The 113379-nt window shown below is 62.2% G+C and carries 116 protein-coding genes and 2 tRNA genes (1 of these 118 only partly in view); 83 read left to right on the top strand and 35 right to left on the bottom strand.

All coding sequences use genetic code 11. The features are described 5' to 3' along the window. Positions 1-101: 101 nt before the first annotated feature. Together CFR71_RS06875 and CFR71_RS06880 are read left to right on the top strand one after the other, a co-directional pair. The gene (locus CFR71_RS06875) at positions 102-1082 is read left to right on the top strand and encodes a bile acid:sodium symporter family protein (protein WP_110529143.1); all 981 of its coding nucleotides are present in this window, start codon (positions 102-104) and stop codon (positions 1080-1082) included. 137 nt (positions 1083-1219) lie between these two features. Beyond that, positions 1220-2662, top strand: coding sequence for a pyridoxal phosphate-dependent decarboxylase family protein (locus CFR71_RS06880; RefSeq protein ID WP_110529523.1), 1443 nt, complete (start codon positions 1220-1222; stop codon positions 2660-2662). A 23-nt stretch (positions 2663-2685) separates the two neighbouring features. Here CFR71_RS06880 and cobT read toward each other — a convergent pair whose 3' ends face one another. From cobT to CFR71_RS06895, 3 genes are all read right to left on the bottom strand, one after another. Further along, positions 2686-4578: a cobaltochelatase subunit CobT gene (cobT, locus tag CFR71_RS06885; protein ID WP_110529520.1), complete on the bottom strand. Its 1893-nt coding sequence runs from the start codon at positions 4576-4578 to the stop codon at positions 2686-2688. 42 nt (positions 4579-4620) lie between these two features. Continuing rightward, complete coding sequence (gene cobS, locus CFR71_RS06890) at positions 4621-5649, bottom strand: cobaltochelatase subunit CobS (RefSeq protein ID WP_110529527.1); 1029 nt, start codon at positions 5647-5649, stop codon at positions 4621-4623. A 117-nt stretch (positions 5650-5766) separates the two neighbouring features. After that, positions 5767-6381, bottom strand: coding sequence for a J domain-containing protein (locus CFR71_RS06895; protein ID WP_110529146.1), 615 nt, complete (start codon positions 6379-6381; stop codon positions 5767-5769). 80 nt (positions 6382-6461) lie between these two features. On the opposite strand from CFR71_RS06895, the gene CFR71_RS06900 reads away from it, so the two are divergent. Together CFR71_RS06900 and CFR71_RS06905 are read left to right on the top strand one after the other, a co-directional pair. Next, on the top strand, positions 6462-6776 hold the full coding sequence (locus tag CFR71_RS06900; protein ID WP_206057905.1) for a BolA family protein: 315 nt from the start codon (positions 6462-6464) through the stop codon (positions 6774-6776). Continuing rightward, complete coding sequence (locus CFR71_RS06905) at positions 6773-7396, top strand: LolA family protein (protein ID WP_110529152.1); 624 nt, start codon at positions 6773-6775, stop codon at positions 7394-7396. Before CFR71_RS06900 ends, CFR71_RS06905 begins: the two co-directional genes overlap by 4 nt. A gap of 53 nt (positions 7397-7449) precedes the next feature. Here CFR71_RS06905 and lipB read toward each other — a convergent pair whose 3' ends face one another. Next, positions 7450-8154, bottom strand: a complete 705-nt coding sequence (gene lipB / locus CFR71_RS06910; protein ID WP_110529155.1) for a lipoyl(octanoyl) transferase LipB — start codon at positions 8152-8154, stop codon at positions 7450-7452. A 57-nt stretch (positions 8155-8211) separates the two neighbouring features. Here lipB and CFR71_RS06915 point away from each other — a divergent pair. The 5 genes from CFR71_RS06915 (at position 8212) to moaA (ending at position 12383) form a co-directional block, all read left to right on the top strand. Further along, positions 8212-8297 (top strand) — tRNA-Leu (locus tag CFR71_RS06915). A gap of 438 nt (positions 8298-8735) precedes the next feature. Further along, positions 8736-9611, top strand: a complete 876-nt coding sequence (gene galU, locus CFR71_RS06920) for a UTP--glucose-1-phosphate uridylyltransferase GalU (RefSeq protein ID WP_110529530.1) — start codon at positions 8736-8738, stop codon at positions 9609-9611. Between the two features lie 9 nt (positions 9612-9620). Then, complete coding sequence (gene pgmG, locus CFR71_RS06925; RefSeq protein ID WP_110529158.1) at positions 9621-11030, top strand: phosphoglucomutase/phosphomannomutase PgmG; 1410 nt, start codon at positions 9621-9623, stop codon at positions 11028-11030. 138 nt (positions 11031-11168) lie between these two features. Continuing rightward, positions 11169-11354, top strand: a complete 186-nt coding sequence (locus CFR71_RS06930; RefSeq protein ID WP_110529161.1) for a DUF3553 domain-containing protein — start codon at positions 11169-11171, stop codon at positions 11352-11354. 12 nt (positions 11355-11366) lie between these two features. Continuing rightward, the gene (gene moaA / locus CFR71_RS06935) at positions 11367-12383 is read left to right on the top strand and encodes a GTP 3',8-cyclase MoaA (protein ID WP_110529536.1); all 1017 of its coding nucleotides are present in this window, start codon (positions 11367-11369) and stop codon (positions 12381-12383) included. Between the two features lie 7 nt (positions 12384-12390). Here the strand turns inward: moaA and CFR71_RS06940 are convergent, their stop codons facing one another. Then, positions 12391-13278 carry a methyltransferase domain-containing protein gene (locus tag CFR71_RS06940; protein ID WP_110529164.1) on the bottom strand — a complete coding sequence of 296 codons (888 nt, stop codon included), beginning with the start codon at positions 13276-13278 and terminating at the stop codon, positions 12391-12393. Positions 13279-13325: 47 nt separating this feature from the next. Here CFR71_RS06940 and CFR71_RS06945 point away from each other — a divergent pair, with 47 nt between their 5' ends. From CFR71_RS06945 to CFR71_RS06965, 5 genes are all read left to right on the top strand, one after another. Beyond that, entirely contained in the window at positions 13326-14102 is a 777-nt protein-coding gene (locus tag CFR71_RS06945; RefSeq protein WP_239020297.1) for a ComF family protein, read from the top strand. 95 nt (positions 14103-14197) lie between these two features. Further along, positions 14198-14458 carry a glutaredoxin 3 gene (grxC, locus tag CFR71_RS06950; RefSeq protein WP_110529171.1) on the top strand — a complete coding sequence of 87 codons (261 nt, stop codon included), beginning with the start codon at positions 14198-14200 and terminating at the stop codon, positions 14456-14458. A gap of 30 nt (positions 14459-14488) precedes the next feature. After that, positions 14489-14944: a DUF1178 family protein gene (locus tag CFR71_RS06955; protein ID WP_110529174.1), complete on the top strand. Its 456-nt coding sequence runs from the start codon at positions 14489-14491 to the stop codon at positions 14942-14944. A 65-nt stretch (positions 14945-15009) separates the two neighbouring features. Continuing rightward, positions 15010-15549, top strand: a complete 540-nt coding sequence (locus CFR71_RS06960) for a DUF2147 domain-containing protein (protein WP_165832049.1) — start codon at positions 15010-15012, stop codon at positions 15547-15549. Positions 15550-15592: 43 nt separating this feature from the next. Beyond that, the gene (locus tag CFR71_RS06965) at positions 15593-16831 is read left to right on the top strand and encodes a lactonase family protein (protein ID WP_110529176.1); all 1239 of its coding nucleotides are present in this window, start codon (positions 15593-15595) and stop codon (positions 16829-16831) included. A gap of 61 nt (positions 16832-16892) precedes the next feature. On the opposite strand, the gene ubiG is transcribed toward CFR71_RS06965, so the two are convergent. Next, on the bottom strand, positions 16893-17642 hold the full coding sequence (gene ubiG / locus CFR71_RS06970; RefSeq protein WP_110529179.1) for a bifunctional 2-polyprenyl-6-hydroxyphenol methylase/3-demethylubiquinol 3-O-methyltransferase UbiG: 750 nt from the start codon (positions 17640-17642) through the stop codon (positions 16893-16895). Between the two features lie 156 nt (positions 17643-17798). On the opposite strand from ubiG, the gene CFR71_RS06975 reads away from it, so the two are divergent. The 6 genes from CFR71_RS06975 to prfA all read left to right on the top strand — a co-directional run bounded on the left by CFR71_RS06975 (position 17799) and on the right by prfA (position 25029). Then, entirely contained in the window at positions 17799-19052 is a 1254-nt protein-coding gene (locus CFR71_RS06975; protein ID WP_110529182.1) for an aspartate kinase, read from the top strand. Continuing rightward, complete coding sequence (locus CFR71_RS06980; protein WP_110529542.1) at positions 19042-20130, top strand: NAD(P)H-dependent flavin oxidoreductase; 1089 nt, start codon at positions 19042-19044, stop codon at positions 20128-20130. The genes CFR71_RS06975 and CFR71_RS06980 overlap by 11 nt, the downstream gene beginning before the upstream one ends. After that, positions 20127-21293, top strand: a complete 1167-nt coding sequence (locus CFR71_RS06985; protein WP_110529184.1) for a helix-turn-helix domain-containing protein — start codon at positions 20127-20129, stop codon at positions 21291-21293. The genes CFR71_RS06980 and CFR71_RS06985 overlap by 4 nt, the downstream gene beginning before the upstream one ends. 137 nt (positions 21294-21430) lie before the next feature. Continuing rightward, the gene (gene ispG / locus CFR71_RS06990; protein WP_110529187.1) at positions 21431-22591 is read left to right on the top strand and encodes a flavodoxin-dependent (E)-4-hydroxy-3-methylbut-2-enyl-diphosphate synthase; all 1161 of its coding nucleotides are present in this window, start codon (positions 21431-21433) and stop codon (positions 22589-22591) included. 120 nt (positions 22592-22711) lie between these two features. Further along, positions 22712-23965, top strand: coding sequence for a histidine--tRNA ligase (gene hisS / locus CFR71_RS06995; RefSeq protein WP_110529190.1), 1254 nt, complete (start codon positions 22712-22714; stop codon positions 23963-23965). A gap of 2 nt (positions 23966-23967) precedes the next feature. Further along, positions 23968-25029, top strand: a complete 1062-nt coding sequence (gene prfA, locus CFR71_RS07000) for a peptide chain release factor 1 (RefSeq protein WP_110529193.1) — start codon at positions 23968-23970, stop codon at positions 25027-25029. Positions 25030-25036: 7 nt separating this feature from the next. Here the strand turns inward: prfA and CFR71_RS07005 are convergent, their stop codons facing one another. Beyond that, on the bottom strand, positions 25037-25459 hold the full coding sequence (locus tag CFR71_RS07005) for a hypothetical protein (RefSeq protein WP_207781337.1): 423 nt from the start codon (positions 25457-25459) through the stop codon (positions 25037-25039). A 66-nt stretch (positions 25460-25525) separates the two neighbouring features. Between CFR71_RS07005 and prmC the strand changes: the two genes are divergently transcribed. Further along, complete coding sequence (gene prmC, locus CFR71_RS07010) at positions 25526-26410, top strand: peptide chain release factor N(5)-glutamine methyltransferase (RefSeq protein WP_110529199.1); 885 nt, start codon at positions 25526-25528, stop codon at positions 26408-26410. A gap of 275 nt (positions 26411-26685) precedes the next feature. Beyond that, entirely contained in the window at positions 26686-27213 is a 528-nt protein-coding gene (locus CFR71_RS07015; RefSeq protein ID WP_110529203.1) for a DUF4167 domain-containing protein, read from the top strand. Between the two features lie 53 nt (positions 27214-27266). Here the strand turns inward: CFR71_RS07015 and CFR71_RS07020 are convergent, their stop codons facing one another. Both CFR71_RS07020 and CFR71_RS07025 read right to left on the bottom strand, forming a co-directional pair. Continuing rightward, positions 27267-27554, bottom strand: a complete 288-nt coding sequence (locus tag CFR71_RS07020) for a hypothetical protein (RefSeq protein WP_110529206.1) — start codon at positions 27552-27554, stop codon at positions 27267-27269. Positions 27555-27629: 75 nt separating this feature from the next. After that, positions 27630-28901, bottom strand: a complete 1272-nt coding sequence (locus CFR71_RS07025; RefSeq protein ID WP_110529207.1) for an adenosylmethionine--8-amino-7-oxononanoate transaminase — start codon at positions 28899-28901, stop codon at positions 27630-27632. Between the two features lie 71 nt (positions 28902-28972). On the opposite strand from CFR71_RS07025, the gene CFR71_RS07030 reads away from it, so the two are divergent. Genes CFR71_RS07030 through bioD form a run of 3 tightly spaced genes read left to right on the top strand, consistent with a single transcriptional unit; the run spans position 28973 to position 32267 of the window. Beyond that, positions 28973-30163: an aminotransferase class I/II-fold pyridoxal phosphate-dependent enzyme gene (locus CFR71_RS07030; protein WP_110529545.1), complete on the top strand. Its 1191-nt coding sequence runs from the start codon at positions 28973-28975 to the stop codon at positions 30161-30163. Next, the gene (locus CFR71_RS07035) at positions 30160-30813 is read left to right on the top strand and encodes an alpha/beta fold hydrolase (protein ID WP_110529210.1); all 654 of its coding nucleotides are present in this window, start codon (positions 30160-30162) and stop codon (positions 30811-30813) included. Before CFR71_RS07030 ends, CFR71_RS07035 begins: the two co-directional genes overlap by 4 nt. Continuing rightward, positions 30810-32267: a dethiobiotin synthase gene (bioD, locus tag CFR71_RS07040; RefSeq protein WP_110529213.1), complete on the top strand. Its 1458-nt coding sequence runs from the start codon at positions 30810-30812 to the stop codon at positions 32265-32267. The genes CFR71_RS07035 and bioD overlap by 4 nt, the downstream gene beginning before the upstream one ends. Here the strand turns inward: bioD and lexA are convergent. Together lexA and CFR71_RS07050 are read right to left on the bottom strand one after the other, a co-directional pair. Beyond that, positions 32206-32910, bottom strand: coding sequence for a transcriptional repressor LexA (gene lexA / locus CFR71_RS07045; RefSeq protein WP_110529217.1), 705 nt, complete (start codon positions 32908-32910; stop codon positions 32206-32208). The genes bioD and lexA overlap by 62 nt on opposite strands. Before the next feature lie 83 nt (positions 32911-32993). Beyond that, complete coding sequence (locus CFR71_RS07050; RefSeq protein WP_110529220.1) at positions 32994-34196, bottom strand: molybdopterin molybdotransferase MoeA; 1203 nt, start codon at positions 34194-34196, stop codon at positions 32994-32996. Positions 34197-34356: 160 nt separating this feature from the next. Between CFR71_RS07050 and rpmG the strand changes: the two genes are divergently transcribed. Then, entirely contained in the window at positions 34357-34524 is a 168-nt protein-coding gene (gene rpmG / locus CFR71_RS07055; RefSeq protein WP_025813389.1) for a 50S ribosomal protein L33, read from the top strand. A 92-nt stretch (positions 34525-34616) separates the two neighbouring features. On the opposite strand, the gene CFR71_RS07060 is transcribed toward rpmG, so the two are convergent. Together CFR71_RS07060 and eno are read right to left on the bottom strand one after the other, a co-directional pair. Beyond that, positions 34617-34946, bottom strand: a complete 330-nt coding sequence (locus CFR71_RS07060; RefSeq protein WP_110529224.1) for an FtsB family cell division protein — start codon at positions 34944-34946, stop codon at positions 34617-34619. Positions 34947-35032: 86 nt separating this feature from the next. Then, positions 35033-36313, bottom strand: coding sequence for a phosphopyruvate hydratase (gene eno, locus CFR71_RS07065; RefSeq protein ID WP_110529227.1), 1281 nt, complete (start codon positions 36311-36313; stop codon positions 35033-35035). Positions 36314-36463: 150 nt separating this feature from the next. Between eno and CFR71_RS07070 the strand changes: the two genes are divergently transcribed. Next, positions 36464-36952, top strand: a complete 489-nt coding sequence (locus tag CFR71_RS07070) for a DUF3429 domain-containing protein (RefSeq protein WP_110529230.1) — start codon at positions 36464-36466, stop codon at positions 36950-36952. A 36-nt stretch (positions 36953-36988) separates the two neighbouring features. Here the strand turns inward: CFR71_RS07070 and kdsA are convergent, their stop codons facing one another. The 4 genes from kdsA to tpiA form a co-directional block, all read right to left on the bottom strand. Then, positions 36989-37813: a 3-deoxy-8-phosphooctulonate synthase gene (gene kdsA / locus CFR71_RS07075; RefSeq protein ID WP_207781338.1), complete on the bottom strand. Its 825-nt coding sequence runs from the start codon at positions 37811-37813 to the stop codon at positions 36989-36991. A gap of 23 nt (positions 37814-37836) precedes the next feature. Then, on the bottom strand, positions 37837-39468 hold the full coding sequence (locus CFR71_RS07080) for a CTP synthase (RefSeq protein ID WP_110529233.1): 1632 nt from the start codon (positions 39466-39468) through the stop codon (positions 37837-37839). Between the two features lie 123 nt (positions 39469-39591). After that, positions 39592-39900, bottom strand: a complete 309-nt coding sequence (gene secG / locus CFR71_RS07085) for a preprotein translocase subunit SecG (protein ID WP_110529235.1) — start codon at positions 39898-39900, stop codon at positions 39592-39594. Between the two features lie 39 nt (positions 39901-39939). After that, the gene (tpiA, locus tag CFR71_RS07090; protein WP_110529238.1) at positions 39940-40683 is read right to left on the bottom strand and encodes a triose-phosphate isomerase; all 744 of its coding nucleotides are present in this window, start codon (positions 40681-40683) and stop codon (positions 39940-39942) included. Between the two features lie 283 nt (positions 40684-40966). Here tpiA and CFR71_RS07095 point away from each other — a divergent pair, with 283 nt between their 5' ends. From CFR71_RS07095 to CFR71_RS07155, 13 genes are all read left to right on the top strand, one after another. After that, positions 40967-42898 (top strand): peptidylprolyl isomerase, encoded by a 1932-nt coding sequence (locus CFR71_RS07095; protein WP_110529241.1) that lies wholly within the window; start codon positions 40967-40969, stop codon positions 42896-42898. A 38-nt stretch (positions 42899-42936) separates the two neighbouring features. Then, positions 42937-44484 carry an anthranilate synthase component I gene (gene trpE / locus CFR71_RS07100; RefSeq protein ID WP_110529551.1) on the top strand — a complete coding sequence of 516 codons (1548 nt, stop codon included), beginning with the start codon at positions 42937-42939 and terminating at the stop codon, positions 44482-44484. A gap of 86 nt (positions 44485-44570) precedes the next feature. Next, the gene (locus CFR71_RS07105; protein WP_110529245.1) at positions 44571-45167 is read left to right on the top strand and encodes an anthranilate synthase component II; all 597 of its coding nucleotides are present in this window, start codon (positions 44571-44573) and stop codon (positions 45165-45167) included. A gap of 6 nt (positions 45168-45173) precedes the next feature. Beyond that, a complete protein-coding gene (gene trpD / locus CFR71_RS07110) occupies positions 45174-46274 on the top strand; it encodes an anthranilate phosphoribosyltransferase (RefSeq protein WP_110529248.1) in 1101 nt (366 codons plus the stop codon). A 33-nt stretch (positions 46275-46307) separates the two neighbouring features. Then, positions 46308-47159 carry an indole-3-glycerol phosphate synthase TrpC gene (trpC, locus tag CFR71_RS07115; protein ID WP_110529253.1) on the top strand — a complete coding sequence of 284 codons (852 nt, stop codon included), beginning with the start codon at positions 46308-46310 and terminating at the stop codon, positions 47157-47159. Continuing rightward, entirely contained in the window at positions 47156-47653 is a 498-nt protein-coding gene (gene moaC / locus CFR71_RS07120; RefSeq protein WP_110529256.1) for a cyclic pyranopterin monophosphate synthase MoaC, read from the top strand. Before trpC ends, moaC begins: the two co-directional genes overlap by 4 nt. A gap of 134 nt (positions 47654-47787) precedes the next feature. Further along, the gene (gene pdhA / locus CFR71_RS07125; protein WP_239019362.1) at positions 47788-48747 is read left to right on the top strand and encodes a pyruvate dehydrogenase (acetyl-transferring) E1 component subunit alpha; all 960 of its coding nucleotides are present in this window, start codon (positions 47788-47790) and stop codon (positions 48745-48747) included. Positions 48748-48753: 6 nt separating this feature from the next. Continuing rightward, entirely contained in the window at positions 48754-50124 is a 1371-nt protein-coding gene (locus CFR71_RS07130; protein ID WP_110529264.1) for a pyruvate dehydrogenase complex E1 component subunit beta, read from the top strand. 12 nt (positions 50125-50136) lie between these two features. After that, positions 50137-51429, top strand: coding sequence for a pyruvate dehydrogenase complex dihydrolipoamide acetyltransferase (locus tag CFR71_RS07135; RefSeq protein ID WP_110529266.1), 1293 nt, complete (start codon positions 50137-50139; stop codon positions 51427-51429). Between the two features lie 11 nt (positions 51430-51440). Then, positions 51441-52853, top strand: a complete 1413-nt coding sequence (gene lpdA, locus CFR71_RS07140; RefSeq protein ID WP_110529269.1) for a dihydrolipoyl dehydrogenase — start codon at positions 51441-51443, stop codon at positions 52851-52853. 311 nt (positions 52854-53164) lie between these two features. Then, positions 53165-54157: a lipoyl synthase gene (gene lipA / locus CFR71_RS07145; protein WP_110529272.1), complete on the top strand. Its 993-nt coding sequence runs from the start codon at positions 53165-53167 to the stop codon at positions 54155-54157. After that, on the top strand, positions 54157-54645 hold the full coding sequence (locus CFR71_RS07150) for a type II toxin-antitoxin system RatA family toxin (protein ID WP_110529275.1): 489 nt from the start codon (positions 54157-54159) through the stop codon (positions 54643-54645). The genes lipA and CFR71_RS07150 overlap by 1 nt, the downstream gene beginning before the upstream one ends. A gap of 35 nt (positions 54646-54680) precedes the next feature. After that, positions 54681-55001 (top strand): hypothetical protein, encoded by a 321-nt coding sequence (locus tag CFR71_RS07155; RefSeq protein ID WP_110529278.1) that lies wholly within the window; start codon positions 54681-54683, stop codon positions 54999-55001. On the opposite strand, the gene CFR71_RS07160 is transcribed toward CFR71_RS07155, so the two are convergent. From CFR71_RS07160 to CFR71_RS07175, 4 genes are read right to left on the bottom strand one after another with little or no spacing between them, the layout of a single operon-like run. Next, complete coding sequence (locus tag CFR71_RS07160) at positions 54998-55504, bottom strand: CinA family protein (protein WP_110529554.1); 507 nt, start codon at positions 55502-55504, stop codon at positions 54998-55000. The two genes, CFR71_RS07155 and CFR71_RS07160, sit on opposite strands and share 4 nt — an antisense overlap. 34 nt (positions 55505-55538) lie before the next feature. Next, positions 55539-56000: a phosphatidylglycerophosphatase A family protein gene (locus CFR71_RS07165; protein ID WP_165832050.1), complete on the bottom strand. Its 462-nt coding sequence runs from the start codon at positions 55998-56000 to the stop codon at positions 55539-55541. Further along, positions 56000-58015, bottom strand: coding sequence for a lytic transglycosylase domain-containing protein (locus tag CFR71_RS07170; RefSeq protein WP_239020298.1), 2016 nt, complete (start codon positions 58013-58015; stop codon positions 56000-56002). Before CFR71_RS07170 ends, CFR71_RS07165 begins: the two co-directional genes overlap by 1 nt. Before the next feature lie 11 nt (positions 58016-58026). Continuing rightward, on the bottom strand, positions 58027-58626 hold the full coding sequence (locus tag CFR71_RS07175) for a YjbE family putative metal transport protein (protein WP_110529281.1): 600 nt from the start codon (positions 58624-58626) through the stop codon (positions 58027-58029). 205 nt (positions 58627-58831) lie between these two features. Between CFR71_RS07175 and purB the strand changes: the two genes are divergently transcribed. From purB to CFR71_RS07225, 10 genes are all read left to right on the top strand, one after another. Further along, the gene (gene purB / locus CFR71_RS07180) at positions 58832-60184 is read left to right on the top strand and encodes an adenylosuccinate lyase (RefSeq protein WP_110529285.1); all 1353 of its coding nucleotides are present in this window, start codon (positions 58832-58834) and stop codon (positions 60182-60184) included. A gap of 106 nt (positions 60185-60290) precedes the next feature. Then, positions 60291-61058 (top strand): NRDE family protein, encoded by a 768-nt coding sequence (locus CFR71_RS07185; protein ID WP_110529287.1) that lies wholly within the window; start codon positions 60291-60293, stop codon positions 61056-61058. Positions 61059-61183: 125 nt separating this feature from the next. After that, a complete protein-coding gene (gene purC / locus CFR71_RS07190; protein WP_110529290.1) occupies positions 61184-61948 on the top strand; it encodes a phosphoribosylaminoimidazolesuccinocarboxamide synthase in 765 nt (254 codons plus the stop codon). Then, entirely contained in the window at positions 61945-62187 is a 243-nt protein-coding gene (gene purS, locus CFR71_RS07195; protein ID WP_110529294.1) for a phosphoribosylformylglycinamidine synthase subunit PurS, read from the top strand. The genes purC and purS overlap by 4 nt, the downstream gene beginning before the upstream one ends. Next, a complete protein-coding gene (locus CFR71_RS07200) occupies positions 62184-62573 on the top strand; it encodes a Rap1a/Tai family immunity protein (RefSeq protein WP_110529297.1) in 390 nt (129 codons plus the stop codon). The genes purS and CFR71_RS07200 overlap by 4 nt, the downstream gene beginning before the upstream one ends. Then, a complete protein-coding gene (gene purQ, locus CFR71_RS07205) occupies positions 62570-63271 on the top strand; it encodes a phosphoribosylformylglycinamidine synthase subunit PurQ (RefSeq protein ID WP_110529300.1) in 702 nt (233 codons plus the stop codon). The genes CFR71_RS07200 and purQ overlap by 4 nt, the downstream gene beginning before the upstream one ends. Next, positions 63268-65478, top strand: coding sequence for a phosphoribosylformylglycinamidine synthase subunit PurL (gene purL / locus CFR71_RS07210; RefSeq protein ID WP_110529303.1), 2211 nt, complete (start codon positions 63268-63270; stop codon positions 65476-65478). The genes purQ and purL overlap by 4 nt, the downstream gene beginning before the upstream one ends. A 28-nt stretch (positions 65479-65506) precedes the next feature. Beyond that, positions 65507-65740 carry a BolA family protein gene (locus CFR71_RS07215; RefSeq protein ID WP_110529306.1) on the top strand — a complete coding sequence of 78 codons (234 nt, stop codon included), beginning with the start codon at positions 65507-65509 and terminating at the stop codon, positions 65738-65740. 45 nt (positions 65741-65785) lie between these two features. Continuing rightward, positions 65786-66121 carry a Grx4 family monothiol glutaredoxin gene (gene grxD, locus CFR71_RS07220; RefSeq protein WP_110529309.1) on the top strand — a complete coding sequence of 112 codons (336 nt, stop codon included), beginning with the start codon at positions 65786-65788 and terminating at the stop codon, positions 66119-66121. 185 nt (positions 66122-66306) lie between these two features. Then, a complete protein-coding gene (locus CFR71_RS07225; protein ID WP_239020302.1) occupies positions 66307-66603 on the top strand; it encodes a hypothetical protein in 297 nt (98 codons plus the stop codon). Positions 66604-66628: 25 nt separating this feature from the next. Here CFR71_RS07225 and CFR71_RS07230 read toward each other — a convergent pair whose 3' ends face one another. Further along, entirely contained in the window at positions 66629-67027 is a 399-nt protein-coding gene (locus CFR71_RS07230) for a YraN family protein (RefSeq protein ID WP_110529312.1), read from the bottom strand. A 159-nt stretch (positions 67028-67186) separates the two neighbouring features. Here CFR71_RS07230 and cls point away from each other — a divergent pair, with 159 nt between their 5' ends. Beyond that, positions 67187-68605, top strand: a complete 1419-nt coding sequence (cls, locus tag CFR71_RS07235) for a cardiolipin synthase (RefSeq protein WP_110529315.1) — start codon at positions 67187-67189, stop codon at positions 68603-68605. On the opposite strand, the gene CFR71_RS07240 is transcribed toward cls, so the two are convergent. Both CFR71_RS07240 and CFR71_RS07245 read right to left on the bottom strand, forming a co-directional pair. Further along, positions 68596-69300, bottom strand: a complete 705-nt coding sequence (locus tag CFR71_RS07240) for an endonuclease/exonuclease/phosphatase family protein (protein WP_110529318.1) — start codon at positions 69298-69300, stop codon at positions 68596-68598. The two genes, cls and CFR71_RS07240, sit on opposite strands and share 10 nt — an antisense overlap. After that, positions 69297-70370 (bottom strand): AI-2E family transporter, encoded by a 1074-nt coding sequence (locus CFR71_RS07245; protein ID WP_110529321.1) that lies wholly within the window; start codon positions 70368-70370, stop codon positions 69297-69299. Before CFR71_RS07245 ends, CFR71_RS07240 begins: the two co-directional genes overlap by 4 nt. Before the next feature lie 129 nt (positions 70371-70499). Here CFR71_RS07245 and CFR71_RS07250 point away from each other — a divergent pair, with 129 nt between their 5' ends. The 4 genes from CFR71_RS07250 to CFR71_RS07265 all read left to right on the top strand — a co-directional run bounded on the left by CFR71_RS07250 (position 70500) and on the right by CFR71_RS07265 (position 74317). Further along, positions 70500-71354: a sulfurtransferase gene (locus CFR71_RS07250; protein ID WP_110529326.1), complete on the top strand. Its 855-nt coding sequence runs from the start codon at positions 70500-70502 to the stop codon at positions 71352-71354. A 23-nt stretch (positions 71355-71377) separates the two neighbouring features. Then, a complete protein-coding gene (gene metC, locus CFR71_RS07255) occupies positions 71378-72598 on the top strand; it encodes a cystathionine beta-lyase (RefSeq protein WP_206057898.1) in 1221 nt (406 codons plus the stop codon). A 171-nt stretch (positions 72599-72769) separates the two neighbouring features. After that, positions 72770-73798 (top strand): alcohol dehydrogenase AdhP, encoded by a 1029-nt coding sequence (adhP, locus tag CFR71_RS07260; RefSeq protein WP_110529329.1) that lies wholly within the window; start codon positions 72770-72772, stop codon positions 73796-73798. 195 nt (positions 73799-73993) lie between these two features. Then, entirely contained in the window at positions 73994-74317 is a 324-nt protein-coding gene (locus CFR71_RS07265) for a hypothetical protein (RefSeq protein ID WP_110529333.1), read from the top strand. Positions 74318-74402: 85 nt separating this feature from the next. Here CFR71_RS07265 and CFR71_RS07270 read toward each other — a convergent pair whose 3' ends face one another. Further along, positions 74403-74588, bottom strand: a complete 186-nt coding sequence (locus CFR71_RS07270) for a hypothetical protein (RefSeq protein WP_110529569.1) — start codon at positions 74586-74588, stop codon at positions 74403-74405. A gap of 220 nt (positions 74589-74808) precedes the next feature. Between CFR71_RS07270 and CFR71_RS07275 the strand changes: the two genes are divergently transcribed. Then, positions 74809-75111: a hypothetical protein gene (locus CFR71_RS07275; protein WP_110529337.1), complete on the top strand. Its 303-nt coding sequence runs from the start codon at positions 74809-74811 to the stop codon at positions 75109-75111. Positions 75112-75143: 32 nt separating this feature from the next. Here CFR71_RS07275 and CFR71_RS16840 read toward each other — a convergent pair whose 3' ends face one another. Then, positions 75144-76541, bottom strand: a complete 1398-nt coding sequence (locus tag CFR71_RS16840; RefSeq protein ID WP_338065924.1) for a DUF6056 family protein — start codon at positions 76539-76541, stop codon at positions 75144-75146. A 156-nt stretch (positions 76542-76697) separates the two neighbouring features. Between CFR71_RS16840 and CFR71_RS07285 the strand changes: the two genes are divergently transcribed. From CFR71_RS07285 to CFR71_RS07295, 3 genes are all read left to right on the top strand, one after another. Further along, the gene (locus CFR71_RS07285; protein ID WP_239020300.1) at positions 76698-78095 is read left to right on the top strand and encodes a sugar porter family MFS transporter; all 1398 of its coding nucleotides are present in this window, start codon (positions 76698-76700) and stop codon (positions 78093-78095) included. Between the two features lie 132 nt (positions 78096-78227). After that, positions 78228-78398, top strand: coding sequence for a CsbD family protein (locus CFR71_RS07290; RefSeq protein WP_206057901.1), 171 nt, complete (start codon positions 78228-78230; stop codon positions 78396-78398). 277 nt (positions 78399-78675) lie between these two features. Continuing rightward, positions 78676-78933 carry a hypothetical protein gene (locus tag CFR71_RS07295; RefSeq protein WP_110529343.1) on the top strand — a complete coding sequence of 86 codons (258 nt, stop codon included), beginning with the start codon at positions 78676-78678 and terminating at the stop codon, positions 78931-78933. A gap of 59 nt (positions 78934-78992) precedes the next feature. Here the strand turns inward: CFR71_RS07295 and CFR71_RS07300 are convergent, their stop codons facing one another. Next, the gene (locus CFR71_RS07300; RefSeq protein ID WP_133251099.1) at positions 78993-79439 is read right to left on the bottom strand and encodes a hypothetical protein; all 447 of its coding nucleotides are present in this window, start codon (positions 79437-79439) and stop codon (positions 78993-78995) included. A 432-nt stretch (positions 79440-79871) separates the two neighbouring features. Here CFR71_RS07300 and CFR71_RS07305 point away from each other — a divergent pair, with 432 nt between their 5' ends. Next, on the top strand, positions 79872-80057 hold the full coding sequence (locus CFR71_RS07305) for a hypothetical protein (RefSeq protein WP_110529349.1): 186 nt from the start codon (positions 79872-79874) through the stop codon (positions 80055-80057). A gap of 200 nt (positions 80058-80257) precedes the next feature. Beyond that, on the top strand, positions 80258-81196 hold the full coding sequence (locus CFR71_RS07315; RefSeq protein ID WP_133250271.1) for a glycosyltransferase family protein: 939 nt from the start codon (positions 80258-80260) through the stop codon (positions 81194-81196). Between the two features lie 20 nt (positions 81197-81216). Here the strand turns inward: CFR71_RS07315 and CFR71_RS07320 are convergent, their stop codons facing one another. Further along, positions 81217-81780: a hypothetical protein gene (locus CFR71_RS07320; protein WP_110529358.1), complete on the bottom strand. Its 564-nt coding sequence runs from the start codon at positions 81778-81780 to the stop codon at positions 81217-81219. 296 nt (positions 81781-82076) lie between these two features. Here CFR71_RS07320 and CFR71_RS07325 point away from each other — a divergent pair, with 296 nt between their 5' ends. Then, positions 82077-82307, top strand: coding sequence for a hypothetical protein (locus CFR71_RS07325; RefSeq protein ID WP_239019349.1), 231 nt, complete (start codon positions 82077-82079; stop codon positions 82305-82307). A gap of 114 nt (positions 82308-82421) precedes the next feature. On the opposite strand, the gene CFR71_RS07330 is transcribed toward CFR71_RS07325, so the two are convergent. After that, positions 82422-83690, bottom strand: a complete 1269-nt coding sequence (locus tag CFR71_RS07330; RefSeq protein WP_110529364.1) for an MFS transporter — start codon at positions 83688-83690, stop codon at positions 82422-82424. 722 nt (positions 83691-84412) lie between these two features. Next, positions 84413-84487 (bottom strand) — tRNA-Met (locus CFR71_RS07340). Between the two features lie 166 nt (positions 84488-84653). Between CFR71_RS07340 and CFR71_RS07345 the strand changes: the two genes are divergently transcribed. Continuing rightward, positions 84654-85877 (top strand): mechanosensitive ion channel family protein, encoded by a 1224-nt coding sequence (locus tag CFR71_RS07345; protein WP_110529369.1) that lies wholly within the window; start codon positions 84654-84656, stop codon positions 85875-85877. Between the two features lie 251 nt (positions 85878-86128). Here CFR71_RS07345 and CFR71_RS07350 read toward each other — a convergent pair whose 3' ends face one another. Continuing rightward, a complete protein-coding gene (locus CFR71_RS07350; protein WP_110529372.1) occupies positions 86129-86971 on the bottom strand; it encodes an undecaprenyl-diphosphate phosphatase in 843 nt (280 codons plus the stop codon). Positions 86972-87066: 95 nt separating this feature from the next. Between CFR71_RS07350 and CFR71_RS07355 the strand changes: the two genes are divergently transcribed. Beyond that, positions 87067-87537, top strand: a complete 471-nt coding sequence (locus CFR71_RS07355) for an MlaD family protein (protein ID WP_110529375.1) — start codon at positions 87067-87069, stop codon at positions 87535-87537. A 24-nt stretch (positions 87538-87561) separates the two neighbouring features. On the opposite strand, the gene CFR71_RS07360 is transcribed toward CFR71_RS07355, so the two are convergent. Further along, positions 87562-88656 (bottom strand): ATP-grasp domain-containing protein, encoded by a 1095-nt coding sequence (locus CFR71_RS07360; RefSeq protein WP_110529378.1) that lies wholly within the window; start codon positions 88654-88656, stop codon positions 87562-87564. Beyond that, the gene (locus tag CFR71_RS07365; protein WP_110529381.1) at positions 88653-89228 is read right to left on the bottom strand and encodes a DedA family protein; all 576 of its coding nucleotides are present in this window, start codon (positions 89226-89228) and stop codon (positions 88653-88655) included. The genes CFR71_RS07360 and CFR71_RS07365 overlap by 4 nt, the downstream gene beginning before the upstream one ends. Positions 89229-89555: 327 nt before the next feature. On the opposite strand from CFR71_RS07365, the gene CFR71_RS07370 reads away from it, so the two are divergent. From CFR71_RS07370 to CFR71_RS07430, 13 genes are all read left to right on the top strand, one after another. Continuing rightward, positions 89556-90539, top strand: coding sequence for a lytic murein transglycosylase (locus tag CFR71_RS07370; protein ID WP_110529384.1), 984 nt, complete (start codon positions 89556-89558; stop codon positions 90537-90539). Next, complete coding sequence (locus tag CFR71_RS07375; protein ID WP_110529386.1) at positions 90536-91828, top strand: D-alanyl-D-alanine carboxypeptidase family protein; 1293 nt, start codon at positions 90536-90538, stop codon at positions 91826-91828. Before CFR71_RS07370 ends, CFR71_RS07375 begins: the two co-directional genes overlap by 4 nt. Before the next feature lie 4 nt (positions 91829-91832). After that, positions 91833-92480 carry a dTMP kinase gene (tmk, locus tag CFR71_RS07380; protein WP_110529389.1) on the top strand — a complete coding sequence of 216 codons (648 nt, stop codon included), beginning with the start codon at positions 91833-91835 and terminating at the stop codon, positions 92478-92480. After that, positions 92480-93445, top strand: a complete 966-nt coding sequence (locus CFR71_RS07385; RefSeq protein ID WP_110529392.1) for a DNA polymerase III subunit delta' — start codon at positions 92480-92482, stop codon at positions 93443-93445. The genes tmk and CFR71_RS07385 overlap by 1 nt, the downstream gene beginning before the upstream one ends. Beyond that, positions 93442-94983, top strand: a complete 1542-nt coding sequence (gene metG / locus CFR71_RS07390; RefSeq protein ID WP_110529395.1) for a methionine--tRNA ligase — start codon at positions 93442-93444, stop codon at positions 94981-94983. The genes CFR71_RS07385 and metG overlap by 4 nt, the downstream gene beginning before the upstream one ends. Further along, complete coding sequence (locus tag CFR71_RS07395; protein WP_110529398.1) at positions 94980-95777, top strand: TatD family hydrolase; 798 nt, start codon at positions 94980-94982, stop codon at positions 95775-95777. Before metG ends, CFR71_RS07395 begins: the two co-directional genes overlap by 4 nt. Before the next feature lie 3 nt (positions 95778-95780). Beyond that, positions 95781-96566 carry an MBL fold metallo-hydrolase gene (locus tag CFR71_RS07400; protein WP_110529401.1) on the top strand — a complete coding sequence of 262 codons (786 nt, stop codon included), beginning with the start codon at positions 95781-95783 and terminating at the stop codon, positions 96564-96566. Between the two features lie 334 nt (positions 96567-96900). Continuing rightward, positions 96901-98847, top strand: a complete 1947-nt coding sequence (locus CFR71_RS07405; RefSeq protein ID WP_110529403.1) for a PrkA family serine protein kinase — start codon at positions 96901-96903, stop codon at positions 98845-98847. Positions 98848-98873: 26 nt separating this feature from the next. Next, positions 98874-100181: a YeaH/YhbH family protein gene (locus CFR71_RS07410; protein WP_110529406.1), complete on the top strand. Its 1308-nt coding sequence runs from the start codon at positions 98874-98876 to the stop codon at positions 100179-100181. Beyond that, positions 100178-101752: a SpoVR family protein gene (locus CFR71_RS07415; protein WP_110529408.1), complete on the top strand. Its 1575-nt coding sequence runs from the start codon at positions 100178-100180 to the stop codon at positions 101750-101752. Before CFR71_RS07410 ends, CFR71_RS07415 begins: the two co-directional genes overlap by 4 nt. 127 nt (positions 101753-101879) lie before the next feature. After that, on the top strand, positions 101880-103382 hold the full coding sequence (guaB, locus tag CFR71_RS07420) for an IMP dehydrogenase (RefSeq protein WP_110529411.1): 1503 nt from the start codon (positions 101880-101882) through the stop codon (positions 103380-103382). Positions 103383-103412: 30 nt separating this feature from the next. Beyond that, positions 103413-104714 carry an RsmB/NOP family class I SAM-dependent RNA methyltransferase gene (locus CFR71_RS07425; protein ID WP_110529414.1) on the top strand — a complete coding sequence of 434 codons (1302 nt, stop codon included), beginning with the start codon at positions 103413-103415 and terminating at the stop codon, positions 104712-104714. A gap of 139 nt (positions 104715-104853) precedes the next feature. After that, on the top strand, positions 104854-106707 hold the full coding sequence (locus tag CFR71_RS07430) for a cation:proton antiporter (RefSeq protein ID WP_110529417.1): 1854 nt from the start codon (positions 104854-104856) through the stop codon (positions 106705-106707). Between the two features lie 8 nt (positions 106708-106715). On the opposite strand, the gene CFR71_RS07435 is transcribed toward CFR71_RS07430, so the two are convergent. Continuing rightward, a complete protein-coding gene (locus tag CFR71_RS07435; RefSeq protein WP_110529419.1) occupies positions 106716-107180 on the bottom strand; it encodes a L,D-transpeptidase family protein in 465 nt (154 codons plus the stop codon). A 218-nt stretch (positions 107181-107398) separates the two neighbouring features. Between CFR71_RS07435 and CFR71_RS07440 the strand changes: the two genes are divergently transcribed. Next, a complete protein-coding gene (locus CFR71_RS07440) occupies positions 107399-108115 on the top strand; it encodes a response regulator transcription factor (protein WP_110529422.1) in 717 nt (238 codons plus the stop codon). Positions 108116-108252: 137 nt separating this feature from the next. Here CFR71_RS07440 and CFR71_RS07445 read toward each other — a convergent pair whose 3' ends face one another. Further along, entirely contained in the window at positions 108253-109053 is an 801-nt protein-coding gene (locus CFR71_RS07445) for an exodeoxyribonuclease III (RefSeq protein ID WP_110529425.1), read from the bottom strand. A gap of 420 nt (positions 109054-109473) precedes the next feature. Between CFR71_RS07445 and uvrC the strand changes: the two genes are divergently transcribed. From uvrC to CFR71_RS07470, 5 genes are all read left to right on the top strand, one after another. Next, positions 109474-111369 (top strand): excinuclease ABC subunit UvrC, encoded by a 1896-nt coding sequence (gene uvrC, locus CFR71_RS07450; protein WP_110529428.1) that lies wholly within the window; start codon positions 109474-109476, stop codon positions 111367-111369. 93 nt (positions 111370-111462) lie between these two features. Beyond that, positions 111463-112062: a CDP-diacylglycerol--glycerol-3-phosphate 3-phosphatidyltransferase gene (gene pgsA / locus CFR71_RS07455; RefSeq protein WP_110529431.1), complete on the top strand. Its 600-nt coding sequence runs from the start codon at positions 111463-111465 to the stop codon at positions 112060-112062. Positions 112063-112158: 96 nt separating this feature from the next. Further along, a complete protein-coding gene (locus tag CFR71_RS07460; RefSeq protein WP_110529434.1) occupies positions 112159-112668 on the top strand; it encodes a hypothetical protein in 510 nt (169 codons plus the stop codon). 48 nt (positions 112669-112716) lie between these two features. Beyond that, positions 112717-112971, top strand: coding sequence for a molybdopterin converting factor subunit 1 (gene moaD, locus CFR71_RS07465; RefSeq protein WP_110529437.1), 255 nt, complete (start codon positions 112717-112719; stop codon positions 112969-112971). A 5-nt stretch (positions 112972-112976) separates the two neighbouring features. Next, positions 112977-113379, top strand: partial view of a molybdenum cofactor biosynthesis protein MoaE gene (locus tag CFR71_RS07470; protein ID WP_110529576.1) — the 5' portion only. It continues 62 nt past the right edge of the window; only the first 403 of its 465 coding nucleotides appear in the window; it begins with the start codon at positions 112977-112979; the stop codon falls past the right edge of the window.

Below are 113379 nucleotides of genomic sequence, written 5' to 3' on the forward strand. Positions count from 1 at the left end.
GCATCGGGTTTTCTTATAGCTTACGAAAATTTCTTTTGTGCAAAACAGACTTTTTCATAATCTAACCCGATGTACAACCCTTCTGTGAGATTTCCGCGTCCATGTTTCGCAAGATCGACACGTTCCTGCTCTGTCTGATTGTCACGATCATCATTGCTACCGTTTTTCCCTGTACGGGCAATGGGGTAAAATTTTTTCAGGACCTGGCGGTCTTTGTCATCGGCCTGATGTTCTTCTTTCAGGGCGCGCGCCTGTCGCGCCGCGCGATCATTGAGGGCATGATCAACTGGCGCATCCATCTGGCGATACTGACCTGCACCTTCGTGGTCTTCCCCGTGATCGGGACAGGATTGCATGCCCTCTTTCCCCGGGTCCTGAGCACCGATACATGGACCGGCCTGCTGTTCCTGTGCTGCCTTCCGTCCACGGTCCAGTCCTCGATCGCCTTCACCTCGATCGGACAGGGGAATGTCGCGGCCGCCATCTGTTCGGCCACCATGTCCAACATTCTGGGCATCTTCATCACCCCCATCCTGACCGGGCTGGTCGTCCATCACTCCGCGGCGACACAGGGGGGCGTCACTTCCATCATGCTGCAGCTGCTGCTGCCGTTCATGCTGGGGCAGATGGCCCAGCCATGGATCGGGCCATGGGTCCACCGCTACAGGCAGCTCGTATCGCTGAGTGACCGGGGCTCGATCCTGATCGTCGTCTATACCGCCTTCAGCGAGGCAGTGACCCAGGGGCTGTGGCATCGCGTGCCGCCCCTGCAGATCGGCTATATCCTGCTGGCGGACAGCCTCCTGCTTTTCCTCGTGCTCGTGCTGACGACCTTTGGCAGCCGGCTTCTCGGCTTTTCCCGCCGTGACGAGGTCGCCATCGTGTTCTGCGGGTCGAAAAAGACCCTGGCATCCGGGGTGCCGATGGCAAATGTCCTGTTCGCCGGGCCGATGGTGGGGATCATCGTGCTGCCGCTGATGATCTATCACCAGCTCCAGCTTTTCGTATGCGCAACCCTTGCCCGCCGTTACGCGCGCCATGCCCAGGACGCCAAGGCCCGCGACATCGCGCACCAGACATGACCCCACAAAGGCATGACGCCCTGACGCCGCGTTTTGCCTCTCGCCGTTGGAACGCAGGGGGGTTATGACACATGCGGTTTCATGCCGTATGACTTATCCGACATACCATTACATAAATCAGGGTGGACGAACGCATCATGACTGGACTGGATCCCGACAACTGGGACGCGCTGCGTCATCTGGGGCACCGGATGCTGGACGACATGATCGACCACCTGAGCCATCTGCGCGAAGAGCCGGTCTGGCGGCCCATGCCACCCGAACTGCGGCAGGAACTGCGCACCGGACTGCCGGTCGCCCCCAGCGCGCCGGAGGAACTGTATGAACGTTTCCAGAAACTGGTGGTCCCTTATGCCACCGGCAACGTTCATCCGGGATTCATGGGGTGGGTCCATGGCGGGGGCACCGCCATCGGGATGCTGGCGGAACTGCTGTCTGGCGGACTGAACGCAAACTGTGGCGGCCGCGACCACGCCCCCATCGAGGTCGAGCGCGAGGTCATTCGCTGGGCCGCGCAGATCTTCGGCTTTCCCACCGACTGTTCCGGCCTGCTGGTCACGGGATCGTCCATGGCCAACATGATTGCCGTCATCACCGCCAGCCGCGCGGTGCCCGATGGCCTGTCCATGCGCCATGCCGGGGTGGGGACCCGGCGCCTGACGGGATACGCCGCCTCCAGCGCGCATGGCTGCATCTCCCGCGCGTTTGACCTGACGGGGCTGGGGTCCGATTCCCTTCGGATCATTCCGGTGGATCACAACAACCGCATGATCCTGCCGGAACTGGAAAAGGCCATCGCGCGTGACCGGGCGGCCGGATACGAACCCTTCATGATCATTGGCACCGCCGGCACCGTCGATACGGGGGCGATCGATGATCTGGACCATCTGGCCGATATCGCCGCGCGGGAAAAGATATGGTTTCACGTCGACGGGGCCTTTGGCGCGCTGGCGGCCCTGTCGCCGGAACTGCGCCCGATGGTCCGGGGCATGGAACGGGCCGACAGCATCGCGTTCGATTTTCACAAATGGGCACAGGTCCAGTACGACGCGGGCTGCATCCTGGTGCGCGATCCCGGCCTGCAGGCGGCGGCGTTTGCCCAGTCGCGCAGCTATCTCGCGCGGGAGGATCGTGGCCTTGCGACCAATGGTCCGTGGTTCTGCGACCTGGGACCCGACCTGTCACGTGGTTTCCGTGCGTTGAAAGTATGGATGACGCTTGGCACCTATGGCACGGAACAGATGGGCGAAATGGTCGCGCGGTGCTGCGCCATCGCGCGCCACCTTGCCCGACGGGTGGAAGAAAACCCGCGCACCGAACTGCTGGCGCCGGTCACGCTGAATATCGTGTGTTTCCGGGTCCTTGCCCCCGTGGACGATCTTGACCACTTCAACAGCGAGATCGTCAAGGACCTGCATGAAAGCGGCGTCGCCGCGCCTTCGACCACCGTCATATCCGGCAGGAAGGCCGTTCGGGCCGCGATCGTCAACCACCGCACCGTGGAGGCGGACGTCGATCGCATGCTGGCGAAGCTTCTGGACCTTGCGGATGAACGCCTTGCGCGGGAAAAACAGGCGTAGGGCCAGAGGGAAGGGGCCGGCCCCTAGCCGCGCCCCTTCGATTTTTCTTCCGTGAACAGTTCGGAGAGTTTCTGCATCATCGTGCCGCCCAGCTCCTCGGGGTCGGTAATGGTGACGGCGCGACGGTAATAGCGCGTCACGTCATGACCGATCCCGATGGCCAGCAGTTCGATGGGGCTGCGCGTTTCAATCTGGGAGATGACTTCCCGCAGGTGGGTCTCCAGATAGGATCCGGGATTGACCGACAGGGTGCTGTCATCGACCGGGGCGCCATCGGAAATCACCATCAGGATCTTACGGCTTTCCGACCGCGCGCGCAGGCGCCGCTGTGCCCATAACAGGGCCTCGCCATCGATATTTTCCTTCAGCAGCCCTTCGCGCAGCATAAGGCCCAGATTCCGGCGCGCACGCCGCCAGGGCATATCGGCGGCCTTATAGACAATATGCCGCAGGTCATTCAGGCGCCCCGGATTGGCGGGCTTGCCCGCGGTGACCCACTGCTCGCGGCTGCGCCCGCCCTTCCATGCGCGGGTGGTAAAGCCAAGGACCTCCACCTTCACCGCGCAGCGTTCCAGCGTCCGCGCCAGGATATCGCCGCACATCGCCGCGACGGAAATGGGACGCCCCCGCATCGACCCGGAATTGTCGATCAGCAGCGTGACCACCGTGTCGCGGAAATCGGTGTCGCGTTCATGTTTGTAGGACAGCGACAGCATGGGATTGACCACGACCCGCGACAGGCGGCCCGCGTCAAGGATGCCTTCCTCAAGGTCGAATTCCCACGCCCGCGTCTGCTGGGCCATCAGGCGGCGCTGCAGCCGGTTGGCAAGCTTTGACACCACACCCTGCATGCTGACCAGCTGCTGGTCCAGCGTCTGGCGCAGGCGGAACAGTTCCTCCGCATCACACAGATCTTCCGCCCCGACTTCCTCGTCATAGGCGGTGGTATAGGCATGATACGCCGGCTGCCCGTCGTCCGGTGCCTCGTCGCCATCCTGCGCGGGGCCGCCTGCCTCTTCCGATCCCGAGGCAGCGCCACCCTGATCGCCGTTATCCTGATCGTCCTCTCCCGTGCCGGTGCCCTGCGACATCTGCATCTGAAGGCCCGGATCCTCTTCCTCCACCAGGCTGTCCTGCTCCTGCGGATCAGGTTCCTCCGGCGTGTCGGAAGGATCATTTTCATCCGACTGCGCCGAGGCGGAGCCTTCGTCGTCCTCGGCCTGCGGATCGGTTTCCTGCTCGATCAGATCGCATGCGACCAGCAGCTGGCGGGCGGCGCGGGCAAAATCCACCTGGCTGTCCTGTCGGGCGACCATTGCGGCCAGCGCGTCACGCACCGGGGCCGGAAGCGCGTCCTCCCACCTGCGCATGATGTCTTTCACAGGGGCGGGGACAGGCTGGCCCGTCATGTGCGCCCGCGCCAGCAGCCCGAAGGCAAGCGGCGTGGGAATCTGGCGTCCCGCATGCGCGTCATCCAGCCCCATGTCGCGGCATTCCTGCGCCAGACGGGCCTGCAGGTTGGCGGCCATTCCCGCCATGTGCCGCGCGCCGACACTTTCGACGCGCGCCTGTTCCAGCGCATCGTAAATGTCGCGGGCTTCGCCAGCTTCGGGCTGGATGGTGGCATGCACGGCTTCGTCATGGTGGCGCACACGCAGCGCCGCCGCGTCGGCCACGCCACGCAGACGCGCCATATCCTCATCCGACATACCGGGGGCGGGCTGCGGCAGGCGCACCTGCGTCCCCACGACGGAGACACCGGGCGGAACAGGCCCGTTGAGGAACATTACCTCGGTCGCGGCATTCCCGCCCACGGCGCGAACGGCCCCGACGGTCGCGCGCTTGAAACGTTCGGCCCGCGCGGCCCGTTCCGCCGAACGCTCGGCAGAGCGGGAAGGGGAGGTCTTTTCACGCATGCCGTCCATCACATCCCTGCTGCATGATCGTACCGCGCCGCCTTATCGCGTCCGCGCCGGCATGGGATCGGCATTGAAGCAGCGCTGGTAATATTCCGCCACCGTCGGGCGTTCCGCCTCGTCACACTTGTTGAGGAAGGTCAGGCGGAAGGCAAAGGCCAGATCATTGAAAATACGATAATTCTCGGCCCAGCTGATGACCGTGCGCGGCGACATGACGGTGGAGATGTCGCCCGCGATGAACCCGGAACGCGTCAGATCGGCAAGGGCCACCATCGTCTCGACCCGCTTGCGTCCTGCCGCGTCCTTTTTCGGGTCGATCCCCATCTTGGCCATGACGATGGCGCTTTCCTGCGCGTGGGGCAGGTAGTTGAGGGTCGTGACGATGTTCCAGCGATCCATCTGTCCCTGGTTGATCTGCTGCGTGCCGTGATACAGCCCGGTGGTATCGCCAAGTCCCACGGTATTGGCCGTCGCGAACAGGCGAAAGAACGGGTTGGGACGGATCACCCGGTTCTGGTCCAGCAGGGTCAGATGGCCTTCGACCTCCAGCACGCGCTGGATGACGAACATGACATCCGGCCGTCCCGCGTCATATTCGTCAAAGACCAGCGCGCAGGGATTCTGCAGCCCCCACGGTAGCAGCCCTTCGCGGAATTCCGTGATCTGCTTGCCGTCCTTCAGGACGATCGCATCCTTGCCGATCAGGTCGATGCGCGAAATATGACTGTCGAGGTTGATGCGCACGCTGGGCCAGTTCAGGCGGGCCGCGACCTGTTCGATATGCGACGACTTGCCCGTGCCGTGATATCCCTGGACCATGACGCGACGGTTGAACGCAAAGCCGGCAAGGATGGCAAGCGTGGTGTCGTGATCGAACTGATAGGTCGGATCGATTTCCGGCACATGATCCGTGCGGACCGAAAATGCGGGGATTTCCATGTCGCTGTCGATCCCGAAAACCTCACGCGCCGATACCTTTCGATCTGGCGCGGAAATGGCGGAAATCGACGGAAGCGGTTCTCCCTCCGCATTGACATTCACGGTCGTCAGCTCTGCGAGTTCATTCATCGATATCGTATCCGTCATATTCTGGTGCCTCCGCCATCATACGCCGCGCGCCCGGCACAACTGGAAAGCCTGCGCGGGAGTATAGGAAGGGCACACGTAATCAGCCACCGCCTAAATCTAGGCCGAACGGGCGAAATCATCCCTCGGCATCGCGACGAGATGGGCGCGTATGGCCGTATAGGCAACATTGATCCCCTTCAGCCGTTCCTCCGCCGCGCGGTCGCCGCCGTTGGCATCTGGATGATGCTGCCGGGCAAGCGCCTTGTAGCGCGTCTTGAGCTCTTCCATGGAAATGGGCCACCCGAGGTCAAGAACGCTGAGCGGATATTTCAGCTCATCCGGCGCGGCATGGCGCACGTCACGTTCGCGTGCGCGTTTCGCGCGGGCGCGCGCACTGTTCTTGAGGAGTTCGAGCGGATCAAGCAGTTCCTCCTCGTCAAAGGCGCGGGCGCCATTGGCCTGCCCCAGCCGCCATGAAGGCCGGTTCCACGACACGTCTGCCCGGATATGCGCCTCGATCTGTCCGGGTGACATCCCCTTGTAATAATCCCAGCGCGCGTTGTACTCGCGCACATGCTCCAGGCAGAACCAGAAATACTGGTTCAGCGCATCGCGCGAGCGCGGGGCGCGATAGCCCGCGGCCTCGGTGCAGCCGGCCATGTCACAGCAGCGCGCCGGCGCATCCGGGTCGGGGTCAAAGGCCCTGGGGCGTGTATTCCTTCTCTTCATCATTCCCGTTATGTGCGTCCGTTCATGCTTCGTGCAAGAGCGAAGATGTGCGATGTGTTGCCATGGACCAAAGGGAGAAGCCAATGACAGACCGGATCGCGGGACGCGCCGCCCGAATCGAGACATGCCTTCGTGACCATCTCTCCCCCGTGGAACTGCGGGTCCACGACGACAGCGCGCGCCACGCCCATCATGTCGGGATACGCGACAACGGCGTGCAGGCGGGAGAAAGTCACTATAATGTACTCGTGATCAGCGATGCGTTTTCCGACATGAACCGGGTGCAGCGCTCCCGCCTTGTGCATGAACTGCTGGCCGCGGAATTCGCGGGTGGCATGCATGCCCTGTCACTGACGTTGCGCACCCCGGCGGAACATGCGCGGATGGCGATACAATGAAGCCGGCATTCCCGTTCCATGTCCGCCGCCTGATGGCCGGCGGCCTCCTGATGATGCTCGCGGCGTGCCAGGCCGTGCCGGACAAGGCAACGCTGAGCCAGAAGGACGAAATCACGCGCGTCGAACACTATCTCAACGACACGCACGGCCTGGGGGCGCATTTTGTCCAGACATGGCCCGATGGCGGGAAGGGGGATGGCAGGCTGTACTACGATCCCGGCAGGCTGCGCCTCGATTACGCGACGCCGGCGGCGATGAAGCTGACGGCGGCGAACGGCCATCTTGTCTTTATCGACCCAAGGCGCGATTCCGTGACGCGCATGTCGCTGGGCCACCAGCCGCTGGGCCTGCTGCTGCAGCAGCCGGTGCATCTGGATGGACAGATCGTCGTCACTTCCGTCCAGCATGGGGCCAACAGCCTCCAGCTTTCCATGGCGCGCTCCGACAGTCCGTCGCAGGGGCTGCTGACCCTCGGTTTTTCCGACATCGCAGGCACGCTGAGCCTGATCGCGATCGAGATGACCGATGTCGAACGCCAGCATATCCGCCTCGACCTCGATGACGTGCATGCCGGACCGGCGTGGCCCGACGACCTGTTTTCCCTCAGCACCACGAAATAGGTCGGGCGGGGGACAGGGCGGGGGATATCGCAAAGGTGCCCCCGCCGTGGGGATCACGCCTCGAGATATTCCCGCTCCACCGGCACGCTCCCGAAGCATTCGCTCCAGCTTTCACGCAGGGCTCGGTCCACATCCGCCATGGATACTTCGTGACCCAGTTTGCGAAGGCTGGTCACGCCGTGTTCGCGGATGCCGCACGGCACGATTCCCCCGAAATCCGACAGGTCAGGGTCGACATTGATCGCGACTCCGTGCCAGCTGACCCAGCGTGAGACCCGCACCCCGATCGCCGCGATTTTCTCCTCCGCCCCGGTCACCGGATCCACCACCCAGACGCCCACGCGTCCCTCCCGGCGTTCGCCTGTCACGTCAAAACGGCGCAACGTTGCGATCAGCCATTCCTCCAGCGCGTGGACATAGGCGCGCACGTCGCGGGCGGGCACCGGACCGTGCGGGCGGGTCAGGTCCAGCATGACGTAACACACGCGCTGGCCCGGACCGTGATAGGTCCACTGCCCCCCGCGACCGGCGGGCCATGTCGGGTATCCCGACGGGTTGAACAGATCTTCCGGCCTTGCGGAGGTCCCGGCCGTATAGGTGGGGGGATGTTCAAGCAGCCAGACATGTTCCGCCTGCTCCCCCGCGCGGATGGCGCGCGCGTCATGTTCCATCCGCGCCAGCGCATCCGGATAGGGGACCTTCCGGCGCGAGATTTCCCATAAAATATTGTTTTCAGTCATTGCCCGTTCGTCTCCCATCGGTTATACGGCCTTCATCGCTTCGGTATCGCTTAGCCGATAACCGAGGAAATGTATGCGGCCATGGCGGAATGGTAGACGCGCAAGCTTGAGGTGCTTGTGGGGGAAACCCCGTGGAAGTTCGAGTCTTCTTGGCCGCACCATTATTTCCCGACAATAAAATCATGAAACAGACATGGACAGGCGGACATCGCGTTCCATGCCTGTCGTCGCGCGTCCGTCATGATTCGTGCCTTCTGCGTCCGGCGCGTTCGCCGCCATAAAATTGGCACAATCTCGGGTTCATCATGGCCTTAAGCCTTAACGATGCCGCGCGACTGCCCACCATGTCATGCCGCACGACAGGGATGACACATCAGGCGCGGGAAACCGTCCCGGACGCGTTACAAATCGTGTCCTGGAAGGGTGTGATTGCATTCTAGACCAAACTGGTTGATTTAGGTCATGTTGTTGCAGGAATCCGCGTTTTAAAGATGCGGATGGCGCGACATCCCTGAGGCCCGTTATTGCCGATTTGTTCTGGAATTCAGGAGGGCAGGGAATGGGAAGTCCGAGGTTATTTATAAATTAAGGTGAATTTTGTGATCAAACCCTTGAAAAAAGCCGTCCTTCCTGTTGCTGGAATGGGAACACGTTTCTTGCCAGCAACGAAATCGGTCCCCAAGGAGATGCTGCCGGTCGTCGACAGGCCGCTGATCCAGTACGCGATTGACGAAGCCCGCGAAGCCGGCATCGAGGAATTCTGCCTCGTGTCCAGCCGTGGCAAGGATTCGCTGATTGATTATTTCGACATTGCATTTGAGCTCGAAACCACGCTGAAGGCCCGTCACAAGACGTCCGCGCTGAAGGCCCTGGAACCGACCCGCGTCACGCCGGGATCGATGACCTCCGTCCGTCAGCAGGAACCGCTTGGCCTTGGCCATGCCATCTGGTGCGCCCGCAGCTTCATCGGCAACGACCCGTTCGCCATCCTGCTGCCTGACGACGTGGTGCAGAGCAAGACCTCCTGCCTCAAGCAGCTGGTCGACGTCTATAACCGCACGGGCGGCAACGTCGTGGCCGTCAGCGAGGTGCCGCGCGAAAAGACCGACCAGTACGGCATTCTCGACGTTGGCCACGACGATGGCAGGCTGGTGGAGGTCAAGGGACTGGTTGAAAAGCCGAAGCCCGAAGACGCCCCGTCCAACCTGTCGATCATCGGCCGCTACATCCTGACGGCTGACGTGCTGCCCCATCTCGCCAAGCTCGAAAAGGGCGCGGGCGGTGAAGTGCAGCTGACCGACGCCATGGCGAAGATGATCGGCCACGTGCCGTTCCACGGCTACCGCTACGAAGGCCGTCGCTTTGACTGCGGCAACAAGATCGGCTTCCTCGAAGCGCAGATCGCGTTCTCGCTGGCGCGCGAGGATCTGGCGGACGACGTGCGCGCGTTCCTCAAGTCCTATCAGGGTAAATAATCCTGCGTCATGGCGTTCTGTCATCGCTTCGACCCGACAAGCCTGCGCGAATATGACATCCGCGGGGTTGTCGGGAAGACCCTGACGACAGAGGACGCTTATGCCATCGGACGCACCTTTGGCAGCATCATCGCCAGAAATGGCGGCACCACCCTCGTGGTCGGGTATGATGGACGACTGTCCTCGCCCGTCCTTGAGGCCGCGGTGGTAAAGGGGGCGCGGGCCTCGGGGATGGACGTGATCCGCATGGGTCGCGGTCCCACGCCGATGCTGTATTTCGCCTCGACGATGCTGAAGGCCGATGGCGCGATCATGGTCACCGGAAGCCATAATCCGCCGGATTATAATGGTTTCAAGATGATGCTCGCCAACAGGCCTTTTTTTGGCGGGCAGATCAGCGAGCTGGGCCACCTGTCCGAAACAGGCGACGTGGTGGCGCAGGCGACAGGCAGCGTCCGGACGGTTGACATCGCGCCCCGCTATGTCGAACGCCTTCTGCAGGACTGGGACGGGGGCGAACGGCAGCTTCGCGTTGTCTGGGATAACGGCCATGGCGCGGCGGGGGAGGCCCTGTCGCTGCTGGTCCGGAAACTGCCGGGCGTTCATATTGTCCTCAATGGTGAAATTGACGGGCATTTTCCCGCCCATCATCCCGACCCCACCATTATCGGGAACCTGCAGCAGCTGATCGCGGCTGTAAAAGCGGAGAATGCCGACCTTGGCATCGCCTTTGACGGGGATGCGGACCGGATCGGCGTCGTCGACAATACCGGACAGGTCCTGTGGGCCGATCAGCTTCTGGCGGTGCTGGCGCGTGATGTCCTGCGCGATCACGCAGGGGCTACGGTCATTGCCGATGTAAAGGCCAGCCAGGTTCTTTTTGACGCCGTGGATCAGGCGGGCGGCCATTCCGTGATGTGGGGATCGGGCCATTCCCTCATCAAGGCGAAGATGACTGAAACCGGCGCCGTGCTGGCGGGGGAAATGTCCGGCCATATCTTCTTTGCCGACAGATGGTATGGTTTTGACGATGCGCTGTATGCGGCGGTTCGCCTGCTTGGCATCGTCGCGCGCCTGTCCGGTCCGCTTTCGAATGTGCGCCGCGCGCTGCCGCATATGTTCAGCACGCCGGAACTGCGCTTTGACTGCGCCGACACGCGCAAATTCGATGTCGTCGCTGAAGTCGCGGCGCGCCTGCGCGAAAGCGGGGCGCGCGTGTCGCTGATTGATGGTGTCCGCGTCACCACCGATGACGGCTGGTGGCTGTTGCGTGCCTCCAACACGCAGGCAATGCTGGTGGCGCGTATCGAAAGCGGCACCCGAACGGGACTGGCGCGGCTGCAGGCCGAACTTGCGGCCCAACTGGCGGACTCAGGGGTGGACGCGCCTGACTTTCAGGGGGCAGACACCCGGCATTGACAGACGCGGCAGCCCGGTTTCGCGCTGTCATCCCGACATGACGGGGGCGTTTTTTGATTGAACCTGCCGTCAACGGGTTTAAAAGGCCCAAATTGGTCCAATATGGTACCCCAAGTTCCGATCGGGTTTATCCACCTCATGACGGCATCCTCACCTTTCTGCTCATTCCTGGTACCGGGCCAGTATGTTTCCCACCCCGACCATCCGGAATGGGGCAGGGGACAGGTGCAGTCCGCCACGGGACGCCGGGTGGTGGTCATGTTCCCCCATGCCGGAAAAGTCGCCTTTGACGCCATGGTCGTGCAACTGACGGTGCTGGACTGATTGGAACGCCTCATGAATCGTCCTTTTCTGGATTCCTTTGGCCGGGCAGTCACCTACCTGCGTGCCTCGGTCACGGATCGATGCGACATGCGGTGCCTGTACTGCATGGCGGAGGAAATGACCTTCCTGCCCAAGCCCGAAATCCTGTCCTTTGACGAACTGGAACGCATCTGCGGGGCGTTTATCCATAATGGCGTGCGGCGACTGCGCATAACGGGGGGGGAGCCCCTGGTCCGTCGCGATGTCATGTCCTTCTTCGCGGCGATGGGGGAATGGCTGAAACGTCCACGCGATGAAGCCCATCTCGATGAACTGACATTGACGACCAATGGCAGCCGGCTTGGTGAATTCGCCGAACCGCTTTACGCGGCCGGGGTGCGACGCATCAATGTAAGCATGGATTCACTGGATCCGGAGCGTTTCCGGACCATCACGCGACGCGGGAAACTGGAAAAGACGCTCGACGGCATTCGCGCCGCGCGAAAGGCTGGCCTGAAAATCCGCATCAACACCGTCGCCATGGCGGGCCTGAATGACGACGAATTCGATGACATGCTTGCATGGTGCGGACAGATCGGGGCGGATCTCTGCCTGATCGAGACCATGCCGATGGGCGAAACCGGCGATGACCGGCAGAACCGCTATCTGCCCCTTGATCGCGTGCGCGCCGACCTTCAGCGTCGCTGGACGCTGGAACCGCTGACCTATCGCACTGGCGGCCCGGCCCGGTACGCACGCGTGGCCGAAACGGGGCAGAAAATCGGCTTCATCACGCCCATGAGCCATAATTTCTGCGAAAGCTGCAACCGGGTGCGCCTGTCCTGCACGGGCCAGCTTTACTCCTGCCTGGGGCATGAGGGGGCAAGCGACCTGCGCGGCCCCCTGCGTGCCGGGATGGATGATGAGGGGATCATCCGGCTGGTCCAGTCCGCGATCAGGCGCAAGCCCAAAGGGCATGATTTCATGCTCGACCGTCCCGCCGACGACCCTGCGCGCATCGCACGGCACATGAGCGTGACCGGCGGCTAGGTTCCCGTTACTCCCCGTGGCGCAGGGCGTCCTCCAGCGGGGTCGTAAACTGTCCGGGGCGAAGGGGACGGGGCTGGGTTTCCGCCGGCGCCCACCCGGTCATGATCGCCATGTGCAATGGCATTACCACGTTGCCATTTTCATCACGCGGCAGGCGCGCCAGCGCGGCGGGAAACAGGCTGGCGGGCGGACAGGCACGATGCCGCCGGGCCAGCGCATTGGTCTCGCCCGCGTCGCGCAGGTCCCGCAGCAGGGCGAATGGCGAACGGTAGGCCAGATCAAGGACGTCCGAATCGGCAACAGGCAATGCGAATCCGGCACGCTGCAACAATGCCGCGCAATCGCGCAGGCCGGGAAATGGCGACACGCGCACCGATGCCCCGCCCAGAAGGTCATGTTCCGCGGCCGTCAATGCCTGCCGCAGTTCCGCAAGGGTCGGCAGGATTGGCATGGACGCCAGGAACAGCCCGTCCGGCCGCAGGATATCGCGGATCTGCGCCAGCGTTCCCGGCAGGTCATTGACCCAGTGCAGCGACAGGTTGGCGACGACCAGATCGAACGTTCCCGTGCCAAACGGCAGCCATTCCTCGTCCATGCAGACACTCGGGCAGGCATTCGGGCCGCTTTCGCTGGCACACAGCACGGGGGAGATATCGGTGGAGATAACCTCCATCCCGCGCGCATGAAGCAACGGGGCGACAACGCCACGGCCGCCGATATCGAGCGCATGCGAAAACCGATGGGTCGTATCGTCCAGCCGGTCCACAAGCCGCTCCGCCGCGGCGTCCAGAATCGGTCGCACGCGCTCCATCCCTGCGGATGCGCGATCGCGGTGCAGTCGTACGACATGGCGATCAAAAATTACCGGCGTTTCCATGACATTGATGTGGGCCATCCGCTATCATCTGCCAAGAACACCATCACGTGAACGTCCGGTCCCTCATGTCCCGTGTCCCCGGCTTCCTCATGCCACACCTGCGCAATGCCGGCCGTGCGGCGCTGGACCTGATCCTGCCGCCACATTGCCTGTCCTGTGGTGTCGAGGTGGAACAGCCCGGACATGTCTGTCCCGACTGCTTTGGCAGTCTTCACCTGATCGGCCATCCATCGTGCCGGAAATGCGGCGTGCCTTTCACATCCGAAGCCGCGGCCGGAACGGACAGGCTTTGCGCCGGATGCCTGCATGATCCCCCGCCATGGGACGAAGGACGGGCGCCGCTGGTTTATGACGAAGGGTCGCGCCGCCTGATCCTTGGCCTCAAATATGGGGACCGGACCGAAAACGCGGCACTTCTGGCGCGTTACATGTATCAGGCCGGCCGCGACATGCTGGGCCCGGACGTCATTCTGGTGCCTGTTCCGCTGCATCGCTGGCGGCTGTTCAGGCGACGCTACAACCAGTCCGCGCTTCTTGCCCATGAACTGGCGCGCATGGGGGGCTGCTCGCACTGGCCGGACGCCCTGCGCAGGATTCGCCATACCCGCCCGCTGGGACGACTGAGCCGTGCCGAACGGCAGGAGGTCCTGGCCGGGGCGATCACCCTTCGCACACGCAGGGCATCCAGGGTGCAGGGAAAACATGTCGTCATGGTGGACGATGTCATGACCACGGGCAGCACGCTTGGCACCTGCGTCAGGGTACTACGCGCCTGTGGCGCCGCACGCATTGACGTGCTGTGCGCCGCCCGGGTCTGCCCATCGGGGGAGGGGCATCCATGACGCATACGGTTTCATTACCCCCCACCGGCGCGACATGGCATTATGCCCTCAACCTGTTGTAGACACGGGATTGATCCCTCAGCTGAAAGCTTCCCATGCCTGAAATCGAGATATATACCCAGCCTGGCTGCCCCTATTGCGTGCGCGCCGTCCGGCTTCTGCAATCAAAAGGCGTTCCGTTCGAGGAAATAACGGCCCTGCACGGCACGCAGGCCCGCAGGACGGCAGTCGAGCGTTCGGGGGGACATACGACGATGCCGCAGGTTTTCGTGGATGGAAAATTCATCGGTGGATGTGATGACATAATGGCACTCGACCGTGCGGGAAAACTTGACCCACTGCTGGGTGCTGGCTGAGCACGCCGCTTCGGACAGGGAAAAAATCACATGATTCTCTACCGCCTGCGATGCGAGGGAGAGCATGAATTCGAAGGATGGTTTCCAGACAGCACCAGCTTTGAGCGTCAGGCTGAACTGGGATTGCTGTCATGTCCGCAATGTGGCGGCGCGAAAGTCACCCGTGCCCTGATGGCGCCCGCCATCCGTCGCACGGGCAGGGATGCAACGCCTGTCGCGGCCCCCGCGATGGCCGCGACGCCCCATGGTGACGATGGGTCATTACCCGACGCGGCGATGGCTCTGTTGCAAAAAATACGCGGTGTCATCGAAGAGCATTGCGTGAATGCTGGGGAGCGGTTTGCGCAGGAGGCGCTGAAAATGCATCGTGGGGAAACGCAGCCTGCGGGAATTTATGGCACCATGACCGAAGATGAACGTGAAATGCTGGACGACGAAGGGGTAGAGGTACTGGCCATCCCCTGGGTCAGACCTGCCGACAGCTGAGACGGGGAACGCTCTTGCTTCGTATCCAGGCATGTTACGCGGCGCACGACCAAGGGGAGGGATTCATGTGCGAAACGACAGGACTGACCGGACAGCTCGGTCAGTCCCACACCGTCAGGCGCATCACGGCGCGCGCGATGTCCGCCATTGCCGGGCGGGCGCTACTGGCGCTGGCGCTGGTGGCAGGGCTGGCCCGCGCGATCCCGTCCGCTGACGCCGCGCCATCGTCGGACGCGGCGGAAATTCTGGGGGAGTGGGAAACCAAGGATCATGACGGCGTTTTCCGGATCATGAAATGTGGCTCCGAAATCTGCGGCGACCTGGTGGGACTGAGTTACACGAAGGACGTTCCAAAGGATCATGCCGGACATTCGGAATGCGGGCTGCGGATGCTGACCGGCTTCACCCCCGACCCGCAGGATGCCGGACACTGGAACGGCCATATCCTTGATCCCGACAGCGGTCACGTCTATCACGCGCGAATCTGGGTTTCATCATCGGGCGCGCTGAAACTACGGGGGTTCGTGGCGGTTCCGCTGTTTGGTGAAACGGAAACCTGGACCCGCTTTACCGGCAGGATCGGGCCGGAATGCCGCCTGCCCTGAACGGGCCGTTTTCAAAACCTGTGCTGGGGATATTTAAAATTCGATGAAGTCCAATCTTACCCGTCGTGCCGTTATCGCGGGACTGGCCATGGCAGGGACGCCAGCCCTGTCACGCAGGGCGGCCGCCGAACTGCCGCAGCCGCCACATTCGCGGACCATCTGTTACATCGGCGGATATACGCAGCATGGCCCGCCGGGTGGCAGCGGCAACGGTCAGGGGATTTCAGTGTTCGAAATGAACACCGACAATGGCAGCCTGTCGCCACTGATGACCTATGTCGATATCGCCAGCCCTTCCTTCCTCGTCATTTCGCAGGATTCGCGCTATCTTTACGCACTGAGCGAAATTGACGATTTCAATGCCAATCACGAAGGGTGCGTGACCGCGTTTTCGGTCAACCGCAAGAGCGGTGAGCTGACCAAGATCAATGTCATGCGTTCCGGCGGGGCCGTTCCCGCCCATCTGAGCATCCATCATTCGGGCAAGTATGTCATGGTCGCCAATTACATGGGCGGCAGCGTCGGCATCCTGCCCATCCGTCCCGACGGGGGACTGGGCGATCCTACCGACGTGGTCAAGAACACCGGTCCGCGGATGCCTGATCGTGCCAGCGACAATCCGCCGGGCAATTTCGCGGTCAGCGACCATTCCGGATCCCACGTGCACATGGTCGCATCCGACCCCAGCGGGCGATTCGTGCTGGCGTGCGATGCCGGACTGGATCGCGTCTATGTCTGGACGCTGGACCTGCATACGGGACGCCTGATCCCGGCCGCAAAGGCGCCATTCATCAACATGACCCCCGGTTCCGCCCCCCGTCATTTCGCCTTCAACGAGAAGGGGACCATGATCTACATCCTGGGCGAACAGGATTCAAAGGTGGTTGCGGCCACCTTCAATGCCCAGACGGGTGAAATCGTCCCGCAGCAGACCGTAAGCACCGTCACCCCGCATTTCCGCGGCAGCAGCCTTGCGGCGGGCATCCTGCTGTCGCCCAATGGACGGTATCTTTATGTCTCCAACCGCCTGGGTGATTCGCTGGCCAGTTTCCACGTCAATGACGACGGGACGCTCAACCTGGTCGACGAAATCTGGATGCATGCGGATTACGGACGTTCGATGATGTTCGACCCCACGGGGTCGTTCCTGTTCTGCGCCAACCAGCGCAGCGATTCCGTCACGTCGTTCCGTGTCAACGCGGCAACAGGTGAGCTGCAGTTTACATGGAATTTCACTCCTGTCGGCAGCCCCACCACCTTCGCCTTCCTCAATACGATCTGACCCCGCGACCGGCTTCCCTCCGTTCAGGCGGGAAGCCGGATGCGCCGAAACCCTCCGGTGGTCAGTCGCGGACAAGCTGCGCGATGTAATTGACGCCGAGGTCGCGGCTTTCGCGCCATCCGCCAAGGCCGGGCACCATGCCTGCGATATCGGCGATCCGCAGTCCCGCATGCACCGCGTATCCGCCCAGTTCGGACGGCGTGATGAATTTGCGCCATTCATGGGTGCCGACCGGCAGCAGGCGCAGGACGTATTCCGCCCCGATCTTGGCCATCGCCAGCGAACGCAGGGTGCGGTTCATGGTCGAAACGATGATCGTGCCACCCGGATTCAGCATTGTCGCCAGCATCTGCAAAAATGCAGCCGGATCAGTGACATGCTCGATGACTTCCAGCGCGGAAATCACGTCGAACCGTGCGCCTTCGGCACACAGGTCCTCCGCGCTGCCGCAACGGTAGGACAGCGGTCCGCTCCCTTCGGGCAGGGGATGGTGGCGCAGGTGCTGCCGGCCTGCGGTAATCGCGGCACTGGATGCATCCAGCCCCGTCACGTCAAATCCGGCCCGGGCGAACGCCTCGCTCGCAAGGCCGGCGCCACAGCCGATATCCAGCAGCCTGCGCGCCACCCCATGCCCGTCAAGGGGCGGGGGAAGGTGGGCCAGCGACCATCCGATACGCAGTTCATTCATGGCGTGCAGGGGGCGCATCGGACCCGCCGGATCCCACCACCGGTCAGCCAGTTCGCTGAAACGCGCGATCTCGGACGGGGAGACCGAACCCGGCCCCGGGGCTGACGAATCGTGAAGCTGCATGGCGCAACGCCTTTCCTGTGGCTGTCTCGTGCTGGACGCAGAGGCGGGGGGGATGTATGTGACGCGGCTTGCATATAACCGCAATGCCCCGGACCGCCCATCTGTGATAATGGCCCGGATGCACGAATCCTGACCCACAGCGGAGACCTTGTTGCAATGTCCACTACCGTACCGCGGATCGTTATGAAATTCGGTGGCACATCCGTGGCCAACCTGGAACGAATTCGCGCCGTTGCGGAAAAGGTTCGCAAACAGGTCGACGCCGGGTGCGAGGTCGCGGTCGTCGTGTCGGCCATGTCCGGGGTGACCAACCTGCTTGTGGGCTATTGCGAGGAGCTTTCCGCGCTACATGACCCGCGCGAATATGATTCGGTCGTCTCCACCGGGGAACAGGTCACCAGCGGGCTGCTGGCGATCGCGCTGCAGGCGCTGGGCATCAATGCGCGTTCATGGCTTGGATGGCAGATCCCGCTCCTTACCGATGACGCGCATGGCAAGGCCCGTATCGAATCGATCGACGGGCAGGCACTGATCGCCTCGATGGCGGCGGGGCAGGTCCCGGTGATCGCGGGATTCCAGGGCATCGACCCGGCCGGCCGCATCACGACGCTGGGGCGGGGGGGATCCGATACCTCCGCCGTGGCGCTGGCGGCGGCGCTGCATGCGGACAGATGCGATATCTATACCGATGTGGATGGAATCTACACGACTGATCCGCGCATCGTTGCCAAAGCACGCAAGCTCGATAAAATCACCTATGAGGAGATGCTTGAACTTGCGTCCGTCGGTGCGAAGGTCCTGCAGACCCGCAGCGTGGAACTGGCGATGAAAAAGCGGGTCCGCGTGCAGGTTCTTTCCAGTTTTACGGATGGCCCGGCGCCATCGGAAGGGCACCTGCCCGGTTCAATAGTCGTGGATGAGGACGAAATCGTGGAAAAGGAACTGGTGGCCGGGATTGCCTATTCCCGTGACGAGGCAAAGATTTCGGTGCGACGGGTTCCGGATCGCCCCGGTATCGCCGCCGCCGTCTTCGGGCCGCTGACGGAAGCGAACGTGAACGTGGACATGATCGTCCAGAGCACGGGCGACGACGGCATGACGAACATCACGTTCACCGTGGGCAAGACCGATTTCGCCCGGGCCACCAGGGCACTGGAGGAGGCACGCGACGTCATCCATTATGGCGAGCTTGCCACCGACGATGATGTGGTGAAAATCAGCGTGGTGGGCGTTGGCATGCGCTCGCACACCGGGGTCGCGAACACGATGTTCCGCACCCTGTCGGAACGCAACATCAACGTCCAGGTCATTTCCACAAGCGAAATCAAGGTGTCGGTCCTGATCGCGGCCGAATATACGGAACTGGCGGTCCGCGCCCTTCATGCCGCCTATGGCCTCGATGCTGCCTGAAATGAACCATACCGATCCCACCGCGCCCACCTCCACCGATCCCCGTCGCCAGGCGGCGCGCGCGCATCTCGACCGCCTCTGGGCCGCGGGCACCCGCTTTCTTGGCACGGAGGTCGCCATCCTGGGCGGCGCCATGTCATGGATCAGCGAACGCCATCTGGTTTCCGCCATTTCCAATGCCGGGGGCTTTGGCGTGCTGGCCTGCGGCGCGATGGAACCCGCGCGGCTGGCGGCAGAAATCGCCGCGACGCAGGCGCTGACGCGCCGTCCCTTCGGCGTGAACCTGATCACCATGCATCCGCAGCTTGACAACCTCGTGCGGGTCTGCCTCGACGCGGGCGTCGGGCATGTGGTCCTGGCGGGTGGCATCCCGTCCGGCCCCGTGATCCGCGCCATCAAGGACGGGGGGGCAAAGGTCATCGCCTTCGCCCCCGCCTTCGTCCTGGCCAAGCGCCTTGTGCGCATGGGGGTGGACGCGCTGGTGATCGAGGGATCGGAAGCCGGCGGGCATGTCGGCCCCGTTTCCCTGACCGTGCTGGCGCAGGAGGTCCTGCCGTTCATTCGCGACATTCCCGTTTTCGTGGCGGGTGGCCTCGGCCGGGGCGACGCCATCGTGTCCTATCTGGAACAGGGCGCTGCCGGCGCGCAGCTGGGCACCCGTTTCGCGGCCTCCACCGACAGTATCGCGCATGAACGTTTCAAGAAGGCCTTCATCCGCGCCAATGCCCGCGACGCCGTCACCTCGGTCCAGCTGGATGAACGTTTCCCGGTCATTCCCGTCCGGGGCCTGTTCAACGAGGGCAGCCGGCGCTTCCTGCGCCATCAGGCGGAAACCCTCAGACGTTTCCAGTCCGGGGAGCTGACGAAGGAGGAGGCGCAGCTGGACATCGAACATTTCTGGGCAGGTTCCCTGCGTCGCGCCGTCATCGATGGCGACGTCGAAAACGGTTCGGTCATGGCGGGGCAGTCGGTGGGCATGATCAGCAGCGAACAGTCGGTGCGCGAGATTATTGACGAACTGGTCAATCAGGCCGTCGATGCCCTGATCCGGCAGGAAGACAGGATGCACCGCGAATGAGCGAGGGCACGCGGATGTTTCGCCAGAAAACCCCCAACGCCGGTGACGCGGCCACGCCGGTGGCCGCCAGTGAAATTCCCCTTAACGTGGGACAGGAACTGCGCACCCGACGCGAACAGCTGGGCTGGAGCCTGCCGGACGTCGCGTCATGGCTGCGGATCCGCCTGCCGTATCTGGAGGCGCTGGAGGAGGGACGCCCGCAGGGACTTCCCGGAAGTGCCTATGCCATCGGCTTCCTGCGGACCTATGCCAAGGCGCTGGGCCTGCCGCCCGAAACGCTGATCCAGCGGTTCAAGATGGAAACCCGCGGGGCCTTCGACCGCAAGCCGGAACTGTCGTTCCCGGTGCCGCTTCCTGAAAAAAGCCTGCCCCTTGGCGTGATCCTGCTCAGCGGGATCGTCATCCTGGTCGGCGCGTACGTGGGATGGTACCGGCTGACGGCCTCGTCCGACCGCCCCGTCATCAATACCCGCACGGATCTGCCCGGCATTTCCACGCAGGGCACCGCGTCACCGCAGATCGCCTCCGTCCTGCCCGCGCCGGGGGAACTGCCGCCCAACCCGCCGCAGCCCCTGCCGCAGCAGGAACAGAACAGCATCACCGCACTCGCCCCGTCCGGGCCGCCTGCCGACGCGCCCCAGCCCAAGCCCGTTTCCGGTCCGGTGGAGAAAATGGGCGAGGACAAGAGCGCGCTTGCCGCGCATCAGGATGCCGGAACGCCTGAAGGTGGTGACCAGTCCCCGGCCACGCCGGCCAACCAGATCACGCTCAATGCCTCGGCACCGACATGGGTGCAGGTGCGCAAGCAGGGCGGGGGGGTCATCTATGACCATACCCTGGGCAGTGGGGAGACATGGCAGGTCCCGGCGGACAGCCATGACCTTGTCCTGACGGTCGGCAATGCGGGCGGCCTGACGCTGAGCGCGAATGGCGTGACCTCCCCGCCGCTGGGCCGCAATGGCGAGGTGCGGCGCAACATCATCCTTGATGCGCAGGCCATCAGCAGCGGCAACATCACCCAGGCATCCCCGACGCCACGGCCCGCGCCCGCGGCGCCCGCCGCCGCGACATCGGCCCCGATGCCACCATTACCGCCAGCCAATACACCGGCCACGGGGAATAATACGCTTCCCCCACTCCCACAAACCGACAAAGCGGAGTAATATGGTCGGCAAAGGCATGGCGTGAAAACGACATACATATCCGTCGCCGGATCTGAAAACAGGACTTCATCGCGGCCTGTCGCGGCAACACACGACAGGTCGGGATGTGCGTCCCCGCCTCGCATGGAGGGCAGAGAATGAGCAGCTATCGTCCATATCAGCATATCGAACGTCGCAAGTCGCGGCAGATCCACGTGGGCAAGGTTCCGGTGGGCGGAGACGCGCCGATTTCGGTGCAGACCATGACCAACACCCTTACCACGGACGCGGAAGCCACGATCGCGCAGATCCGTCGCGCCGAACTGGCGGGCGTCGATATCGTGCGCGTGTCCTGCCCGGACGAGGAAAGCACCACCGCGCTGGCGGAAATCGTGCGCGAAGTGAACGTTCCCATCGTCGCGGACATCCATTTCCACTACAAGCGCGCCATCGAGGCGGCAAAGGCGGGGGCGGCCTGCCTGCGCATCAATCCGGGCAACATCGGCAGCGCCGAACGCGTGCGCGACGTGGTCAACGCGGCAAAGGATTACAACTGTTCCATCCGTATCGGCGTGAATGCCGGGTCGCTGGAAAAACACCTTCTGGAAAAATACGGCGAACCCAACCCCGACGCGCTGGTCGAAAGCGCGCTGGAACATGCCAAGATCCTTGAAGATCACGATTTCCATGAATTCAAGATCAGCGTGAAGGCCTCGGACGTCTTCCTTGCCGTCGCCGCCTACCAGCAGCTTGCCGACGTGTGCGACCACCCGCTGCATATCGGCATCACCGAAGCCGGCAGCAAGCGCGCGGGGACCGTCAAGTCGTCGATTGGCCTGGGCAACCTGCTGTGGGCCGGCGTGGGCGATACCATGCGCGTCTCCCTTTCGGCGGAGCCTGAGGAAGAAGTGCTGGTCGGGTGGGATATCCTCAAGTCGCTGGGCCTGCGCCATCGTGGCGTGAAGATCATTTCCTGCCCGTCCTGCGCGCGTCAGGGATTCAACGTGATCCAGACCGTCCAGACGCTGGAAGACCGCCTCGCGCATATCAAGACGCCCCTGACGCTGTCGATCATCGGCTGCGTGGTCAATGGACCGGGGGAGGCCCTGATGACCGACCTTGGCGTGACCGGGGGTGGCGCGGGACGCCACATGGTCTATTCCGCAGGTCGCCAGGACCATACGATGCCGGCTGGCGACATGGTCGATCATATCGTCGAGCTGGTGGAGCAGAAGGCCAAGGCCATGCAGGCCGAGGAAGATGCCCGCAAGGCGGAAGAAGACAAGGCCCGCGCGGCGGAACTGACGCCCGCGAGCTGATTGCGACAGGGAAGGGGCCTGCCAGCGGCGGGTTCCTGCCTGTCTTTCCCTACCGGCATGGGTGTCGTCGCGCGACGAGGGACGTGACGGCTGCGATGTCGTTCAACCAGGAATTTGACAGTGAGCAGTTTACAGCCCGTCCGCGGAACCCACGATCTTATCGGGGAATCGCAGCGCCGTTTCGCGCATGTCATCGAAACGGCCCGTCGCATTACCGGACTTTATGGTTTTGACGAATGGGCAACCCCGATTTTCGAGGATACCCGCGTGTTCAAGCGGACACTGGGGGATACGTCCGATGTCGTTTCCAAGGAAATGTACACCTTCGAGGACCGGGGCGGTGAATCGCTGACCCTGCGGCCGGAAGGAACGGCAAGCGTCTGCCGCGCGCTGGTGACCAACGGCCTGACGCAGTCGCTGCCGCAGAAGGTCTTCTACGCGGGGCCGATGTTTCGCTATGAACGCCCGCAAAAGGGACGCTACCGCCAGTTTCACCAGATCGGCGCGGAACTTCTCGGGCCTGCCGAACCGCTGGCGGATGCCGAAGTCATCGCGATGGGGCGCGACATCCTTCAGGCGCTGGGCATTGCACGCGACACCGTGCTGGAACTCAATACGCTGGGCGATATCGAAAGCCGGACGGCGTGGCGCGACGCGCTGATCGCCTATTTCATGGAACGGCGCGACGAACTTTCCACCGACAGCCTCAGCCGGCTGGAACGCAACCCGCTGCGTATCCTCGACAGCAAGGCGCCACAGGATCGCGTGGTCGTGGAAGACGCGCCGATGATCTCCGGCTATCTCACCCCGCAGGCCCGGGCGTTCTGGGATGACCTGCGCAGGACGCTCGATATCCTCGGGGTTCCGTTCAGCGAAAATCCCCGCATTGTTCGCGGACTGGATTATTACAGCCACACCGCCTTCGAATTCGTGACCAACCGGTTGGGAACGCAGGGGACCGTGCTGGCGGGTGGACGTTATGACGGACTGGTGTCGGAAATGGGCGGCCCGAAAACGCCCGCCATTGGCTGGGCTGGCGGGATCGAGCGCCTGTCGATGCTGCTTGAGGAAGCCCCCGCGGCCCCGCGTCCGGTCGTCGTGGTGCCCATGGGCGATGACGCCGTCACGGCGGGCCTGACCGTGCTTCAGGCGCTGCGGGGGGCGGGCATCCGTGCGGAGACTTCCTATCGTGGCAACACCAAACGCCGGATGGAACGGGCAAACCGCCTGAACGCGACGCATGCCATCGTCATTGGCGAGGATGAAGTGGCGCGCGGCGTCGCGCAGGTCAAGGATCTCGACAAGGGAGAGCAGACGGAAGTCGCGATGGATCAGGTCACCAGCTTCCTGCGCGGCCTGTCCAGGGGCGCGTAAGGGTGACAAGGTTCGACGAACGACTTGACCGGATCGTCGCCCGCAGCGAGGAACTGCAGGCGCAGCTTGCCGAAGGACTGTCTGGCGCGGAATTCGGCCAGGCGTCGCGTGAATTCGCCGAGCTTGATCCGATTGTCGGCAAGGTCAACGCCCTGCGCGCGACCCAGAAGGCCCTGACGGAGACCGAGGCACTTCTGGCGGATCCGGAAATGCGCGCCCTGGCGGAAAGCGAAGTGGAAGACCTGCGCAGGCGCATTCCCGCGCTGGAACAGGAAATCCGTATCGCCATGCTGCCGCGTGACGAGGCCGATGAACGCAGCGCCATCCTTGAAATCCGTCCGGCAGCCGGCGGGGATGAGGCCGCCCTTTTCGCGGCGGAGCTTTTCGGGGCCTATCAGCGTTACGCGGACCAGCGGGGCTGGCGGTTCGAGGTCCTCGAATACGATGAATCGGAACTCGGCGGCCTGCGCGAGGGGATTGCCAATATCACGGGGCGGGGCGTCTTTGCCCGCCTGAAATATGAATCAGGCGTCCACCGCGTCCAGCGCGTGCCCGCGACAGAAAGCCAGGGACGCATCCATACCTCCACGGTCACCGTTGCCGTCCTGCCGGAAGCGGAAGAGGTGGACGTCGAAATCAATGATGGCGACCTGCGCATCGATGTCTATCGCGCATCCGGCGCGGGTGGGCAGCACGTCAACAAGACGGAAAGCGCGGTCCGCATCACCCATATGCCAAGCGGCATCGTGGTGGCGATGCAGGAAGAAAAAAGCCAGCACAAGAACCGGGCGAAGGCGATGAAAATCCTGCGCGCGCGCCTGTATGAACGCAACCGCGCCGCCGCCCATGAAAGCCGCGCCGCCGATCGCCGGTCACAGGTCGGAACGGGGGACAGGTCGGAACGCATCCGCACCTACAACTTCCCCCAGGGGCGCGTGACCGATCACCGTATCGGCCTGACGCTGTACAAGATAGACAAGGTCATGACCGGCGAACTGGATGAATTCGTCGATGCCCTGACGCAGGAGGAACAGGCGGCGCTGCTGGCCCTTGACGAGGAATGATCCCGGATCAGGACGTCGGCGCGGCGCACAGGGAACTGCGGCCGGGATGATGTTCCACCACGTCAGGGTCGTCGGGGTCATCCAGATAGAACTCGGTAAAATTATTGGCCCCAAGCGCGACCAGGTGATGCCCGTCAGGCGCGTGCAGCACGCCTTCGCCGCTGACCTCGTGCGTTTCGGTCTTGCCGGAGGGAAGGCGGATCGTGATTTCCCCGCACAGGGCGTAACTGTGATTGATCCGTCCGGACGCCGTTTCAACGCTGACGGTATGTTCGGCATGGCGCGGGTCGAGGCGGAATGTCGTCACCAGATGCTCGTCCACGTAAAGGCGCGAGACCTCGGAAATTTCATCCGACGCGCAGCCATCCGTGACCTCGAATGTCCCCGCGAAGGCGGGCGATACCATCGTGGCGAGGCCCAGGGCCCCCATGACGGCGCTACCCAGAATACTGACAACGCATTTCATGGGGGCAGATTATGATGGAAACAGGTTCCAATGAAAGAGAATGATCTGCCGGACATCCATAATTCAAGGGACATCCTGCATCAGGCGGCCCGTCGCCTGTCACAGGCCGGCATCGACTCCCCCCGTCGCGAGGCCCGGCTGCTGCTGGCGCATGTGCTGCAGACGGACCTGAGCGGGCTTCTGATGCATGACCACGTGGAATCCGCACAGGCGCTGCGGTTTGAATCCCTGGTCGAACGGCGCGCCAGTCATGAACCACTTTCCTACCTTACCGGGAGCGCCGGTTTCTGGTCGATGACGCTTGAGGTCTCCACCGCGACGCTGGTTCCGCGCGCGGATACCGAAACCCTGATCGAGGCATTGCTGGAACTGCGTCCTGACCGTGACGGGGTGCGCCGCATCCTTGATCTGGGCACCGGGACAGGATGCCTGCTGCTTGCGGCGTTGCAGGAATACCGGCACGCATGGGGCCTGGGCGTTGACCTTTCGCCCGATGCCGCGCGACTTGCCACGCGCAATGCGCGCCGTCTTGGCCTGTCGGGGCGATGCGACATCATATGTGGCGACTGGGCGCAGGCGATCATGGGGCGGTTCGATGTCGTGCTCAGCAATCCGCCATACATTCCCCATGGCGACCTTGGCGGGCTGATGCCCGACGTGCGCGATTACGAACCGCATCGCGCGCTTGATGGGGGCGCGGACGGGCTGGTGTCCTATCGCCTGCTGATGCAGTGCCTGCCACGGCTTCTGTCGGCACAGGGCATAGCAATCATCGAGCTTGGCATCGGGCAGGAACGCAGCGTGCCCGCGCTGGCGCGGGAGGCGGAGATGGAGGTGCTGTCCATCCGGGCCGATCTTGGCGGAATCGGGCGGGCGCTGGTCCTGCGGCCCCATGGGGAAGTGGCAAAAAAATAGTTTGGCGGGCAAGGATTTGCAGGCTATATTGGCACTGCATACCGGGACAGGAAGCATTATATTGTTTCCTGCTTGCCCGGAAAGCGGACGATCCCGATTGTATGTAATCCGGTGGCAGATCATGATCTGTCCTGTTGTCCCGAAAGGTGGACCACGGGATCGGGGTTCGACAGCCATGTCGGCCATTCATTATTTATAACAGGCAGGGGCATGAAGGCGTCCCTACGGTCAGGCTCCCTGCGGGTGACCGTTAACATGAAAGTGCTGCGCAGCTTATGAACATAAAACGCATGCGAGGCCGTCACCACCGTTCTGGCGGCAGCAACGGCGGAGGGTCACGCCATAATAACGGTCAGATACCGCTGAACCGTAATCATGTCTTTGACAGTAACGGACCCGACCTGCGCGTGCGGGGAACAGCACAACAGCTTTTTGAAAAATATCTCCAGCTTGGCCGTGATGCCAGCGGGTCCGGCGACCGCGTCATGGCGGAAGCCTATTTTCAGCACGCCGAACATTACTTCCGCATCCTCAACGCGATGACGCAGGCCGCGCAGCAGAGCCAGCAGGAACGTCAGGAGCGCCAGGCCGCTTCCCGCCAGCAGCGCCAGAACAGCACGCCGTCGCAGGCAACGGCTGAATCCGATGCCGACAGCGACGAGGAAGAAAGCAGCGAATCCGTCGCCGAAAATACCCGCCCGGAACCCAGGCCCGCGGAAAAAAGCCGTTCCAGATCCCGCAGCAGCAACAATACGGCACCTGCCGCGAATAATACCGAAGAACTCGCCTCGACCAGTTCGTGAATACATGGCCCGTTTCCTCATGTGATCCTTTTGCGCTCACATGAGGGAAGGGATCATCCGGTCGATGTCCCGGTGGGGCCGGAGGGATCGGTCCCATCCGGCGTCACCAGTTTCCAGACCTTGCGCCTGCGTCCCGATTCAGGATCGTCATCCACGCTGACGAGCCCCTGATTCCTGAGCGCCTGAAGCGCCAGACGGGCGTGGTATGTTCCCATTTCCGGAAACATGTCGCCTATTTCCTTGACCGAACGCGCTTTTCCATCAGACAGGATTTTCAGCACAATCTGTCGCTTGCTGTCATGGTTAGTCACGCGCCAGGAACGATGTTGAAAAAACGTCATGTCCTCTTCATACCAGATTCAGCATACGGGACCTAGTGGAGATCGGATTTCATATGCCGCCCATGTGCTGGTCGCCTAGCTTGCCGCCCCCTGCGCGATGACACGACGGATGGCGTCGGTCAGGCGCGAAAGCTCGTCAGGCCGTATGGTAAAGGAGGGGGTCAGGTAAATGATCGTCCGGAAAGGACGTATCCATACCCCCAGCGCGATCAGCGCGGCCTTGAGGCGGTTCATGTCGGCAATCGTCTCCAGCTCCACGACGCCAACCGCCCCCATGACACGCACGTCACGCACATTGGGCAGATGACGGCAGGCGGCAAGTTCATGCGCCATCTGGGCACCGATCTGCCGGACCTGTTCCAGACGGGGCTGTGTCTCGAAAAGATCGAGCGAAGCATTGGCGCAGGCGCAGGCGAGGGGATTTGCCATGAAGGTCGGTCCATGCATCAGCGCATGCAGCGGATTGTCCGACAGGAAAGCCTCGAACACATGGGTACGCGTCACCGTCGCGGCCAGCGGCATCGTGCCGGCGGTCAATGCCTTTGACAGGGTCATGATATCGGGCACGACATCGGCCTGCTGGCACGCGAACATGGTGCCGGTGCGCCCGAATCCCGTAAAAATTTCATCAAAAATCAACAGGATGCCGTATCTGTCCGCCAGTGTCCGCAGATGGCGCAGCACCACGGGATCATGAAACAGCATTCCGCCCGCCCCCTGTATCAGGGGTTCCACCAGAATGGCCGCGATCTCGTCCCCCGATTCCGACAGGCACGATTCCAGACGCTGCAATGTCATCCGGTCGCGTGGCAGATCCATGATGTAATGTTGGGGCAGGACACCATTGAACAGCGCATGCATTCCCTCTTCGGGATCGCAGACCGCCATCGTGGCCAGAGTATCGCCGTGATATCCCCCCCTGAACGCCAGCAGCCGGTTGCGGCCCGATACGCCACGGTTGATCCAGTACTGGATCGCGATCTTGATGGCGACCTCCACCGCGACGGAACCGGAATCCGTAAAGAATACCCGTTCCAGATCCCCCGGCAGCATCCCTGCCAGACGCGTCGCCAGTGTCAGGGCCGGTTCATGGACCAGACCACCGAACATGACATGGGGCATGCGCGACAGCTGCGCGCTGACCGCGTCGCGGATATGGGGATGATTATGGCCGTGACATGCCGTCCACCACGATGCAATGCCATCAGTCAGCACGCGCCCGTCCGCCAGATGGATGTCACAGCCCGAGGTACGGACGGCGGGCAGGGGCGGCAGGACCGTTTTCATCTGGGTATAGGGCAGCCAGATATGCGACATCCCGTTATCCATCCATTGGGGTCCACGCATGCGGGTTCTCCGTGATATTGGGACAGGCATGATTGGCCGATGCCACGGACACCGGCGGAAGAGGACGCTTCATGGCGCGTTTTGATGATTTTTTCCAGACGGAGCTTACCGAACTGGAACGCAATGGCACGCGCCGGGTCATGCGGTGCGTCGAACGCCGCGACGCCGTGACCATTGTGCGCGATGGACGGGTGCTGCTGGATTTTTCATCCAACGACTATCTCGGCCTTGCGCACCACCCCCTGGTCATCGAACGCGCCTGTTCATGGGCACGCCAATGGGGCGGCGGCAGTGGCGCGTCACGCCTGGTCAGCGGTACCACCCCGGCCCATCAGCAGGTCGAGGCCCGACTGGCCGCCTTCAAGAAAACGCAGGCCGCGCTGCTGTTTGCCTCCGGCTGGCAGGCGAATGCCTCCGTCGTGTCGGCGCTGTGCCGCCTGGCCATGACGCGGACGGGCGTGGCCCCGCTGGTTTTTACCGACCGGCTGAACCATGCCAGCCTGCATCATGGATGTCAGGCCGCGGGAATACGGCAGATCCGTTTCCGCCATAACGACCTCGGACATCTGTCGGCCCTGCTGGAAAGTCGCCGGAACCAGCCCGGCATGCGTTTCATCGTGACGGAAAGCGTTTTCAGCATGGATGGCGACCGCGCCGATGTCGCGGGGCTGCGCGCGCTGGCCGAGCGGTACGGGGCTTTCCTTTACCTTGACGAAGCCCATGCGACCGGCGTGCTGGGCCCGCAGGGACGGGGACTGTCGGGCCTGACCGATGGCATTGACCTTGTCATGGGAACATTCAGCAAGGCGCTGGGCAGTTTCGGGGCCTATGTCGCGGGATCGCGCGCCATGTGCGACTGGCTCGTCAACTGCTGTTCCGGCTTCGTCTATACGACCGCGCTGCCGCCCGCCAACCTGGGGGCCATCGATGCCGCGCTGGAACTGGTGCCCGGCATGGAGGCGCAGCGCCAGCGCCTGCATGACAATGCCGGACATGTGCGTCAGGCGATCCGGCGGATGGGCCTTTCCACCGGCAGTTCCACGACCCAGATCATCCCGATCGAAATCGGGGATATCGATCGGACAATGGCGTTTGCGGCCATTCTGGAGCGTGAGGGCATACTTGGCGTTCCCATACGGCCGCCTTCCGTTCCCCCCAATGCAAGCCGTATCCGCCTTGCGCTGAGTGCCGCGCATGACAGGGCCATGATCGACCGGCTTATCGCCGCCCTTGCCACGGCTGCGACCGGGATTGGCGCATGACCCAATCCGGGATTTCCCTTGTCTTTGCGCATGGATGGGCGTTCGGGCCGGAAATCTGGACCCCGATCCAGCGGGAACTGCGGGACAGGACCTGCATAAATCTCGATTTCGGCTATTTTTCCGAGAAACGCCATGTCGAACTGCCCGACAGGCCATTCATCGCGATCGGCCATTCCCTTGGCGCGCTATGGCTGCTGGAACAGGCGCCGGAACAGTGCAGGGGCATGGTGCTGTTCAACGGTTTCGCACGCTTTGCCGCTGCCGCTGATTTTCCCGAAGGGGTCGCCCCGCGTATCCTGACGCGCATGATGCGCGCGCTGAAATCGACACCCCATGCCACGGTCGAGGATTTCAGGCGACGGGCCGGGACGGATCTTCCACTTCCCGGCACGCCCCGGCCGGAACGTCTGGCGGCGGGATTGCAACAGCTGCAGGAACTGGATGCGCGTCAGGTCATATGCCCGGCACGCTTTGCGCTGTGCTGCCTTGCCGGGACGCATGATCCGATCGCACCGCCCGCGCTGATCCGGGGTTCCCTTGCGCGGGGGGCCTCCATTGACTGGGTGGAGGGGGGACATCTATTGCCGTTGACACATGTTCCCGCCTGCCTGCACACGATTGACCGCATGATGAAACGCACCCTGCCGTGACCTCCGCCCGCAAACATCGCATCGCCCGCAGTTTCAACGCCGCCTCCGGCTATGACGGCGCGGCGCGCGTGCAGCGCATCGTCGCGGACCGTCTGGCGCGGCGGATCGCCAGCGCGTCTGCGCAATCGGGGCCACGCCGCATTCTGGAGGTCGGCTGTGGAACGGGCTTCCTGACCCAACGGCTGCGGGCGCTGTTCCCGGCCGCGCAAATCGTGGCGACCGATATCGCGCCGGACATGATACGCCGCGCCCGGGCGAAACTGGGCGAAGGGCCGAATCTTGCGTTCCACGTCATGGATGCCGAAAAACCCGACCTGGATGGACCTTTTGACCTGATCTGTTCCAGCATGGCGATGCAGTGGTTTTCAGACCGCCAGATGGCCATGCAAACGCTTTGCGCCCTGCTGGCCCCCGATGGGACGATGGCGTTTACAACCCTGTGCAGCGGCAGCTTCACGCAATGGCGGGGCTATTATGCTGCCCTGAACATTGAATGCCCCATGCCCGAACATCCTGACCCGCAGACACTGGAGAGGGAATGGCCCCTGTCGGGCAGGGGAGCATGGACATGCGAAACCATTGTGGACATGCCGCGCTCCGCCCTGTCCTTTGTCCGGGAACTGCGGGCCATCGGGGCGGGCACCCCCCGGCCGGGCCACGTGCCGGCCAGCCTGCGCCACGTTCTGGAGGCAGCGCGCCGCGATGCGGTCTTCAGCGCCAATTACAATGTCGCATTCGGGATTTTCCGTCGCGCCCGCCATTCAGGGGTATTCGTGACCGGCACCGATACGGGCGTTGGCAAGACCGTGGTGTCGGCTGTCCTGGCAAGGGCGTGGCATGCCTCCTACTGGAAACCGCTGCAAAGCGGCATCGCGGACGAACCTGCGGATACCGCCAGCGTCGCGACGCTCGCCGCCCTTTCGCCGGACCGGCTGCATCCGCCCGCAGGTGTCTATGCGGCCTCTCTCTCCCCCGAAGATGCCGCCGCCTGCGAAGGGAAGGTCATTGATCCCGACCTGATCGTGCTGCCCAAGGAAGATTCCGGCCGCCCCATTGTCGTCGAAGGGGCCGGAGGCGTCATGGTTCCGATCAGCGCCGGTTTCCTGATGCTGGACCTGATGGAACGCCTGCGCCTGCCGGTGGTTCTGGTGGCGCGCAGCACGCTGGGCACGATCAACCATACGCTGCTCAGCCTCGCCGTCCTGCGACAGCGCGATATCCCGGTCATGGGCGTGATCCTCAATGGCCCGGACAACCCATATGCCCGCAGCGCCATAGAACGCCACGGACAGGTGCGCATCCTGGCCGAATTCCCCACCCTTGACGTCGTCAGCAGCGATACCGTGGAGCAGCTCGCCCGCATGGTCCCGGACTGGAAGGAGGCATGCGCGTTCAGTACCGGCGGACCAGCCCCGCAAGGCATCCCTGAATCGCAACCTTGTCCGCAGGGATAATGCGCGTTTCATAACGGGCATTGGCAGGTTCAAGCGCAATGGTGCTGCCCTTGCGACGCAGGCGCTTGAGGGTGACTTCGTGTCCTTCGATCAGGGCGACAACGATCTGTCCGTTTTCCGGATTGCAGTCCTGGCGTATGATCACCGTATCGCCGTCGAATATCCCCGCGTCGATCATCGAATCGCCGCATACCTCCAGCGCGTAATAGGTGCCAGTCCCGATCAGGCCCGCAGGCACGTCAATCAGCCGGGTGGCGTCGGCAATGGCCTCGATCGCCTGTCCGGCCGCGATCCGTCCCAGAAACGGCAGGCGGACGGCCTCCACGGTGGCGGCGACCTCCGCCGCGGGAAGGATCGGGGTGAAATTGCCCCGGATAACGGTGGGGGAGAAGGCATCCTCCGCCCGGGATGCGGCATCGCCGGAGATGATCTGGGGAATCTGCACCACCTCCAGCGCGCGGGCGCGATGATGCTTGCGCCGCACGAACCCCCGTTCCTCCAATGCCGAAATCAGGCGATGGATCCCTGATTTCGACCGCAGCCCCAGCGCATCCTTCATTTCGTCGAAAGAAGGGGAAAAGCCGGTCTGCTTGAGGTGCCTGTCGATATAGAGCAGGAGTTCATGTTGTTTGCGCGTCAGCATGAATGCCGTCTCCCGCCCTTAAGGAACAAAACCAGAAAGTATCTTTCGCTGTTCTATGTTAGTTCCCATACCCAGGTCAACTCTCAACGGATATCCAGACGGATGATCCTGCACATGTCGCCCTTCCGGGCGGGCGGGGCCAGCGGATCACGGATGATCAGGGCCTGGCTTTCCGTCAGCAGGTGCAGCATGGCGGAATCCTGCCGTGAAAAGGGCAGGGCGGTCAGCATGCCGGCACTGTCACGACGCAACCGCGCGCGCAGATAACTTTCGCGTTGGTCATTGGCTGCGACATCCTCCCCAAGGATGGCGACATCGACGTCCGGGCCGACATCCTGCTCTCCCGCAAGGCGCTGCAACGCGGGGACGACGAACAACGTTCCACACACGAAGGCCGCCACCGGGTTGCCCGGCACCCCGATCAACGGCATGCCGTTCAGGCGGCCATGCATCAGCGGCTTGCCCGGCCGCATGGCGATTTTCCAGAAATCGGGTTCCATGCCGATGCGCTTCAGCCCTTCCTGCACAAGGTCGTAACGTCCCACGCTGGCGCCGCCGATGGTCACCAGCATGTCCAGACCGTCCAGCATGTGCGACAGGGCAAGCAGGTCCTCCATCCTGTCGCGGGCAACCGGCATCATGACAGGCTCGGCACCTGCCGCGCGCACCAGCGTCGCCAGCATGAGGGTATTGGAGTTGGCGATCATGCCCGGCCCGATCGGATCCCCCGGCAGGCAGAGTTCGTCACCGGTCGCCACGATGCCGACGCGCGGGCGACGATGCACCGTAACCCACGGATGGTTGGCCGCCGCCGCCACGCCAATGCCGCGCGCGTCCAGACGCCGGCCCGCAGGAATGATTTCATGGCCCCGGGCGAAATCCTGCCCCTTCCTGCGCACGTACAGGCCTGCCGTGGCCGTCTGCGACGTGGTCACGATATCGTCATGCTGTGTCGCATTTTCCTGGATCACGATCGCATCCGCGCCATCGGGCACGATACTGCCGGTATAGATGCGCACGCATTCCCCCGCGCCCACCGTCCCGTCAAAGGGATGGCCCGCCGGGCTTTCCCCGATCAGGCGCAGCTTCACGCCCGTGGCGGACAGATCGGCGGCCCGCACCGCGTACCCATCCATGGAGGAGACATCGGCAGGCGGATTGTCCAGTCGCGCCATTACCGGCAACGCGGTCACGCGTCCGCTGCCACTGGCAAGGGAAACCACCTCTGGTGCGGTGGGACGAAGTCCCTGCAGGATACGTTCGCGGGCTTCTGAAACGCTCAACATGGCGGGGCATATTCCTTTTTTTGGGGATCAATGGGATTTTGAAGACGAATATCGGGACTAAAAGCTTGACCTCGGCCTCTTGTATGCGCATTTTCCGCCAAACTTGAACCACTGCTGCACCCAAGTGTTCCAGCAGCGGCGGAGCAGTGCTGAGGATATCATGGCAAAGACCAACACCATTCAGATCAAGCTCGTTTCCACGGCGGATACCGGCTATTTCTACGTCACGAAGAAAAATGCCCGTGCCCAGACCGGCAAGATGGAAATGCGCAAGTACGATCCCGTTGCCCGCAAGCACGTGACTTTCCGTGAAGCGAAAATCAAATAACGACCCGATTTGATTCGGCATGAAAAAACCCGGTCCATTCGGTTGGACCGGGTTTTTTCATGGATGGCAGGATATGTCACCGGCCCGCGACCTCAGTACAGCCGGTCATGCGGCCCATAAGGGACCACGATCTCGTCCTGCCGGGCGAGGTTCTGCATGGAACGTGCCCGTTCATCAAGCAGATCGCGGTCAAGGGTATTCTCCTTGATCCCGCGCACGCGACGCAGCCAGACCTGCTGTTCGGCATAGGCGTCGCGCTGGGCGCTGTTTGCCTCGTCAAGCAGGCGAAGCTGCGCGGCGTAACTGTGCAGCCCATGTTCGCCACGCATGACGTTCCAGCCGAAATAGGCCGTAAGCCCGATGAAAAGGGCAGGGGGAAGGGCGCTTCCCATGACCCGTCTGATAATCTTGCCGATCTGCATTACGACCCTGTATCCGTGATTTTCCGATACCGGCGACGTCGCGGAGGGGTTTTCCGCCCGCGAACGTCACCGATGCCCGGGCGCTTTCAGTGTCCCCTGAGGATTGTCCGCCCGGCATAGCGGGCCGCGGTTGCCAGTTCGTTTTCGATTCGGATCAGCTGGTTATATTTTGCCGTCCGGTCGGAACGCGACAGGGATCCCGTCTTGATCTGCCCGCAGTTCGTTGCCACCGCCAGGTCGGCAATGGTGGAATCCTCCGTCTCTCCCGAACGATGGCTCATGACGGCGGTATAACCGGCATGCTGCGCCATCTGGACGGCTTCCAGCGTCTCGCTGAGGGTGCCGATCTGGTTGACCTTCACCAGAAGGGAATTGGCGACCCCGTCCTTGATCCCGCGACGCAGGCGATCGGGGTTGGTGACAAACAGGTCATCGCCCACCAGCTGCAGCTTCCCCCCAAGATTGGCGGTCAGTTCCGCCCAGCCTTCCCAGTCATCCTCCGCCAGGCCATCCTCGATGGAGATGATGGGATAACGCGCGGCAAGGTCGGCCAGGTAGGCGATCATGCCACCGGCATCCAGCGACTTGCCTTCGCCCTTAAGGTCATAGCGGCCATCGTGGTAGAATTCGGTCGCGGCGCAATCGAGGGCGAACGTGATGTCATCCCCCAGACGGTAGCCTGCCGCCTCCACCGCGCGACTGATGAAGCCCAGGGCCTCGTCCGCTGATTTCAGGGCGGGGGCGAACCCGCCTTCGTCACCGACATTGGTGTTGTATCCGGCGCCCGACAGGCTCTTTTTAAGCTGCGCGAAGATTTCCGATCCCATCCGGATCGCATCGGTCACGGTCGGGGCGCCAATCGGCTGGATCATGAATTCCTGGATGTCGATGGGATTGTCCGCATGCTGTCCGCCATTGATGATGTTCATCATCGGCACCGGCAGCGTGCGGGCATAAACGCCCCCCACATACCGGTAGAAGGGAACCTGCAGTTCCTCCGCCGTTGCCTTGGCCACCGCCAGGGAAACGCCAAGGATGGCATTCGCGCCCAGACGGGATTTGTTCGGGGTGCCGTCCAGGTCGATCATGGCCTCGTCAATCGCAACCTGATCGCTGGATTCGACACCCTGCAATGCGCCCAGGATCTCGTTTTCCACGTTGCCGACAGCCTTCAGCACGCCCTTGCCGCCGAAACGCGACTTGTCGCCATCGCGCAGTTCGACCGCTTCATGTGCGCCGGTGGACGCGCCGGACGGCACTGCCGCGCGTCCCTTCGCGCCCGAGGCCAGTTCCACATCCACTTCCACGGTCGGATTGCCGCGGCTATCGAGAATTTCGCGGGCGATGATGTCGATAATGGCGCTCATGCTATTCGTTTCCTCTTTTTCCAGAGTTTATTGAGGTATCAAAAACCGGACGTCCCTCGATACCCAGTGCGCGAAACGATACCAGAAACATATGACGTGTCACATGTCAGAGTGCGATAAGATGCAAACTACCGAGGAGAGCATGCCGTCGTGAAACGTCTTCCCCTTCTGGCCATGGTCATGGGCATCGCCAGCCTCATTCCCATTGTCGGGTGCGCCTGCGCCATCATTTTCCTGTCCCCCACGGTAACTCCCCGCATGCTGGAGGTCACCGTCGGCTACGCGGCGGTGATGCTGTCCTTCATGGGGGCCATTCACTGGGGGCTGGCGCTGGAGACGCCCGCCATCATCACCCCGGGCCAGACGCCGGGGAAAATCAACAGCTACCGGCTGCTGCTGGGCGCGGTGCCCGCCGGGATCGGCTGGCTTTCGCTATGCGTGGCGATGTTTCACGAACTGGCCGCGCTGCTGATGCTCATGGCCGGATTCGCGGCCACGCTGGCGGTGGAACGCATGGCATGGCGCAGGGGGGCGATGCCACGCGGTTACATGACGCTGCAATGGATCGTCATTACCGTGGTGGAAGTCTGCCTGCTGGCGGTCGCGGTCATGGCGCTGTCATGGAAATACACCGCCTGACACGCCACCTTTTCACATCGGCCGGGCCAGATGCGATCAGGCCCGTTCTTCCTTGGTCAGACGGTCGTAACGCCGCAGGTTGGCAAGCAGGGCCTCCATCTGCGACAGCGGGATCATGTTCGGCCCGTCACTGGGGGCATTGTCGGGATCTTCATGCGTTTCGATGAATACGGCCGCCACCCCGATCGCCAGTGCCGCGCGGCTCAGGATCGGGGCGAACTGCCGCTGACCGCCCGATGAACTTCCCAGCCCGCCCGGCTGCTGCACCGAATGGGTCGCATCATAGACAACCGGGAATCCCGTCTGCGCCATGATCGGCAGGCCACGCATGTCATTGACCAGCGTGTTGTAGCCAAACGACGTGCCACGTTCGCACAGCATGATGCGTTCATTGCCGGTGGAGGCGATCTTGGCCGCGACATGGGTCATGTCCCACGGCGCCAGGAACTGCCCCTTCTTGACGTTGATGGCGGCCCCTGTCTCCCCCGCCGCAAGAAGCAGGTCGGTCTGGCGGCACAGGAACGCCGGAATCTGCAGGACGTCAACCGCCTCGGCCGCGGGGGCGCACTGCTCCGGAAGGTGGACATCGGTCAGGACGGGAATCCCGAAACGCTCCCGCACGCGGGCAAGGATTTCCAGCCCCTTGCCGGCTCCCACGCCACGGGCGCCTGTCAGGCTGGTGCGGTTGGCCTTGTCGAACGAGCTTTTGTAAATCAGCCCGATTCCCAGCCGCTGCGTGATGGCATGGATCGCATCGGCGGTCTCCATCGCATGGGCCTCCGATTCGATCTGGCAGGGACCGGCAATCAGGACGAATGGCCTGTCATTGCCGATCACCAGTTCTCCGACGCGGATATCCACCTGCGGGTTTCCGGACGGCAGGCTCACTTGCGTGCCCCGCGTTCCAGCGCAGCGCCCACCAGGCCCGAAAACAGCGGATGCGGATCAAACGGCTTCGACAGCAGTTCGGGGTGGTACTGGACCGCGATGAACCATGGATGATCAGGATATTCGACGATTTCGGGCAGGATGCCGTCGGGCGACATGCCGGAAAAACGCAGTCCGGTCTTTTCCAGCTGGTCGCGGTAATGGACGTTCACCTCGTACCGGTGGCGGTGACGCTCACGGATGTCCGTCTTGCCATAGATGGCAGCGGCCCGCGATCCCTCAGCCAGATGGGCGGGGTAGGAGCCAAGCCGCATCGTCCCGCCAAGTTCGCCCCCTTCACGCCGGCGCAGCAGTTCGTTGCCCCGCGCCCATTCCGTCATCAGACCGACCAGCGGTTCATCGGTGGGCCCGAATTCGGTGGAAGAGGCATCAGGCAGTCCGGCAAGGTTGCGGGCGCATTCGATGACCGCCATCTGCATGCCAAAACAGATCCCCAGGAACGGGATATTGTTTTCACGCGCGAACCGCACGGCGCGGATCTTGCCTTCGGATCCGCGCTCCCCGAATCCGCCGGGCACCAAGATGGCGTCCGACCGCGCCAGCGCCTGAAGGCTGTCGTCGGATTTTTCGAACGCTTCGGCCTCAACCCAGTTCAGACGCACCTTCGCGCGATGGGCGATGCCCCCATGATGCAATGCCTCGATCAGGGATTTGTAGCTGTCGAGCAGGGCAGTGTACTTGCCCACCACTGTAATCGTCACTTCGCGTTCGGGATGGCGGATGGCATCGACGATGCGTTCCCACCGCGTCAGGTCCGGCTCCTCATCCGCGGGCAGGCCGAAATGACGCAGCACCTCCGTATCCATGCCTTCGGCGTGATAGGAAATGGGGCAGGCATAGATGGTATCGACATCGCGCGCCGCGATGACCGCCTCCGGCCGCACGTTGCAGAAACTGGCGATCTTGCGACGCTCATTGGCCGGGATTTCGCGATCGGAGCGACAGACCAGCATCTGGGGCTGGATGCCGACATTCTGCAGTTCCTTGACCGAATGCTGCGTGGGCTTGGTCTTGAGCTCACCCGCCGCCGCGATCCATGGCAGCAGCGTCAGGTGAATGAACATCGTCTGTTCGGGCGCCAGATCGTTGCGCAACTGACGGATGGATTCCAGGAAGGGCAGGCTTTCGATATCGCCCACCGTGCCACCGATTTCGACAAGGACGAAATCCACGTCCTCGGTCCCGGCGACGACCATTTCCTTGATCGCATTGGTGATGTGGGGAATGACCTGCACGGTCGCGCCCAGATATTCGCCACGCCGTTCGCGCGCGATCACATCGGAATAGATCTGGCCCGTCGTGGCATTGTCGGCCTTGGTCGCGGGCACGCCGGTAAAACGCTCGTAATGCCCCAGGTCAAGATCGGTCTCCGCACCGTCATCGGTCACGAAGACCTCGCCGTGCTGGTAGGGACTCATCGTCCCAGGATCGACATTGAGATAGGGATCGAGCTTGCGCAACCGGACCCGATAGCCACGGGCCTGGAGGAGGGCGGCAAGGGCTGCAGAAGCAATGCCTTTGCCGAGGGAGGACACCACGCCGCCGGTGATGAATACAAACCGCGTCATGGAAGGCCTTCCTACACTGCTTGGCCCTGACATGAAAGGCCCATCATGGGCGCCATCACGCATCATGGGCAAAAAAATATCCGGCCCGGCACCCGACATGGGGCAAACCGGGCCATTGCACGATCAATGGGTCGACGGAGCCGGAGAAGCCGGAGTGGAAGGGGCAGGGGGCTGCGCAAGGATATCATGCCCCACGCCGGAAGAGGCGCCACGGTTCATGATCGCCAGCGTCAGCGACAGCACCATGAAAATGGTGCCCAGGATCGCGGTCGAGCGCGTCAGCAGCGTCGCGGTGCCGCGTCCCGACATGAACGATCCCATCCCCTGGGAACTTCCGATTCCAAGACCGCCTCCCTCGCTGCGCTGGATCAGGATCGTCCCGATCAGTGCCACCGTGACAAACAGATGCAACAAAAGAAGGACCGTGATCATACTTGTTCCCAGTTATCCCCCCGGACGGGGCGGATGAAATCAGATATCGACCGCCGCGCGGACGATCGGCATGAACGTATCCGCCGCCAGGCTGGCGTTTCCGACCAGTGCGCCACCGACATTGGCGATGGGCAGGATATCGGCGGCATTACGTCCGTTGACCGACCCACCATAAAGGATTTTTATGGTTTTACCAGCATCGCCGAACTGCCGTACCAGTTCCTCGCGGATAAACAGGGTCATGTCCGCGATATCCTGCTGGGACGCCGCCGTTCCCGACCCGATCGCCCATACGGGCTCATAGGCCACGATCCCCGTGAACCCCTGCGGCAGGGACCCCTGGATCTGCCATCCCACCGTCTCCTGCGAATCTCCCGCCGCGCGCTGGTCGGCATTTTCGCCCACGCACACGATCGGGGTCAGCCCGGCCGCCGCCGCGGCCACCGCCTTTTCACGCACGATTTCGTCGAGTTCGTTGTGATCGCGCCTGCGTTCGGAATGGCCCAGGATCACGTATTCAACACCCAGGTCGCGCAGCATGCTGGCCGCGATGTCGCCGGTATGCGCCCCGCAGGGATCCTGATGACAGTCCTGGGCGCCGAGCGCGATTCCATGTTCGCGCAGTTTCGGCCCGATCAGGGCAAGCTGCGTGAAGGGCGGGCAGACGACCACCTGCGCGCCGGAGACGTCCTCGGACATGGCCGCGCCGATGTCACCGGCGACCTTGGCGGCGTCGGCCGTCATGCCATGCATTTTCCAGTTGCCGACGATTATCTGCTTCATTGCTGCTTTTTTCCGGTCATGCACATACTGAACTGCGATTCCACCGATCCTCCACCCCGTGGTGGCGCAGGGAACCGGCAGCCTGTTTCCTTCAGCCTACACCATCCCCCCCGACGGGTGGCAAGCCATCCATGCGGCGGGGCAGGGGCGTGCTGAACTGCCTTCTGGTCAAATGTCCGGGGGGGCCGTATGGTGCCGCTGCTGAAAAAGTGGCCCATCCATGCCATGCGCGCATGGGTCATGCTGCGTTACTTGCCGATTTTCGTCTGGGTCTGGTGTCTGCATGCTATCATTCTTGTGCCGTATTTTTGTCGATTCCTGGGTCGGCAGGATTGTCGTGGGGCTGTTTTTCCTGACTTTCGTGGGGTGGGGCGTGGGCGACGTCCTGATGAACATCGGCACCGAACGCGCCGATGTCGTGGCCCGCGTGGGACCGGATCCCATCCTTGTGCCGACCTATGAACAGGCGCTGCGCACGGAAATGCCCCAGATCGCGCAGCAGATGCACCTGCAGGATCCATCCCAGATCCCCGCCACCACGCGTGAACAGATTGCCCAGCAGGTCCTCCAGCGCCTTGTCCTTCAGGCCGAAGTGGCCCTTGCCGCGCGCAACCACGGGCTGCTCGTGCCCGACAGCGCGGTGCGCGCCGAAATCTTCGCCATCCCCGCCTTTCAGGACAAGAATGGCAAGTTCGACCGCGACATGTTCAACAACAGGCTGCGCAACAGCGGCATGACGGAAGGGCGGCTGATCGAGCTTGTCCGGGCGGAGCAGGCTTCCAAGGCGCTGATGGAACCGATTCGCAGCGGCGCGACCGCGCCCGACATCCTGACGCGCCGCATCTTCGACCTTGAGGCCCAGACACGCAGGGTCGACATCGTGCGCGTCCCCTTCGCATCGCAGACGCCGGCCGCGCCCACCGACGCGCAGATGCACCGTTTTTACGCCAACCATCCGTGGCGGTTCCAGGCCCCGGAATACCGGCATGCCCGAATCGTGGTGCTGTCGCCCGAGACGATGGCCCGTTCCATCACCATTCCGGACGCCGACCTGCGTCATATGTATGAACAGCAGTCACAGCGGTTCAACACGCCGGAGACACGCTCCGTGCAGGTCATCACCGCCCCGACCGAGGCCCGCGCCCGCGAACTGCTGACCACATGGCAGCAGGGCGCGAACTGGGATGCGATCCAGAAAGACGCGGGCAGGGACAGCGCCAGCGTGGAAATGAACGACATCCGCATCGCCTCCGTGCCATCACAGGATCTGGGACGGAAGATTTTCGCGGCCCCGGTCGATGCGATCCAGCCACCCGTCCATACCGATGCCGGCTGGGCGATCTTCCGCGTCACGCATGTCACGCCCGCGCATGTTTCGGATTTTGAATCCGCGCGTCCCGCACTGCAGTCGCAAGCCGTCGCCGAGCAGGTGCAGGCACAGATGGGCGATCGGGTCCAGAAGCTTCAGGACGCCATCGCCGGCGGCGGGCTGGATTCCATCCCGGCCGATATCGGGGCGGCCGCCGTGTCCGGCAACGTTGACGCCCACGGCATGACGCAGGAAGGCACGCCCGCCCCCATCCCCGGCAGCGACGCCGTCAGGCAGGCCATCACCGGACGCATCTTTGCCCAGGCCAAGGGCGGCAGCCCCGAACTGGTCCAGGGGCCGGAAGGGACATGGTACGCCGTCACGGTCGATGGCATCACCCCCGCCCAGCCCCAGTCCTATGAAGCGTCCGCCGGCAAGGTGCGCGATGCCTGGATGGCGGATGCGCAGCGCCATGCCGCGGACCAGTCCGCCACCGACCTTTACAACCGGGCGCAGGATGGCGGGGGGCTGGCGCATCTCCAGCCTGCCATTGCCGATGTGGTTCACAGCGCCGAATTCTCGCGCACCCATGATACGCCAGACGTCCCGCACGATGTCGCGGAAATCGCCTTCCGCCTCGACCATCCGGGGCAGAGCCTGATGATAGAGGCCGATGGCGCCTTTTACGTCGCGACGCTGACGGACATTTCGCGGCCCGATCCGTCAACGCAGCGCATGCTGTTCGACCGCATCCGCGCCAGCCTGACGCAGGCCGTGGCCGATGACGTGGAGATGGGCTATGCCATGGCCCTGCAGACCACGGTAAAGCCCAAGCCCAACCCGAGCGCCATCAACGCGGTCATGTCGGCCGTTTCCGGCAAGGGCAATCCAGAGGCAGGACAGTGAGCACGGACCCTTCACAGTTCATTCCTTCGTTTCAGGCCATGCCCGCCCCCGACAGGGAGGATGCGCTGGCGATCCTGCGCCAGGGGCGGCCGACGATCGCATGGCGGGTCGAACCGGCCGACCTGCTGACGCCGGTTGCCGCATTCCTGCACCTGTCGTCCCTGGCCGCCCGGCACGGGGGCGGCAATGGCGGACGCAACGCCTTCCTGTTCGAAAGCGTGGAAGGGGGGATTTCGCGGGGCCGCTATTCCGTCATCGGACTGCTTCCCGACCTGATCTGGCGCTGCCATGACGGCAGGGCCAGCATATGCAGCGACCCGGCCGCCGACCGACATGAATTCGTGCCACAGTCCCAGCCCCCGCTGGACTCCCTGCGCGCCATCCTTCATGCCAGCCGCATCGAACTGCCGGACTACCTGCCGCCCATGACGGGCGGCGTCTTCGGCTATCTGGGCTATGACATGATCCGGCAGATCGAACGCCTGCCGGACATTCCGCCCGATGATCTGGACCTGCCCGAAGGGATCATGATCCGGCCGGGCCTGTTCGCCATTTTCGATACGGTGCGCGATGAACTGCTGCTGGCCGTGCCATTGCGGCCCGATGCCACGCAGTCGCCGGAAGCGATATGGGAAAAGGGGCAGAAACTGCTGCAGGAGGCACGCGCCGCGCTGGCCATGCCCCTGCCTGCGCCACCGGGCTATGCCACGCCGCTGGCGCCACCGGTCCCGCGATCCCCGTTCACGCGGGACGAATTCTGCGCGATGGTGCGTCGCATCCAGGATTACATCGCGGCAGGCGATGCGTTCCAGGTGGTGCCAAGCCAGCGGTTCGAGGCGGATTTCACCCTGCCACCCTTCGCGCTGTACCGCGCCCTGCGCCGCATCAATCCCGCACCCTTCCTGTTTTACCTTGATCTCGACGGGTTCAGCCTCGTGGGATCCTCGCCGGAAATCCTGGTGCGCCTGCGCGATGACACGATGACGGTCCGCCCGCTGGCGGGGACACGTCCGCGCGGACGCACGGCGGCCGAGGACCTCGCCCTGGAGCAGGACCTTCTGGCGGACCCGAAGGAACGGGCCGAGCATCTGATGCTGATCGACCTTGGCCGCAATGACGTGGGAAAGGCGTGCGAACTCGGCTCGGTCAGGGTGACGGAACAGTTCGTCATCGAACGCTTCAGCCACGTCATGCATATCTCTTCCAACGTGGAGGGCACGCTGCGCCCTGAGCTGGAGGGGCTTGACGCCCTCATGGCGGGCTTCCCCGCGGGCACCCTGACGGGCGCGCCCAAGATCCGGGCCATGGAAATCATTGACGAGGTCGAACCCACGCGACGGGCGACCTATGCCGGGTGCATCGGCTATTTCGGGCCGGAAGGACAGATGGACACCTGCATCGGCCTGCGCATGGCCGTCGTGAAGGACGGGAAGATGTATGTGCAGGCCGGATGTGGCGTCGTGGCCGACAGCGTGCCGGAGGCGGAATACGAGGAAACCCGCCAGAAGGCCCGCGCCCTGTTCCGCGCGGCGGAAGAGGCGGTCCGCTTTGCCACGCGCGACCGGCACGGGAACACGGATGAATAGATGTTGTACGAAAATACACACATTTATTTTACCATTCATCCGAACAGGGATTTGACCATGCCCCGCCACAAGGTCATGATATCGACATGATCCTTCTGATCGACAATTATGACAGCTTTACCTTCAACCTTGTCCACTATCTGGGGGATCTTGGGGAACGCTGCGACGTACGGCGCAACGATGCCATCAGCGTTGACGAGGCCCTGCGCCTGAATCCGGAGGCCATCGTGTTTTCGCCCGGTCCCCGTTCCCCGAACGAGGCAGGGATCTGCTGCGACCTGATCGCGCGCGCGGCGGGACAGGTCCCGATGTTCGGCGTCTGCCTGGGGCACCAGTCGATCGGGCAGGTTTTTGGGGGCAAGGTCGTACGTGCGCCCCAGCCCATGCATGGCAAGGTATCGCCCGTCATGCACAACGGGACAGACATATTCGCGGGACTGCCGGATCCGTTCCGCGCCACGCGCTATCACAGCCTGACCGTCGATCCCGACACGTTGCCCGATACGCTGGTCCCCACGGCCTGGACGGCCGATGGCGTGATCATGGGGCTGCGGCATCGTGACCTGCCGATATTCGGGGTGCAGTTCCATCCCGAAAGCATCGCCTCCGAACACGGGCATGACATCCTGTCCAATTTCCTGGCCATCGCGCGCAATGGCGTCACGCCCCGCAAGGCTGCCTGATACGCCATGGAACATTCTTCAGGCCCGTCCTCCCGTGTGGCTGGCAGTTTCCGCCCCGTGATGAAGGACCTGCTGGCGGGACATGATCTGTCCCATGACGCGGCGGAATGTATCTTCGGGCAGATCATGGACGGGCAGTTCTCCGACATCCGCCTGTCCTCCTTCCTTACGGCGCTGCACATGAAAGGCGAAACGCCCGACGAACTGCGCGGGGCGGTAAGGGCGATCAGGGCGCGCATGATCGGCGTGACCGATCTTCCGGATGGATGCATCGACGTCTGCGGCACGGGCGGGGACGGGCTTGGCACCTTCAACGTGTCCACTGCGGTGGCCTTCGTGCTGGCCGCGCTTGGCATCCCCGTGGTCAAGCACGGCAACCGGGCATTGTCCTCGCGCTCCGGCGCGACCGATGTGCTGCGCGAACTCGGGGTCGTCATACCGACGGAACATGACGCTATCCGCGCGCAGGTCCGGACGCGGCGGGTGGCGTTCCTTGCCGCCCCCAACCATCATCCCGCCCTTCGGCATGTGGGTGGCGTGCGCCGGGAACTGGGGTTCAGGACGATTTTCAACCTGGTGGGGCCGCTGTGCAACCCGGGGGCGGTGCGCCGGCAGATGATCGGCGTATTCGATCCGCGCTGGCTGCGCCCGATAATCCAGACCCTGCGTGAGGAAGGATCGCACTGCGTCTGGAGCGTCAGCGGCAACTGTGGCGATGGCCGGTGGGTGGACGAACTGACCCTTGCGGGGGAAAACCGGATCTGTGCCCTTGACGGCGGCGTCGTGCGCGACCTGGTCCTGACGGCGGCGGACGCGGGCCTGTCCCCCGCGCCGATCGAGGCCATCGCGGGTGGCACCCCCGAACATAATGCCCGCGCCCTTGCCGCGCTGCTGCAGGGGGCAGATGGTGCCTATCGCGATACCGTGCTGTTCAATGCGGCGGTGGCGCTGCATGTCGCCGGACATGGAAATATCATTCGGGACGACAGGATTGATATTGTCGCCCTGCGTGCGAACGTTGCCTTGGCCGCCAACGTTCTCGACAATGGCGCGGCGCATGCCGTGCTGCACTCCGTTCGTGAAGACCGGGCGGACAGGCCAGAATAGAGTAACACAGGGTAAAAAATGAACGACACGCCAATGATGCCGCAACAGACCGATTCTGTCCCGGACCTGGATGCCGATGATTTGCCCGATGTGCTCGACCGGATCTGTGCCCGCACCAGGGTAGATGTCGCACAACGCGCAACCATCACGCCGCTGAAGGAAATCACGGCCCGCGCCAGGGAGGTCGCAACCCCGCCGCGCGGGTTCGGCCAGGCCCTCAAGCAGCGCACCGCCGATCACCAGATCGGCCTGATCGCCGAAATCAAGAAGGCATCCCCGTCGGCGGGTATCCTGCGTGCCGACTATCAGCCCACCCTCATCGCCCAGCAGTATGAACAGGCGGGCGCGGCCTGCATTTCGGTCCTGACGGAAGGGTCGTGTTTCCATGGCAGCGCGGAGGACCTGACCCGCGTGCGGGAGGCGTGCAAGCTGCCCATCCTGCGCAAGGACTTCATCCTCGATCCGTGGCAGGTCCATGAAAGCCGCCTGATCGGCGCGGACTGCATCCTGCTGATCATGGCGATCCTGACGGATGCCGAGGCCGCCGAGCTTCTCGATATCGCACGCGGACTTGATATGGATGTGCTGGTCGAAGTGCATGACGAGCATGAACTGAACCGCGCCCTGGCGCTTGATACATCACTGATCGGCATCAACAACCGCAATCTCAAGACGCTCAAGACCGATCTGAACACCACACTGGAACTTGCGCCGATGGTGCCGCCTGACCGTATCATCGTCTCCGAAAGCGGGATCCGCACGCATGAAGACATCATGAAGCTGAACGCCGTGGGCGCAAGCGGCTTTCTGGTCGGCGAAAGCCTCCTGCGCAGCGACAACCTGGAAGAGGCGGTGCACGCCCTGCTGGGAACCACGCCCGCATGACGAAGGCCGGTCTTTCCCATCTGGACGCCACGGGCAACGCCATCATGGTGGACGTGTCGGACAAGGCCGAAACCCGCCGCGAGGCCGTGGCGCGGGGGCGCATCCGCATGCGCGCCTCCACGCTGGACATGATCCTTTCGGGCACGGCGCCCAAGGGTGACGTGCTGGCGACGGCGCGCATCGCGGGCATCATGGCGGCGAAACGGACATCGGACCTGATCCCCCTGTGTCATCCGCTGGCACTGTCATCGGTCAGGGTGGAGCTTGTGCCCGCATCCGACAGGTCCGGCATCGAGATTACGGCACGCGTCCGGACCACCGGGCCGACCGGCGTGGAAATGGAAGCCCTGACAGCCGTTAGTATCGCGGGGCTGACACTTTACGACATGTGCAAGGCTGTCGATCGGGACATGGAAATCGGTGACATCTGCCTGCATCACAAGTCAGGCGGCGCATCAGGAACCTATGAAAGGGCGGCATCACCATCCGGATAACTGAACCGCAACAGCCGGTTACCGCGCAATGACCTGATCCGGTCCGGTTCCCGGTCGATACGTCATGTAAAATGCAAGGACGCTCAATGAGTGAAAAACAAGATTCCGACATAGGCGGGCGCAACAGTCAGGGCATGACCCAGACCGATCTTCAGGAAGCCTATTACCAGATGGTCCTGATCCGCCGTTTCGAGGAACGCGCCGGACAGCTGTATGGAATGGGACTGATTGGCGGTTTCTGCCACCTTTACATAGGGCAGGAAGCCGTCGTGGTCGGCATCCAGATGGAGCTCAAGGACGGTGACAAGATCATCACCTCCTACCGTGACCATGGGCAGATGCTGGCGGCCGGGATGAACCCGCGCGGCGTCATGGCGGAACTGACCGGACGCGAGGGGGGATATTCCCACGGCAAGGGGGGATCGATGCACATGTTCTCCCGCGAGAAGAATTTCTATGGCGGCCATGGCATCGTCGGCGCGCAGGTCTCGCTGGGCATCGGGCTGGCCTTTGCCAACAAATACCGCAACACGGACGAGGTCGCGGTCACCTATTTCGGCGAAGGCGCGTCCAACCAGGGACAGGTTTACGAAAGCTTCAACCTCGCCGCGCTGCACAAGCTGCCCTGCATCTTCGTGATTGAAAACAACCGTTACGGCATGGGCACGAGCGTCGAACGCGCCTCCGCCTCGCGTGAGCTGTGGCGCAATGGTGAGCCCTGGGGCATTCCCGGATTCCACGTCGACGGCATGGATGTGGAGGCCGTGCGCCACGCCGCGCACGAGGCCGTCGCCCATTGCCGCGCGGGGAAGGGGCCGGTGCTGCTGGAGGTCGACACCTATCGCTATCGCGGCCATTCCATGTCCGATCCCGCAAAATACCGCCAGCGTTCCGAAGTGGACGAAATGCGCAAGAACCACGACCCGATCGACCGGGTGCGCCGGGAACTGCTGGCGATGGGCACGACGGAAGACGAACTGAAATCCATCGAGGCGAAGGTCAAGGCCATCGTCACGGACGCCAGCGATTTCGCCCAGACCAGCCCCGAACCAGATCCGTCCGAATTGTGGACCGATGTGCTTGTCGAAAGCTGAACAGAGATGCCCATACAGATACTGATGCCTGCCCTGTCTCCCACGATGACGGAAGGCAAGCTTGCCCGCTGGCTGAAAAATACCGGGGAAAGCGTGGCGCCCGGCGATGTGATCGCCGAAATCGAAACCGACAAGGCCACGATGGAAGTCGAAGCGGTGGAAGAGGGAACCATCGGCCGGGTCCTGGTGCCCGAAGGGACGGAGAACATCGCCGTCAACACCCCCATCGCCATCCTGCTGGCCCCGCATGAGGAAAGTACTGCCATCGACACGCCGGCTGCCGAACCCGCGCCGTCCACGTCGGCGACGCCAGCAGCACCTGTCGCGACGGCGCCGATGCCGGCACCCACCGCGCCGCCCCAGCCCGCAGCACGGCCGGCCGGGGAAAAGGACTGGGGCGAGACACAGGAAATCACGGTGCGCGAGGCCCTGCGCGATGCCATGGCCGCGGAACTCCGCCGGGACGAGGATGTCTTCCTGATTGGCGAGGAAGTCGCCCAGTACCAGGGCGCCTACAAGGTTTCACAGGGGCTTTTGGATGAATTCGGCGAAAAGCGCGTCATCGATACCCCGATTACCGAGCAGGGCTTTACCGGCATGGCGGTTGGCGCGGCCCTGACGGGGCTGAAGCCGATCGTGGAATTCATGACGATGAATTTCGCCATGCAGGCCATTGACCAGATCATCAACTCCGCCGCCAAGACCCGTTACATGTCCGGTGGCCAGATGTCGTGCCCCATCGTTTTCCGTGGCCCCAACGGGGCGGCAGCACGCGTCGGGGCCCAGCATTCGCAGTGTTATGCAAGCTGGTATGGACATGTGCCGGGCCTGAAGGTCGTTGCCCCCTGGTCCGCCGCCGATGCCAAGGGCCTGTTGCGCGCGGCGATCCGTGACCCCAACCCGGTCATCTTCCTTGAGAATGAAATCCTCTATGGACAGAAATTTCCCTGTCCCGTGGACGAGGAATTCATCCTGCCGATCGGCAGGGCCAGAATCGAACGCGAAGGGACGGACGTCACCATCGTCACCTTCTCGATCATGGTGGGCGTGGCGCTGGAGGCTGCGGCGCAACTGGCGGAACAGGGCATCAGCGCTGAGGTCATCAACCTGCGCACGATCCGCCCGCTCGATACCGAAACCGTCGTCAGCAGCGTCCGGAAAACCAGCCGCCTTGTCTGTGTCGAAGAAGGGTGGCCCTTTGCCGGGATCGGGGCGGAAATCGCGATGCAGGTCATCGAACATGCGTTCGATTATCTCGACGCGCCGCCCGTGCGCGTGGCCGGGGCGGATGTGCCGATGCCCTTTGCCGCCAACCTCGAAAAACTGGCGCTTCCGAATGTCGAATGGATCCTCAATGCCGTCCGCAAGATCGTCTGAGGAAACAACGCGATGTCCATAAATATCCTGATGCCGGCCCTGTCTCCCACCATGACGGAAGGCAAGCTGGCGCGCTGGCTGAAAAAGGAAGGCGAGGCGGTCGCCGCCGGCGATGTCGTCGCCGAAATCGAGACCGACAAGGCCACGATGGAGGTCGAGGCCGTTGATGAAGGCATAATGGGCCGTATCCTCGTGCCCGAAGGGACGGAAGCCATCAAGGTCAACGCCCCGATCGCCATTCTGGTCGCGCAGGGCGAGGCCGTGCCGGACGCGGTTACCGCCACGCCACCCGCAGCCCCTATGTCCGAAGCACCTGCGGCGGCCACCACTGCCTCGCCCCCCACGACGGATCATGCGGCGCCCCGCAAATCGACGGAGCCTTCGTCACAGGGAAAGGGGAAGCGCATCTTTGCCTCCCCCCTCGCGCGGCGCATCGCCAGCCAGAAGGGCATTGACCTGTCCACCCTCAAGGGCAGCGGTCCCAACGGACGCATCGTGCGCCGCGATGTGGAGGAGGCGGCACGCCAGCCCGCGCCGGTCCCGGCAACCGCCCCCGCGCAACCCACGACGGCCACCCCCGCCACGACCGCGCCCATCGCGGCCGACAGCGCGCATCACACGGTTGCGAATTCGACGATGCGCAAGGTGATCGCGCGCCGCCTGAGCGAGGCGAAATCGACCATTCCGCATTTCTATGTCGAAATGGATGTGGAACTGGATGCGCTTCTGGCCCTGCGGTCACAGCTCAACGCGGCATCGCCTGCGGAAGGGGCGGGCGCGTACAAGATTTCGGTCAACGACATGCTCATCAAGGCCGCAGCCGTCACGCTGCGCCGGGTGCCGGACGTGAATGTGTCGTTTGGCGACGATGTCACGGTTGTCTATGACGATATCGACATCTCCATGGCCGTCTCCATCCCCGACGGGCTGATTACGCCCATCGTGCGGCAGGCCGACCTGAAAAGCCTGGGTCAGATCAGCACGGAGACACGCGACCTGATCAAGCGTGCCCGGGCGGGTAAGCTCAAGCCTCAGGAATTCCAGGGGGGTACCTTCTCCATCTCCAACATGGGGATGATGGGGGTGAAGGCATTCTCGGCCATCATCAATCCGCCCCAGGCCGCCATCCTCGCCATTGCCGCGGGGGAGGCACGTCCGGTGGTCCGTGACGGTGAAATCCGCGCGGCGACCGTCATGACGGTCACCCTGTCGGTGGATCATCGCGTGGTGGACGGGGCACTTGCCGCGCAGTGGGTGTCCGTTTTCCGCTCCGTCGTGGAAAACCCGCTAAGTCTCGTGGTCTGAGGTGACGTGACATGAATGGAACCAAATTCGACGTCATCATCATTGGCGGCGGCCCCGGCGGTTATGTCAGCGCGATCCGCGCAGGACAACTCGGCCTGAAAGTTGCAGTGGTGGAGGCCGCGCAACTGGGCGGCATCTGCCTGAACTGGGGATGCATCCCGACGAAGGCGCTGCTGCGCGCGTCGGAAATAAACCACCTGCTGCATAATCTGGCGGAATTCGGCTTTGCCGCCGATAATGTGCGCTTTGACCTTGAAAAGGTGGTCAAACGCTCACGCGCCGTATCGGCGCAGCTTTCGGCCGGGGTGGGGCACCTGCTCAAAAAGAACAAGGTCACGGTCATCAACGGCTTTGCCCGCCTCGACGGGCGCGATGGCGACAACCGCAAGGTGGCGGTCACGCCGACGACGGGCGGACAGGCCATGACGGTGCTGGCGCCCCACGTCATCATCGCCACGGGGGCGCGAGCACGCGTGCTGCCCGGGCTTGAGCCGGACCAGAAGCTGATCTGGTCCTATCGCGAGGCCATGGTGCCGACATCGCTGCCGAAACGCCTGGTCGTGGTCGGATCCGGCGCCATCGGGGTGGAGTTCGCCTCCTTCTATCGCAACATGGGCTCCGAAGTGACCATCGTGGAAGTAGCCGAGCGTATCGTGCCGGTGGAAGACGAGGAAATAAGCGGGCTGGCGCGCAAGGCCTTTGAAAAACAGGGCATGAAAATCCTGACCGGGGCCAGGATCGTGTCGGTCGACAGGGGCAGCGAGACCGTGACCCTGAAGGTCGAGGCCGGCGGCGCGACGCACGACCTGACCGTCGATCGGGTGATTTCGGCCGTCGGCATTGTCGGCAATGTCGAAAATATCGGGCTGGAAGGCACGGCGATCGAGGTGGACCGCACCCATATCAAGGTGGATCCCTATTGCCGCACGGCGGAGAAGGGGGTCTATGCCATCGGCGACATCGCCGGGCCGCCATGGCTTGCCCACAAGGCAAGCCACGAGGGCGTCATGTGCGCGGAGATGATCGCCGGGCGTAAGGTCCATCCGATGGACCCGCTGAACATTCCCGGCTGCACCTACTGCCGTCCGCAGATTGCCTCCGTCGGTCTGACCGAGGCGAGGGCGAAGGATGCCGGGTACAAGATCCGGGTCGGGCGCTTTCCCTTCATCGGCAATGGCAAGGCCATCGCGATGGGCGAGCCCGAGGGGCTGGTGAAGACCATCTTCGACGCGCAGACGGGCGAACTGCTGGGCGCGCACATGATCGGCGCGGAAGTGACGGAAATGATACAGGGATATGTCATCGCCCGGACATCCGAACTGACGGACGAGGAACTGAAGGAAACGGTATTCCCGCATCCCACCATTTCCGAAACCATGCACGAGGCCGTGCTTGCCGCCTATGACGGGGCGCTGCATTTCTGAGGGACTGTTTGAAAATAACTCGCTGATAAAAAAGATAAAAGTTTTTGGATATCGTCTTTCGAAGCTTTTCATAAAAAAACTTCGCCAAAAACTTTTCATTATCCCAGTGTGTTGCCGGGCCTGCCTTTTCAAACGGTCCCTGTGAGCCGGGATGGCGTTCGCATGCGTGTCAGACAGGGGAGACATGCCCCGGCTTCCCTGTTTCCCGACCTTGTGATTGCGGCCCGGGTTCCGGCACGCAAGAATGCTTGACGCATGGAACGACGCGTTCCACTTGTGAATATCTGCCTGTTTTTCGGGGTTTTACCGTTATGTCCGTACGTGTCCTGATCGATCATCGCAAGGAGGGTTCCCCCGCCGCGCGGCACCCGGAAAAAGCGCACCGGCCCGACAATCCCATTGCGCGCAAACCGGACTGGATCCGTGTGCGCGCGCCGACCAATCCCGTGTACCATGAAACGCGCAAGCTGATGCGCGACCAGAAGCTGGTCACGGTGTGCGAGGAGGCGGCCTGCCCCAACATTGGCGAATGCTGGTCGCAGCGGCACGCGACAATGATGATCATGGGCGAAATCTGCACGCGCGCCTGTGCCTTCTGCAACGTCACCACCGGCCTGCCGAATGCCCTAGACCCGGACGAGCCCCAGCGCGTGGCCGAGGCGGTGGCCACGCTGGGACTGCGCCATGTGGTCATTACCTCCGTCGATCGCGACGACCTGCCCGACGGGGGGGCGCATCATTTCGCGCGGGTCATCACCGCGATACGCAACGCCGCCCCGGCGACGACCATTGAAATCCTGACCCCCGATTTCCTGCGCAAGCCGGGATCACTGGAAATCGTGGTCCAGGCGCGGCCGGACGTGTTCAACCACAACTTGGAAACCGTGCCGCGGCTGTATCCCTCCATCAGGCCGGGGGCGCGCTATTACCAGTCCATGCGTCTTCTGGACGATGTCAAGCGGCTGGATCCCTCCATCTTCACCAAATCCGGGCTGATGCTGGGACTGGGGGAGGAAAAGCCGGAAATACTTCAGGTCATGGATGACCTGCGTATTGCGGACGTTGATTTCATCACCCTGGGGCAATATCTCCAACCTACGGTCAAGCATGCCGCGGTGGCGCGTTTCGTCACGCCGGAGGAGTTCGCGGACTATGCCGCGATGGCCCGCGTAAAGGGATTCCTGCAGGTCAGTTCCTCGCCCCTGACGCGGTCGTCGTATCATGCGGACTCTGACTTTGCGGAACTGCGGGCCGCGCGACAGAAGCGTCTGGAAACCCAGAACGGCGCAAGGGAGACGAAGTAATGCCCACCCATGCCGAACGTCGGTTGATCGCCTATTCCCCGGATCAGCTGTTTGATCTGGTGGCCGACGTCGGAAAGTACCCGCAGTTCCTGCCGTGGTGCGTCAATGCGATGGTCAGGACCCGGACCGCGACACTGCTGGTCGCGGACCTGACGATCGGTTTCGGACCCTTCCGCGAAACCTTCACCAGCCGCGTCACCCTGGACCAGCCCCGGACCATCCGCGTGACCTATGAAAAGGGGCCGTTCCGTTACCTGAACAATGTCTGGACCTTTACGCCGGACGAACGCGGATGCCTGATCGATTTTTTCGTCGATTTCGAGTTCCGTTCCCGCCTGCTGCAGGCGGCGATCGGTGTTGTGTTCAACGAGGCCGTTCGCCTCATGGTTTCGGCCTTTATCCGGCGGGCACGCGAGATCTATGGACCACCCACGATCGTGCCGCCCGCCAAACCCGCGACCATACCCGCCAAGATGGGAAATGCCTGACTGCGGATATGCCTACTTCCCGGAAAAACGTTATAATGAAATATTCCTTTATCCTGTTGTCCCTGCTGATCGGACTGGCTGGGGGAGGGACGGCGCATGCGGCCGCCTCTTCCACGGGGCACAGGCATCATCATGCATCCACGACCACGCCGGCCCCCGGCAGCGACGCCGAAACGGCCGATCTTAATGCCATCAGCCTGAAAAAAGCCCGCGCAAGCCTGGCAGCCCCGCCCGCGACAGCGCAAGCCACCCGGACCGCCAATGGCAAGCCGCAGGCTGTCCAGGCGGCAGGAACGGGGACGACATCCCCGCAGATCCGGATACCGGAAACCAGCGATACCGTCGCGATGTATTAATCGGCAGGCAAATTTTCCAGCACCAGATTCTGTGCAAAATTGACCGCCTGCATCCGGATGGCCGTGCGGTCACCGGAAAACCGGGCTGATATCGTCCGGGTCCGCTGCTGCTTTAGCGCAACGGCAAACCAGACCAGCCCCACCGGTTTTTCGGGACTGCCGCCATCCGGACCCGCGATCCCGGTGATGGACACCGCGATATCGGCATCGGGCGCCGTGGCGATGGCGCCATCCGCCATGGCGGCGGCGACCTCGCTGCTGACCGCCCCACGCAGGTCAAGCAGCACCTGCGGGACCTGCAGCACGCGCATCTTCATCGCGTTGGAATAGGTCACGAACCCACCGGCCACGAATTCGGACGCGCCAGGTGGCTGTGTCAGGGCGGCAGCCAGCAGTCCACCGGTGCAGCTTTCCGCCGTGACGATACGACGCCCCCGCGCGGCCAGCGCCTCCAGCAACAGCAATGTATCGCGCGATATCGCAGCCGGTAATGATGGTTCCATGTCCTGCATCCTGTCGTGTTGTTGCAACCCGTGTTCAGGCAATGGCATGCAGCGCCATGACAATCAGGCCCGCGCCCATGCCCGCCACGATATCGTCGCCCATGATCCCCACCGCATCGTGACGCCTGTCGAACCACCCGACCGGCCCCGGCTTGGTGATATCGAACAGCCTGAAAAGCGCGAAGGCAAGCACAAGCCAGAAAATATCGGCCCAGCGCAGGGAAAAAAGGGAAAGGGGCGCCAGCGGCCACATCGACAGCCACATGCCCGCCACCTCGTCAATGACGATCCATCCGTGATCTTCACCCCCGGAAACCGTGGCGGTCGCCCAGTATCCGATGACGCAGCACAGCGCGATGGCAATCCCCATCCATGCCGCATGCTGCAGCAGGGGAATCCCCACCAACAGCGCCGCGAGCGACCCGACAGTGCCCGGCGCGCGGGGGGCAAAGCCACATCCGCCGAAACTGGCGATCATCCGTGCAACCGAACGCATTATCGCGCAGCCTCGCGCTGGGCCTCGCGGGCCTGATAGACAGCCATGTTTTCCTCGACACGTTCGACGTAATTGCGCGTCTCCTCGAACGGGATGCTTTCGATCCAGTCCAGCACCGCCTCGCTCGATGGATGATCGCGCACCGGATCGCCCAGCGACGCCAGCCACGTATCCACCCGATGCGGCCCGCTGTTATAGGCAGCCAGCAGATAGGGCACGCTGCCGCCGAAACGTTCCATCAGCTGCTGGAGATAGAGCGCCCCCAGCGTCATGTTCACCTGCGGATTGGTCAGGGTGGCGGCAGTCACGTTGCCAAAGGGCTGGTGCGTGCGGCGGGCAAGTTCCTGCCCCGTCGCGGGACGCAGCTGCATCAGGCCCACCGCATGCGCCCCGCTGACGATCGCGGGATCGAAGCTGCTTTCCTGCCGCATCACGGCAAGTTCCAGCCCCTGTGGCAGGTCATGTTCCGCCGGGACGTAGGGACGGGGCCATCCATCATCCACCAGCGCGATTCCGTCGCGTCCGGCACGCCGCGCGATAAGCACCGCGACATCCGGCAGCGCCAGCCGCGTCGCAAGGCGCGCGGCCAGCACATGCTCCACCGGCCGCGTCGCCTGCATGTCAAGCTGGATGACAAAGTCGCGCGCATGCTGAAAGTCGTTCCATGATACAAGGATCTGGGCCGCGCGCGCCATGTCCGACGTGTCAAAACGCACCGATTCCTCCACCGTGGGTTCGGGCGTGCGCAGGCGCATCAGATATTCACGCACCGGCTGTCCCGCCTGGCTGGGGGCAAGCAGCCCGCTGGTCGCGTTTCCCTGCAGGGCGGCAATCGACATCTGGCCATAGAAAGTGTTGGCCAGTTCGGCCGCAGCACCCCAGTTTTCACGTGCCCCCGCCCGGTTGTGACGAGCCTCCTGCGCGCGGCCGCTCCAGTACAGTCCGCGACTTCGGGTAATCAGCGCGGTCGCTTTCGTCAGCGGCTCGAACTGCGCCAGCGCCCTGGCGGGCTGGTGCAGCCGCTGCAGCAGTATCCAGCCCGTCAGGAAACGCGCGTCATAGGTGCTGACTTCCGGCAGTGAAGAATGATCGTCCGCGATTTCCAGCGCATCGCGATTTCGCCCCTGCGCCAGCAGATCCCGCGCCAGGGCGTCACGGGCATGCCAGAACAGGGCGGCGGTCGGGCCGTCCTGATGCTGTTCGGTGGCAAATCCCGTCCGTTTCCATAATGCCACGGCCTCGTCCAGCCGTTGCGCATGGTCCAGCCAGCGCAGGTGATCAAGCACCAGCATGGCGTCATTACGCTGCCCGGCGGGAACGCCCGCCAGCAGGGTCTCGGCATTCGCGTCATTGCGGCGCAGGGCCAGCCGCGCACGGGCCAGCGCCTGGTACTGCGTATCCAGCATCGCGACCTGCTGGTCCGCCGCGCCAAGATGTCCCGCGCGTTCCTGCCGTTCAAAACGCCGCCACTCATCATCGGCGGTAAATAACGCACCAAAACGTTGCGACAGCAGCCGCGCGTCAGCGGGCTGATCCGCGCCCACGATCCACGCGGCCCGCGCCCATTCCCCGATGCGCGGCGGCGGTGGCACAGCCGCATCGGCGCAATGCGCCAGGGCCTGCGCCGTCGTCAGCTGCCAGCGTCCGCACAGGCGCGACAGGGTGGCGGGATCGCCCTCCTGTGACAGGGCACGCTCGAAACGCGCGATCATGACGTTGCGTTTGGGCCAGTCGGGACTTTCGGTCAGGAAATTGGCATATTCGTCGGCCGTGCCCCCCGCCGGGGACAGCAGTCGCAGATAGACCGTAAGGCGGGCGGCGACGGGACTGTCATCCGCGTTGCCGGTCCCGGCCTGCTGCTCGGTGGGCCAGCCGCCCGCATTCGTCATGACAGGGGGGGAAGGGGCGGCCGCGCCAGCCACCGTTCCGCCAACCGTCAGGGGCAGCAGAAGTCCCAGCATCCCCACCACCGGGGCGAACATGCCCGCGCGTGGGCTGCGGGCATGACGTGTCATGCGTCCACCCTTCAGGAAATGTGGGTCCACACTTCACCTCCTCCCTTGACGATCAGCTCGATCGCCACGGCAAGCACCACGAGCAGGCCGATCCACGAAATCCAGCGGTAACGTTCCAGAAGACGCGCGATCAGCGATGCGGCGATGGCCATCATCAGTACCGATACGACAAGGCCCGTCACCAGAACGCCCACATGTTCCCCCGCCGCGCCCGCGACCGCCAGCACGTTATCGAGACTCATGGACAGGTCGGCCACGATGATGCGGACAATCGCATTGCGCAGGGACCCCGGCGCGGGGGCGGCGTCGGCATGCTCCGCCGGATTGCCACGCATTTCGCGATACATGCGCCAGCACACCCACAGCAGCAGAAGGCCGCCCGCCAGCGTCAGGCCGATGATCGCCAGCAGCCTGACCGCCACCAGCGCAAGGCAGATACGTATCAGCGCCGCGCCAAGGACACCCGCCAGAATCGCGATACGCCGCTGCGGGGCGGGCAGGCCACGCACCGCCATTCCGACAACAATGGCGTTATCGCCCGCAAGCGTAAGATCGATAAGGACAACCTGCCCCAGCGCATAAAGGGACGAAGCGGAAACGGCAAATGACATAAGGCAGGGATATCCCGTTGTACTGTCCACGCTGGACATGAATATGAACCGGTCTGTCGGATAATATGCCGTGGGATGCCGACACCATGCAATCGCGCGTATCGGGATTTGAAATATGCACGAAAGGGAAGACGCGCGACGCGGAATTGGCTAGGAAAGGACCCACATTCCCGTACCGCCCATTTTGTTAAGGAAATCCACCTCAATGGTCCCGCGTTATACCCGGCCGGTGATGGCCGCCATCTGGTCCCCGGAGAACCGGTACCGTATCTGGTTCGAGATCGAGGCCCTGGCCTGCGAAGCCATGGCTAAATATGGCGCCATCCCTGAACAGTCCGCGCGCACGATCCGTGAAAAGGGCGATGCCGCCATGGCGGCGTTCACCCAGGCCGACCTGGACCGGATTGACGAGATCGAGGCCGTGACCCGCCACGATGTCATCGCGTTCCTGACATGGCTTGCGGAAAAGGTCGGGCCTGACAGCCGCTTTGTCCATCTGGGGATGACCTCCTCCGATGTGCTCGATACATGCCTGTCGGTGCAGATGGTGCAGGCGACCGACCTGCTGCTGAAGGATCTGGACGCGCTGCTGGAGGCGCTGAAGGACAGGGCGTTCGAGCACAAGCATACGCTGACCATTGGCCGCAGCCACGCCATCCATGCCGAACCGACTTCCTTCGGGCTCAAGCTGGCCGGGCATTACGCGGAATTCGCCCGCAACCGTGAACGCCTGCTCCGCGCGCGTGAGGAAATCGCCATCTGCGCGATTTCGGGCGCGGTCGGCACCTATGCCCATATCGACCCCCGGGTCGAGGAATACGTGGCGGAAAAGCTCGGCCTGCAGCCCGAGGGCGTTTCCACACAGGTCATTCCGCGCGACCGGCATGCCGCCTATTTCTGCGCGCTTGCCGTCATCGCCAGCGGGATCGAGCGCCTGGCGGTCGAAGTCCGCCACTTGCAGCGTTCCGAAGTGCGCGAGGCGGAAGAATTCTTCCATCCGGGGCAGAAAGGCTCCTCCGCGATGCCGCACAAGCGCAATCCCGTGCTGTCGGAAAACCTGACGGGACTTGCCCGGCTGGTGCGTTCGCATGTCATCCCCGCGCTGGAAAACGTGGCGTTGTGGCACGAACGCGACATCAGCCATTCGTCGGTGGAGCGCAATATCTGCCCCGATGGCACGATCGGCCTTGATTTCGCGCTCGCCCGGCTGACGGGCATGATGGAAAAGCTTGTGGTCTATCCCGATCGCATGCAGGCCAATATCGAAAGCCTGGGCGGCGTCGTCCATTCGGGCGAGGTGCTGCTGGCGCTTGCGCGCGCGGGGATCCTGCGTGAAGATGCCTATCGCATCGTGCAGCGCAACGCGATGGAGACATGGACCAAGCTGGGACAGCCGGACGGCAGAACGTTCCGCGAAAACCTGGACGCCGATCCGGAAGTCGCGGGCCGTGTTCCGGCCGAAGTGCTCGACGCGGCAATGGACAGCAGGGCGCACCTGCGGCAGCTGGATCATACCTATCGTCGCGTCTTTGGTGAAACTGGTCCCAAATCCGCCTGAACACGGGACCATGGATGCGGCGGCGGCGGGCATCGCGGAAACCGGATGCGCGCCGCCGTCCGCCCACCGGGCCTGACCGCAGGCCCCGACATACAGGATCAAAGGCGTGTGTACTGTCGTTATCTCCCACCAGCCGGATCAGGCATGGCCGCTGCTGCTGGCGGCCAACCGTGACGAACGCCTCGACCGTCCATGGGAACCACCGGCTCGCCACTGGCGCGAACACCCGCACGTCGTGGGCGGACGCGACTGCGTGGCAGGGGGATCATGGCTGACCATGAACGACGCGGGCGTGATCGGGGCGATCATGAACCGCGTCGGCAGCCTTGGCCCCGCGCCGGGCAAGCGTTCGCGCGGGGAACTGCCGCTGATGGTGGGGGATCATTCCAGCGCGCGCGATGCTGTCGCGCGCATCGCCACGCTGGATGCGGGGGAATGGCGGTCGTTCAACATGATCGTGGGCGACGGCACCGACGCCTTTTTCATCCGTGGGCCGGGATACGGCGCCCCGCAGGTCATCGCGCTTGGCGCGGGCGTGCACATGGTCGCGACCACGGACCCCGACGACATGTCCATGCCCCGCATCGCACGCCACCTGCCGCGTTTCCGTGACGCCACCCGCCCGGTCCCCCCGCAATGGAGCAGCTGGACGACGCTGCTGGCCGACAGGTCGCTTCCCGCAGGCAGCGAACTGAACATCCCGCCGCGTTCAGGCTTCGGGACGTGCAGTTCGTCGGCGCTGGGCGTCTCGCGCGATCCGGGTGCTCCGGGGGGGCGGTCATGGTTCTTCGCCGCGGGCGCGCCCGACAGGGTGGGCTATGCGCCGGTTGACCTTGACACGCGCCGTGATGATGCCGACACGACAGGAACATAGAAACGTTATGGTATCTTCGCTGCGCAATCGCTGCTATGGCATGCGCATCATTCTGGGTCCTGTTGCGGACCCGCAGGGAGGGATGCCTGCGGCATGCTTCCCACAGCCTTATGTGAAGGACGAGTATGGGCCGCCGCCGCCAGCTTTATGAGGGAAAAGCGAAAATCCTTTTCGAGGGGCCGGAACCGGGCACCCTGGTCCAGTATTTCAAGGACGATGCCACCGCCGGCAACGGCGCCAAGAAGGGCGTCATTACCGGCAAGGGCGTCCTGAACAACCGGATCAGCGAACACCTGATGCTGCGCCTGCATGAAATCGGGATCCCCACCCATTTCATCCGCCGACTGAACATGCGCGAGCAGCTGATCCGCGAGGTGGAGATCATCCCGCTGGAGGTCGTGATCCGCAACGTCGCCGCCGGCAGCCTGAGCAAGCGCCTGGGCATCAAGGAAGGCACGCGCCTGCCGCATCCGATCGTCGAGTATTATTACAAGAACGACAGCCTGCATGACCCGATGGTCAGCGAGGAACATATCACCGCGTTCGGCTGGGCCTGCGCCCATGACCTTGAGGATATCGTGTCGCTGAGCATGCGGATCAACGATTTCCTGTGCGGGCTGTTCATCGGCATCGGCATCACGCTGGTTGATTTCAAGCTCGAATTCGGCCGCCTGTGGGAAAACGACAACATGCGCATCGTGCTGGCGGACGAGATTTCGCCAGACAACTGTCGCCTGTGGGATGCCAAGACCAGCCAGAAACTCGACAAGGACCGTTTCCGCCAGGACATGGGCAAGGTCGAGGAAGCCTATCAGGAAGTGGCCATGCGCCTGGGTATCCTTCCCGAGGCCACGAATTCCGACATGAAGGGACCGGAGGTAATGCAATGAAAGTACGCGTGACGGTCATGCTCAAGGACGGCGTGCTGGACCCGCAGGGCAAGGCGGTGGAACATGCGCTGCATGTGCTGGATTTCAAGAATGTCGGCGATGTACGCATCGGCCGCGTGATCGACCTTGAAATCGCCGAAAGCGATCCGGCCCGCGCCATCGTGCAGGCCAATGAAATGGCGCGCGCGCTGCTTGCCAACCTGGTGATCGAGGATTTCGCGGCGGAGGTCGTTGAATGAAGACGGCAACTGGCATTTTCCTTGCCGCCTGCGCCGTGGGCGCGGGACTGCTGCCCCTGTCGGGCGCGCAGGCACAGCGGGTTTCGCGCATGCCCGCGTCCCAGCTCGGGACGATGTGCACGCGTGCGTCAGGCACAGGACTGTGTGATTCCTATATTTCCGGCGTGGCGGACGCGGTGGCACTTGGCCACCTGTTCGAACGCAACGCGGAAAAGGATGACAAGGACGTCGCCGCTTTCTGCATCGCGCCCGCCACGACATTGACGGAAATGCGGGGCAAGGTGGTTGGATGGATGAAGGACCATCGTGACCAGCTTTCCCGCCCGGCGGGGGAGGCGGTGTTTACCGCGCTTCATGAATCCTATCCCTGCGGCGATCACAAATGAAGGCGGGCATCGTTGTTTTTCCCGGCACCAACCGGGAACGTGACATGGCTATCGCGCTGCGCAGCGTGACCGGCGTCGCCCCGCGCATGATCTGGCACCGCGAAACGGAACTGCCGGATCTGGATCTGGTCGTGCTGCCCGGCGGGTTCAGCTATGGCGATTACCTTCGCTGTGGCGCGATGGCGGCACATGCGCCGATCATGCTCGCCATCCGCCGCTTCGCGCAGGCGGGGGGTCATATCCTTGGCGTATGCAACGGTTTTCAGATCCTGACGGAGGCACAGCTCCTGCCGGGCGCGCTACTGCGCAATGCGTCGCTGCGTTTCCTGTCGCAGGACTGTTTCCTGCGCGTTGAACGCAATGACACGGCCTTTACCCGTCACTGGAAACGCCATGACGTGTTCCGCACGCCCATGGCGCACGGGGACGGCAATTACATCGCCGATCAGGAAACGGTCCGCATGCTGGAGGGGGACGGCCGCGTCGCCTTCCGCTATGTCGCGCCGGACGGACGTCTGGATGCCGCGGACGTCACCCTCAACCCCAACGGAAGCATGGGGGCCATTGCCGGTGTCTTCAGCGAAAACCTGCGGATCTGCGGCATGATGCCACATCCCGAGGACCTGGTTGATCCCCTGATGGGCGGCGAGGACGGAAAGCCCCTGTTTACAGGTCTGGTGGAGGCGCTGGTCGGATGAGCAAAGCAGCACAGAAGCCCGTCGACGCGGCGCTGGCAAAGGAATTCGGCCTCACCGCCGAGGAATATGGCAACGTGCTGTCCATCATGGGACGCACGCCCAGCCTGACCGAACTTGGCATCTTTTCCGTCATGTGGTCGGAGCACTGCTCCTACAAATCTTCGCGCGCGTATCTCAAGACGCTGCCGACCAAGGCGCCGTGGGTCATCCACGGACCGGGGGAAAATGCGGGCGTCGTCGATATCGGGCAGGGACTTGCCGCCATCTTCAAGATGGAAAGCCATAACCATCCCTCCTTCATCGAACCCTATCAGGGGGCTGCGACAGGGGTGGGCGGCATCCTGCGCGATGTCTTCACCATGGGCGCGCGGCCGGTCGCCAACCTGAACGCCCTGCGCTTTGGCAATCCCGACAACCCGCAGACGCGGCGCATCGTCGATGGCGTGGTGCGCGGCGTCGGCGGTTATGGCAATTGCGTCGGCGTGCCTACGGTGGGCGGGGAAATCAATTTCCATCCGGCCTATGACGGCAACCCGCTGGTCAATGCGATGACGGTCGGCGTGGCCCGGCAGGACCGCATCTTCCTTTCGGCCGCGGCCGGGGTGGGCAATCCGGTCATTTATGTGGGATCCAAGACGGGACGGGACGGCATCCATGGCGCCACCATGTCCTCGTCCGAATTCGACGAGGACGCGCTGGCGAAGCGGCCGACGGTGCAGGTTGGCGACCCGTTCGTTGAAAAGCTGCTGATCGAGGCATGCCTTGAACTGATGGCCACCGACGCGATCGTCGCCATTCAGGACATGGGTGCGGCGGGCCTGACCTCATCCGCCGTCGAAATGGCGGGCAAGGGCGGGGTCGGCATCGAGCTTGACCTCGACAATGTGCCGCAGCGCGAACGCGGGATGACAGCCTATGAAATGATGCTGTCGGAAAGCCAGGAGCGGATGCTGATCGTCATCCGTCCCGACCGCACCGAACAGGCCCGCGCCATTTTCGAGAAATGGGAACTGGATTTCGCCGTTATCGGCCACCTGACCGATACGGGCCGCATCGTCCTGCGCCACAAGGGCGAGACGGAGGCCGACATCCCGCTCGCGCCGCTGGCGGATCAGGCCCCTGTCTATCACCGCCCCACCGCGCCGGCCCTGCCGCCTGTGCCGCTGGAGGCGATTTCCGATCCGGTGGGAATCGAACAGGCGCTGCTGCGGCTGATCCGCTGCCCGGACCTTGCTTCGCGCGAATGGGTCTGGAACCAGTACGACAGCACCGTTGGCGGCCAGACCGTCCGCCGGCCCGGCGCCGCCGATGCCGCCATCATTCAGGTCGAGGATACGAAAATCGGCCTTGCCATGACGACGGACTGCACGCCGCGTTACTGCCGCGCGAACGCGAAGACGGGCGGGGCGCAGGCCGTGGCCGAGGCATGGCGCAACATTACGGCCACGGGCGCGCGGCCGCTGGCCGTGACGGACAACCTCAACTTCGGCTCCCCTGAAAAGCCTGAGGTCATGGGACAGTTCGTCGATGCCATCGCCGGAATGGGCGATGCCTGCCGCGCGCTCGACTTCCCGGTCGTCAGCGGCAATGTCTCGCTTTACAACGAGACGCGTGGCCCGGACGGGGAGTCCGTGTCCATCCTGCCCACGCCCGCGATCGGCGGCCTCGGCGTGCTCGACGATGTATCCAAAGCTGTCGGGCTGGGCATGCCCGATGGGTGCGAACTGTTCCTGATCGGCGAGACACGTGGCGAACTGGGACAGTCCCTGTGGCTGCGTGAAATCCACGGCAGTCAGGATGGCGAACCGCCAGTGGTTGACCTGCAGGCCGAACGCCGCAATGGCGATTTCGTGCGCGCGGCCATTCTGGACGGCACGATTACGGCATGCCATGACATCGCGGATGGTGGCCTGCTGGTGACGGTGGCGGAAATGGTCATGGCGGGGGAGGCGGGCTGCACCCTGCTGGCCCCGCAGGCCGGCATGCGTCCCGAAGCTTTCTGGTTTGGCGAGGACCAGTCCCGCTACGTTGTCGCGGTCCGTGATGGCCAGTCCTTCATGGACCGGGCGCAGCAGGCCTCGATCCCGTGTCGCAGGCTGGGCCAAAGTGGGGGGGATGGTTTGACATTGCCCAATGGCTCCACAATATCAAAGGCACGTCTTGTGGCGGTGAATTCGGAATTCTTCCCGCGACTTATGGACCGTTGAGCCACAGGAACAGGCAGGAGAACAGTCGATGGCCATGACGGCCCAGGAAATCGAGACCTATATTCGCACGGCGCTGCCCGATGCACAGATCCGCATCGACGACCTTGCCGGTGATGGCGACCATTATGCCTGCAAGGTTGTAAGCAACGCGTTCCGGGGCCTGTCGCGCGTTCGACAGCACCAACTGGTTTATGATGCGTTGCAGGGACATATGGGGGGCAAGCTGCATGCGCTGGCCCTTCAGACCAGCACGCCGGACTGAAGCTTAAGGCAGAAATCCAGCTTTCCAAACGAGGAGTCCATTATTATGGCCGAAACCATCACGCAGCAGATCCAGTCGCAGATCGACGCCAATCCGGTCATGCTGTACATGAAGGGCGACGCGACCTTCCCGCAGTGCGGTTTTTCCGCGCGTGTCGTGCAGATCCTCAAGCATCTGAACGTGCCGTTCAAGACCGCCAACGTCCTGGAAGATCCGGCCCTGCGTCAGGGCATCAAGGATTTTTCCAACTGGCCGACGGTGCCCCAGCTGTACGTAAAGGGCGAGTTCATCGGTGGATGCGACATCGTGACCGAGATGTACCAGTCCGGCGAACTGGAAAAGCTTCTGGCTGAAAAGGGCATTGTTCCGGCATCTGCCTGAACACGGCGGCTCAAAGCCTTAAAATCATGGAAGCGGATGGACACAGGAGACGTGTCCATCCGCTTTTTTTTGTTTCAGCCGGTCCAGAGCCTTGCCTTGCATGCCCTGTTTTGCGTAGCTTCGCTGCAATGACTGAATTGGAGTGTCAGATGCGTCATACGTGCTTGCGAATCACGACATTGTCGGTGGTTTGCGCGGGTTTTTTCTACAGCGTCACGCCGCAGGCGCAGGCACGTAGCCATGCCATGACAGAGATGGAAGCAGATCGCCTGACACTCAGCGCGCTGACCGCGCCACCGCCGCCGGTACGCCATGTCGTTTACCGCCATGCGATTTCGTCGGGCCACCATGCCGCTGTCACGCGCGTCCATCATGTCACGTCATCGCCTGTGCGTCGTTCGCTGGTGCATGAAGTCGCATATCGCCCGCATGCCGCCAGAACCAGCCATCACACGCGCGCCAGCATCCATCACCGGACCTGATACCGGGCACATCGCGACGGATGCTTCATTCCATGCGGAATGCATCCTCGATGCGATGTACGTTCCCATCGGGCAGGACAACGACGACATCAAAACGCATTTCGTCGTAATTCCAGCTGCTGTTGAGCATACATAACGCCTGCGCCGCATTCATGAGCCGCCGCATGGTCCTACGGTCGATGGCGTCTCCTGCCTGCATCACGGACCGGCGGGCCTTGACCTCGGTAAAGACCAGCATCCCGCCGCGCGTCGCGACGATATCGATTTCCCCCCATTGCGTACGCGCGCGATGCGCCAGAATGGTCCATTCCTCCTGCCGCAACAGGGCGATGACCTTTCGTTCCGCCTCCAGCCCGGCATGATGGGCGCGCCGTCCCGCGACACGCCTGCGCCATGATGGCGGAGCAGGGGAGGAAACCGTCATTCCTTCATCCTTTGTCACGGGAAGATATCAGCAATACCGCCATCCGATATTATCGGGGTCTCCGGCGCCTGATATGACATTCCTGTCACGTTTTTCATATTTCAGGTCCTGACGCAGTATCATCATCGCCCGTGGCATGCATGGAATCATCATTGGCTCATGATTTATACCTATACCGCTTTTATTGATCCACTTGTCCTGGCATGCCGTATCTGTGTCATCGCAGTAGTGGTCATCCATGTCCTGCTGACCAAGCGCGACGTCGGTGCGTCCATCGGCTGGATCGGGGTGACGGTCCTGATGCCCTTTACGGGCGGCATCCTGTATTCGATGTTCGGCATCAACCGCGTCAGGCGCCGCGCCAAACGCATGATCGGCCTTCATCCGTGGCACAGCCGCACCATGACATCGCGCTGGCGGCGTGCGGAGGAAGGCCGTTTCGCCCCGCTGGCGGAAATGGTCAGCAAGCTGACCCAGCGGCCATTGCTGGCGGGCAATCTCGTAACCCCCCTGCATGACGGGGACAGCGCCTATCCCCAGATGCTGGAGGCCATTGGAAACGCCCAAAACACGGTCCTTCTGTGTTCGTACATTTTCCGTTCCGACGATATCGGCCACAAATTCTGCAATGCCCTGATCGCGGCGCACCAGCGCGGCGCGCAGGTACGTGTGCTGGTCGATGGGGTCGGCAGCGGCTATTTCCATTGCGGCGTCGCCCGTATCCTGGAACGGGCCGGCGTTCCGGTCGGGCGGTTCATGCATTCGATGCTGCCATGGCGCATGCCCTTCATCAACATGCGCGACCACAAGAAGATCCTTGTCGTTGACGGACGGGTCGGCTTCATGGGGGGGCTGAATATCGGGGAGGAGAACCTGACCGCCCTGCATCCCACCCATCCCGTATCGGATACGCATTTCAGGATCGCGGGGCCGGTCATCCACCAACTGAGCGAGGCGTTTGCCCGCGACTGGACCTTCACGACCGGCGAGGAACTGACGGCGGACATATTTTTTCCCGAACAGCAGTCCCACGGCGACAGCCTGACGCGCATCGTGACGGCGGGGCCTGATTCCGATCTGGAAAAAATCGAGTACACCATGCTTCAGGCCATTTCCATGGCCCGCCATTCCGTCCGCCTGATGACGCCTTATTTCCTGCCCGACGACAGGTTCCTGACGGAACTCGCCCTTGCGGCGCTGCGGGGGATCGAGGTCGATATCGTCGTCCCCCACCACAGCAATCACGTCATCATCGACTGGGCGCGTTCGGCGAACCTGCCGCGTTTCCTGGATTCCGGCTGCCGCGTATGGCAGGCGAGACCGCCCTTCAACCATTCGAAACTGATGGTGGTGGACCGCCACTGGTCCTTTGTGGGCAGTTCCAACCTTGATGTGCGCAGCCTGAGACTGAATTTCGAAATCAATCTGGAGGCCTATGACGATGCACTGGCCGCGACGATTGACGATTTCATCGCCAAGCACCGCCATGAACGCCTGACCCATCACGATCTGGACCGGCGTCGCCTGCCGATCAAGCTGCGCGATGCCTTCGCGCGGCTTCTGCTGCCCTATCTGTGAGGGATGATCTCCAGCCGCACGGAAATCGGGCGGTGATCGGACGCATAATTATCGATGACGCGCTGCTCCACGCAGGTCAGGCCCCGGATCAGGCAGCGGTCAAGCCGGATCGGCAGGACGTCGGCCATGCGATGGGTGGGGGCGCGCGGCCCGACATCACGGAAATGCCGGATCAGGGTTGGCCCCACCAGATTGAAATCACCAAGGATCGCCGCGCGATACGGCAGAAGCTGTGACATCCGGCGCAACTGCCGCCGGTTCAGGAGCTGCCCATGGGACAGGTGAACGTTGGCGACGGTAAAGGGGCCGCATTCGATAATCTGCGCCACACGGCGGATCAGCGTGCCAGAGGGCAGGGTGCAGGTCATCGGTGGCCGCCTGTATGGCCAGGGGCTCCAGCAGGCCACGCCATGGATCCGGCCGGGCAGGGGGGAACGGGCGTAATGACCGCCGATGAGGGTCGGCAGAGCATCGATATCGACCGTTGCCTCCTGCATCAGCAGCAGGTCGGGTTTTTCCTGATGGATCAGGTGCACGACATCGCGCACCGTCGCGCCAATCAGGCGCAGCAGGTTCCAGCTGATGATCCTGATGCTGTTTTCCGGTCGGAACCGTGGCTGGTATCCAGGCAGGGGCGTTGTCCCGGGCTGAACCGCAACCGCCGGCAGACGCAGGTACGGACGCGCAAGATTCATGGTTCGACAAATGGCTCCCTGACCTCTGGCGACATGCGTGTCGCCGGATCGCCCGCGGCAAATTCCGCCGTCAGCGTATATCCCACACCAATCAGCACCGGCCCCAGGAAAATACCCAGGCCCCCGAAGGTCCAGATTCCCCCCAGTACCCCCAGCACCGTCAGAAGATAGGGAAGCTGCGCGCCACGGGCAATGAACATCGGGCGCATGATGTGATCGGCCCCGGACACGATGATGGTTCCGTAAAGCAGAAGGAAAACGCCCCAGCCGGGATGATGCCCGATGAACAGGAAAACCGCTGCCGGAATCCAGATCAGCGGCGCACCGATGGGCAGGACGGAGATAAAGGCGGTAATCCCGCCCCACAGCACGGGATTCGATATCCCCGCGATGGCGAAGCCCACCCCCGTCAGCACGCCCTGCAGAAGGGCGGTCCCGATGATCCCGTAAACGGTACCCCGGATGGTGCGCCCGATAATCCCCAGGATGCGGTCCGCATAGATCCCGGCGATCCGCCGGATGACGGACACGAACGTATCGCCAAGCGCCTCTCCCCCCAGCCAGAAGAAAAACGCGATGAACAGCGCCATGCCCAGATGCGCCAGGCCACTGGCCAGCTGCATGGCGCCCGACAGGACCGACTGCACGATGCGTCCGCTGTAGGGACGTATCATCTGGTCGATGTTCCCCACGTCAACGCGCCATTTTTCCCATGTTTCATTCAGCTGCGGACCGATATGCGGAACATGCTGCAGCCAGGCGGGCAGGGAAGGCAGATGGATCAGGGTCGTGATGCTGTTGATGGCATAGGGCAGCGTCTGCGGCAGGTCGACGACGCTGCTGGAGACCACAAGGGTCAGCGGCACGACCAGTACCAGCGCCGACATGACCGTCATGCCCAAGGCCGCAATCAGCGGGTTCGTATGGCGCCGGAGGCGGACATAAATCGGCCATGTCGAAAAGGTCAGGATCGCCGCCCAGAGCAGGGCCGACATGAAAGGATAGAGGACAAGCACGCAGCCAAAGGCGATCCCCCCCAGCATGAGCCCCATCATTATGCGTTCGACCATAATCCGTCGCGATCCGTTTTGTGGCAATGCACAGGCAATGCGTGGACAATGCGTTGCCCCGCTTCCGTCATGGCGCAATATGCTGCACCTTATCGCAAAGCATACAAACACCAAAGATTGGCCACAGACATGCATCCACTGATTTGCGCCGAGGAACTGGCCCGCAGCCTGCCGCGTGACGATATCGTCGTGCTCGACGCGACGCAGGCCCTTCCGGGGCAGACATTCGATCCGCAGACATGTTTCCTTTCGGGACATATCCCCGGCGCGCGCCGCTTTGACATCGACACATTTTCAGACCCGGATTCCCCCTTGCCGCACACCGTGCCGGGCCAGGCGCGCTTTGCCCGCCTGGCCTCGGCCCTGGGGCTGCATGACGGGGCGCGGATCGTCTTCTATGACCAGAAGGGGGTGCCCTGCGCCGCGCGGGGATGGTGGCTGATGGGGCTGTTCGGCCATGACAGGACTCAGGTGCTTGATGGTGGACTGCCCGCATGGATGGGGGCGGGGCTTCCCCTTGAAACCGGGCCAACGCCCGTCATGCCGGACACCACCCATCCATTCATCGCGCGCCTGCGCACCCGGCGCCTGAAGGGGCTGGGCGACATGCTGGATATCGTGCATGCGCCGCGATCGTCGGTAATTCTTGACGCACGCGCGCACGGACGTTTTACCGGCGAACAGCCCGAACCCCGTCCCGGCATTTCGTCCGGTCACATGCCGGGCGCGGCCAACGTACCCTATACCACCGTGCTGGGACCTGACGGACGCATGCTGCCCGCGCATGAGCTTCGCCAGATATTCGCCGCCGCGGGTGTCCGTCCCGACAGCGAGGTCGTATGCAGTTGCGGCAGTGGCATGACCGCCTGCGTGCTGGCCCTTGGCCTGGCGGCGGCCGGATTGGGACTGCATTCCGTCTATGACGGTTCATGGGCGGAATGGGCATCGACCCCCGGAACGCCCATCGTGACGCAGCGCGGATGACCGGCCCGGGCAAGGAAGACATCATGGATCACGAAAATCTGCGCAATGCCGTCTCCCACGGATGGCGGGACCTGGCATCGCTTGCGGTGCGGATTGCCCGCGATACCCCGAAAGGGGATGAGGGCGTATTTGTCAATCCGGCGGTCGCCCGTGGCTCGACGGTCCTGTTCTCCTCGCTGGAGGCCATGGAAAAGGCCGGGCACGGACGTTACGACGATGAGCTGATTTATGGCGCGATGGGAACGCCGCTCCAGCACCGGCTGGAACACGCCATCGCCACGATCGAGGGGGCCAGCCATACCCAGATCGCGCCTTCGGGCCTTGCGGCATGCATGCTGCCTCTTCTGGCGTTCCTGGATAATGGCGGCCACTGCCTGATCTCGGACTCCGTCTATGGTCCGACCCGGCGCTTTGCCGAAAAAATCCTGCGTCGCTTCGGCGTGGACATCACCTATTTCCCGCCCTGCGCCACCGAATCCGAAGTGCGGCAGCTGTGCCGGGCCAACACCCGGATCGTCTTTAGCGAAAGTCCCGGCAGCCATTCATTCGAGGTACAGGACATTCCCATGCTTGCCCGCGTGGCCCATGCATGCGGCGCGCGCCTGATCGTGGACAATACATGGGGCATCGGCATCTTCCAGCCGTTCCGCCATGGCGCCGACATTTCCATACAGGCGCTGACGAAATATCCGGCCGGGCATGCCGACACCGTCATCGGGGCCATTTCCGTCAATAATGAACAGGACTGGCGCATCCTGCGCGACACCGCGATCCAGACCGGGCAGGTGGCCGGGCCGGACGACTGCGCCCTGACATTGCGGGGGATACGGACATTGCCCGTGCGGCAGGAACGCCAGTCGCAATCGGCCATCGATATCGCCCTGTGGCTTCAGACGCGGCCCGAAGTGACCCGCGTCCTGCATCCGGCGCTGCCGTCATGTCCGGGGCATGAATTCTGGAAACGCGATTTTTCTGGCGCGTCCTCGCTGTTCGGGGTCATCCTGCGGTCCGATTTCACGCTGATCCAGCTGGAACGCATGATTGATTCGCTGCGCATGTTTGGCATCGGCGCATCATGGGGCGGATATGAAAGCCTGGTCCTGCCCACCACCCACGGCATCACCCGTTCCTGCGACAGCGTCACGCAGGCGGGACCGACGTTTCGCATCCATATCGGCCTGGAAAATACGGACGAACTGATTGCCGATCTGGCGCAGGGACTGGACGGGCTGGCAGGGGACTGAGACACCCGGCAGGCTGACCCACATCAATGCGCGCGGGAACATCTTGTGACAACATGCGCTGACTGAACAAGGCCGCGTCGAGTCAGGGCATTGGGAGGCAGGGCAGGGGGGATTTCCCCTGACCCGCGCATATGTGCCTGACGCGCGCGGCGTACTGCGAAAGAGGGTTAAATGGCCGGAAAGATGAAAGCGGCGGTTGTCCGCGAATTCGGTAAACCGCTGAGCATCGAGGAACTCGATATTCCCTCGATCCGCCCCAACCAGATCCTGGTCAAGGTCGATGCCTGTGGCGTGTGTCATACCGACCTTCATGCCGCGCGCGGGGACTGGCCCGTCAAGCCGAAGCCGCCTTTCATTCCCGGGCATGAAGGCATCGGCCATGTCGTGGAGGTCGGGTCGTCCGTGGACTGGATCAAGACGGGCGACGTGGTGGGCGTGCCGTGGCTGTATTCGGCCTGTGGCCATTGCGAACATTGCCTGGGGGGCTGGGAAACCCTGTGTGAAAAGCAGGAAGACACCGGATATTCGGTCAATGGCTGCTTTGCGGAATATGTCGTGGCCGACCCGAATTACGTGGCGCACCTGCCCAAGGACATCGATCCCATCCGCACCGCGCCCGTCCTGTGCGCTGGCCTGACGGTCTATAAGGGCCTGAAGATGACCGATACGCGCGCGGGGGAATGGGTCGCGATTTCGGGGGCGGGCGGACTGGGCCAGATGGCGATCCAGTACGCCGTCGCCATGGGGCTGAATGTCGCGGCCGTCGATATCGACGACGGCAAGCTGAACGAGGCCCGCAGGCTTGGCGCGAGCGTTACCGTCAATGCCCGCACGACCGACCCTGTTTCCTATATCCAGCAGAAAACGGGCGGCACCCACGGCGTGCTTGTAACCGCAGTATCCAACAGCGCGTTCACGCAGGCCATTGGCTATGCCCGGCGCGGGGGGACGATTGTCCTCAACGGCCTGCCGCCAGGGGAATTCCCGCTGTCGATCTTTGACATGGTCATGAATGGCACGACGGTCCGTGGCTCCATCGTCGGTACGCGGCTGGACATGATCGAAGCCCTATCCTTCTTTACCGAAGGCAAGGTTTCAACAGTCGTCGCGCCCGACAAGCTGGAAAATATCAACGATATTTTCGACCGTCTCCAGCATGGAAAGGTCGCGGGCCGTATCGTCCTCGATTTCCGCAAATAAGTTCCATGCAACCGGAGGGCGTATCCGGCGTTGAACGCAGATACGCCCCTTCCATGGACTGTATAGCCGGGGACATGGAAGGATCCTTCATTTCATGCCTTCTGTCATTTTCCATAACCGAAGGCAGGATATCTGTCCGGCGGGATTACACATTTCAGGCAGATATCCACAAGTACAGGGTGGATACTGGAAGATATGAGAAAAGCATTACTGGTTGGATTTGGTATTCTGGGCCTGTCTGGCATGGCCGTGACCTCTGCCCATGCCGATGATTGCGCCCAGGCGTCGGATTACGATGCATGCGTGGCAAAGCAGAAGATGCGCCACGAAGGACATGTGGCGCGCGAAAAGGCTCATACAGCCCATGACGAAGCCTCCAACGACACGCGGGACGTCAAGGACTGGGGCAACCGGACCGGCAAGAAGCTGGATAACTGGAGCCACGACACAGGCAACAAAATGGACCGCTGGAGCCACAAGACCGGCTCGGATATGAGCAAGTTCTTTACAGGAAAGTAAATCCTGTTCGTGCCACCATAAGTCAGGCACGCCTTGCATGCGGCATCCGGGTTCCGTTTACCCGGATGCCACGGATCATCGGTTCTTATTTATGATGATCGCCGGCTTCATGCTCACGCCAGCCTGTTTCCAGCGTATGCAGGAAAGATTTGAAATGCGCCTTGATTTCGGTCGGGGACGCCTTTTCAATTATTTCCTTCTTGGCCGCAGTCAGGGTCGCCGCAGCGTGAATCAGCGCGGCATGGATAACTTCCGACGGTTCCTTGCTCATCATCAGGATCCTCTTCCTTTGTTGGAGACATTCCACGATGGAAGGCACCGCGGCCCCTGACAACTGTTATCCCTGCATATCGGGAAAACACATTCTTACCCCACAAAAAACTCATGGCTTGCACTGCCTGCGGTCCGCCGCGCGCCGGCCTGCCGGCTGTCACGGAACCACCCCCGGGCCGACGTGTTAGGGACATGAACAAACAGGAAAACAACCCATCATGAAGCTTAAATCCGCCTTTTACGCCCTGCTTGTCTGTGGGTTCGCATTGCCGTCCTCCCTTGCCTTCGCGGAACCGGGTGGGTGCCTCAAGGGGGCGGCAGCGGGTGGCGTTGCCGGTCATTTCGTCGGAAGTGGCCATGCCAAGGGGGGTGCTGCCGCAGGCTGCGCTGCCGGCATGATGCGTCGCCACAAGGCCCGCAAGGATGCCGCGGCCGCCCAGAAGGCACAGGAAAACCAGCCGTCCCAGCCTGCGGGGGAACAGTCGGGGACGCCGGCGAATTCACCGTCATCCCCGCAGTAAGGCCATCCTGTCCGCAAATGGACAGGCAGCGTTCATTCAGCCTCTGAATGGACGCTTTTGACGCCAAGTGCCCGCGCGAAACAGACATTCATCATGCTGTGCGGATCGGGGGAAATCCCCACGAAAATAATATCCTTGTGGACATAAAGCAGTTTATGCCGTGGCCCCATGGTGACACGTGGCAGGGTGACATCGTCATAACTGTCGCTGTGGGGTGTCGTCAGGCTGACCCAGGTCCGGCTGATGCGGGCCAGATACACAAGGTCGGGCACGCATATCCACATATGCCATATAATCATCCCGAAGATGCCGGCCCTGACCGCCATGTCGCGGGCTGCGGTCGCATCGGGCCGGTTGACGAATAACGTTCCCAATACGCACACAAGATAGACACTGGCCGGCAATGACACCCGGGCGGCCAGGGACGAGCGTGGGAACAGCAGCAGTCCCGCCATGTAAATCAATGCAAGCCCCGTGAAAAAGCCAACCTTCCCCGACAGTTCGGGGGAGCGCCATCCGACATTCCCCGCCTTTCGCGATGATACGTACCCCACAAGCAGAATGGCGATAAACGGCAGCCAGTACAGGTCAAACAGACTGCCGAAATTGCCGAAAAGCCCATCAAGGCGGTGCAGGACCGTATCATGTTCCATGACACGGGCACGGACATAATTTCCCGGCGCCAGCCATAAAAATATGGTCCCCGCCACATGGGCGATAATAAAACCCCAGGGGACGGACACCCTGCTGCGGTAATTTCCGATCCCGTAGCAGATCAGGACAATACTCATCAGAAGGGAAAGCGGTTCCAGAAACGTCGATATGAAAAAGGCGAAGCCGCATGCCGCCAGTCCATAATGCATACGTTTTGCAAGAACCTGCCGTAAAATCCACAATTCCCCCGTAACAGGCCACAGATACCCGATGGAACCTGTTTTCCATAATGCGACTTCGGCAATATCGCGGGGGATCCACCATAGCGCGAGGAATATGAACAGGATATTTATCGCGGACATCCTGTCCTTATCATCCGCCATTCCACGCGGAATCACATTTTCCGATATCTTGCAGCAGTTGAATACAAGGCAACAGAATATGACGGAATTCAGAACATCAAACAGAAATATTGAATGGTATTCTTTTAATTCCATGAAAAAGAAGGTGATGATTGTCGTAAAATATCTACCCGTCCAGTAAAAATAGTTTCCATAAACAATATGGAATGTATTTCGGATATCAAAAGGAATGCTTCGGCAGTAATCATCCGCCCATAACGGGGTGATCAGGTTGGCCCACAGCACGAACGCGAAAATCGCCCCGAAAGCCCCCGCTTCCTCCTTGCGGCTGATGACGGAGCGTATGAGATCAGATGGCTTCATGAAACACTCCATATGGAGGAGCGTGCCGACGCCCATTCCCCCGCCCATCATACGACCACACCACGCCCCGTGTGGACGGGGCCATGCGATTCAATAATTGTGTCAGAAAGTCCGTCGTTCGGGGTTGCATCATGGATGGATGCCGTATCGGTCATTATGACGTCAACATGGACCTCGAAAAACATTCCCCCCGGAGGAAAACAGAACGTGTTTCCCACCACAGCATCCCCTGAACATCGTTCCCCCACGCATCAGAAAGCCTTTCGCATCGGATTGATCACCGCCTCGGCCGGGCTGCTGGTCGGGCTGGATACGGGACTGATTTCCGAAGCACTCGGATTTATCGGGAATGATTTCCATGCCTCGATCCGCGATCAGGAATGGATCGTATCCGTGCTGATGATCGGGGCATCGGTCGGGTCGCTGGGGGCAGGGACGTTTTCCGCCCGTTTTGGCAGGCGCCTGGTCCTGATGATGGCCATGGTCCTGATGTTCATCGGGGCCGGCCTATGCGCGGATGCCTTTCACCTTTCGCAAATCCTGGTGGGACGCCTGCTGATCGGCGTGGCCATCGGCATATGCACCTTTACCGCGCCGCTCTATATCTCCGAAACGATGTCTGGCCATTTGCGTGGCAGCATGGTTTCGACATTTTCAATGCTGCAGTCTGCTGGAATCCTGGCGGGATATCTGCTGGGAAGCATCCTGTCGTCAGGGGGGCACTGGCGATGGATGGTCAGCATGCCCATGCTGCCCGCAGCGCTGCTGTTCACCGGTTGCCTTTTCCTGCCCCCAAGCCCTTCGTGGCTGATCGCACGCGGACAGGATGACAGGGTCAGGGAAGTCCTGCGTTCCCTGCGCGATACACCCGCCGAGGTCGAGCAGGAGTTCAACAGCCTCAAACAGGAAGCCGGCAAGGGACATGTCAGTGGCCTGACGCTCCTGCGACAGCAGCCCAATTTTCGCCGTTCCGTGCTGCTGGGCATCTGCCTGCAGGTCATGCAGCAGCTGACCGGCATCAATGTGGTCATGTACTACATGCCCAAAATCCTGCAGAACGCGCAATTCGGCATATCTGGCGCGGCATGGGCGACTGTCCTGATTGGCGTCATCAATACGGTCGTGGGCATTGCCGCCATCTTCCTTGTCAACAGATGGGGCAGGCGGCCGCTGCTGTGCACCAGCGCGGCCATCATGGCGATTTCCCTGACCATCGCCGCCATCATCACCGGCCTTCACCTGCCCGGCATGTCCGCGACCCTGTGCCTGCTGTGCGCGCTTCTGGTTTTTGTCGGGGGATTCGGGCTGGGGGCTGGCCCGCTGGTATGGACCTTATGTTCCGAAATCCAGCCGCTGGAGGGAAGGGATTTCGGGGTAGGATGCTCCACCCTCGCCAACTGGTGGGCCGACTGGGGCGTCAGCAATACCTTCCTGAGCCTCGTCTCCGTCATCGGATTTGGCCAGACCTTCGCCGGCTTTGCCTTCATGAATGTCGTGTTCATCGTCTTTACGCTGATGTTCGTGCCTGAAACCAAGGATGTCTCCCTGGAAACCATCGAGACGAACCTGCTGGCCGGAAAAAAACTGCGCGATATAGGGCGATAGGGTCCGGACGTCTTTTCCTCATCCATCATCACATTTATATGTTGCATGCCTGATATGCGTTGTGGTTGTAATGCGCTGGGCTCCGGCACCGGATGCCACGTCATATTTTCATGCCTGGATGAGGATAACTGTATGACCACTTTCAAGAACATTGTTTTCAGCGCGGCAAACATCATTGCCGGACAGTTAAAGCAGGAGATCGGTTACGTTACGGGAAGCCGGAAAATCACGCGCAGCGGCGTCGCGCAGGAAATGAAGGGCCACGCCCAGAAGGTCGCATCCAGCCGCCCCACGGATTACTGACCCGATCACCACGATCGGGCATCAGGCCATCTTGTAAAGAATTCCAGGTCGCCCGCATGAAATGCCGGCAGGGATTACGGATCATCACCCCTGCCGATTTATATTAATGTTTTTTTTACCCTTGGCAGTTAGCCTGTTCATGCCATGTGAAGAAAATTATCAGTCAAATAAAGATAATTTTCAGGCAATCACTGAAAATACATTCCACGACAGACCGTGAAATGTGGTTTTCTTTATTAAGGGGCAAAATACTATGTCAGTAAAAAAAAGCGCTCCCATGTCCGCCAAACAGATGCTGGTCTACGAAGCCCACATTTCGGGGCTTGAGCACGCGCTGGCCGCCGCCGTGGAAATGCTGACGCCCATGCAGCAGGCGGTCCTTCTGAACATGGTTCAGAAAGCCGCCAGCGAGGATAGCCAGTGCGATACGCTGGGCACATGTCCCGCTGATGAACCCTGCATCCAGCCATTTGCAAACGGCCACCTGATGGCCGCCACATGCATTCAGCACGCCGCCTATCCGGCGACGGTCTGAATCTTCAGCCTGTTTCATGATCGGGGAACCCCACGTCCGGGCGTTCCCCTTTGCTGTCGTCAGGCTTTTTTGATGGCCACGGCCGGGCAATTCGCGCCCTGTTTCGCATAATCACTGATGGTGCTGACAACTGCCGGGACCGGATCCTTGGCGGTAACGCGTAACAATGTACCCGTGAACGACCACGCCACGATAATCTCATACGACGTCTGGCTGCCCGGCAGGACCGCGTTGGTAATTATAAACCGTTCTTCCTGCAGATCATGCCGCATGAGGGGCTTTGTGCCATGGGTATTGCAGGCCAGTGAACGACGGATGTTTTCCGCCGCGATATAAGGCTCGATCGGGACATAAGCCGCATTCTGGCCCAGTCCATAAGCAAGATACGGTCCCCTGTTGAAGGTCCTGTGGGAAGAGGAACAGCCTGCGAGCACCATCATGATCCCGATACCAGCCACCCATTTACGACAAGAAACTAGGGTGTTTTTTTGTATCTGGTTTTTCATCGACAAGCCCATGAAAGAAGAAAACGAGGGAGAATACACGAGAGGAGGGATAGACGCCTCCCTTAAAAATAACCAGAGTGCCGGCGGCGATCCGGGCATACAATTCCAACCGCAGCATATCCCGCACCCTTCCTTGATATGGACGGAACATACCCCCTGTCCGCAGCCTGGGGTCAGCAGGCTGTTCCTGACAGGATTTACCCCACTGAATGAACGCCATTCCTGTCACATGCACGAAAGGAAAGATATCCTACTTTTTCGGTCAGCATAGCCCCCAAATCAATTCATGTTTATTTATTATATTATATATGAGTAAAATTCATCCTTAATTTATAAAATCAATTTCAACTTCTGAAATTATAATATTCGCCTTAAGGAAACTTATAATACACAAGAAACGTTCATGGACCACCCTCAATCAGGACAACCCCCATGAGCACCAATTTCAGACGTGGCAGCGAACCGCCACCCCTGGCTGACAAAAGCCTGAAACCACCGTTTTCCACGCCATTGGAACGAAAACACGCCATGCTGACAACAGCCATGGTCATTCTTTTCCTGGCGGGGATCGCACTCGGATGCCTGTTTTCGCCGCATATTCCACTCCCCAAGCTTTGACATGACCCGATATTTATAATTTCAGTCGTATTTACATAAGGGCATCAGTCATGAAACATGATGATGAGGTCTGCTTTTATACAATATGCGATGAACATTATTTCGAAGGACTTGTCGCTCTTATAAATTCCCTTGTCCTTACAGGCCACCACCAACGAATACGGGTTGGGGACTGTGGCCTGAACGAACGGCAGAAAGCATTGCTCAGAACCTATGGGCAGGTGGAACTGTTCTGGCTCGATCCCAGTAAAATAAAGAACCCCGGCCAATACAAGGCATTCGCGCACCTTGCCAATGCCTCCGGAATTGTCGTGATCATTGATGCCGACATGATCATAACCGGATCGCTGGCCCCGCTTATCAATCAGGCGCGGGCAGGGGGCATCTGCGCGTTTCCCAATCCGATTGATGACCGCTGGTATGCCCAGTGGGAAGATATCTTCCAGCTTCCCCGGCCACCACGGCGCCAGACATACATATGTTCGGCATTCGTGGCATTTTCGGTCGATCGCTGGCCCCGGCTGCTCGGGCAATGGTGGAAGGCCTGCGAGGCCATTCATTCGCATCCCACCTATCAGGAGGGCACCGACTGGGACGCCCCGACCGCCCAGTCCGACCAGGATGCGCTCAATGCGGTGCTGATGAGCGAATATGCCGAAGACGCCCTGTCGCTCGCCCCGGTGGAAGATCAGGTCTATCGATGGGACTTCCGCCTGCTGGAGACGCTGGACGTACGCAATCTACGCTGTCGCTTTCAGGGGAAAACGCCCCTGATCCTGCATGCGGCACTCACCCCGAAGCCGTGGGACGAGGGCGGGGCAGGCAACGATACCTATTTCAAATTCCTGCGCCGCCTGCTGCTGGGACGTGACGTGACACTCCGTGTTCCGGTTGACATGCTCACGCCTGTTACCGCTCCGGGGCTTATGGGCTGGATGCGCAGGCAGCAATATTTCCTGAAGAACATGGGAATTGTCGAACTGGCGCTTTCCTGTCTTCCGCCCCCGCTGGGTATCCGGGCGAAACATGCCAAGGACTGGCTGCGTCATAAATTGCTTGCCCTGCGCAACAGGGGCGTCCGGCCCTCCGCGCAACCGGCACAGGCCGGATGGTCAACCGAAACCGGCACGGGCGACTGAGGCCGGTGCCGCCGGCCTGCCTATAATCCTGCTTCCAGGCTTTCCTCATCCTCGTCCGCGCTCATGACCTGAATGAGGGCCTGGGCATCTGCCTCATGCGACTGGATAAGCCTGACATTGGCGGGATTCAGGTGGGGAAGGGGGCTGTTTTTATGTTTCGGGTCCTGAAGAAGGGCGGTCGTCATGCCGAAACAGGTGATGCTCATCACGAAGTCACGCGCTGACATGCCGTTACGTTGCAGGATCGGCTGAAGCTGCTGCATTGCCTCCATCCGCCGGATGGTCATCGCCAGCGTCGTATTCGATGTCGCGATTGGCGGGGAAATATGGGCCTGCGTGATCTGCTGCATCATCGGCAGCATGCGGGCAAAGAAATCCTTGGGCAGGGGATACTGCGCGACACTCTGCATGTCATGCTGGACCGCTTCGTGCACGACACGTTCCATTTCGGCCTTCTGCTCGGGCGTGGGGCCATGTCGCGCCACATCCTGGGCCATGGCATGCCGTATGTTCCCGGACGCCACGCTTGCCCCCAGAACGCACGCGCCTGTCAGGAGCATCTTATGCAGGAAAGAAGAGGTCATGGCTGATGGCTCCATTCGTCCCATCTTATCAGCAGGGTATCCGTATGATCGTGGTCTGTGATTACAGTTGATGACAGCCTGCTGATTTTGCTCTCCCCGCACGTTCAGTCAACATGAATGACGTCATGCCGGGCCACTTCCGTGGAAACTGTCACCACGTCCGGCACCGGATTTCCGCACATTCACCCTGAACTTACGCGTGGGGGATGCGTTGCCTGCATGCGGCGATATCGTCGGGCAGTCGATATGCCTCGTGATTATTCCGGCACCCCATGACATGGCAGAGGGAGGTGGAAATGACGAAGTCAGATCAGGGCACAGCCAATCCCGAACTTGAACTGCTGGCAATCAGCATATGGAACCAGCAGCATCCCGACCGTCCCTGGCAACGGATGGGCAGTTTCCGGACCCACCGGAAAACATCCCACGCCCTGCAAGGCATTCCGGCCTATCCGGAAGAGCAGGCCCAGTTCCGTTTTCTCGCATCGCATGCGATGGCGACGACAAATCGGCATAATCTTCGCTGAGGGCAGGGGACACCTGTTTTCCTGTATGTTCGGCACTGGGGGACCGGCATTGGGATCCGCCAGGCGCGCCGGCATGCGGGTGGCTCGACACGCGATGACATTCCCCGGTGTCCGTCATTCCCTGAACCGGCGTTGCAACTGAAACAGATGCACCGCCGGCCAGAAATTCAGGATGGCCGCCATCAGCAGCGACATACGCAGGGCATCGGAACCGAAATGCGGTGTCAGCATATCGCTGATCCATCCAAAAAGCGGCGGACCAAGACCGATGCCAATCGCGTTGGCAAGCAGCGCGTACATCCCCATCGCGGCCGCGCGGCGGTGCGCTGGCACCACGCTGGGGATTGCCCCGTAAACCGGCCCCGTGCAAAGGGCCGAAAGCGTCGTCGTCAGCACGAGCATCGCCAATGAGAGGTCGAGGGAGGACGTCAGCACCTGCACGACCTGAAAGGGCTGGGCAAGCAGATAGGCCCAGAAGGCAAAGCGCATCGCGCCGCCAAACCCGAAGCGTCCTGCCACCCGATCCGCGATCGGCCCCCCCATGAAGGTCCCGGCCACGCTTGCAATGCCGATCCCGATACCGAACCATGCCCCCGCCTGACCCGATGACAGGCCAAAGGATCGCATGTAGAACGAAACGCCCCACAGGGTGATGCCATAATTCACCACCTGCCCCGTGACGCCATAAAGCAGCAGATCACGCAACGGCCGGTTGGCAAGCAGCGCAAGCCAGGATTCTCCATCCTGTCCCACATGCGGCATCCGTGGTTCGCGGATGAACAGGCACATCAGGATCACAACGGGAATTCCCGCCAGCCCGACGGCCGCGAACGTCGCGCGCCAGCCGATATGTTCGACAAGATAGCCACCCCCTGCCAGCCCGATGACATAGCCGAGATATGACACGCCATAGGAAACGGCAAACGACGTGCTGCGCCTTTCGGGTGTGGAATAGGCCGCATTCAGCGCGGCGGAGGAAGGGGAGAATGCAGCCTGCCCCAAACCCACGCAGACGCGCGTGGCCGCCATGCCGGTGATCCCGTGCGTGCGCCCCATCAGGGCCGTCGCGATACTCCACGCCGCGATACCGAACGATGCCATGCGCGCGGCAAAACCACGATCGGCCACCAGGGCGAACGGCACGATCATTACCCCGTAAAGCAGGGCAAAGGCAGTACCACCCAACAACCCGACCATCGTATCCGAAAGATGAAGGTCGTGTTTGATGGCATCATTTGCCGTCGAAAAGACAAACCGGTCGATGAAATCCAGCATCCCCGCGATACCGAGGAGCAGGATCACACCCGGCGACCAGCCGCGCCGGGGAAGGGCATTTCGAGAAGCCTGAGGATCGCTTTCGTTCATGCCCCATGGCTTTCCCATGCATTTTCAATCCATTGCGATAGACCCAAGGTCCCGTGTCCCGATGACCAGCCCATGCGCAACATCATGAATCGCTTTCATTTTCATGCATGGCCAAAATCATTAGCACATTCATCCCGGGATGCTGCCTGTCCGCCAGGACACGACACGCGTGAAGAACCATCCACACCACTACCCACATCTGAAAAACGGCGCCATCGGTCAGTATTGCTCTCTGCAGTGCCTTCACCGTTTCCCGCTGTAAGGCGCGATACAGCAAAATATACCCATGCACGGTGCGCGCGTTCAGCCGCGCCGGTCATGCGCGATGGCCGCAAGGTAGGTCTGGCGCGTGGATCGATCAGGAAGGGAAAGAAATCGGACCGTGAGCGAAGCATGGATACCGCGCGGCCTGCGGGCCGAGCAGGCTGCCCTCTATGTTGGGCTGTCGGTCAGCACGTTCCTTTCTCAGGTAGCGCCCCATGTCCCACCCATCAGATTGACGGTTAAGCGGCAGGTATGGCTACGCGAGGACCTCGATCGGTGGCTGGTCGGCCATTTTATGTGCGCGAAGCAAGCCAGAAACGCAGGGCACAGAGCGCGGCAACAAAAGTCACCCGCTATCGTTTAGGGCAGGGGAGTGCTAAACAGGGGGAAGCAATGTGCCAAACCCACACTATCATCGAACTGTTGAGAGCGAGGAATAGTTGCAATTTTTCTAGGGAAATCAACCCTAACGCAGATGGTAGCGGCGGACGGATTTGAACCGCCGACCAAGGGATTATGATTCCCCTGCTCTACCGCTGAGCTACGCCGCCATCGCGTTAGGATGTGTGCGAAATATCCCCGCTGAATGCAGAAGTCAACCCGTTATCGCCATGATTCCCTTATAAAAGAATCAGGCCGTCAGGGTCGCTTTGCCAGCCCGCGCACGATATGCGTACCCACCCACCGAACATATATGAGAGAAGCCGGGATTTATTCTTGAAAAACGAATTCCTTACCGTTCTTACTGACCTTAGACATCTTTTCGGGTGGCTGCCTGGCCCCGTCGCATCAATCCTCATGCTCTGCGCGGCAGGCCTGATGGCTGAACTGTTCAGCCGTTTCTTTACAAAACTGATCCTTCGCATTCCCGGACAGAAACGCGGCGCGTTCATCCGCTCCTTTACCATGGCGATGCAGCGTCCCGCCCGGATCATGCTGGTTGTCCTGTTTGTCGGCACCGCGTTGCCGGTATCGGGCCTGCCTTATGAAATGATCCAGGCCACCACGCATACCCTGCTTGTCCTGTTCGTGCTGATGCTGGGTTATGCGGCCATTGTCGCCACGCGGATCCTGTCAGAAGCGTATCTGGTGCGGATCAATGACAAGAACGACAAGGATGACATCCTCCTGCGGACCCATATGACGCAGGTCCGCATGCTGCGCCGCACGGCGGACCTGCTGATCGGTCTGATAACGGTGGGGGCATCGCTGATGACGTTCGAGCCGGTAAGGCAGTATGGGCTCAGCCTTTTCGCCTCGGCCGGGGCGGCGTCACTGGTGGTCGGCCTGGCGGCGCGTCCGCTTCTGACCAACCTGTTCGCCGGCATGCAGATCGCCATGACGCAGCCCATCCGCATGGAAGACCTGATCATCATCAACGGCGACTGGGCATGGGTGGAAGAAATCACCTCCACCTATGTCGTCCTGCGGGTCTGGGACTGGCGGCGTCATATCGTGCCAATCTCGTATTTCCTTGAAAACACATTCCAGAACTGGACCCACAATTCGGCGGCCCTGATCGGGGTGGTGTTCCTGTACGTGGACTTTCACGCCCCGATGGACCGCATCCGCGAACGGCTGCGCGAAATCGTGCACGCCGCCCCCCTGTGGGATGGCAAGGTGTTCGACGTGCAGGTCGCGGACTGCAACGCGCAGGTCATGACGATCCGTGTCATCGCCAGCGCGCGTTCCGCCATGCAGAGCTGGGACCTGCGATGCGAAATACGTGAACAGATCATCGCGTTCCTGCGTGATGAATGTCCCGAGGCCTTGCCGCGCGAACGGCTGTCCCATGTGGCATCGGTATCCGGACTGGGCGGAATGCCCGATCCGGGGATGATTTCCCCGCCCATTGACCGCCCTCCGCCGGGATCCTATCCCGGCCCCGGCGCCATCCCTGCCAACGGAACGCAGGGACAGGGACACGGAACGCCCCAGTAACAGCAGGGGCCTGACATGTCGGGATAACCAACGACCATCCATCGCCATATGATCCGGCAGGACAGAGGGGGAAACGTGCACACCCGCGGCAGGCAGTCTGGCGGCACAAGGCCGCGCCGTCACGCCCGCCGGCCGCAGGAAGTCCCCATCGGATCACCAGAAAACATGTGCTGTCCTACCTATGGCGGGACAGCCACTTTTTGCACGATGATGGGACGCTTCGTGGGTGACTTCTGAAACAGCCCGCATCTTCATCCCAGATAGATGAAGGAGAACACGCCCATCGCAATGCAGTAATAGCCGAATGGCTGAAGCGCCCATTTTTCATGGTCATGAAAATACCGCATCAGGACCGCCGTGCTGACCAGCGCCACCAGCGCGGCCACCACTGCCCCGATCCCAGCGATCTCCAGTTGTCCGGGTGCCAGTTCGACATGACGCAGTTCGAAAATTTCCTTGCCGGTCGCCATCAGGATGACAAGGGGCGCCATCAGGAACGCAAAGCGCGCCGCATTTTCATGCGACAGCCGGCTGAGCAGCCCCCCCACGATACAGGCGCCGGAACGTGAGATACCGGGAAGGAAGGCAAGGCACTGGAACATGCCGATCATGACAGCCTCGCCCAGCCCGAGGGACGCGATGGGACGGCTCAGGACACTTTGGGTGCCACGCCCCTTGATACGTTCGGTCAGCAGCAGCATCGCGCCATTCAGCGTCAGGAAAATCGCGGCATAGCGTGCCGTGCCGAACAGATTACGGATCATGTGTTCAAACAGCCCCCCCACGATCACGGCCGGAACGGTCGCCACGCACAGCAGGACAAGGATCCGTATGCTTTCCATCTGCCGCTGCATGCCATCCCGGCCCGAGGCCCCGGACAGCAGCGCGCGCCAGTCCCCCCAGAAAAACAGCAGCAGGGCCATGACGGTTCCCAGATGCAGCATGACCAGGAACGGCAGGAACATATCCCCGTGAAGGTCGATCGACCAATGCAGAAGGGCCGGCACGATGGCCGCGTGCCCGAGGCTACTGACAGGGAACAGTTCGGTTGCCCCCTGGATGATTGCAATAATGATTGCCTGCAGGAGTGTCATTTTCGGGATATCCGTGGCGAATTAGACTATATGCAACGTCTGGGCGCGGTGGTTTGATGCCATCACCGCGATACATAAATGGGCAAAGGATCGTCATGGCAAGGGAAAGAAGCGGCGCGATCATCTCCAGTGGGCTTGTACTGCTGGTTGCGGCTGGGTTCTGCGCCTATGCCCGCGCTTCCCAGATGGGACCGGACAGGGCGGGACGTCCCCTGACCGCGCGGTTTATTTCCGCGAACGGGCTGAAGGTGGGCGCGAATGTCGAACTGGGCGGCGTGTCGGTCGGGCGCGTCACTTCCATCGTTCTTGACCCCACGACCTATATGGCGAATGTCGGCTTCACGGTGGATCGTGCCGTCAATCTTCCCGCGAACACAAGCATTTCCATCGGCAGCCCATCACTTACGGCCGACATGGCCCTGATGGTACAGGCTGGCGACAGCCCGAAGATGCTGCCCCCCAACGCCACTATTACCGACACGCACGAACCGCTCAGCCTGGAACAGCAGGTCAGCAATTACATTTTCGGCAACGGGGGGCTTCCCCCCGACAGCTCAGCCCCCTGATGCAAACCGGGACGAAAGCCCGCGTCAGTCATTGAGGGGGTAGGACGCCAGCAGCCTGCGCTGGCGCAGCCAGCACCGCAGCATGGTCATCGCGCCGCTGGGCTTCCATCCTGCCTTTCGCTTCTTCGCGCCGATGCGAAACGTCTCGCGGTAATGCATGAACTGGGCGGCATAGGCATCGCGCAGGGTCGTGTGGGAATCCCATATATGGGTGGCTTCCGAACCGACGCCGTTGATTTCGATGATTTCGAACTTTTCCCCCCGCAGCAGCGCGGCGGCCGATTCGGCTTTCACGTCGATCCGCCCGAAATGAAAATCGGGGATGTCATGCATGATCTCGTCGATCCGCGATTCGAGTTCCGGCGTGACCGTGGCCGTGCAGTCGTGAAAGATCGCGCCCTTGCAGTGATTGCCGGTAAAGACGAGCGGCAGCGATTCACCGGCGGCAAGCACCTCGCCCAGGCGCGCGCGCAGGCGGGGGATATAGATCTGTGGCACCAGCCGCGTCCGGGGATCGGCCCGCAGCAGTTCCTCCACCGTGGAACGGCCGTCCCCGGTCAGGACGGGAACCTCCTTGTAGGTCAGGGAGGTAATGCGCCCGCGTTTTTCATCCGGGTGACGGATATAGAAAATCCCCACCTCATGCGAATAGGGGATCAGCCGCTGCAGCATCAGCGAAACATGTCGCGGGAATGTCGCCAGCGCCTGCGTCAGGGCGGCCTCATCACCAATCAGCTTCACCCCCGTGCCGTTGCATCCGATGTCGGGTTTCAGCACCACCGGGAATCCCAGCCCGGTCTTTTCCATCGCCCGCAGGGCGCGGGGGGTATCGTTTTCCCCGGTTTCCATGATGGCATAGGGCGCGATCCACCGCCGCGCGGTTTCCCCCGCCATGTCGAGGATGGAGCTCTTGCTTTCGCCACACAGGCCGCCGGTTTCAATACGGGGGTTCGCGGCGGTCGGCAGGCTGACATCGCGATACCGCAGCCCCAGGATGATCCAGTACATCACGACGGGGGTATAGAAAATCCATCCCGGCCAGAACTCGAACATGGAAAGCGGGGAGGGCGACTTGTCCGCAGAAGGAGACGCTGTGGTAAGGGTCGACATGTCGGTCATCGGGATGGGCCTTGCAATCGGGCGATGGTACGGCTGATGAGGAAGATGGTCAGGATAAAGCCCGCCAGACCCAGCCATTTCCATGTCCCCAGATGGGAAATCATGAACTGTCCGACACGCAGGGATACGACAAACAGCAGCGTTGTCCAGATCAGGGTCGCCAGGATCGCCGCGATGCAGAACAGGCCCAGCCGCGCGCGAAAGAAGCCGCAGGCGGTGTATAACGGCAGGCGCGCGCCGGGGATGAACCTGCTGATGAAGACGATACGGAAAACGTTCCGATCGAACCAGTGGCCTTCATTTTCCACGTTGGGCAGGGTGACCCAGCGTCGCGCGGGCGGCCAGCAGGCCGCAAGATAGCCCATACCGTAAAGCCCGATATCCCCCACCACGATGCCGATATAAAGCGCGACGAGCGCCACCGGCAGATGCACATGCCCTGTCTGCACCTGCATGGCGGTTATGATGGTCGCTGCATCCTCCAGAATGAACGTGCCCACGATGATGGCCAGGGCCTGCAGCAGGGGCGACGCGCCTGCCGCCGCGAGGATGGAAGTCAGGGATAACGTCATCTCCGGACGGCTAACACGCACACGGCAGGTAAAGGGGGATGAGCGCGATCAATAACTGACAAGCCTCTTTTTTCAACTCATGGTCCATGCGTGGACATACCCGCCACCGGGCGGGACCACACGGCATGCCGCAGGGCGGGGAGGGGGGAAAAACGATATCCCTGTCCCCGGGGGCCTGCTGTTGCGACCTTGTTGCATGCTTCCGCGACAGGAACAAACCCGAAGTTGTTACCCCGAAGTATCCTTTCATTTCCCCGTGGGACGGAAACGCCACCGAATATGGCACCGAGGATTGAAACCACACCGCCACCGTGGCAGAGCATCGACATGCTTGTCCGTCGCACATTCCTGCTCTCCGCCGCCACCCTGTCCGCCGGGGGGCTTGTATCTGGCCTGCGGGCGCGCACGGCCCACGCGCTTGATTATGCCACGTTCGTCGCAGGCGTGCGCAATGATGCGATTCGACAGGGACTGGATGCCGGGATCGCGGCGCGGGCGCTTAATCTGTCCGTGCCCAACCCGAAGGTGCTGAAACTGGATCGCACGCAGCCGGAATTCCACCTTACATGGGCGCAGTATCGCCAGCGCGTCATCACGCCGCGCAAGGTTGCGGATGGACGCAGCGCCGTCACACTCCAGCGGCCCCTGCTTGACCAGGCACTGACGCGCTACAACGTGGCGCAGGCCGCGATCGCCGGAATATGGGGGCTGGAATCCGCCTATGGCACGCGCATGGGGACGTTTGGCGTCATCGACGCGCTCTGCACGCTGGCCTATGACGGGCGACGGGCGAAATTCTTTCACGATGAACTGATGAAGGCGCTGCGCATCCTGGGAATGGGCGACATCACGCCCGAACAGATGATCGGCAGCTATGCCGGCGCGATGGGACAGCCCCAGTTCATGCCCAGCGCCTATCTCCGCTATGCCGTGGACATGGACGGGGACGGACGGCGTGACATCTGGCATTCCACGGCCGACGTGTTCGGATCCATCGCCAGCTACCTTTCGCATTCCGGATGGGTCAGTGACGAACCGTGGGGGCAGGAAATCACGGTGCCCGACACGCTGCCGCTGGCACAGCTCGGGCGTGCGCATTTCCGGACATTGCGGGAATGGATGGACATGGGGGTCAGGCAGATCGACGGAAGCCCGTTCCCGCGCCCCGACATGCGCGGCGCGGTGCTGCGCCCGGATGGAGCGGGGGGCGATTCCTTCATGGTCTATCGTAATTTTAACGCAATCCGGCGCTATAATCCCTCGGACTTCTATGCACTGGCCGTAGGGCTTCTGGGTAACGAGATTACATGACATCAGGACATACGCGTCTTCGCGCAGCGACACTTTCCACCGCCCCGCATGACGGGCGCCACCCGACACGCCGCGCGATCCTCTGCGGGGCGGCCAGCCTGCTTGCGCTCCTGCCTGCAGGGCGGGGGGCGCTTGCGGCGCGGAAGCATCGCGCCGCCGCCGCAGCCCCCCCCGCCGCCGCGCCGGATGCGCCGCCGGGAACATATACCCCGGCCAACAGCCTGATCGGCCCGGTCGACACGCCGGCGCGGTGGGCATGCATCGTCGATTACACGACGGGCGCGGTCCTGCTGGAAAAGGCGGCGGACGAGCGCATGCCGCCCTCGTCACTGACGAAGATGATGACAGCCTATGTCGTGTTCGGCATGCTGCGCGCCGGACGCCTGAAGCTGGACCAGTCCCTGACCGTCAGCGAAAAGGCATGGCGGATGCAGGGATCGAAGATGTTCGTCCCCCTGCAGGGATCGGTAATGGTGTCCGACCTGATCCAGGGCATGGTGATCCAGTCGGGTAACGATGCCTGCATCGTCCTTGCCGAAGGCGTCGCGGGGTCCGAAGACCAGTTCGTTTCCCTGATGAACGCGCAGGCCGCGCAGCTGGGCATGACCAACTCGCATTTCATGAACGCCACCGGCTGGCCCGCGGACGGGCATTACATGTCGGCGCGCGATGTCACGACCATCGCGATGCACCTGATTCATGATTTTCCGGAATATTATCATTTCTTTTCCGAAAAAAGCTTCCGTTACAACAAGATATCCCAGGAAAACCGCAATGCGCTGGTCGTGAAGGGCATTGCCGACGGCCTGAAGACAGGCCACACCGACGCAGGCGGATACGGCCTGTGCGCCAGTTCGGAACGCGGGGGCAACCGTATCGTCATGGCGGTCAACGGGCTGCCATCAAGCAATGCGCGCGCGTTCGAAAGCGAACGGCTGCTGGAATGGGCATTCGTCAATTTTGAAAACGCCACGCTGATGCACAGCGGCGCGGTCATTGACAACGCGCCGGTATGGCTGGGCCGGGCCCCGACCGTGCCACTGGTCGCCACCCGCGACATCCTGCTGACATTGCCCCACGGGTGGCAGAATCGCGTCCATATCAGCCTGGATTACAAAAGCCCCATCCCCGCGCCGGTCACGGCCGGTCAACAGGTGGGCGAAGTCGTGATTTCCAATACGGGACTGGCCGACATCAGGGTGCCGGTCGTGGCCGGCGCGGACGTGGGCCGCCTGGGGCTGCTGGGACGGGCCTCCGCCGTGCTGGGACAGAAGCTGGGACATCACTGAACGCATGACGGGCTTATTCATCACGTTCGAAGGCGGCGAGGGGGCTGGCAAATCCACGCAGACGGCCCTGCTGGAACAGTACCTGCGCACGCGCCTGCCCGCGGACGCGATCATGCGCACGCGCGAACCGGGCGGGACGCCGGGGGCGGAGGCGCTGCGTGACTTCCTCCTGTTCGGTGGCCATGACCTGTCGCTGCGCGCCGAAACCCTGCTGCACTTTTCCGCGCGATACGATCACGTGGACCAGTTGATCCGCCCGGCGATGGCGGCGGGAAAGGTCGTCATCTCGGACCGTTTCACCGATTCCACCGCCGCCTATCAGGGATATGGACGCGGACAGGGCGATCCCGCGATCCTTGACCTTATCGAATCGCTGCGTGAACGCACGGGCATCAGCCCGGACCTGACATTCATCCTGACCGTCCCGCGCCCCGTGGCACTTGCGCGGTTGCGGGCGCGCGCCAACCGTCCCGATCGCTATGAAACCGCGAACGAGGCGTTTCATGCCCGCGTCGCGGAAGGTTTCATCGCCATTGCGAAGGCGGAACCCGAACGCTGCATCACGCTGGACGCGACACGGCCGGCCGAAATCATCGCGCGTGAAATCGCAGCCCACGTCGCGACCCGCCTGCCGCCATCGCAGGAAGCGTAATGACGGCCCCGCGCGAACGGACGCAACTGCATGGGCACGAGGCCGCATGGCGGCAGTTCGAAAGCGTCATGCGCTCGGGACGGCTGCACCATGCCTGGCTTCTGACCGGCGCGGAAGGCATCGGCAAGGCCACGATGGCCTTCATGATGGCCCGTGCCCTTCTGGACGCGCTGGACCATGACAGCCCGGTCGGGCGGCGTGTCAGCGCGGGCACCCATGCCGACCTTCTGGTGGTCGCGCGTGCCATGGACGAAAAGAACCATCGCCTGCGCCGCGAAATCGTCGGCGACGACGTGCGCCCGATCGGCGCGTTCCTGCGGCGCACGGCGGCGGAAGGGGGATGGCGCGTCGTGATCGTCGATGGCGCGGAATACATGAACCGCACTGCATCGAACGCCATCCTGAAAATCCTTGAGGAACCGCCCAGGGGCGCGATACTGATCCTGACCTGCGCGGCACCGGGCCGGCTTCTGCCGACGATACGCAGCCGATGCCGGACGCTGGACCTTGGCCCGCTGCCACCGCAGGCACTTCGTGACATCCTGCATGATGTCGTGGAGGAAGAGCAGCGGCACGATATCGCGAAAGTCATCCCGCTGGCCCATGGATCCGCGGGGCGCGCCCTGTCGCTGCTGCGCAGGAACGGGGTAAAACTCTCCGCGCTGGTGGACGAGGTGATGGCGGGCGGAACCGAGGACATGGATGCCTATCGTATCGCCGGCAGCATCGCGGAGGCGGAAAATGGCTTTTCGGTCTTTTTCGATCTGTTATGCGATGCCATATCGACAAGGACACGCGAACTTCTCCGCCAGCCACGGCATGAGGGACCGGTCCGCGACCGCCGTCCCGAACACATGGCGCGGGTATGGCAGGATCTGGTCCGCCTGCGGGCAGAGACCGAAAATTTCAATCTGGATAAGCAGCAGGCGCTCCTGACGGCGCTTGCGCGGGTGAATGCAATATGACACGGCGCTATTACGTCACGACACCGATCTATTATGTGAATGGGGCGCCCCATATCGGCCACGCCTATACCTCCGTCGCGGCGGACGTCATCGCGCGTTTCAAGCGGCTGGCGGGATTTGACGTGTTCTTCCTGACCGGCACCGACGAACATGGGCAGAAGGTGGAACAGGCCGCGCAGGCCGCGGGCATGACCCCGATCGCCCTGGCCGACCGTGTCGCCGCGGATTTCCGCGACATGTATGATGCGATGGCCATCTCCTACGATGATTTCATCCGCACGACTGAACCCCGCCATGCCGAAGGGGCCTCCGCCGTGTGGAAGAAGCTGGAGGAAAACGGCCATATCTATCTTGGCGCGTACGAAGGCTGGTACGCCCTGCGCGATGAATGCTTCTATCAGGAAGAGGAACTGGTAACCCGGCCTGACAGCACGCGCGTCGCCCCCACCGGCGCGCCGGTGGAATGGGTGAAGGAACCATCGTATTTCTTCCGCCTGTCCGGTTTCGCCGACCGGCTTCTGGAACTTTACGAAAAACATCCCGGCTTCGTGGAGCCTGCCTCCCGCCGGAACGAGGTCATCAGCTTCGTGCGCGGGGGCCTGCGTGACCTGTCCATCAGCCGGACCAGCTTCAACTGGGGCATTCCCGTGCCCGGCGACCCGAAACACGTGATGTATGTATGGGTCGATGCGCTGGCCAATTACCTGTCGGCCGTCGGATATCCCGACGAAAGCGCGCCGCGATGGGATTTCTGGCCCGCGAACCTGCATCTGGTGGGCAAGGACATCCTGCGCTTTCACGCCATCTACTGGCCCGCGCTGCTGATGGGGGCGGGACTGGCGCTGCCTGAACGCGTCTTCTCCCACGGGTGGTGGACCATCGAGGGCCAGAAGATGAGCAAGTCGCTGGGCAACGTGGTCGACCCGCGCGACCTGGTGAAGGAATTCGGCCTGGATCCCATCCGTTTCTTCCTGATGCGTGAAATGCCGTTCGGCGGGGACAGCGACCTCAGCCGCAGGGCCATCATCACGCGCATGAATGTCGAACTTGCCAACGACCTTGGCAACCTTGCCCAGCGCACCCTGTCGCAGATCGCGCGCAACTGTGGCGGCGTCCTGCCCGAACGTGGCGCCCACACGGCGGAGGATACGGCCCTTCTGGCGCAGGCCAGCCTGCTGCCGGAAATCATGGCAGGCCAGATCGACAGGCAGGCCCTGACGGACGCGCTGGAGGAAGTCTGGAAAGTCATCCGCGCCAGCAACGCCTATATCGACCATCAGGCCCCGTGGGCGCTGAAGAAGACCGACCCGCAGCGCATGGCCGACGTGCTGCGCGTCCTTGTCGATGGCCTGCGCGTCATCGCCACGGTCCTGCAGCCCTACATGCCGCAAAGCATGGATGCCATGCTGACCCAGCTGGGTGTGGAGGCCGGGGAACGCAGCTTCGCCGCGTTGGATGTGCCCCTGCCGGCGGGCCGCGCGCTGCCCGCGCCCAAGGGAATCTTCCCCCGCTTTGTCGAGGCCGAAGCAACGCCATGACCCGGACGGACCTGACGGATTCACACTGCCATCTGGATCATTTCTCGGACGAGGAACTGCCTGATCTGCTGGCGCGCGCCCGCGATGCCGGGGTCGGGGGGCTTGTCACGATCGGCACGCGCCTGTCGCGCGCGGCACAGCAGAAAAAGCTGGCCGCCCTCGATTCCCCGCAGGTGCGGGTATGGTGCACCATCGGCACCCATCCCGATCATGTCGATGAAGCCCCCGTGCCAACGCCCGATGACATCATTGCGCAGACCCATGATGCCTGCGTCATCGGAATCGGGGAAAGCGGCCTTGATTACTTCCACGGCAAGCCGGAGATCCGGCCCCGCCAGCAGGAAAGCTTTCGCGCCCATATCGCCGCGGCACGGCAGACCGGCCTGCCGCTGGTCATCCACACGCGCGAGGCTGACGAGGACATGATCTCCATCCTGCGGCAGGAGACGGAAGAAAAGGGCGCCTTTCCCTTTCTGGTACACTGTTTTTCATCCGGCCCGGAACTGGCGCGGGCCGCGATCGAACTGGGTGGCTATATCAGCTTTTCAGGGATCGCGACCTTCAACCGTTCCGACGCGCTGAGGGCCATCGCGGTGGACATCCCGGCCGAACGTCTGCTGGTGGAAACGGATGCGCCTTTCCTTGCCCCCGTCCCAAAGCGGGGCAAGCGCAACGAACCCGGATATGTCGCCCACACGGCACAGCGCCTGGCGCAGGTGAGGCAGATGGACGATGACAGGTTCGCGGCGCTGACGACGGCCAATTTCCACCGCCTGTTCACCAAGGCGGCCTGAACAATGGAAATGACCATTCTGGGATGCGGGGGATCGGCGGGCGTTCCCATGATCGGCGGACCCGACGGGGCAGGGGACTGGGGCGAATGCAATCCGCTGGAACCGCGCAATGCCCGTACCCGCTCCTCCGTCCTGCTGCGCGACGACAGGGGGCATGCGCTTCTGGTCGATACGGGACCGGACCTGCGCGCGCAGCTGCTGGCGCAGCGGATTTCGCGCGTCGATGCGGTCATCTATACCCATGCCCATGCGGATCACATCGCGGGGCTTGATGAACTGCGGGCGATCAACCGCATCATGGGATGCCCGATTCCGGCCTATGCCACGCAGGATGTCATTGATGAACTCGTGATGCGCTTTGATTACGTGTTCCGCCCGTGGACGCCGCCATCCTTCTATCGTCCCGTCCTGGTCCCGCATGTCGTGACCCCCGGCGACGAGGTGGAGATCGCGGGCATGAAGGTCCGCATTTTCGAGCAGGTGCATGGCCGTACCCTGACACTTGGCCTTCGGGTCGGGCCGATGGCCTACTGCACCGATGTCGCGGAACTTGATGAAACGGCGCTGGATATCCTGCGCGGGGTTGATACCTGGGTGGTCGGATGCTTCCAGCGCGCGACCCATGTTTCCCACGGCTGGCTGGAACAGGTCCTGCGGTGGCGCGAACGCATACAGCCCCGCCGCACCGTCCTGACCCATATGGGCCCCGACATGGACTGGGACTGGATGCAGGCGCATCTGCCACCGGGGGTTGAGGCCGCGCATGACGGACTGGTGCTGCGGACCTGACGGCCGCATGACCGGGACCCTACCAATGCTTCATCCTGAAAATTTAGGTTGAATCCCGCACATCCGGAGCGATAGCGTAAATGGACGGGCCGATCCGTGATCGGGACCCGCTGTTTACGGGGTGACAAAATCACTAGGTTATATCAGGGCAATATTGCCCGACCTCACGATACCACGCCCATGCAGGCGAAAGGTCGTGTCATCACCGCCAAACGTTAAAAAGACAGGTTGCCGGCCCCCCTTTGCATGCAGGGGACGGATTACAAGACAAGATACGACGAACGCTCATCCTGTGGTTCACCCCGAACCCTGCTGATTTCGGAGAAATCTGCTGATGGCCAATGAGTTCAATGTCTTTTCCCTTGCGACGGCAATGCGCGACGAACACCGCGAAGTCGAAATGGGACTGTCCGACTATCTCGAACACTGCAAGGCTGATCCATCCTGTTACGCCACGGCGGCGGAGCGCATGCTGAGCGCGATCGGAGAGGCCGAAACGATCGATACATCACGCGACCCGCGCATGTCGCGCATCTTCATGAACCGTACGTTACGGGTCTATCCCGCCTTTGCCGATTTCTACGGGATGGAAGAAACCATCGAGCAGATTGTCGGCTTTTTCCGCCACGCGGCGCAGGGGCTGGAGGAACGCAAGCAGATCCTCTACCTGCTTGGCCCGGTGGGGGGTGGCAAGTCCTCGCTGGGTGAACGCCTCAAGGCGCTGATGGAAAAGGAACCGATCCATGTCCTCAAGGCGGGACGGCAGATCAGCCCGGTTTTTGAAAGTCCGCTCGGCCTGTTCGACCCCGAACGCATGGGACCCGCGCTGGAAAAGCAGTATGGCATCCCGCGCCGCCTGCTGACGGGCATCGCAAGCCCGTGGGCCATAAAGCGGCTGGAGGAATTCGATGGCGACCTTTCACGCTTCAGCGTCGTCAGGCTGCATCCTTCGCGGCTGCGCCAGATCGCGATCGCCAAGACCGAACCCGGCGACGACAACAACCAGGATGTCTCCGCGCTGGTGGGAAAGGTCGATATCCGCCAGCTGGAAAACTACAGCCAGAACGATCCCGACGCCTACAGCTTTTCAGGCGGGCTGAACCGCGCCAATCAGGGCATCCTTGAATTCGTGGAGATGTTCAAGGCGCCGATCAAGATGCTGCATCCGCTGCTGACGGCAACGCAGGAGGGTAATTATGTCGGCACGGAAAACATCGGGGCCATTCCCTTTACGGGCGTCATCCTCGCCCATTCGAACGAGGCGGAGTGGCAGACCTTTCGCAACAACCGCTCCAACGAGGCATTCCTGGACCGCGTATGCGTCATCAAGGTGCCTTACTGCCTGCGCGTGACCGAAGAATCGCGGATTTATGAAAAGCTGATTGATACCTCCAGCCTGTCCGCCGCCCCGTGCGCGCCGAACACGCTGGAAATGCTGGCGCGTTTCGCCGTGCTGTCGCGCCTGAAACCGCATCCCAACTCCACCCAGTTCGCGAAAATGCGTGTCTATGACGGGGAAAACATCCGTGAAACCGACCCCAAGGCGCGCACGATGCAGGAATATCGCGACGCGGCGGGCGTGAACGAGGGCATGAACGGGATTTCCACGCGCTTTGCCTACAAGGTGCTGTCGGCCACGTTCAACCACGACCCGACGGAAATCGCGGCCGATCCGGTCCACCTGATGTATGTGCTTGAACATGCCATCCGGCGCGAACAGTTCCCTGCGGAGGTCGAGGCGCAGTACCTCGCCACGCTCAAATCCGACCTGGCCGGGCGGTACGCCGAATATCTGGGCCATGAAATCCAGAAGGCCTATCTGGAAAGCTATAACGATTATGGCCAGAACCTGTTCGACCGGTATCTGGAACATGCCGACGCATGGATCGAGGATCAGGATTTCAAGGATCCCGACACCGGGCAGATGCTCAATCGCGACCTGCTGAATTCCGAGCTGACCAAGACGGAAAAACCCGCCGGGATCGCCAATCCCAAGGATTTCCGGAACGAGGTGGTGAAATTCGCCCTGCGCGCGCGCGCCAACAACGCGGGTCGCAACCCGTCATGGACGTCCTATGAAAAAATCCGCGATGTCATTGAAAAGCGGATGTTCAGCCAGGTGGAGGACCTTCTGCCGGTCATCAGCTTCGGTTCGAAAAAGGACAGGGAGACCGGGCACAAGCATGATGAGTTCGTCGGACGCATGATTGCGCGCGGTTATACGGAACGCCAGGTCCGCCGGCTGGTTGAATGGTACATGCGGGTCAAGCAGTCCGCCTGACACATGGAACATGGTGGTAATGCGCAGTGGACATCATTGACAGACGTTCCAATCCCCATGGGAAAAATATCGAGAACCGGCGTCGGGTCATCGAACGCGCCCGCGACGCCGTTCAGAAATCCGTGCGCGAGGCCATAGCGCACGGCAGCATACAGGAGACCGGACATGACAGAAGCGTCACCGTACCCGCCGATGCCCTGCATGAACCTTCCTTCCACCGCGTCTTCAGCGAGGGCAGCCGCGATTTCATCCTGACGGGCAACAAGGAATTCTGTCGCGGCGACAAGCTGCAGCGCCCGCCCGCAGCAGGTCAGGGCGGCGGCAGCGGGGAAGGAAACGCATCCGAAAAGGGGGAAGGGGAAGACAGCTTCCGCTTTGTCCTCAGCCGGGAGGAATTCCTCGACCTTTTCCTTGACGATCTGGAACTGCCCGATCTTGTGAAGCGTGAACTGGCGACGACCGAAACCACGACCCCCGTGCGGGCGGGGCTGAGCAATGACGGCTCCCCCTCGCAACTGGACCTTTCGCGCACGATGCGCCGCTCCATCGCGCGGCGCATCGGGCTGCGCCGGCCGCGTCCGGATGACATGACCCGGATGGAACAGCGCATCCACGCGCTGGAACAGCAGCGCCCCCTGAGCGATGGCGAACTTGCCGAACTTCAGGACCTGCGGGAACAGCGCACGGTCATGCAGCGGCGTCTGGCCCGCATTCCATGGGTGGACCCGGTTGACCTGCGCTATCGCCGCCATGCCGTGATGCCCCAGCCGGTCACGCGGGCGGTCATGTTCTGCCTGATGGACGTTTCCGGATCGATGACAGAGCGGATGAAGGACCTGGCCAAGCAGTTCTTCGCGCTGTTGCACGTCTTCCTGGAACGGCGTTACCGCACGCTCGACATCGTCTTTATCCGCCATGCCGAACGGGCGGAAGAAGTGGATGAAAACACGTTCTTCCACGATCCCAGCACGGGGGGGACGCTTGTCTCCTCCGCGCTGGAACTGATGGCGGGCATCCAGAAACAGCGATATCCGGTTCACAGCTGGAACATCTATGCGGCACAGGCGTCCGACGGCGACAACCTGCCGTCCGACATGGCGCGCACCTGCGCCCTGCTGAGCGATGAAATCCTGCCGAACGTGCAGTATTTCGCCTATATCGAGGTTTCCGCCTCCGGCGCTGTCATACGCGGACAGACCGACCTGTGGCGGGCCTATCACGAAATTTCCACGCATGTGCCCCACCTTGCGGTCCGGCGCGTGACCGAACGCAAGGACATCTTCCCTGTCTTTCGCGACCTGTTCTCCCAGCAGCCTGAAAGGGAAAATGCATGATGGACCTCCGCCTCGGCCCCGCGCCGGCCCGGACCGGGTCGTCCCTGCTGTATCAGGGGAACGACTGGAACTTTGAAATACTGCGCGACTGCTATGACGCGGTGGCGGAAATCGCGGATCGTGAGCTTGGCCTTACGGTCTATCCAAACCGGCTGGAGATCATCACGTCCGAACAGATGCTCGATGTCTATACCGCCCATGGCATGCCCCTGGGCTATCGCCACTGGTCGCTGGGCAAACGGTTCATTTCACATGAAAACGCCTATCGCCGGGGGATGATGGGGCTGGCGTACGAGGTCGTCATCAATTCCGACCCCTGCATCAGTTACCTGATGGAGGAAAACTCCGCCACGATGCAGACACTGGTGATCGCGCACGCGGCGTTCGGCCATAACCATTTTTTCCATAACAACCGCCTGTTCCGCGAATGGACCAACGCATCGGAAATCCTTGATTACCTGGAATTCGCCCGCGGCTACATCCACCAGTGCGAGGAACGCTACGGTATCGCGGCGGTGGAACGCATCCTTGACGCCGCCCATGCGCTGCAGGGGCAGGGGGTGCATCGCCATTCGGGGGCGCGGCGCCTCGACCTGCGGGGCGAACAGCTGCGCGCGCAGGCCCGCCGGCAGCATGAGGAGGCAACCTTCAACGACCTGTGGCGCACGCTGCCCCTTGACGATGAACAGCAGCCGGAGGCCGCATCCAGCGACCCGCTGCGTCGCCGCCTTGGCCTGCCGGAGGAAAACCTTCTCTATTTCCTGGAAAAACACGCACCGCTGCTTGCGTCATGGGAACGCGAGGTCATCCGCATCGTCCGCATGATCGCGCAGTATTTCTATCCCCAGCCGCAGCTCAAGATGATGAACGAAGGATGCGCGACGTGGGTCCACGATTACATCATGCGGCGGCTGCATGAAAACGGACGCATCGACGACGCATCGTACCTGGAGGCCATCCATTCCACCAGCAACGTCATCACGCAGCCCGATTTCGATGCTGGCGGCGGACCTTCCTTCAATCCCTATGCGCTGGGATTCGCCATGATGCGCGATATCGCGCGCATCTGTTCCGCCCCCACGGCAGAGGACCGGGCATGGTTTCCCGACATCGCGGGCAATGGACAGCCCATCGGGACGCTGAAGCATGCCTGGGCCGAATTCCGCGATGAAAGCTTCATCCTGCAGTTCCTCTCTCCCGCCGTGATACGGCAGTTCCGCATGTTCCGCATCCACGATGACACGTCCACTCCCTACCTGCTGGTCGATGCGATCCATGATGACGCGGGGTACCGTGACATCCGGCGCACCGTGGCCCAGGCCCATGATCCCGCCAACATGCATGCGGAAATAGAGATTACCGGCGCGAACATGCATGCCGACCGCCTGCTGACGATGGAACACCGCACGGCAAGGGGGCACCAGCTTCAGCCGTCGGACGCGCGCCAGACGCTGCAGCACATGGCGGACCTGTGGGGATATGGCGTGCAACTGATCGAGCGCGACATGCATGACGGCACGGTGCTGACCACCTATGAGGCGACGGGAGGGAACGCCCGGAAACGCGAATGATCCTTTTATGGGACAAAGGGGGCGCAGAATGCTTGCAAGCCCCCGATTCACGGCTTATGAGGGTGCGCCAACGGTCGGGTACCCGCGGCACTGGGGACCCTCCACTGTCTGATGAGGTTCCTGCAGCATGTCTTCCACGACGAAACCGGTTTCCATTCCCCGCATCGAGGATCGCATCCGCGAGGCCCTGGCATTTGACGACGTGCTGGTGGTGCCGGACGAATCCAACGTCCTGCCGTCGGAAACATCGACAAAAACCCGCCTGACGCGCCGCATCAAGCTCAATATCCCGCTTGTCTCCTCGGCCATGGACACGGTGACCGAGGACAACATGGCGATCGCCATGGCGCAGAACGGCGGCCTTGGCGTCATTCACAAGAACCTGACCATCGAACAGCAGGCCGAGCAGGTCCGTCGCGTCAAGCGCTTCGAATCCGGCATGGTGGTCAACCCGGTCACGGTTTTCCCTGACCAGACCCTGGCGGAGGTCAACGCCATCATGTCGCGCCACGGCATCAGCGGCCTGCCGGTGGTGGAACGCGACACCAACCGGCTGGTGGGGATCCTGACCAACCGTGACGTGCGCTTTGCCACCGATCCGGGGCAGCGCGTCTATGAACTGATGACGCGCGAAAACCTGGTGACCGTGAATCACGACGTGGCGCGCGAACAGGCGCGTCAGCTCCTGCATCGCCATCGCATCGAAAAGCTGCTGGTCATTGACGAGGAGGATCGCTGCGTCGGCCTGATTACGGTCAAGGACATGGACAAGGCCGTCATGCACCCCAACGCCAACAAGGACGAACTGGGTCGCCTGCTGTGCGCGGCGGCGACGGGCGTGGGGGAAGATGGCCTGACGCGGGCGCGTGAGCTGATCGACGCGGGCGTGGACGTGATCGTGGTCGATACCGCCCACGGACATTCGCGCGGGGTGCTGGGCGCCATAGAGAAGATCAAGGCCATCCGGGAGGACATCCAGATCGTGGCGGGCAACGTCGCCACGCCGGAGGCCGCGCGCGCCCTGATAAAATCAGGCGCCGACTGCGTGAAAATCGGCATCGGCCCGGGGTCGATCTGCACCACGCGTATCGTCGCGGGCGTTGGCGTCCCGCAGTTTTCCGCCGTCATGGAAACAGCGGCGGCCTGTCATGAACTCGACATCCCCGCCATCGCGGACGGGGGCATCCGTACCTCCGGCGACGTGGTCAAGGCGATCGGCGCGGGGGCGGATGTCGTCATGATCGGCTCCCTGCTGGCGGGGACCGAGGAAGCGCCGGGCGAGGTCTTCCTGTATCAGGGACGCACCTATAAATCCTATCGCGGAATGGGCAGCCTTGGCGCCATGGCGCGTGGTTCGGCCGACCGGTATTTCCAGCAGGAAATCAAGGACACCCACAAGATGGTCCCCGAAGGGATCGAAGGGCGCGTTGCCTACAAGGGCGCAATGGGGGCCGTGGTTCACCAGCTTGTCGGCGGCCTGCGCGCGGGCATGGGCTATACCGGATCGGCCACCGTGCCCGACCTGCAGCGGCGTGCCCGGTTCCGGCGCATCACCGGGGCGGGGCTGCGCGAAAGCCACGTCCATGACGTGTCCATCACGCGTGAAGCGCCGAATTACCGCCAGGATTGATAGCGTCATAACAAAAGCGATTACAGTTCAATGACCCCCAGTGCCCGGCTGTCGGCCACCATCGACCTTCTTTCCGCGATGGAGGCCACGCCGTACCGGCCAGCCGACGCGGTTGCCAATTCGTTTTTTCGCGAACGCCGTTATATCGGCGGTGGCGACCGCCGGGCCATTTCGGCGCGGGTCTGGGACATCCTGCGTCACTGGCGGCGGCTGTGCTGGTGGATCGAACGGGCCGGTGCCCCGGTTACGCCACGCAGCCTGACGCTGGCGATGGTCGTGCTGGCGCGTCAGGACCGCATGACGCCGGAGGAGCTTTTCAGCGGGGAACGTTACGCGCCCACGCGCCTTTCGGCACAGGAAACTGCCCTGTGCGCTTTGCTGAAGGAACAGCCGCTCGATCATCCCGAAATGCCCCGTCCCGTCAGGCTGGAGGTGCCGGACTGGCTGCTGGCGCACCTGGATAACGCCTTTGGCGACCAGACGGAGGCGGAACTTGCGGCAATGGGGAGCGAGGCCACGCTGGATTTACGCGCCAACCTGCTGAAAACCACGCGGGAGGCGGCGCGCGCCGCCCTTGCGGAAGAGGGCATCGTGACGCGGGAAACCGCGCTTTCGCCCTGGGGGCTGCGGGTCGCGGGGCGGCAGCCCGTGACCTCCACGGCGGCGTTCCGGGCGGGACTTATCGAAATACAGGACGAAGGCAGCCAGCTGATTGCCGCTGTTGTCGGGGCGGAACCCGGGATGCGGGTGCTTGATTATTGCGCGGGCGCTGCGGGCAAGACGCTCGCGATGGCCATGACGATGAACAATCGCGGCCATATCGTCGCCTGTGATGTCTCCGAACCGCGGCTGGAGGGGGCAGTCCGGCGCCTGCGCCGCGCGGGGGTGCATAACGCGGAACGTCACCTGCTGGTCCCCGGCGACAAATGGGCGCGTCGCCGTGCCGGCAGTTTCGATCGGGTTCTGGTGGACGCGCCATGCACCGGCACGGGAACGTGGCGGCGCAACCCCGACGCACGCCTGCGCCTGCGGGAGAGCGATTTGCGCGAACTGATGGAAAAACAGGCAGATATCCTCGACCGGGCGGCAAAGCTGCTGCGGCCGGGGGGACGTCTGGTTTACGCCACCTGTTCCATCCTGCCGGAGGAAAACCAGAACCAGATCGCCGCCTTCGTGCAGCGTAATCCGGAATTCCGGATGGTCACGCCACCGGCAGTCGAAGGTGGAGGTGGCATGCCCGCCGGATTGCTGGTTGACGGAAAAATGAGCCTTTCTCCGCTACGTAACGGAACGGACGGCTTTTTTGCCGCTATCATGGAACGTGCCGCCTGAGAGGCTTTTTTCAATCCTGACTGACGGGCATGCCGGCCACGGCAATGGCAGCGGGTTCATGCATCCAGACATGACGGCCATCCTGTCTGCCGGGCGGCGTGACGATGCCTGCTGAAACGGAACGATACGGGAAATAAAGATGCAGGATAATCTGGCGATCGGCATTCTGTGTGTCCTGGGCGGCGGGATCGCGGCCCAGTGGGTCGCATGGAGGTTCAGGCTGCCGGCCATTGTCCTGCTGTTCACGCTGGGGCTGATCTATGGGCCGGGCCTGGGGCTGCTGCATCCGGCGGCGGCGATCGGACAGTATTTCCATCCCCTGATTTCGATGGCCGTGGCCTTTATCGTCTTTGAAGGCGGCCTTGCGCTTGACCTGCGTCAGTGGCGGACTTCGGGGGAGGGAGTGCTGCGGCTGACGGCGGTGGCGCTGCCGATCAACTGGGTTCTGGGGACGCTGGCGGCCCACTTTGTCGGCCACCTGCACTGGGGCACGTCGTGGCTGTTCGGGGCGATCATCGTGGTGACCGGCCCGACAGTCGTCCTGCCGCTGCTGCGCCATACCAAGCTGCGCCCGCGCGTTGCGGCCTTCCTGCGGTGGGAGGCCATCGTCAATGACCCGGTGGGGGCGATCCTTGCGACGTTCGTCATGGAATTCCTGCTCCTCCAGCCTTCCCACACCGCCGGCGTATCGCTGGCGGCCGTGGAAATCTGGCCCCATCTGCTGTTCAGCACCATGTTCGCCATCGGATGTGGCATCTTTCCCGCCCTGCTGGTCAAATTCCTGTCCATCCGCGACCTGCTGCCAGAAATCCTGCGCATCCCGATTATCCTGACCCTGGCCATGAGCATGGCGTCGGTCTGCAACCTGGTCATGGAGGCAACCGGCCTGATGGCGGCCACGGTGTTTGGCATGGCGCTGGCGAACCTTCATGTCGTCGGGATTTCCGAACTGCGCCGCATCAAGGAATCCCTTGGCGTCATCGTGGTGTCATGCCTGTTCGTCATCCTGACGGCCGATCTTCATCGCGAGGTGCTGGAGCGGCTGTCGCTGCCAATCCTGGCCCTGACATTCACGGTCCTGTTTGTTGTCCGTCCGCTCGGGATTTTCCTGTCGACCATCCGTTCCGACCTGTCATGGCAGGAACGGCTGTTCGTGGGATGGATCGCGCCACGGGGCATCGTGGCCGCGGCCGTCGCGGGCGTCGCGGGCCTGCAGCTTGGGGAAACGGGCGACCCCAGCGCGGCCCTGATTACCCCGGCCGTCTTCGCCGTCATCGCCACGACCATGCTCCTGCATGGATTTTCCCTGCGGCCGCTGGCCCGTTACCTGCACCTGACCCTGTCCGATGAACCCGCGCTTGCGATCATGGGGGCCAACGCATGGTCCACCAATCTGGCCGTAACCGTTCATCAGCAGGGCATTCCCGTGATGCTGGTCGATACCTATTCCGGCGCGCTGGAAAAGGCGGCGCGACAGGGCGTGCCGACCCTGAAGGCCGAACTTCTGTCGGAAGAAGGGCTCGAAAGTCTGGAGGAACGTCCGGCGGATTACCTGATCGCGGCGACGCCGGACGCCATCTATAACGGTCTGGTCTGTGCCCGGCTTGCCCCGGACTTCGGGCGCCAGCGGGTCTTTCAGGTCAGTCCGGGGCTGGCGCGGCTTGACCTGTATCGCGGCGTCAGCCGTGAATCGCGGGGGAAGGTGCTGGGGGAACCGACATGGAATTTCTCCATGATTGATTCCCTGTTCGACCGGGGCTGGCGTTTCCAGTCCCATGTCATGACCGATCCCGCGCAGGAAAATGAGTTCCCCCCGCCGAACACGCTGCTGTTCATGATCATCCGCAAGGGCGTCGCGATCTGGATTTTCTCGGCCGAGGACGAAATACAGTCCGAACCGGGGGAAGGGGACATGGTCATCCTGCTCCAGCCCCCGTCACCTCCCGCCGCATCTTCTCCCGCCCCGGCGCCCGCAGCCCTGCCGCAGGGCTGAGAGGGGCGTTACCGCCGGCCCGGGGGCAGGACCTCGATTTCCCGCAGTCCCATTCCCAGCAGTCTGCGCAGTTCAGGTTCCGCAACGGCGATGCAGCCCTCGGTCGGGCGGGAATGGGGCGGTGGAAGGTGAAGGAAGATGGCGGACCCGCGTCCGGGCACGGGTGGCGCGTCATTATACCCCAGCACGACCACCAGATCGTACAGGTGATCGTCGCGCCACAGCCGTTCATGCCGCGCGGGATGGGGCAACATCACATAGCGGTTATAATCGGAATGGGTAGGATCATCGCACCACCCATCATGTCGCGACAGCGGCTCCACCGGCAGATGACAAACAGGTGATGCCACCCGGTCGGCACGGTAAAAAACACGCCGCAAGGGAAAAATTCCCGTCGGAGTGGCGTGATCTCCCTCAATTTTGTGGGTTTTTATGCCTCCCGCCCCGATGACGGCGGGGATCCGTTCGTTCATGCAATGCAGTTGTGCGTCCAGACCGGTATTCGATTGCAAAATAGCGCGTATCATGAATTTCTCTGTGCAGGGTCGCATTTATGTTATGTCCGGCCTGAGTGGCTGGGTATGGTTTCGCGATCATTGGGCGACAGCCTGATGCGACATGTTATCGTATCATGAAAGTCGAATAACCGATTCCGAATCTCGGAACGGACAAAGTTATAAAAGAGGGTTCGATGGCGGGTGCACGTCCCATTCTGATAGCGGACGACGATCAGACGTTACGTCAAATGCTCGTTGAACAGCTGCAGGTTGAAAGTGAATTTGAAGCGATCGAGGCGGGGTCCGTTGCGGAAGCATGGGAAAAGCTGAATGCACCGGGCGCCCGTTTCGATGCGATCATCCTGGATGTTTCACTACCTGACGGTGACGGACGGGATTTCTGCGCCGATCTGCGGCGCAAGGGCAAACGTATTCCGATTATCATCCTGACGGGATCGGATGATGAGACGGATGTGGTGCGCGGGCTGGATGCCGGCGCCAATGATTACGTGGCAAAGCCGTTCCGTATTGCCGAACTGCTGGCGCGGCTGCGTGCGCAGATGCGTATTTTTGAAAACAGCGAAGATGCCGTCTTTGCCATCGGGCCCTATATCTTCCGCCCTTCGGCCAAGCTGCTGCAGGAAACGGAAAAGAACCGTCGCATCCGCCTGACGGAAAAAGAGGCGGCCATCCTGAAATTCCTGTATCGCGCGGGCACGCGTCCGGTCCCCCGGCAGGTCCTGCTGAACGAGGTATGGGGATATAACGCGGCGGTGACGACGCATACGCTGGAAACGCACATCTATCGCCTGCGCCAGAAGATCGAGCCCGATCCGACCAATGCCACGCTGCTTGTCACCGAAGGTGGCGGCTACCGCCTTGACCCCGAGGGCGGCAAGAACGCAGCCTGAGCACGCGCCTGTTGTGGAAAACGTGGGGCGAAACGCCATCCGCGTTTCCTCATGCGGAATGTCCCGGACGGGAAATGGTGTTTCCATCCGTCCTGCCCATCCTGTCGGGGAGATGATTTCTCCCCGGACATGGGGGATTATTCTCCGGCCTCAAGCTCGACCATCACCGGCACATGATCCGATGGCTTGTCCCAGTCACGGGCGGAGCGCAGGACCGACATCGCCCTGAGGTCCGGCACAAGGTCGGGCGTCACCCATACATGGTCCAGCCGCCGTCCCCGATTGGAAATGCTCCAGTTCCGGTTGCGGTACGACCACCACGTATAAAGCTTCTCCTCAGGCGGGACGAAATGCCGCATGGCATCGACAAAGCCGCTTTCCTGCCACGCAAGCAGGCGGGAGGTTTCCTCCGGCGTGTGGCTGACGATCTTCAGAAGCTGCCTATGGCTCCAGACATCCTGTTCCAGCGGCGCTATGTTCAGGTCCCCCACAACCACGGTGCGACGCAGGTCGCGAGCTGCGAACCAGGCGCGCGCTTCATCCACGAATGCAAGCTTGTGGGCGAATTTGGGGTTTTCCACCGGGTCGGGAATATCACCGCCCGCAGGGACATAGAAATCATGCAGGATAATGGGGTCATCCCCCGCGCCACATGCCACGGCGATATGGCGGCAGTCCCCCCGGCTGCACCAGTCCGGCATGTCCGGCAGCACCCGTATGGGCATCCGGCTGAGGATCGCGACACCGTTATAGCTTTTCATGCCGCGAAAGCATACGTGGTCAAAACCCAGTGCCCGCACGGCCTCCAGCGGGAACAGGTCATCCGTTACCTTGGTTTCCTGCAGGCAGACGATGTCGGGCTGGATTTCACCACACAGACGCTCCAGCAGGGGAAGCCGCAGGCGAAGCGAATTGATATTCCATGTCACGATACGCATAAGGGTGCATTACCCATCGGGCCGGCAGTGACAAGGGCAATCTTGCAACACGGATGACAGTTCTCCCCCCGCGTGGCGACAGATCCGGACCCGGCGACAGGGGGCGGTGGGACGAAAACAGGAACGGTTTTCCAAGCCCCCTTGAAATTACATGCAAAAATCTCGAAATACCGTTTTGCCTTCCCTGAAATGAGTTTTATTCACCCTGGGACTTGACATCATTGTTTTCCAACAAGTTGTGTCACCATTTTGCCTCTTTCGCGCACAGGTGCCCACATAATCATTTCAAATCAATAGGTTATTCGTTGTGACGTTTTTTTGGGCAATCCAAGGGCAAGGGAGGAAAACCGCCATGCGCATGATTTTTTCTGCCTCTGCTCCACAGGCTTATCCACAGCATCGGTGGATGAACGATTTTCAATGACCACTGACGGACAGACCCTCGCCCCCACCATCGCCCCCCCGCAGGGCGTCGCCGCGATCCAGAAGGCGCTGCAGACCATGCCGATGTCGCCGGGCGTGTATCGCATGCTCGGCCGCAAGGGGGAGGTGCTGTATGTCGGCAAGGCGCTGGCGCTGAAAAAACGCGTCACGTCCTATACCCAGATCCACCGCCTGCCGGAGCGGTTGCGCCGCATGGTGTCGGAAACGGCATTCATGGAGATCGTCACCACCCATACCGAGGCCGAAGCCCTGCTGCTGGAGGCCAACTACATCAAGCGCATGCAGCCGCGTTACAACATCCTGCTGCGTGACGACAAAAGCTATCCATGGATCATCCTGACCGACCGGCATGATTTTCCCCAGATCGCGAAACATCGGGGCAAACCGGTCAAGGGCGCGTCCTACTGGGGGCCTTTTGCTTCCGCATGGTCGGTCAACCAGACCCTGAACCTGCTGCAAAAGGCATTCCTGCTGCGCTCCTGCACCGATTCCGTGCTGAAATCGCGGACGCGCCCGTGCCTGCTGCATCAGATCCATCGCTGCTCCGCACCGTGCGTGGACCTTATCAGCAAGGAAGATTATGCGGACCTGGTGCAGCAGGCGCGCGATTTCCTGTCCGGTCGCAACCCGCGCATGCACGAGGAACTGGTGCAGCAGATGGAAGAGGCCGCCAGCGCGCTGCAGTTCGAGCGCGCGGCCGCCATCCGCGACCGTATCCGGGGCCTGTCGGCGATGCAGCAGGATGCCAGCGTCATCAACCCCAGCACGATGTCGGATGCCGACATCATCGCCATCTGGCAGATCGCGGGACAGTCGTGCATTCAGGTTTTCTTCATCCGTGGTGGTCGCAACAACGGCAACCGCGCCTTTTTCCCCAGCCATGCCCGTGACGAGGACGCGGCCGACGTGCTGGCGGCGTTCATGGCGCAATTTTATGACGACAAGCCGCCGCCCGGACAGATCCTGGTCAACCACGCCATTTCGGACAATGACCTCCTGATGAGCGCGCTGGAACTCCGCCGTGGAAAACGTGTTGAGATCATCCACCCTCAACGTGGGGAAAAACGTGCGGTGCTGGAGCATGCCGAACTCAACGCGCGCGAGGCGCTCGAACGCAGGCTGGCGGAAAGCGCCGGACAGGCAAGGCTGCTTCACGGCGTGGCCGAACTGTTCGGCCTGCCCGAACCTCCGCGCCGCATAGAGACGTATGACAACAGCCACATCATGGGCAGCAATGCCTATGGCGTCATGGTGGTGGCGGGGCCGGAAGGATTTGAAAAGCGCGCCTATCGCAAATTCGCCATCAAGGGTCCCGTGACCCCCGGCGACGATTTCGGCATGATGCGCGAGGTGCTGGAACGTCGTTTCAGCCGCGCGCTCCGCGATCGGGAGGAGGGGACACGTCCCGATGACTGGCCCGATATCCTGCTGATTGACGGGGGCGCGGGACAGTATTCGGCCGTAAAGGCCGTGCTCGACGAACTCGGGGTGACGGACGTGACCCTTGTGGGCATCGCCAAGGGCATCGACCGCGACGCGGGACGGGAATGGTTTCATACCGGAACACGTCCCCCGTTCCAGCTGCCGCCGCGCGATCCGGTGCTGTACTACCTTCAGCGCCTGCGTGACGAGGCCCACCGTTTCGCCATCACGACCCATCGGGCGGGACGGTCAAAGACGTTGGTCAGATCCGAACTTGATGATATCCCCGGTATCGGTCCGGCGCGAAAGCGCGCGCTGCTGAACCGTTTCGGATCGGCGCGCGGCGTGCGCCAGGCCGGGCTGGCGGAACTGGAATCCGCTCCGGGCATCAGCCGCGACACGGCACGGACGGTCTATGGCTTTTTCCATCCCGAATGGAACGGGAATTGACCACCATGTCATGCAGATGTGAGCAAATGACCGGGCAGACCAGCGTTATAGGTGTTTTTGATTCATGCTTTCGTTGGATATAGCTGGTGAACCATGCTTACTGATCTGCCAAATCTCCTGACTTTGTCGCGGATTGTTGCGGTTCCTGTCGTTGTCCTGCTGGTGGTCATCAACACGCCGGGCACCGACTGCGCGGCCTGCGTGATCTTTATCCTCGCCGGGATCACGGATTATCTTGATGGCAAGCTGGCGCGCGCGTGGCATCAGAATTCCGACCTTGGCCGGATGCTCGACCCGATCGCGGACAAGCTGCTGGTGGGGGCGTGCCTGATGGTGCTGGCGGGGCTGTCGCGCCTGCCTTACTGGACGCTGTATCCCGCGATCATCATCCTGTCGCGCGAAATCCTGGTCAGCGGCCTGCGTGAATATCTTGCCACGACCAAAGTGGGGCTGCCGGTCACGCGGCTGGCGAAATGGAAGACCGGATTCCAGATGACGGCCATCGGTTTCCTGCTGGCGGGCGACAGCACGGCCGTGCTGCTGCATGTCGCATGGCTGCCGGTCAACCTGCTGGGGGCGGCGATGCTCTGGATCGCGGCGGCGCTGACGCTGGTGACAGGGTGGGATTACCTGTCGACCGGTATCCAGCATGTTACGCGCAATAATCAGTCAGTTAGCAACATCACCCCCTGATCGGGCCATCACTGTGGCATAATGCCACTTGTGGTTGTGTCCATATCCGGGCAAATTCTCCCTATGGTTGTGAACCCTTCATGAACCAGGGAGAATATGATGCGTCCGACAGCCCCGTTGCTACTGCTACTGACGCTGACGGGGTGCGGCGGCTTTGGCAAGGTACTGGCTGACAACACCGAACTTCCCGGCAGCCTTCCGAACATGCCCAAAATGGAAGTGGACTCGGAAAACCTGCGCCGTTCCATGGGCCATGCCGCCGCCGAACCGCCGATCCTGCCGCAGGGACACAATATATGGCCCACCGGGATGCAGGAGATGCCGACGCTGGCGGATATCAGTTCCGGCCGGGTTCATGCCGTGTCGGGCCATTTCCCGCGCCGTTCGGCTGATGGCAGGCCGCAGCTGCCTGATGGCGGATCGCTCAGCATCGGCGACAGCGATGACCCGTCGGGCGAACTGGCCGCGCCAGATACCGGGATTCCCGCGAAACAGGATCAGGACCACACGGTCGCCGCGAATTCCGATATCATCGTGCCCCATGCCGATGGCAGCAAAACCGTGATCGGTGCGGACGGTACGGTGGTGGAGCGGCAGCATCCCTGATATATCGCTATCCGATCTTGGGACCTGACGTAACAAAAGGGCGGGCGGATGCCGGATATCCTCTATTTCGCATGGCTACGTGATCGCCTGGGCCGGGAGCGCGAGAGCCTGAGCCTGCCGGCGGACGTGACCCATGTGCGTGATCTGGTGCGCCTGCTGCATGACCGGGGCGGGGAATATGGCGAGATTTTCAGCCGTCCCGAACTGGTGCGGGTCGCGGTCAACCAGTCCTTCGCAACGCTTGGGGACAGCGTGGGGCCAGATGACGAAATCGCCTTCTTTCCACCGGTAACGGGGGGATGATCGCCATGTCGCGCATTTCCGTCCGCGTGCAGACCGCCCCGTTCGACCCGACGCAAGAAAGCGCCTTGCTGCTGGCGGGACAGTCCGGCATCGGCGCGGTGGCGTCCTTCACCGGACTGGTCCGTGGCGACGGGGGGCTGAAGGCGCTGGAGCTGGAACATTACCCCGGCATGACCGAATCGATGATGACGCGAATCGCCGAATCGGCAATGACCCGATTCGCGCTGTCCGGCTGCACCGTCATCCATCGCGTCGGACGGCTGGAGGTTGGGGCGCCCATCGTGCTGGTCCTGTGCGCGTCGGCCCATCGGAACACGGCGTTCCAGGCGGTCGAGTTCGTCATGGACTGGCTCAAGAGCCGCGCGCCCTTCTGGAAAAAAGAGGAATTCATGGACGGCCGCATCCAGT

Origin of the sequence: Novacetimonas pomaceti (assembly GCF_003207955.1) — a bacterium.
GTDB classification, from domain to species: domain Bacteria; phylum Pseudomonadota; class Alphaproteobacteria; order Acetobacterales; family Acetobacteraceae; genus Novacetimonas; species Novacetimonas pomaceti.

Excerpts from the sequence above, each read along its gene's own strand:
- CFR71_RS07035 (WP_110529210.1), top strand. The coding sequence starts at position 30,160 with ATGACCCAATCCGGGATTTCCCTTGTCTTTGCGCATGGATGGGCGTTC.
- CFR71_RS07350 (WP_110529372.1), bottom strand. The coding sequence starts at position 86,971 with ATGACACTCCTGCAGGCAATCATTATTGCAATCATCCAGGGGGCAACC.
- CFR71_RS07150 (WP_110529275.1), top strand. The coding sequence starts at position 54,157 with ATGCCCACCCATGCCGAACGTCGGTTGATCGCCTATTCCCCGGATCAG.
- purQ (WP_110529300.1), top strand. The coding sequence starts at position 62,570 with ATGAAGGCGGGCATCGTTGTTTTTCCCGGCACCAACCGGGAACGTGAC.
- CFR71_RS07060 (WP_110529224.1), bottom strand. The coding sequence starts at position 34,946 with ATGCAGATCGGCAAGATTATCAGACGGGTCATGGGAAGCGCCCTTCCC.
- CFR71_RS06880 (WP_110529523.1), top strand. The coding sequence starts at position 1,220 with ATGACTGGACTGGATCCCGACAACTGGGACGCGCTGCGTCATCTGGGG.
- CFR71_RS07460 (WP_110529434.1), top strand. The coding sequence starts at position 112,159 with ATGATGCGTCCGACAGCCCCGTTGCTACTGCTACTGACGCTGACGGGG.
- CFR71_RS06980 (WP_110529542.1), top strand. The coding sequence starts at position 19,042 with ATGCTGCCTGAAATGAACCATACCGATCCCACCGCGCCCACCTCCACC.
- CFR71_RS07445 (WP_110529425.1), bottom strand. The coding sequence starts at position 109,053 with ATGCGTATCGTGACATGGAATATCAATTCGCTTCGCCTGCGGCTTCCC.
- CFR71_RS06905 (WP_110529152.1), top strand. The coding sequence starts at position 6,773 with ATGAAGCCGGCATTCCCGTTCCATGTCCGCCGCCTGATGGCCGGCGGC.
- CFR71_RS07290 (WP_206057901.1), top strand. The coding sequence starts at position 78,228 with ATGACCACTTTCAAGAACATTGTTTTCAGCGCGGCAAACATCATTGCC.
- CFR71_RS07015 (WP_110529203.1), top strand. The coding sequence starts at position 26,686 with ATGAACATAAAACGCATGCGAGGCCGTCACCACCGTTCTGGCGGCAGC.
- grxD (WP_110529309.1), top strand. The coding sequence starts at position 65,786 with ATGGCCGAAACCATCACGCAGCAGATCCAGTCGCAGATCGACGCCAAT.
- CFR71_RS06945 (WP_239020297.1), top strand. The coding sequence starts at position 13,326 with ATGTCCCGTGTCCCCGGCTTCCTCATGCCACACCTGCGCAATGCCGGC.
- CFR71_RS07435 (WP_110529419.1), bottom strand. The coding sequence starts at position 107,180 with ATGAACGAACGGATCCCCGCCGTCATCGGGGCGGGAGGCATAAAAACC.
- CFR71_RS07025 (WP_110529207.1), bottom strand. The coding sequence starts at position 28,901 with ATGCGTGGACCCCAATGGATGGATAACGGGATGTCGCATATCTGGCTG.
- purB (WP_110529285.1), top strand. The coding sequence starts at position 58,832 with ATGGTCCCGCGTTATACCCGGCCGGTGATGGCCGCCATCTGGTCCCCG.
- CFR71_RS07130 (WP_110529264.1), top strand. The coding sequence starts at position 48,754 with ATGCCCATACAGATACTGATGCCTGCCCTGTCTCCCACGATGACGGAA.
- CFR71_RS16840 (WP_338065924.1), bottom strand. The coding sequence starts at position 76,541 with ATGATGGGCGGGGGAATGGGCGTCGGCACGCTCCTCCATATGGAGTGT.
- CFR71_RS06940 (WP_110529164.1), bottom strand. The coding sequence starts at position 13,278 with ATGGCCCACATCAATGTCATGGAAACGCCGGTAATTTTTGATCGCCAT.
- CFR71_RS06975 (WP_110529182.1), top strand. The coding sequence starts at position 17,799 with ATGTCCACTACCGTACCGCGGATCGTTATGAAATTCGGTGGCACATCC.
- lipA (WP_110529272.1), top strand. The coding sequence starts at position 53,165 with ATGTCCGTACGTGTCCTGATCGATCATCGCAAGGAGGGTTCCCCCGCC.
- tpiA (WP_110529238.1), bottom strand. The coding sequence starts at position 40,683 with ATGAAGCAGATAATCGTCGGCAACTGGAAAATGCATGGCATGACGGCC.
- CFR71_RS07415 (WP_110529408.1), top strand. The coding sequence starts at position 100,178 with ATGATGGACCTCCGCCTCGGCCCCGCGCCGGCCCGGACCGGGTCGTCC.
- CFR71_RS07240 (WP_110529318.1), bottom strand. The coding sequence starts at position 69,300 with ATGAATCTTGCGCGTCCGTACCTGCGTCTGCCGGCGGTTGCGGTTCAG.
- moaC (WP_110529256.1), top strand. The coding sequence starts at position 47,156 with ATGACGAAGGCCGGTCTTTCCCATCTGGACGCCACGGGCAACGCCATC.
- moaA (WP_110529536.1), top strand. The coding sequence starts at position 11,367 with ATGAATCGTCCTTTTCTGGATTCCTTTGGCCGGGCAGTCACCTACCTG.
- CFR71_RS07275 (WP_110529337.1), top strand. The coding sequence starts at position 74,809 with ATGAAGCTTAAATCCGCCTTTTACGCCCTGCTTGTCTGTGGGTTCGCA.
- trpD (WP_110529248.1), top strand. The coding sequence starts at position 45,174 with ATGGAACATTCTTCAGGCCCGTCCTCCCGTGTGGCTGGCAGTTTCCGC.
- CFR71_RS07230 (WP_110529312.1), bottom strand. The coding sequence starts at position 67,027 with ATGACGGTTTCCTCCCCTGCTCCGCCATCATGGCGCAGGCGTGTCGCG.
- CFR71_RS07200 (WP_110529297.1), top strand. The coding sequence starts at position 62,184 with ATGAAGACGGCAACTGGCATTTTCCTTGCCGCCTGCGCCGTGGGCGCG.
- CFR71_RS06960 (WP_165832049.1), top strand. The coding sequence starts at position 15,010 with ATGTGCGAAACGACAGGACTGACCGGACAGCTCGGTCAGTCCCACACC.
- CFR71_RS06955 (WP_110529174.1), top strand. The coding sequence starts at position 14,489 with ATGATTCTCTACCGCCTGCGATGCGAGGGAGAGCATGAATTCGAAGGA.
- CFR71_RS07265 (WP_110529333.1), top strand. The coding sequence starts at position 73,994 with ATGAGAAAAGCATTACTGGTTGGATTTGGTATTCTGGGCCTGTCTGGC.
- CFR71_RS07300 (WP_133251099.1), bottom strand. The coding sequence starts at position 79,439 with ATGAAAAACCAGATACAAAAAAACACCCTAGTTTCTTGTCGTAAATGG.
- CFR71_RS07250 (WP_110529326.1), top strand. The coding sequence starts at position 70,500 with ATGCATCCACTGATTTGCGCCGAGGAACTGGCCCGCAGCCTGCCGCGT.
- cobT (WP_110529520.1), bottom strand. The coding sequence starts at position 4,578 with ATGCGTGAAAAGACCTCCCCTTCCCGCTCTGCCGAGCGTTCGGCGGAA.
- trpC (WP_110529253.1), top strand. The coding sequence starts at position 46,308 with ATGATGCCGCAACAGACCGATTCTGTCCCGGACCTGGATGCCGATGAT.
- ispG (WP_110529187.1), top strand. The coding sequence starts at position 21,431 with ATGAGCAGCTATCGTCCATATCAGCATATCGAACGTCGCAAGTCGCGG.
- CFR71_RS07050 (WP_110529220.1), bottom strand. The coding sequence starts at position 34,196 with ATGTTGAGCGTTTCAGAAGCCCGCGAACGTATCCTGCAGGGACTTCGT.
- CFR71_RS07175 (WP_110529281.1), bottom strand. The coding sequence starts at position 58,626 with ATGTCATTTGCCGTTTCCGCTTCGTCCCTTTATGCGCTGGGGCAGGTT.
- adhP (WP_110529329.1), top strand. The coding sequence starts at position 72,770 with ATGGCCGGAAAGATGAAAGCGGCGGTTGTCCGCGAATTCGGTAAACCG.
- guaB (WP_110529411.1), top strand. The coding sequence starts at position 101,880 with ATGTCTTCCACGACGAAACCGGTTTCCATTCCCCGCATCGAGGATCGC.
- metG (WP_110529395.1), top strand. The coding sequence starts at position 93,442 with ATGACACGGCGCTATTACGTCACGACACCGATCTATTATGTGAATGGG.
- CFR71_RS07215 (WP_110529306.1), top strand. The coding sequence starts at position 65,507 with ATGGCCATGACGGCCCAGGAAATCGAGACCTATATTCGCACGGCGCTG.
- metC (WP_206057898.1), top strand. The coding sequence starts at position 71,378 with ATGGATCACGAAAATCTGCGCAATGCCGTCTCCCACGGATGGCGGGAC.
- CFR71_RS07165 (WP_165832050.1), bottom strand. The coding sequence starts at position 56,000 with ATGCGTTCGGTTGCACGGATGATCGCCAGTTTCGGCGGATGTGGCTTT.
- CFR71_RS07330 (WP_110529364.1), bottom strand. The coding sequence starts at position 83,690 with ATGGGAAAGCCATGGGGCATGAACGAAAGCGATCCTCAGGCTTCTCGA.
- CFR71_RS07020 (WP_110529206.1), bottom strand. The coding sequence starts at position 27,554 with ATGACGTTTTTTCAACATCGTTCCTGGCGCGTGACTAACCATGACAGC.
- CFR71_RS07270 (WP_110529569.1), bottom strand. The coding sequence starts at position 74,588 with ATGAGCAAGGAACCGTCGGAAGTTATCCATGCCGCGCTGATTCACGCT.
- CFR71_RS06965 (WP_110529176.1), top strand. The coding sequence starts at position 15,593 with ATGAAGTCCAATCTTACCCGTCGTGCCGTTATCGCGGGACTGGCCATG.
- CFR71_RS07135 (WP_110529266.1), top strand. The coding sequence starts at position 50,137 with ATGTCCATAAATATCCTGATGCCGGCCCTGTCTCCCACCATGACGGAA.
- CFR71_RS07405 (WP_110529403.1), top strand. The coding sequence starts at position 96,901 with ATGGCCAATGAGTTCAATGTCTTTTCCCTTGCGACGGCAATGCGCGAC.
- CFR71_RS07365 (WP_110529381.1), bottom strand. The coding sequence starts at position 89,228 with ATGACGTTATCCCTGACTTCCATCCTCGCGGCGGCAGGCGCGTCGCCC.
- pgmG (WP_110529158.1), top strand. The coding sequence starts at position 9,621 with ATGGCGTTCTGTCATCGCTTCGACCCGACAAGCCTGCGCGAATATGAC.
- CFR71_RS07095 (WP_110529241.1), top strand. The coding sequence starts at position 40,967 with ATGCTATCATTCTTGTGCCGTATTTTTGTCGATTCCTGGGTCGGCAGG.
- CFR71_RS07370 (WP_110529384.1), top strand. The coding sequence starts at position 89,556 with ATGCTTGTCCGTCGCACATTCCTGCTCTCCGCCGCCACCCTGTCCGCC.
- cls (WP_110529315.1), top strand. The coding sequence starts at position 67,187 with ATGATTTATACCTATACCGCTTTTATTGATCCACTTGTCCTGGCATGC.
- CFR71_RS06930 (WP_110529161.1), top strand. The coding sequence starts at position 11,169 with ATGACGGCATCCTCACCTTTCTGCTCATTCCTGGTACCGGGCCAGTAT.
- CFR71_RS07295 (WP_110529343.1), top strand. The coding sequence starts at position 78,676 with ATGTCCGCCAAACAGATGCTGGTCTACGAAGCCCACATTTCGGGGCTT.
- tmk (WP_110529389.1), top strand. The coding sequence starts at position 91,833 with ATGACGGGCTTATTCATCACGTTCGAAGGCGGCGAGGGGGCTGGCAAA.
- eno (WP_110529227.1), bottom strand. The coding sequence starts at position 36,313 with ATGAGCGCCATTATCGACATCATCGCCCGCGAAATTCTCGATAGCCGC.
- CFR71_RS07385 (WP_110529392.1), top strand. The coding sequence starts at position 92,480 with ATGACGGCCCCGCGCGAACGGACGCAACTGCATGGGCACGAGGCCGCA.
- moaD (WP_110529437.1), top strand. The coding sequence starts at position 112,717 with ATGCCGGATATCCTCTATTTCGCATGGCTACGTGATCGCCTGGGCCGG.
- CFR71_RS07355 (WP_110529375.1), top strand. The coding sequence starts at position 87,067 with ATGGCAAGGGAAAGAAGCGGCGCGATCATCTCCAGTGGGCTTGTACTG.
- ubiG (WP_110529179.1), bottom strand. The coding sequence starts at position 17,642 with ATGCAGCTTCACGATTCGTCAGCCCCGGGGCCGGGTTCGGTCTCCCCG.
- prmC (WP_110529199.1), top strand. The coding sequence starts at position 25,526 with ATGAAAGAGAATGATCTGCCGGACATCCATAATTCAAGGGACATCCTG.
- CFR71_RS07030 (WP_110529545.1), top strand. The coding sequence starts at position 28,973 with ATGGCGCGTTTTGATGATTTTTTCCAGACGGAGCTTACCGAACTGGAA.
- lexA (WP_110529217.1), bottom strand. The coding sequence starts at position 32,910 with ATGCTGACGCGCAAACAACATGAACTCCTGCTCTATATCGACAGGCAC.
- pgsA (WP_110529431.1), top strand. The coding sequence starts at position 111,463 with ATGCTTACTGATCTGCCAAATCTCCTGACTTTGTCGCGGATTGTTGCG.
- CFR71_RS07105 (WP_110529245.1), top strand. The coding sequence starts at position 44,571 with ATGATCCTTCTGATCGACAATTATGACAGCTTTACCTTCAACCTTGTC.
- CFR71_RS06985 (WP_110529184.1), top strand. The coding sequence starts at position 20,127 with ATGAGCGAGGGCACGCGGATGTTTCGCCAGAAAACCCCCAACGCCGGT.
- purC (WP_110529290.1), top strand. The coding sequence starts at position 61,184 with ATGGGCCGCCGCCGCCAGCTTTATGAGGGAAAAGCGAAAATCCTTTTC.
- CFR71_RS06900 (WP_206057905.1), top strand. The coding sequence starts at position 6,462 with ATGACAGACCGGATCGCGGGACGCGCCGCCCGAATCGAGACATGCCTT.
- CFR71_RS06875 (WP_110529143.1), top strand. The coding sequence starts at position 102 with ATGTTTCGCAAGATCGACACGTTCCTGCTCTGTCTGATTGTCACGATC.
- trpE (WP_110529551.1), top strand. The coding sequence starts at position 42,937 with ATGCCCGCCCCCGACAGGGAGGATGCGCTGGCGATCCTGCGCCAGGGG.
- grxC (WP_110529171.1), top strand. The coding sequence starts at position 14,198 with ATGCCTGAAATCGAGATATATACCCAGCCTGGCTGCCCCTATTGCGTG.
- CFR71_RS07305 (WP_110529349.1), top strand. The coding sequence starts at position 79,872 with ATGAGCACCAATTTCAGACGTGGCAGCGAACCGCCACCCCTGGCTGAC.
- secG (WP_110529235.1), bottom strand. The coding sequence starts at position 39,900 with ATGATCACGGTCCTTCTTTTGTTGCATCTGTTTGTCACGGTGGCACTG.
- CFR71_RS07430 (WP_110529417.1), top strand. The coding sequence starts at position 104,854 with ATGCAGGATAATCTGGCGATCGGCATTCTGTGTGTCCTGGGCGGCGGG.
- lpdA (WP_110529269.1), top strand. The coding sequence starts at position 51,441 with ATGAATGGAACCAAATTCGACGTCATCATCATTGGCGGCGGCCCCGGC.
- lipB (WP_110529155.1), bottom strand. The coding sequence starts at position 8,154 with ATGGGAGACGAACGGGCAATGACTGAAAACAATATTTTATGGGAAATC.
- CFR71_RS07155 (WP_110529278.1), top strand. The coding sequence starts at position 54,681 with ATGAAATATTCCTTTATCCTGTTGTCCCTGCTGATCGGACTGGCTGGG.
- CFR71_RS06895 (WP_110529146.1), bottom strand. The coding sequence starts at position 6,381 with ATGATGAAGAGAAGGAATACACGCCCCAGGGCCTTTGACCCCGACCCG.
- uvrC (WP_110529428.1), top strand. The coding sequence starts at position 109,474 with ATGACCACTGACGGACAGACCCTCGCCCCCACCATCGCCCCCCCGCAG.
- purS (WP_110529294.1), top strand. The coding sequence starts at position 61,945 with ATGAAAGTACGCGTGACGGTCATGCTCAAGGACGGCGTGCTGGACCCG.
- purL (WP_110529303.1), top strand. The coding sequence starts at position 63,268 with ATGAGCAAAGCAGCACAGAAGCCCGTCGACGCGGCGCTGGCAAAGGAA.
- CFR71_RS07440 (WP_110529422.1), top strand. The coding sequence starts at position 107,399 with ATGGCGGGTGCACGTCCCATTCTGATAGCGGACGACGATCAGACGTTA.
- CFR71_RS07400 (WP_110529401.1), top strand. The coding sequence starts at position 95,781 with ATGGAAATGACCATTCTGGGATGCGGGGGATCGGCGGGCGTTCCCATG.
- CFR71_RS07395 (WP_110529398.1), top strand. The coding sequence starts at position 94,980 with ATGACCCGGACGGACCTGACGGATTCACACTGCCATCTGGATCATTTC.
- CFR71_RS07375 (WP_110529386.1), top strand. The coding sequence starts at position 90,536 with ATGACATCAGGACATACGCGTCTTCGCGCAGCGACACTTTCCACCGCC.
- CFR71_RS07360 (WP_110529378.1), bottom strand. The coding sequence starts at position 88,656 with ATGACCGACATGTCGACCCTTACCACAGCGTCTCCTTCTGCGGACAAG.
- CFR71_RS07170 (WP_239020298.1), bottom strand. The coding sequence starts at position 58,015 with ATGACACGTCATGCCCGCAGCCCACGCGCGGGCATGTTCGCCCCGGTG.
- CFR71_RS07160 (WP_110529554.1), bottom strand. The coding sequence starts at position 55,504 with ATGGAACCATCATTACCGGCTGCGATATCGCGCGATACATTGCTGTTG.
- CFR71_RS07325 (WP_239019349.1), top strand. The coding sequence starts at position 82,077 with ATGACGAAGTCAGATCAGGGCACAGCCAATCCCGAACTTGAACTGCTG.
- pdhA (WP_239019362.1), top strand. The coding sequence starts at position 47,788 with ATGACCCAGACCGATCTTCAGGAAGCCTATTACCAGATGGTCCTGATC.
- CFR71_RS07425 (WP_110529414.1), top strand. The coding sequence starts at position 103,413 with ATGACCCCCAGTGCCCGGCTGTCGGCCACCATCGACCTTCTTTCCGCG.
- rpmG (WP_025813389.1), top strand. The coding sequence starts at position 34,357 with ATGGCAAAGACCAACACCATTCAGATCAAGCTCGTTTCCACGGCGGAT.
- CFR71_RS07080 (WP_110529233.1), bottom strand. The coding sequence starts at position 39,468 with ATGACGCGGTTTGTATTCATCACCGGCGGCGTGGTGTCCTCCCTCGGC.
- CFR71_RS07005 (WP_207781337.1), bottom strand. The coding sequence starts at position 25,459 with ATGGGGGCCCTGGGCCTCGCCACGATGGTATCGCCCGCCTTCGCGGGG.
- CFR71_RS07320 (WP_110529358.1), bottom strand. The coding sequence starts at position 81,780 with ATGACCTCTTCTTTCCTGCATAAGATGCTCCTGACAGGCGCGTGCGTT.
- cobS (WP_110529527.1), bottom strand. The coding sequence starts at position 5,649 with ATGAATGAACTCGCAGAGCTGACGACCGTGAATGTCAATGCGGAGGGA.
- CFR71_RS07245 (WP_110529321.1), bottom strand. The coding sequence starts at position 70,370 with ATGGTCGAACGCATAATGATGGGGCTCATGCTGGGGGGGATCGCCTTT.